The 115343-nt window shown below is 53.9% G+C and carries 103 protein-coding genes, 2 tRNA genes, 1 pseudogene and 1 other annotated feature (2 of these 107 cut by a window edge); of the genes and pseudogenes, 70 read left to right on the top strand and 36 right to left on the bottom strand.

Annotated features, from left to right (window positions below; all coding sequences use genetic code 11):
* From AC6I8N_RS13255 to gnd, 4 genes are all read left to right on the top strand, one after another.
* A protein-coding gene (locus tag AC6I8N_RS13255) for an HAD family hydrolase (protein WP_497829242.1) crosses the window boundary here: on the top strand, window positions 1-1546 show its 3' portion. The gene continues 263 nt to the left of window position 1, outside the view; 1546 of the gene's 1809 nt are visible here — the last part of the coding sequence; its start codon lies beyond the left edge, outside the window; its stop codon occupies window positions 1544-1546.
* Window positions 1543-2472 (top strand): glycosyltransferase family 2 protein, encoded by a 930-nt coding sequence (locus AC6I8N_RS13250; protein WP_497829241.1) that lies wholly within the window; start codon window positions 1543-1545, stop codon window positions 2470-2472. The genes AC6I8N_RS13255 and AC6I8N_RS13250 overlap by 4 nt, the downstream gene beginning before the upstream one ends.
* Window positions 2473-2487: 15 nt before the next feature.
* Entirely contained in the window at window positions 2488-3306 is an 819-nt protein-coding gene (locus tag AC6I8N_RS13245) for a glycosyltransferase (RefSeq protein WP_497829240.1), read from the top strand.
* 217 nt (window positions 3307-3523) lie between these two features.
* Window positions 3524-4933, top strand: coding sequence for an NADP-dependent phosphogluconate dehydrogenase (gene gnd, locus AC6I8N_RS13240; RefSeq protein ID WP_208724001.1), 1410 nt, complete (start codon window positions 3524-3526; stop codon window positions 4931-4933).
* A 34-nt stretch (window positions 4934-4967) separates the two neighbouring features.
* On the opposite strand, the gene AC6I8N_RS13235 is transcribed toward gnd, so the two are convergent.
* The 14 genes from AC6I8N_RS13235 to hisL form a co-directional block, all read right to left on the bottom strand.
* A complete protein-coding gene (locus tag AC6I8N_RS13235) occupies window positions 4968-6086 on the bottom strand; it encodes a succinylglutamate desuccinylase/aspartoacylase family protein (RefSeq protein ID WP_497829239.1) in 1119 nt (372 codons plus the stop codon).
* A 115-nt stretch (window positions 6087-6201) separates the two neighbouring features.
* Complete coding sequence (locus AC6I8N_RS13230; RefSeq protein WP_021185956.1) at window positions 6202-6999, bottom strand: ABC transporter substrate-binding protein; 798 nt, start codon at window positions 6997-6999, stop codon at window positions 6202-6204.
* 65 nt (window positions 7000-7064) lie between these two features.
* On the bottom strand, window positions 7065-7541 hold the full coding sequence (locus AC6I8N_RS13225; protein ID WP_497829238.1) for a YbaK/prolyl-tRNA synthetase associated domain-containing protein: 477 nt from the start codon (window positions 7539-7541) through the stop codon (window positions 7065-7067).
* On the bottom strand, window positions 7528-7863 hold the full coding sequence (locus AC6I8N_RS13220) for a helix-turn-helix domain-containing protein (protein ID WP_497829237.1): 336 nt from the start codon (window positions 7861-7863) through the stop codon (window positions 7528-7530). The genes AC6I8N_RS13225 and AC6I8N_RS13220 overlap by 14 nt, the downstream gene beginning before the upstream one ends.
* A complete protein-coding gene (locus AC6I8N_RS13215; RefSeq protein WP_497829236.1) occupies window positions 7860-9176 on the bottom strand; it encodes a type II toxin-antitoxin system HipA family toxin in 1317 nt (438 codons plus the stop codon). The genes AC6I8N_RS13220 and AC6I8N_RS13215 overlap by 4 nt, the downstream gene beginning before the upstream one ends.
* 118 nt (window positions 9177-9294) lie before the next feature.
* Complete coding sequence (hisIE, locus tag AC6I8N_RS13210; protein WP_208724005.1) at window positions 9295-9906, bottom strand: bifunctional phosphoribosyl-AMP cyclohydrolase/phosphoribosyl-ATP diphosphatase HisIE; 612 nt, start codon at window positions 9904-9906, stop codon at window positions 9295-9297.
* Complete coding sequence (gene hisF, locus AC6I8N_RS13205) at window positions 9900-10676, bottom strand: imidazole glycerol phosphate synthase subunit HisF (RefSeq protein ID WP_497829235.1); 777 nt, start codon at window positions 10674-10676, stop codon at window positions 9900-9902. Before hisF ends, hisIE begins: the two co-directional genes overlap by 7 nt.
* On the bottom strand, window positions 10658-11395 hold the full coding sequence (gene hisA / locus AC6I8N_RS13200; RefSeq protein ID WP_208724006.1) for a 1-(5-phosphoribosyl)-5-[(5-phosphoribosylamino)methylideneamino]imidazole-4-carboxamide isomerase: 738 nt from the start codon (window positions 11393-11395) through the stop codon (window positions 10658-10660). The genes hisF and hisA overlap by 19 nt, the downstream gene beginning before the upstream one ends.
* Window positions 11395-11985 (bottom strand): imidazole glycerol phosphate synthase subunit HisH, encoded by a 591-nt coding sequence (gene hisH, locus AC6I8N_RS13195; RefSeq protein ID WP_208724007.1) that lies wholly within the window; start codon window positions 11983-11985, stop codon window positions 11395-11397. The genes hisA and hisH overlap by 1 nt, the downstream gene beginning before the upstream one ends.
* The gene (gene hisB / locus AC6I8N_RS13190) at window positions 11985-13052 is read right to left on the bottom strand and encodes a bifunctional histidinol-phosphatase/imidazoleglycerol-phosphate dehydratase HisB (RefSeq protein ID WP_021185948.1); all 1068 of its coding nucleotides are present in this window, start codon (window positions 13050-13052) and stop codon (window positions 11985-11987) included. The genes hisH and hisB overlap by 1 nt, the downstream gene beginning before the upstream one ends.
* A complete protein-coding gene (gene hisC, locus AC6I8N_RS13185; protein WP_497829234.1) occupies window positions 13049-14125 on the bottom strand; it encodes a histidinol-phosphate transaminase in 1077 nt (358 codons plus the stop codon). The genes hisB and hisC overlap by 4 nt, the downstream gene beginning before the upstream one ends.
* Window positions 14122-15429 (bottom strand): histidinol dehydrogenase, encoded by a 1308-nt coding sequence (hisD, locus tag AC6I8N_RS13180; protein WP_497829233.1) that lies wholly within the window; start codon window positions 15427-15429, stop codon window positions 14122-14124. The genes hisC and hisD overlap by 4 nt, the downstream gene beginning before the upstream one ends.
* Window positions 15430-15433: 4 nt before the next feature.
* The gene (hisG, locus tag AC6I8N_RS13175) at window positions 15434-16333 is read right to left on the bottom strand and encodes an ATP phosphoribosyltransferase (protein ID WP_013509717.1); all 900 of its coding nucleotides are present in this window, start codon (window positions 16331-16333) and stop codon (window positions 15434-15436) included.
* Window positions 16334-16387: 54 nt separating this feature from the next.
* Window positions 16388-16509 (bottom strand) — a sequence feature (His leader region).
* The gene (gene hisL, locus AC6I8N_RS13170; RefSeq protein WP_100396937.1) at window positions 16485-16532 is read right to left on the bottom strand and encodes a his operon leader peptide; all 48 of its coding nucleotides are present in this window, start codon (window positions 16530-16532) and stop codon (window positions 16485-16487) included. Its footprint overlaps the feature before it by 25 nt.
* Before the next feature lie 181 nt (window positions 16533-16713).
* Here hisL and AC6I8N_RS13165 point away from each other — a divergent pair, with 181 nt between their 5' ends.
* A complete protein-coding gene (locus AC6I8N_RS13165; RefSeq protein WP_497829232.1) occupies window positions 16714-17541 on the top strand; it encodes an SDR family oxidoreductase in 828 nt (275 codons plus the stop codon).
* Between the two features lie 44 nt (window positions 17542-17585).
* On the opposite strand, the gene AC6I8N_RS13160 is transcribed toward AC6I8N_RS13165, so the two are convergent.
* From AC6I8N_RS13160 to puuD, 7 genes are all read right to left on the bottom strand, one after another.
* Window positions 17586-18863, bottom strand: a complete 1278-nt coding sequence (locus AC6I8N_RS13160; protein WP_497829231.1) for a hypothetical protein — start codon at window positions 18861-18863, stop codon at window positions 17586-17588.
* Window positions 18829-19317 carry a hypothetical protein gene (locus tag AC6I8N_RS13155; protein ID WP_497829230.1) on the bottom strand — a complete coding sequence of 163 codons (489 nt, stop codon included), beginning with the start codon at window positions 19315-19317 and terminating at the stop codon, window positions 18829-18831. The genes AC6I8N_RS13160 and AC6I8N_RS13155 overlap by 35 nt, the downstream gene beginning before the upstream one ends.
* Window positions 19304-20239: a glycosyltransferase family 2 protein gene (locus AC6I8N_RS13150; protein WP_497829229.1), complete on the bottom strand. Its 936-nt coding sequence runs from the start codon at window positions 20237-20239 to the stop codon at window positions 19304-19306. The genes AC6I8N_RS13155 and AC6I8N_RS13150 overlap by 14 nt, the downstream gene beginning before the upstream one ends.
* A complete protein-coding gene (locus tag AC6I8N_RS13145) occupies window positions 20236-20595 on the bottom strand; it encodes a GtrA family protein (RefSeq protein WP_497829228.1) in 360 nt (119 codons plus the stop codon). The genes AC6I8N_RS13150 and AC6I8N_RS13145 overlap by 4 nt, the downstream gene beginning before the upstream one ends.
* 117 nt (window positions 20596-20712) lie before the next feature.
* Window positions 20713-21990: an NAD(P)/FAD-dependent oxidoreductase gene (locus AC6I8N_RS13140; protein ID WP_497829227.1), complete on the bottom strand. Its 1278-nt coding sequence runs from the start codon at window positions 21988-21990 to the stop codon at window positions 20713-20715.
* 24 nt (window positions 21991-22014) lie between these two features.
* Entirely contained in the window at window positions 22015-22572 is a 558-nt protein-coding gene (gene puuR, locus AC6I8N_RS13135) for an HTH-type transcriptional regulator PuuR (RefSeq protein WP_021185940.1), read from the bottom strand.
* Entirely contained in the window at window positions 22569-23333 is a 765-nt protein-coding gene (gene puuD / locus AC6I8N_RS13130) for a gamma-glutamyl-gamma-aminobutyrate hydrolase (protein ID WP_021185939.1), read from the bottom strand. The genes puuR and puuD overlap by 4 nt, the downstream gene beginning before the upstream one ends.
* A gap of 207 nt (window positions 23334-23540) precedes the next feature.
* Between puuD and AC6I8N_RS13125 the strand changes: the two genes are divergently transcribed.
* Window positions 23541-24959, top strand: coding sequence for a glutamine synthetase family protein (locus AC6I8N_RS13125; RefSeq protein WP_497830694.1), 1419 nt, complete (start codon window positions 23541-23543; stop codon window positions 24957-24959).
* A gap of 369 nt (window positions 24960-25328) precedes the next feature.
* The gene (locus AC6I8N_RS13120) at window positions 25329-26687 is read left to right on the top strand and encodes an APC family permease (protein ID WP_497829226.1); all 1359 of its coding nucleotides are present in this window, start codon (window positions 25329-25331) and stop codon (window positions 26685-26687) included.
* An 81-nt stretch (window positions 26688-26768) separates the two neighbouring features.
* On the opposite strand, the gene ygbI is transcribed toward AC6I8N_RS13120, so the two are convergent.
* Window positions 26769-27530, bottom strand: a complete 762-nt coding sequence (gene ygbI / locus AC6I8N_RS13115) for a DNA-binding transcriptional repressor YgbI (RefSeq protein ID WP_036627653.1) — start codon at window positions 27528-27530, stop codon at window positions 26769-26771.
* A 259-nt stretch (window positions 27531-27789) separates the two neighbouring features.
* Between ygbI and ltnD the strand changes: the two genes are divergently transcribed.
* The 5 genes from ltnD to AC6I8N_RS13090 all read left to right on the top strand — a co-directional run bounded on the left by ltnD (window position 27790) and on the right by AC6I8N_RS13090 (window position 32839).
* Window positions 27790-28698 carry an L-threonate dehydrogenase gene (gene ltnD, locus AC6I8N_RS13110; protein WP_497829225.1) on the top strand — a complete coding sequence of 303 codons (909 nt, stop codon included), beginning with the start codon at window positions 27790-27792 and terminating at the stop codon, window positions 28696-28698.
* Between the two features lie 2 nt (window positions 28699-28700).
* Window positions 28701-29963 carry a 3-oxo-tetronate kinase gene (otnK, locus tag AC6I8N_RS13105; protein WP_497829224.1) on the top strand — a complete coding sequence of 421 codons (1263 nt, stop codon included), beginning with the start codon at window positions 28701-28703 and terminating at the stop codon, window positions 29961-29963.
* Window positions 29960-30586, top strand: a complete 627-nt coding sequence (gene otnC / locus AC6I8N_RS13100) for a 3-oxo-tetronate 4-phosphate decarboxylase (RefSeq protein ID WP_021185932.1) — start codon at window positions 29960-29962, stop codon at window positions 30584-30586. Before otnK ends, otnC begins: the two co-directional genes overlap by 4 nt.
* The gene (locus AC6I8N_RS13095; protein ID WP_208724017.1) at window positions 30586-31365 is read left to right on the top strand and encodes an HPr family phosphocarrier protein; all 780 of its coding nucleotides are present in this window, start codon (window positions 30586-30588) and stop codon (window positions 31363-31365) included. The genes otnC and AC6I8N_RS13095 overlap by 1 nt, the downstream gene beginning before the upstream one ends.
* 121 nt (window positions 31366-31486) lie before the next feature.
* Window positions 31487-32839 (top strand): GntP family transporter, encoded by a 1353-nt coding sequence (locus AC6I8N_RS13090; protein WP_208724018.1) that lies wholly within the window; start codon window positions 31487-31489, stop codon window positions 32837-32839.
* A gap of 33 nt (window positions 32840-32872) precedes the next feature.
* Here the strand turns inward: AC6I8N_RS13090 and sbcB are convergent, their stop codons facing one another.
* The gene (gene sbcB, locus AC6I8N_RS13085) at window positions 32873-34294 is read right to left on the bottom strand and encodes an exodeoxyribonuclease I (protein WP_497829223.1); all 1422 of its coding nucleotides are present in this window, start codon (window positions 34292-34294) and stop codon (window positions 32873-32875) included.
* A gap of 196 nt (window positions 34295-34490) precedes the next feature.
* On the opposite strand from sbcB, the gene dacD reads away from it, so the two are divergent.
* From dacD to tmaR, 5 genes are all read left to right on the top strand, one after another.
* Window positions 34491-35657 carry a serine-type D-Ala-D-Ala carboxypeptidase DacD gene (dacD, locus tag AC6I8N_RS13080; protein ID WP_208724020.1) on the top strand — a complete coding sequence of 389 codons (1167 nt, stop codon included), beginning with the start codon at window positions 34491-34493 and terminating at the stop codon, window positions 35655-35657.
* A gap of 56 nt (window positions 35658-35713) precedes the next feature.
* Window positions 35714-35905 carry a hypothetical protein gene (locus AC6I8N_RS13075; protein ID WP_497829222.1) on the top strand — a complete coding sequence of 64 codons (192 nt, stop codon included), beginning with the start codon at window positions 35714-35716 and terminating at the stop codon, window positions 35903-35905.
* A 5-nt stretch (window positions 35906-35910) separates the two neighbouring features.
* Window positions 35911-36174 carry a GyrI-like domain-containing protein gene (locus AC6I8N_RS13070; RefSeq protein ID WP_497829221.1) on the top strand — a complete coding sequence of 88 codons (264 nt, stop codon included), beginning with the start codon at window positions 35911-35913 and terminating at the stop codon, window positions 36172-36174.
* 171 nt (window positions 36175-36345) lie between these two features.
* Window positions 36346-37404, top strand: a complete 1059-nt coding sequence (locus AC6I8N_RS13065; protein ID WP_497829220.1) for an FUSC family protein — start codon at window positions 36346-36348, stop codon at window positions 37402-37404.
* Window positions 37405-37565: 161 nt separating this feature from the next.
* Window positions 37566-37886 carry a PTS system regulator TmaR gene (gene tmaR / locus AC6I8N_RS13060; RefSeq protein ID WP_013509702.1) on the top strand — a complete coding sequence of 107 codons (321 nt, stop codon included), beginning with the start codon at window positions 37566-37568 and terminating at the stop codon, window positions 37884-37886.
* Between the two features lie 103 nt (window positions 37887-37989).
* Here the strand turns inward: tmaR and AC6I8N_RS13055 are convergent, their stop codons facing one another.
* Window positions 37990-39048: a LacI family DNA-binding transcriptional regulator gene (locus tag AC6I8N_RS13055; protein ID WP_497829219.1), complete on the bottom strand. Its 1059-nt coding sequence runs from the start codon at window positions 39046-39048 to the stop codon at window positions 37990-37992.
* Between the two features lie 90 nt (window positions 39049-39138).
* Here AC6I8N_RS13055 and AC6I8N_RS13050 point away from each other — a divergent pair, with 90 nt between their 5' ends.
* Entirely contained in the window at window positions 39139-39912 is a 774-nt protein-coding gene (locus tag AC6I8N_RS13050) for a YdcF family protein (protein WP_021185923.1), read from the top strand.
* 8 nt (window positions 39913-39920) lie between these two features.
* Here AC6I8N_RS13050 and AC6I8N_RS13045 read toward each other — a convergent pair whose 3' ends face one another.
* The 3 genes from AC6I8N_RS13045 to AC6I8N_RS13035 are packed head-to-tail and all read right to left on the bottom strand — an operon-like array spanning window position 39921 to window position 42701.
* Window positions 39921-40901 (bottom strand): NAD(P)H-quinone oxidoreductase, encoded by a 981-nt coding sequence (locus AC6I8N_RS13045; protein WP_497829218.1) that lies wholly within the window; start codon window positions 40899-40901, stop codon window positions 39921-39923.
* A 17-nt stretch (window positions 40902-40918) separates the two neighbouring features.
* The gene (locus AC6I8N_RS13040) at window positions 40919-41251 is read right to left on the bottom strand and encodes a carboxymuconolactone decarboxylase family protein (protein WP_021185921.1); all 333 of its coding nucleotides are present in this window, start codon (window positions 41249-41251) and stop codon (window positions 40919-40921) included.
* Window positions 41252-41261: 10 nt separating this feature from the next.
* Entirely contained in the window at window positions 41262-42701 is a 1440-nt protein-coding gene (locus AC6I8N_RS13035; RefSeq protein WP_497829217.1) for an NAD-dependent succinate-semialdehyde dehydrogenase, read from the bottom strand.
* Window positions 42702-42817: 116 nt separating this feature from the next.
* Between AC6I8N_RS13035 and AC6I8N_RS13030 the strand changes: the two genes are divergently transcribed.
* Window positions 42818-43744, top strand: coding sequence for a LysR family transcriptional regulator (locus AC6I8N_RS13030; RefSeq protein ID WP_497829216.1), 927 nt, complete (start codon window positions 42818-42820; stop codon window positions 43742-43744).
* 86 nt (window positions 43745-43830) lie between these two features.
* Here the strand turns inward: AC6I8N_RS13030 and AC6I8N_RS13025 are convergent, their stop codons facing one another.
* Window positions 43831-44742: a ketopantoate reductase family protein gene (locus AC6I8N_RS13025; RefSeq protein ID WP_497829215.1), complete on the bottom strand. Its 912-nt coding sequence runs from the start codon at window positions 44740-44742 to the stop codon at window positions 43831-43833.
* A gap of 202 nt (window positions 44743-44944) precedes the next feature.
* Between AC6I8N_RS13025 and fusA the strand changes: the two genes are divergently transcribed.
* Window positions 44945-47041, top strand: coding sequence for an elongation factor G (gene fusA / locus AC6I8N_RS13020; RefSeq protein ID WP_497829214.1), 2097 nt, complete (start codon window positions 44945-44947; stop codon window positions 47039-47041).
* 2 nt (window positions 47042-47043) lie between these two features.
* On the opposite strand, the gene AC6I8N_RS13015 is transcribed toward fusA, so the two are convergent.
* The gene (locus tag AC6I8N_RS13015) at window positions 47044-47832 is read right to left on the bottom strand and encodes a phosphate/phosphite/phosphonate ABC transporter substrate-binding protein (protein ID WP_208724027.1); all 789 of its coding nucleotides are present in this window, start codon (window positions 47830-47832) and stop codon (window positions 47044-47046) included.
* On the bottom strand, window positions 47825-48796 hold the full coding sequence (locus AC6I8N_RS13010) for a fatty acid desaturase (protein WP_497829213.1): 972 nt from the start codon (window positions 48794-48796) through the stop codon (window positions 47825-47827). Before AC6I8N_RS13010 ends, AC6I8N_RS13015 begins: the two co-directional genes overlap by 8 nt.
* A 219-nt stretch (window positions 48797-49015) precedes the next feature.
* Between AC6I8N_RS13010 and AC6I8N_RS13005 the strand changes: the two genes are divergently transcribed.
* Window positions 49016-50038 (top strand): LLM class flavin-dependent oxidoreductase, encoded by a 1023-nt coding sequence (locus AC6I8N_RS13005; protein ID WP_497829212.1) that lies wholly within the window; start codon window positions 49016-49018, stop codon window positions 50036-50038.
* Window positions 50039-50105: 67 nt separating this feature from the next.
* On the opposite strand, the gene AC6I8N_RS13000 is transcribed toward AC6I8N_RS13005, so the two are convergent.
* Window positions 50106-50714, bottom strand: coding sequence for a glutathione S-transferase (locus tag AC6I8N_RS13000; RefSeq protein ID WP_497830693.1), 609 nt, complete (start codon window positions 50712-50714; stop codon window positions 50106-50108).
* 146 nt (window positions 50715-50860) lie between these two features.
* On the opposite strand from AC6I8N_RS13000, the gene gcvA reads away from it, so the two are divergent.
* Window positions 50861-51748: a transcriptional regulator GcvA gene (gene gcvA, locus AC6I8N_RS12995; protein WP_497829211.1), complete on the top strand. Its 888-nt coding sequence runs from the start codon at window positions 50861-50863 to the stop codon at window positions 51746-51748.
* A gap of 99 nt (window positions 51749-51847) precedes the next feature.
* On the opposite strand, the gene AC6I8N_RS12990 is transcribed toward gcvA, so the two are convergent.
* A tRNA-Asn gene (locus AC6I8N_RS12990) sits at window positions 51848-51923 on the bottom strand.
* Between the two features lie 343 nt (window positions 51924-52266).
* On the opposite strand from AC6I8N_RS12990, the gene AC6I8N_RS12985 reads away from it, so the two are divergent.
* Window positions 52267-53388 (top strand): Gfo/Idh/MocA family protein, encoded by a 1122-nt coding sequence (locus AC6I8N_RS12985; RefSeq protein ID WP_208724031.1) that lies wholly within the window; start codon window positions 52267-52269, stop codon window positions 53386-53388.
* A 37-nt stretch (window positions 53389-53425) separates the two neighbouring features.
* On the opposite strand, the gene AC6I8N_RS12980 is transcribed toward AC6I8N_RS12985, so the two are convergent.
* From AC6I8N_RS12980 to AC6I8N_RS12970, 3 genes are read right to left on the bottom strand one after another with little or no spacing between them, the layout of a single operon-like run.
* Complete coding sequence (locus AC6I8N_RS12980) at window positions 53426-54250, bottom strand: glycosyltransferase family 8 protein (protein ID WP_497829210.1); 825 nt, start codon at window positions 54248-54250, stop codon at window positions 53426-53428.
* 18 nt (window positions 54251-54268) lie between these two features.
* Entirely contained in the window at window positions 54269-55705 is a 1437-nt protein-coding gene (locus AC6I8N_RS12975; RefSeq protein WP_497829209.1) for a D-arabinono-1,4-lactone oxidase, read from the bottom strand.
* 17 nt (window positions 55706-55722) lie between these two features.
* Window positions 55723-56361, bottom strand: coding sequence for a TetR/AcrR family transcriptional regulator (locus tag AC6I8N_RS12970; RefSeq protein ID WP_021182738.1), 639 nt, complete (start codon window positions 56359-56361; stop codon window positions 55723-55725).
* A 192-nt stretch (window positions 56362-56553) separates the two neighbouring features.
* Here AC6I8N_RS12970 and AC6I8N_RS12965 point away from each other — a divergent pair, with 192 nt between their 5' ends.
* From AC6I8N_RS12965 to proR, 38 genes and pseudogenes are all read left to right on the top strand, one after another.
* Entirely contained in the window at window positions 56554-57654 is a 1101-nt protein-coding gene (locus tag AC6I8N_RS12965) for a methionine ABC transporter ATP-binding protein (RefSeq protein WP_497829208.1), read from the top strand.
* A complete protein-coding gene (locus AC6I8N_RS12960) occupies window positions 57635-58291 on the top strand; it encodes a methionine ABC transporter permease (protein WP_036624884.1) in 657 nt (218 codons plus the stop codon). Before AC6I8N_RS12965 ends, AC6I8N_RS12960 begins: the two co-directional genes overlap by 20 nt.
* 947 nt (window positions 58292-59238) lie before the next feature.
* Complete coding sequence (locus AC6I8N_RS12955; RefSeq protein WP_497829207.1) at window positions 59239-59829, top strand: SH3 domain-containing protein; 591 nt, start codon at window positions 59239-59241, stop codon at window positions 59827-59829.
* A gap of 26 nt (window positions 59830-59855) precedes the next feature.
* The gene (gene tssJ, locus AC6I8N_RS12950) at window positions 59856-60347 is read left to right on the top strand and encodes a type VI secretion system lipoprotein TssJ (RefSeq protein ID WP_021182742.1); all 492 of its coding nucleotides are present in this window, start codon (window positions 59856-59858) and stop codon (window positions 60345-60347) included.
* A 9-nt stretch (window positions 60348-60356) separates the two neighbouring features.
* The gene (gene tssK / locus AC6I8N_RS12945; protein ID WP_497829206.1) at window positions 60357-61697 is read left to right on the top strand and encodes a type VI secretion system baseplate subunit TssK; all 1341 of its coding nucleotides are present in this window, start codon (window positions 60357-60359) and stop codon (window positions 61695-61697) included.
* A gap of 16 nt (window positions 61698-61713) precedes the next feature.
* Window positions 61714-62955 (top strand): DotU family type VI secretion system protein, encoded by a 1242-nt coding sequence (locus AC6I8N_RS12940; protein WP_021182744.1) that lies wholly within the window; start codon window positions 61714-61716, stop codon window positions 62953-62955.
* A gap of 3 nt (window positions 62956-62958) precedes the next feature.
* Window positions 62959-66585: a type VI secretion system membrane subunit TssM gene (gene tssM, locus AC6I8N_RS12935; protein WP_497829205.1), complete on the top strand. Its 3627-nt coding sequence runs from the start codon at window positions 62959-62961 to the stop codon at window positions 66583-66585.
* A 14-nt stretch (window positions 66586-66599) separates the two neighbouring features.
* A complete protein-coding gene (tagF, locus tag AC6I8N_RS12930) occupies window positions 66600-67313 on the top strand; it encodes a type VI secretion system-associated protein TagF (RefSeq protein ID WP_021182746.1) in 714 nt (237 codons plus the stop codon).
* Between the two features lie 12 nt (window positions 67314-67325).
* Complete coding sequence (gene tssA / locus AC6I8N_RS12925; RefSeq protein ID WP_497829204.1) at window positions 67326-68327, top strand: type VI secretion system protein TssA; 1002 nt, start codon at window positions 67326-67328, stop codon at window positions 68325-68327.
* Between the two features lie 72 nt (window positions 68328-68399).
* A complete protein-coding gene (gene tssB, locus AC6I8N_RS12920; protein WP_021182748.1) occupies window positions 68400-68930 on the top strand; it encodes a type VI secretion system contractile sheath small subunit in 531 nt (176 codons plus the stop codon).
* Window positions 68930-70426 carry a type VI secretion system contractile sheath large subunit gene (gene tssC / locus AC6I8N_RS12915; protein WP_497829203.1) on the top strand — a complete coding sequence of 499 codons (1497 nt, stop codon included), beginning with the start codon at window positions 68930-68932 and terminating at the stop codon, window positions 70424-70426. Before tssB ends, tssC begins: the two co-directional genes overlap by 1 nt.
* A 219-nt stretch (window positions 70427-70645) precedes the next feature.
* Complete coding sequence (locus AC6I8N_RS12910) at window positions 70646-71128, top strand: Hcp family type VI secretion system effector (RefSeq protein WP_497829202.1); 483 nt, start codon at window positions 70646-70648, stop codon at window positions 71126-71128.
* A gap of 69 nt (window positions 71129-71197) precedes the next feature.
* The gene (locus AC6I8N_RS12905; protein ID WP_497829201.1) at window positions 71198-72055 is read left to right on the top strand and encodes an N-acetylmuramidase domain-containing protein; all 858 of its coding nucleotides are present in this window, start codon (window positions 71198-71200) and stop codon (window positions 72053-72055) included.
* Window positions 72056-72066: 11 nt separating this feature from the next.
* Complete coding sequence (locus AC6I8N_RS12900; RefSeq protein WP_497829200.1) at window positions 72067-72621, top strand: hypothetical protein; 555 nt, start codon at window positions 72067-72069, stop codon at window positions 72619-72621.
* An 81-nt stretch (window positions 72622-72702) separates the two neighbouring features.
* Entirely contained in the window at window positions 72703-72984 is a 282-nt protein-coding gene (locus AC6I8N_RS12895; RefSeq protein WP_497830692.1) for a lysozyme inhibitor LprI family protein, read from the top strand.
* A gap of 226 nt (window positions 72985-73210) precedes the next feature.
* Window positions 73211-74920, top strand: coding sequence for a type VI secretion system-associated FHA domain protein TagH (gene tagH / locus AC6I8N_RS12890; protein ID WP_497829199.1), 1710 nt, complete (start codon window positions 73211-73213; stop codon window positions 74918-74920).
* Window positions 74917-75708, top strand: coding sequence for a PP2C family protein-serine/threonine phosphatase (locus AC6I8N_RS12885; RefSeq protein ID WP_021182754.1), 792 nt, complete (start codon window positions 74917-74919; stop codon window positions 75706-75708). The genes tagH and AC6I8N_RS12885 overlap by 4 nt, the downstream gene beginning before the upstream one ends.
* A 10-nt stretch (window positions 75709-75718) precedes the next feature.
* Complete coding sequence (locus AC6I8N_RS12880) at window positions 75719-76678, top strand: hypothetical protein (RefSeq protein WP_497829198.1); 960 nt, start codon at window positions 75719-75721, stop codon at window positions 76676-76678.
* A 16-nt stretch (window positions 76679-76694) separates the two neighbouring features.
* Window positions 76695-77522: a type VI secretion system accessory protein TagJ gene (locus AC6I8N_RS12875; protein ID WP_497829197.1), complete on the top strand. Its 828-nt coding sequence runs from the start codon at window positions 76695-76697 to the stop codon at window positions 77520-77522.
* On the top strand, window positions 77512-78072 hold the full coding sequence (gene tssE / locus AC6I8N_RS12870) for a type VI secretion system baseplate subunit TssE (protein ID WP_497829196.1): 561 nt from the start codon (window positions 77512-77514) through the stop codon (window positions 78070-78072). Before AC6I8N_RS12875 ends, tssE begins: the two co-directional genes overlap by 11 nt.
* 2 nt (window positions 78073-78074) lie before the next feature.
* Window positions 78075-79949, top strand: a complete 1875-nt coding sequence (gene tssF / locus AC6I8N_RS12865; protein WP_497829195.1) for a type VI secretion system baseplate subunit TssF — start codon at window positions 78075-78077, stop codon at window positions 79947-79949.
* Window positions 79946-80995, top strand: a complete 1050-nt coding sequence (gene tssG / locus AC6I8N_RS12860) for a type VI secretion system baseplate subunit TssG (protein ID WP_497829194.1) — start codon at window positions 79946-79948, stop codon at window positions 80993-80995. Before tssF ends, tssG begins: the two co-directional genes overlap by 4 nt.
* Window positions 80996-81049: 54 nt before the next feature.
* The gene (tssH, locus tag AC6I8N_RS12855; RefSeq protein ID WP_497829193.1) at window positions 81050-83656 is read left to right on the top strand and encodes a type VI secretion system ATPase TssH; all 2607 of its coding nucleotides are present in this window, start codon (window positions 81050-81052) and stop codon (window positions 83654-83656) included.
* Between the two features lie 29 nt (window positions 83657-83685).
* Window positions 83686-85128 carry a serine/threonine protein kinase gene (locus AC6I8N_RS12850; protein ID WP_497829192.1) on the top strand — a complete coding sequence of 481 codons (1443 nt, stop codon included), beginning with the start codon at window positions 83686-83688 and terminating at the stop codon, window positions 85126-85128.
* 19 nt (window positions 85129-85147) lie between these two features.
* Window positions 85148-87577 (top strand): type VI secretion system tip protein TssI/VgrG, encoded by a 2430-nt coding sequence (tssI, locus tag AC6I8N_RS12845; RefSeq protein WP_497829191.1) that lies wholly within the window; start codon window positions 85148-85150, stop codon window positions 87575-87577.
* Window positions 87574-87939, top strand: coding sequence for a hypothetical protein (locus AC6I8N_RS12840; protein WP_497829190.1), 366 nt, complete (start codon window positions 87574-87576; stop codon window positions 87937-87939). Before tssI ends, AC6I8N_RS12840 begins: the two co-directional genes overlap by 4 nt.
* Before the next feature lie 183 nt (window positions 87940-88122).
* A complete protein-coding gene (locus AC6I8N_RS12835) occupies window positions 88123-88563 on the top strand; it encodes a DcrB-related protein (RefSeq protein ID WP_497829189.1) in 441 nt (146 codons plus the stop codon).
* 3 nt (window positions 88564-88566) lie between these two features.
* On the top strand, window positions 88567-92970 hold the full coding sequence (locus AC6I8N_RS12830) for an RHS repeat-associated core domain-containing protein (protein ID WP_497829188.1): 4404 nt from the start codon (window positions 88567-88569) through the stop codon (window positions 92968-92970).
* A gap of 12 nt (window positions 92971-92982) precedes the next feature.
* Window positions 92983-93198: a hypothetical protein gene (locus tag AC6I8N_RS12825; protein WP_497829187.1), complete on the top strand. Its 216-nt coding sequence runs from the start codon at window positions 92983-92985 to the stop codon at window positions 93196-93198.
* Between the two features lie 271 nt (window positions 93199-93469).
* Window positions 93470-94567, top strand: coding sequence for an ADP-ribosylarginine hydrolase Tri1 (tri1, locus tag AC6I8N_RS12820; RefSeq protein ID WP_497830691.1), 1098 nt, complete (start codon window positions 93470-93472; stop codon window positions 94565-94567).
* Between the two features lie 275 nt (window positions 94568-94842).
* Window positions 94843-96765, top strand: a complete 1923-nt coding sequence (locus AC6I8N_RS12815; RefSeq protein ID WP_497829186.1) for a type VI secretion system Vgr family protein — start codon at window positions 94843-94845, stop codon at window positions 96763-96765.
* Window positions 96762-97175 carry a DcrB-related protein gene (locus AC6I8N_RS12810; protein ID WP_497829185.1) on the top strand — a complete coding sequence of 138 codons (414 nt, stop codon included), beginning with the start codon at window positions 96762-96764 and terminating at the stop codon, window positions 97173-97175. The genes AC6I8N_RS12815 and AC6I8N_RS12810 overlap by 4 nt, the downstream gene beginning before the upstream one ends.
* Before the next feature lie 2 nt (window positions 97176-97177).
* Window positions 97178-101647 (top strand): RHS repeat-associated core domain-containing protein, encoded by a 4470-nt coding sequence (locus AC6I8N_RS12805; RefSeq protein ID WP_497829184.1) that lies wholly within the window; start codon window positions 97178-97180, stop codon window positions 101645-101647.
* An 11-nt stretch (window positions 101648-101658) separates the two neighbouring features.
* Window positions 101659-102273: a DUF6707 family protein gene (locus AC6I8N_RS12800; protein WP_497829183.1), complete on the top strand. Its 615-nt coding sequence runs from the start codon at window positions 101659-101661 to the stop codon at window positions 102271-102273.
* A 215-nt stretch (window positions 102274-102488) separates the two neighbouring features.
* A complete protein-coding gene (locus tag AC6I8N_RS12795) occupies window positions 102489-102932 on the top strand; it encodes a DUF6386 family protein (RefSeq protein WP_497829182.1) in 444 nt (147 codons plus the stop codon).
* Between the two features lie 182 nt (window positions 102933-103114).
* Window positions 103115-103528: an immunity 22 family protein gene (locus AC6I8N_RS12790; protein WP_497829181.1), complete on the top strand. Its 414-nt coding sequence runs from the start codon at window positions 103115-103117 to the stop codon at window positions 103526-103528.
* 278 nt (window positions 103529-103806) lie between these two features.
* The gene (locus AC6I8N_RS12785; protein ID WP_021182766.1) at window positions 103807-103944 is read left to right on the top strand and encodes a hypothetical protein; all 138 of its coding nucleotides are present in this window, start codon (window positions 103807-103809) and stop codon (window positions 103942-103944) included.
* 3 nt (window positions 103945-103947) lie between these two features.
* Window positions 103948-104251 (top strand): annotated as a pseudogene (proR, locus tag AC6I8N_RS12780) (transcriptional regulator ProR).
* 178 nt (window positions 104252-104429) lie between these two features.
* Here proR and AC6I8N_RS12775 read toward each other — a convergent pair.
* Window positions 104430-104505: transfer RNA gene (locus tag AC6I8N_RS12775), tRNA-Asn, on the bottom strand.
* Between the two features lie 507 nt (window positions 104506-105012).
* On the opposite strand from AC6I8N_RS12775, the gene AC6I8N_RS12770 reads away from it, so the two are divergent.
* From AC6I8N_RS12770 to AC6I8N_RS12730, 9 genes are all read left to right on the top strand, one after another.
* The gene (locus AC6I8N_RS12770) at window positions 105013-105936 is read left to right on the top strand and encodes a sugar ABC transporter substrate-binding protein (protein WP_208724062.1); all 924 of its coding nucleotides are present in this window, start codon (window positions 105013-105015) and stop codon (window positions 105934-105936) included.
* 33 nt (window positions 105937-105969) lie between these two features.
* Entirely contained in the window at window positions 105970-107454 is a 1485-nt protein-coding gene (locus AC6I8N_RS12765) for a sugar ABC transporter ATP-binding protein (RefSeq protein WP_021182770.1), read from the top strand.
* A gap of 23 nt (window positions 107455-107477) precedes the next feature.
* Entirely contained in the window at window positions 107478-108500 is a 1023-nt protein-coding gene (locus AC6I8N_RS12760; protein WP_200864650.1) for an ABC transporter permease, read from the top strand.
* A gap of 397 nt (window positions 108501-108897) precedes the next feature.
* A complete protein-coding gene (gene nac, locus AC6I8N_RS12755; RefSeq protein ID WP_021182773.1) occupies window positions 108898-109815 on the top strand; it encodes a nitrogen assimilation transcriptional regulator NAC in 918 nt (305 codons plus the stop codon).
* A gap of 405 nt (window positions 109816-110220) precedes the next feature.
* Window positions 110221-111180 (top strand): HTH-type transcriptional regulator Cbl, encoded by a 960-nt coding sequence (gene cbl, locus AC6I8N_RS12750; RefSeq protein WP_021182774.1) that lies wholly within the window; start codon window positions 110221-110223, stop codon window positions 111178-111180.
* A gap of 149 nt (window positions 111181-111329) precedes the next feature.
* Window positions 111330-112787, top strand: coding sequence for an NAD-dependent succinate-semialdehyde dehydrogenase (locus AC6I8N_RS12745; RefSeq protein WP_497829180.1), 1458 nt, complete (start codon window positions 111330-111332; stop codon window positions 112785-112787).
* A 358-nt stretch (window positions 112788-113145) separates the two neighbouring features.
* The gene (locus tag AC6I8N_RS12740; protein WP_021182776.1) at window positions 113146-114615 is read left to right on the top strand and encodes an aldehyde dehydrogenase family protein; all 1470 of its coding nucleotides are present in this window, start codon (window positions 113146-113148) and stop codon (window positions 114613-114615) included.
* Window positions 114616-114646: 31 nt separating this feature from the next.
* Window positions 114647-115315, top strand: a complete 669-nt coding sequence (locus tag AC6I8N_RS12735; protein WP_021182777.1) for a haloacid dehalogenase type II — start codon at window positions 114647-114649, stop codon at window positions 115313-115315.
* 17 nt (window positions 115316-115332) lie between these two features.
* Window positions 115333-115343, top strand: partial view of an NAD(P)/FAD-dependent oxidoreductase gene (locus tag AC6I8N_RS12730; RefSeq protein WP_208724064.1) — the 5' end (the start) only. The gene runs 1267 nt beyond the window's last position; only the first 11 of its 1278 coding nucleotides appear in the window; the start codon lies at window positions 115333-115335; the stop codon falls past the right edge of the window.

Raw genomic sequence — 115343 nt, 5'->3', positions numbered from 1 at the left:
TAATTTTCCTGAAGTCGGCTATCGTCGCCTGGAATTAGAGCAAGCAGAATATTGTCTCGAGTTGGAACTAATTGAACCAAATCCTGAAGTTATTGGTTTTTTTAACGAGATGATCACTGCTGGAAAGACTGTTATTATAACATCTGATATGTATTTCGATGCGGGTTTTTTTGTAAATGCATTAGATAAATATAATATCAAGCAAGTTCCACTTTATATTTCTGCTGATCAGAATGCGACTAAGCGTGATACAGGTGAAATCTTCGAAAACATCATTCGTGATTTCGCTGTAAAACCTAATGAAATTTTACACATAGGTGATAATCAAACTGCCGATGTTGTCCGTCCTGGCGAAAAAGGACTAATGACATGGCATTACAATCCTGAACATTTAATCAATAAGCGAAAAGGACTGTCCCTTGTTAGCTCAATTGTTAATGGCCTTCATCGTACTCGTTCCGAAGAGATTGCACCCGTCGGAAGTTTCAGTGAGCTTGGCTATAAGTTTCAAGCACCAGCTACGTGGGGATTCTTGAATTGGATTGAGCTGCAGTGTATCTCCGATGGTATCACTAAGTTACTCTTTATTTCGCGTGATGGTTATTCTCTGGAACATCTTGCCAAAGAGTACTTTAAGGATAAATTACCATCTTTTGATTATTTCATGGGATCGAGGATTGCTTTCAATCTGGCATTGATGACTGAGCAGAATTTTACCAGTCATATTCCTTTCTTAATGTCGGGAGCCGATGGGCTTTCTCCAGGAGAATTACTGGAGAGGATAGGTATTGAACCACCTGATGACGAAGTCATGCATGCCATTGGCATTCCTTCTGGCACAATAATTGCGCCAGATAACTATGATCTGATAAGTAAATTTTTAGCAGCCTATCGTGTAGAAATACTCAAAATTTGTCAGCAAAATCGCCGCGGCCTGTTTATGTATCTGCGTGAGTTGGGTATTAAACCAGGTGATAAAATTGGTATGGTCGATGTTGGCTGGAGTGGGACAACTCAAGAAGCCTTCGAAGAAATTATCAAGACATTCATGGATGTTGAAGTCGTGGGTTACTATTTTTGTCTGGCAAACACAGCAGAAAAAAAACGTCGCGAATACAAACATGTTATGAAGGCTTTGGTCAGCAACGATTCTGTCAATTCACAAGTTGTAGATAAAATTTATGAGAACAGAATGGCAGTCGAACTGTTTTTCTCTGCTCCTCACGCTACCATCATCGGCTACAACCCAGTCCATAATAGAGTGTTGCCAGTTGCTGATGTTGGACGTGCAAAGGCTAAGAATCATAACGAAATTATATCCAGTCTGAATCATGGGCTCGCTTCATTTACACATGACTTTCTCACTTTCTGTGAACGTCTGAATGTGCGGTTCTCACCATTGCAATTAGCACAACCTATGATTGATTTAGTGACCAATGATAGCTGGCGTAATAATCCTCTATTTGGGCAAATTGAAAATTTTGATTCTTGGGCCAGTTCCCGAAATCAAACTATGAAATTTGCCGATTATTTCAAGAAGCCATGAATAATAAGTTTTCATCTTCTGTTGCCATTTTACTGGGCACCTTTAACGGTGCTCAGTTTATCAATGAGCAGCTTAGTTCATACCAACGTCAAACTTACAGCAATTGGTCGTTGTGGGCTGCTGATGATGGCTCGGTAGATGGCTCTCAGCGTTTAATTAAAAATTTCTCACAAGTCTCTCCACAACCGGTGATCTTACTGGAGGGGCCGAGACAAGGTGTTTGCCATAATTTTGCTTCATTAATCAACAATGAAGAGATCAAGGCATCTTATTATGCATTTTCTGATCAGGATGATGTCTGGTTAGAGCATAAACTAGAACGTGCAGTCAGATGGCTTGACTCAATTCCTGATGATACTCCGGCATTATACTGTGGCAGAACCAAGCTTATTGATACTTATGGCAAGGAAATAGGGTTCTCCCCGGCCTATACTAAACCGCCATCCTTTGCTAATGCATTGCTGCAAAATCTCGCCAGTGGTAATACCATGGTGTTCAACAATAAAGCACGCGAATTACTTAAGCATGTCTCGAATGGACCGATGGTAATACATGACTGGGCATTATATCTTGTCGTGACGGCTTGTGGTGGGCAAGTTTTCTTTGAACCAGAACCTACGGTCTTATATCGTCAGCATGATAACAATGTTATTGGCAATGGAATGGCTTTGATGACGCGCATCGACAATTTTAGGAAAGCGCATCATGGACGCAAGGCAATGTGGAATGATATTAATATTGCCATGCTAAATTTGATAGGCCATCAGATGACGACTAATAACCAACGCAGATTTAATGACTTTGTTGCCATCCGCGATAATACCTTATTCGAACGTTTACGCTTGCTTATCCGGTCCGGTGTTTATCATCAACAGTTCGCTGGCATGCTGACCACTCTGTCTTACGCGCTATTGAACCGTATGTAACTAACGGGTGTTTCAGTGAAAATTATTGCTTCATTAGTTTTATATCGCCATACTCAGGCTGATATTAAAAAAACTCTAGAATCGTTATTTTCCGAGGAAAGTATCGATAAAATTTGCATCGTTGATAACGGCGGATATTGCATTTGGTTAGATGAACTATCTCATCCAAAAGTTGAAGTCATCAGGCTGGCTGTAAATCGTGGCTTCGGTAGTGGGCACAATGCTGTATTTCAAAAGTTCAGTCAGGGTTTTGACTATACACTCATTTGCAATCCAGATATTTCATTTTCACCCGGACAAGTTGACCAACTGTATTCCTTCAGTATGCAACGCGATACGGGCCTTTCGATTCCAAAAGTCGTTTATCCAGACGGAAGTTTGCAACATGGGTGCAAGCTTTTGCCGAAACCTTGGCAACTCTTTATGCGGCGTTTTGGATCTACCATGGCGGTGAAGATGAATCAGGATTATGAATTGCGCCATGCTGACTATAACCGCACTTTCTTTGCCCCTTCACTATCAGGATGTTTTATGCTGATAAGTAGACAGGCATTACAGAAAACTGGCGGATTCGATGAGCGTTTTTTCCTCTATCTGGAAGACGTCGATCTCAGCCGAAGAGTTTGTGCAGCTGCTCTACCGGTTGAATATTGCCCTGATTCAACGGTCGTTCATGAATCTCAGCGCCGTTCATATCGTGATGTTAAGTTTCTGATGTACCATATTTTTTCTGCTGTACGCTATTTTAATAAATGGGGTTGGTTGATAGATAAAGAACGTGAAGCATTAAATTCACGCTGTTTATCTGAACTTCCCCTGGCACGAAATCTTTGACAAGTCATTGAGAGCAAAAGGGGTTATATGTGCAGCAAAATCGCTCATTTTAAAACCTCATTTTTATCAGTGATTTGAAATTGCTGATTCGTGTTTTTGGGAGAGCACTTAGCATCATTGGTGATGTATGATAGTACGGTCATTGGTAATGTAATCAATACTTCCCTTAGATAAGGCAAAAGCTGTTAGCGCTTTTATATCCAGACAGGAGTAAGAAATGTCCAAGCAACAAATCGGCGTTGTAGGTATGGCAGTGATGGGGCGTAATCTGGCCCTCAATATTGAGAGCCGCGGCTACACTGTATCTATCTTCAACCGTTCTCGTGAAAAGACTGATGAAGTCGTCGCTGAGAACCCGGGCAAGAAACTCGCGCCTTATTACACCATCGAAGAGTTCGTTGAATCACTGGAAAAACCTCGCCGCATCCTGCTGATGGTACAGGCTGGTGAAGCGACAGATAAGACCATCGCTTCTCTGACTCCTCACCTGGACAAGGGCGACATTCTTATCGATGGCGGTAACACCTTCTATAAAGACACCATCCGTCGTAATAAAGAACTGTCTGATCAGGGCTTTAACTTCATCGGCACCGGTGTCTCAGGTGGTGAAGAGGGCGCATTGAAAGGCCCATCAATCATGCCTGGCGGCCAGAAAGAAGCGTACGAACTGGTTGCACCAATCCTGGATAAAATTGCTGCGCGTGCCGAAGATGGTGAAGCTTGCGTGACTTACATTGGTCCGGATGGTGCTGGTCATTACGTTAAAATGGTGCACAACGGCATTGAATACGGTGATATGCAGCTGATTGCAGAAGCCTATGCACTGCTGAAAGGCGCACTGGGCTTGACCAACGAAGAGTTAGCAAAAACTTTCACCGACTGGAACAATGGTGAACTGAGCAGCTACCTGATCGACATCACCAAAGATATCTTCACCAAGAAAGATGAAGACGGTAAATACCTGGTTGATGTGATTCTGGACGAAGCCGCGAACAAAGGTACTGGTAAGTGGACCAGCCAAAGCTCGCTCGACCTGGGCGAACCGCTGTCACTGATCACTGAGTCCGTGTTTGCTCGTTACCTCTCTTCTCTGAAAACGCAGCGTGTTGCCGCGTCTAAAGTACTGAGCGGCCCGCAGGCGAAAGCCTTCACCGGTGATAAAGCGGAATTCGTTGAGAAAGTCCGTCGCGCACTGTACCTGGGTAAAATCGTCTCTTACGCGCAGGGCTTCTCTCAGCTGCGTGCTGCTTCTGAGCAGTACAACTGGGATCTGCATTATGGTGAGATTGCGAAGATCTTCCGTGCGGGCTGTATCATCCGTGCTCAGTTCTTGCAGAAAATCACTGATGCTTACGCAGAAAACGCGAACATCGCTAACCTGCTGCTGGCTCCATACTTCAAAAATATCGCTGATGAATATCAGCAGGCGCTGCGTGATGTCGTTGCTTACGCTGTACAGAACGGTATCCCAACTCCGACCTTCTCAGCGGCTATCGCATACTACGACAGCTACCGTTCAGAAGTGCTGCCGGCTAACCTGATTCAGGCTCAGCGTGACTACTTCGGTGCGCATACTTATAAGCGTATCGATAAAGACGGTGTGTTCCACACCGAGTGGCTGGACTGATAATAATAAGGCTTCCTACGGGAAGCCTTTTTTTTTACCCCACCAATAAATCGCCCTCACGTCCGGCATTTTCCCCGGCCAGCCGCACCATCAACATCCCTGCGGTCGCAAATTTCATCAGATTGCGTGCGTATAAGATGCCGCCGAATTCAGCCAGCAATGGTGTCACCTGATCGGTGATGGGATCAATAATCTCCGCTACAACCTCACCGGCTGCAATCCTTTCCCCAATCTTACGACGATTAAGTATCAAGCCCGAATGTGGTGCAAAGATATATTCACAGCCCGCCAGCTCTGTCGCAGGATTAATCAGGGCAGGGGACTCGCCTACCTCACCCGCAATATAGCCACCTTCAATCAGCGCATTAATAATCGCATCTGCATCTTTCTCTGCCTGCTCAGGGGAAACATCAGCCACACCTCGTAGTTCGAGCGTCACGGGCAGTAATCCACGCGGCATTGGATATTCGTCACCATAACGTGTCGCCAGTGTCAGCCACGGTTCGCAACAGGCTTCATCAAAGGGTTCTCCACCGGACACTTGCGCCAGCAACTGAACTTCACTGCCCAGCCAGCGAGCCAGTGGCTCGATATCCGGCCACGCATGAGGTGTGGTGTAAAGATGAGGGACCGCATCCCAGTCGCAATGCAGGTCAATCATTAAATCGGCCTGACTGGCCATCCGCATCAGTGTGAAACGTTGTGCGTCCAGCTCGGTTTTGGCGATGGTGTCACGGTAGTGGCGGTCAATAGCATCCCGAATCAGCCGTTTGTTTTCGTACTCACTCTGTGTCAGTAAACCGGCCAGCTCGGCAACTAATGTCTCACCCAATGCCGGAAAGCGACGGTTAAAGTCCTGCCCGGAGAGCGTATGAAACCGCCCCAGATGAGTACCATGCCAGTGCTGCCCCAAAGCCAGCGGATTGGCTACCGGCACCAACGTAAATGAAGCTTTTAGCTGCCCGGTGGACTCCAGCTTCAGCAATTTTTGTTTCAGATACCAGGCCACCGCCATGCCTGGCAATTCATCACCATGTAAAGCAGCCTGAATATAGACACGTTTGTGTGTGTCGCCGCCGCTGAAGTGAAAACTATAGATTTCACGCTGCGTACCCAGAGAAGCGCTTAAAAGAGGGTGATGTTGTTGTTGCATGGCGTTAATGATGTCCTGTTTGCTGCCGCGCGTGAGCTACACGCTGACATTGGTGTTTCGAATGGCAATTATTATAGTGCGACTGAAAAGAAGGGCGGCTCATGCCGCCCCAGATTTACTGCTGAATGGAGATATCTGTCGCGAAGTATTTTTTCTGGATCTTGTCGAAGGTGCCGTTCTTTTTGATTTCAGCAAAGGCATCATCCAGTGCAGTTTTCAGCTCGGTATCACCTTTACGCAGACCAATCGCCGTTCCCGGACCGATAATCGGGTCTTGGACCGTCGGTCCTGCCAGTTCAAAATCTTTGCCTTGAGGTTGCTTCAGGAAGCCGATAGCGGCTTGCGCAGCATCGGTAAACACCGCATCAAGACGGCCAGAAACCAGATCGCTTTCAACCTGAGCCTGGTCGCCATAAGGGACAACGTTAACACCATAAGGTTGCCATTTCGCACGCGCATAGCGTTCCTGTACCGTGCCTTGCTCAACACCGACAGTTTTGCCTTTCAGCGATTCAGCAGTGGGTAACAGGCCGGAACCTTTACGTGCGATGAGCTGAGTTTTGGTGTCGTAAAGCGGCACGGTGAAATCGATCTGCTTCAGACGTTCTTCAGTCACGCCCATATCAGAAAGGATCGCATCAAATTTGCGTGCTTTCAGGGCCGGGATCATGCCGTCAAACTGACTTTCTACCCACACGCATTTGGTTTTCATCTGTTCGCAAAGCGCATTGCCCAGATCGATGTCAAAACCGACCAATTTACCCTGCGGCGTTTTGGATTCAAAAGGAGGGTAGGTGGGATCAACGGCGAAACGAACCTGGTCAATTTTTGCCTGTGCGCCGAACGCGCAGCTTGCCAGCACAGCCATTGTCAGCGTCTGACGCAGACGGGCGGTAAAACGTGAACTTGCCATAAAGCGGTCTTCTTTTATCGTGATGTGGAATCACGCAGAGTACCGTCCAGAGAAAGTTATAGCAATTACTGGGTTATTTTCATCACGTTACCATTGTGTATCGCTTTGTAATCCTCGGTATTTAACACCACTGACTTCTCCAACACCCCGGCATTAAAGGCAATTTCGTCGTAGCGTTCAAACAGCGAGGGATCCACCACCAGCATTAAGTCGGCATGAAAACTGAAGGGCGGAATAGCGCCAAACACACAACCGGTGAGCACATCAACTTCTGCCGGGCTGGCGAGTGAAGCGCGACGCCCCCCCACGGCTTCTGCGACTTTGCTTAAATCTGCCTGCTGATCGGCAGGTAGCACCGCCAGCACATGTTGCTTGATACCGTTGCCCTTGACATGGCACACCAGCGCTTTTGCCCCCTGACCAACTTCGGTGCCACGAATAGCGGCCACCGCTTCACACTTACCTGTTGCTTCATGTGACATCAGACGATAACGCGCCTGATGCTGATCAAGCAGGGTGAGCAGTTTTTCATGGGTGGTCATGGTGGTCTCCGGATTGAGCGAGTTGGGTTAACAGTGTCTGCAACATATGTGGCTGGCGTGGTAAAACACCTGTCTTTAACCCTAATGGTTTTAAGGCTCGGTTCAACGTGGTGAGTGTGATGCTCTCTTTATCGAGTTCAATGTCAGAAAGTGTGCGTCTGCTGATACCTGCCAGTGTGGCGTAGCGCTCCTGCGAGAAGCCCAGAACTTTTTTGCGTAGTTGCATCAGCAATTCTCCCTGAGTTAACTGCTCTGTCATAAATTGTTGCAACAGCTCAAGAAGCATCGCTTCGCGTTCAAATGGCGAGAGCTTCTTTGTCATAATTTCCATCCTGCGATACGTTGATCGAGAAAGTTAAAACCAATCCCTGGCATTTCCAGAATAGAAGAGGGAACACCGCGTGCTGCCAGACGAGATTTTAAGCCGAGTAGACTCTCTGCCAATTTTTTCAACGCATTGAGCAGTTCAGATTGGGGGACAAATTCGTCCAGTCGTGTTGCTATTAAATGCCACTGGAACACCCCACCCTCTTCATAGGGGGGGCCCCATTGCGTTGTACGAACGATCCCTTCCGGGTCAGCTTTCATTGGGGCAAAATCGTAAATCGGGGCCAGCCACATGCCATCAGGCTTTTTCAACACGGCACTATTACGACCATGATTATCTGAATTGCCGAAGGCGATATTAAGCATATCGCGTTTCACCCATTCAATAACCAGCCGCTTACGCCCGGTATCCGTCAGACTTAGCTTTTCAACCAGTGCATTGATGACATCGAAGTGATTAAGGTAACTACCCGGTGGCTTTTTCATAATGGAATAGACGGATTCCAGACCATATAGCACTTTGCTTTTGCCAATAAAATCCACATCAAAACGCGGCAGCCACAATGATGGATAGCGTTCACCTTCAGATAACAACATATTATCGGTACGTATCGTATCGATGCCGAGAGCATGTAATTCATGATAGAAATGGTACTCAGCACGCAAAATGTCGCAATCTATCGCACTGCGCGCGCCGCGCGGATATTTGACCAGATAGTGTGTATCCTGGCTTTGCATATCATCCTGCCAGGTATCAATCCACACCTCACAGTTATCATTACGTCTCAATAGCAATTTTGGTGCCTCGCCACCGGCTCCCGTAGCCCCACCGCTGGCTGCTCCCATTTGCTGGGCGTATTCCAGAAAATCGGTATCACGCTCAACGGCCCATTCCGCAGGAAAGCGCCTGGTCTTAAGCTGACTTTCCGCAGGCAGGCGTGGTAAGGACTCTTTAATACGCAGATTGCCGACAGGCGCGATAGTACCCGCTTTCAATAAAGCATAATCCTGCTCAGCGGGCGATTTAGTTTGTAAGCCAAGCCGTGCCACCCAATAGCGTCGGCTGGCACCAGCAGGCATGATATCGTCGAGAAAGCTAAACCAGGGTTGGGAAAAATGGCTGCCAATTAGCATCACGGAATAGTTGATACTGCAACTGGCATGGTCATCACGGTCAAGATATTGACTGGCATAGTCGAACTCGTACGCAAGCAGCGCGGAACTTTCACGTCCTTTGCGTGGCTCTTTCACTTCCAGTAGTGCAGCATCTTGCCAGCATCCATCGACATGCAATTGAAGGGTTAACATGTTGTGCCTTTATTGAGCAATATATTGCTCAATTTTAGCCAGCTTTGTTATTTATGAGAAGTATGCTGCTCAAAATTATCCATGCTCGTCGATTTTGAGCAGCATAGTGCACAATCGCTTACTTATGACGCGCACGCAGATTGTTGATAATGGTGCTCAGATCAAGCTCCTGATCCTGCAACAACACCAACAGATGGTAGATCAAATCTGATGCTTCATTGGTCAGCTCGTGACGATCATTGACCGTCGCAGCCAGCGCGGTCTCGACGCCTTCTTCACCGACCTTCTGTGCAATGCGCTTGGTACCGCTGGCGTACAGCTTCGCGGTATAGGAGCTGGCCGGGTCAGCATGTTTGCGCTCTGCCAGCAGTTGCTCCAGTTGATACAGGAAAGTCCAGTCCGGTGCTGCCGGAGAGAAACAGCTGGAAGTACCGAGATGACAGGTAGGGCCTATCGGGTTTACCAGCACCAGCAGCGTATCGTTGTCGCAATCTGGTGTAATGCTTACCACTTGCAGGAAATGACCCGAGGTTTCGCCTTTGGTCCACAGACGATTTTTGGTGCGCGAGAAGAAGGTGACGTTGCCCTCCGCGAGGGTTTTCTGCAACGCTTCCTCGTTCATATACCCGTGCATCAGCACTTCGCCAGAGACGCTGTGCTGGACGATAACGGGCATCATGCCCGCGGTTTTGACCCAATCCAGACGGGTCAGTTGTTCTGCAGTTAACACGCGCGAATCTCCACACCGTTGTCAATCAGGAAGCTTTTCAGCTCACCGATATTAATAATCTGTTTGTGAAACACCGAAGCTGCCAGCGCGCCATCAACATTGGCTTGCTCAAACGCTTCGAGAAAGTGTGCCATGGTGCCCGCACCACCGGAAGCAATCAACGGCACCTTGCACACATCACGCACTTTCTTCAGTTGTACCAGGTCGTAACCGTTGCGCACGCCGTCCTGGTTCATCATGTTGAGCACGATCTCGCCTGCACCCAGCTTCTGCACTTCCTGCACCCAGTCCAGCGTCTCCCATTGGGTAACGCGGGTGCGGGACTCATCACCGGTATACTGGTTAACGTGATATTTACCAGTTGCTTCGTCAAACCAGGTATCGATACCCACCACAATACATTGCACGCCAAAGCGATCGGCCAGGCGGGTAATCAGTGACGGGTCAGCCAGCGCGGGCGAGTTGATAGAAATTTTATCGGCACCGAACTCCAGAATGCGCGCGGCATCCACTTCGCTCTTGATGCCACCTGCCACACAGAATGGAATATCAATCACTTCCGCTACCCGTGATACCCAGCTCTTATCCACCACACGGCCATCAGACGAGGCGGTGATATCGTAGAACACCAATTCATCGGCCCCTTCCTGTGCGTAACGCTGCGCCAGCGGTACGATGTCGCCAATGATTTCGTGATTGCGGAACTGAACCCCTTTCACCACCTGTCCGTCGCGAACGTCGAGACAGGGAATTATCCGTTTTGCCAGCATGCAATGGCCTCCGAAACCGTAAATTTATCTTCCAGCAGTGCGCGACCGACAATCACGCCCTGCGCACCGCTGCCGCGCAGGGCGGCGATATCGTCCAGCGAACCAATACCGCCGGATGACTGAAACGCGATATCCGGGAACGCATCAGACACTTCCTGATACAGGGCGACATTGGAACCGCTCAGCGTGCCATCACGCGAAATATCGGTGCACAGCACATGCTTCAGACCAACCGGCTGATACCAGCCAATGACCTCTTCCAGCGTTACGCCCGCTGCTTCCTGCCAGCCGCTGATCGCCACTTCTTTGCGATTGTCGGCGTCGATACGCACATCCAGCGCCAGTACGATGGCATCTGCGCCAAACTCCCGGAACCAGCTTTTCACCTCTTCCGGTTGTTTCACGGCGGTGGAACCCACCACCACGCGACTGGCACCTGCCGCCAGCAACGCCGCGACATCTTCACGATTGCGGATACCGCCACCGACTTGCACCGGAACGCTGACGCCGCGCAGCAGGGTTTGCAGTAACGGGATCTGACGTTTGGCCGGATCTTTGGCACCGGTCAAATCCACCAGATGCAGCACCTGCGCCCCCTGGCGTTCGTAGTCCTGCAAACGTGGCAGCGGATCGCTACCGTAGTCACGCTGCTGGCCATAATCGCCCTGATGCAGACGCACCACTTTGCCGTCGATTAAATCTAAAGCGGGAATAATCATTACATCTCCAGGAAATTTTTCAGCAGCTGCGCACCCGCTTTACCGGAACGCTCCGGGTGGAACTGCACGCCGAAGAAGTTATCTTTTTGCAAGGCGGCAGTGAACGGCAAGCCGTACTCGCACTGAGCAATGGTATTGGCGTTGACCGGCATGGCGTAGCTGTGCACGAAGTAGAAATAGCTACCGTCGTCGATACCGCGAAACAGGTGGTTTCCGGCCTGCGAGGTGATCTGATTCCAGCCCATATGCGGCAGAGGTAAACCTTTGGTATCCATCAGCGTTACCGGCTCATCAAGGATGCCGAGCGTGGTGACGCCGCCATTCTCATCACTGCCGCGTCCCAGCAGCTGCATACCGAGGCAAATCCCCAGTACTGGCTGCGTACAGGCTTTTACCAGCTCGATCAGATCGCGTTCCTGTAATTGGTTCATGGCCGCCTGAGCAGTGCCGACACCCGGCAGAAACAGTTTATCTGCGCGCAGCACCACATCAGGATCACGGCTCACTTCCGGGGTATATCCGAGGCGCTCAACCGCCCACTTTACCGACGACAGGTTGGCGCAGCCGGTGTCGAGAATCACCACGTTCATCACAGCACTCCTTTCGAGCTCGGCAGGGTGTTACCGTCCACGCGGATCGCCTGGCGCAGAGTGCGACCAAAGGCTTTAAACAGGCTTTCCACGCGATGGTGATCGTTGCGGCCTTTGGTTTTCAGGTGCAGGGTGCTCATCATGGCGTAGGAGAGGGAGCTGAAGAAATGCTCGACCATCTCAGTGCTGAGGTCGCCCACGCGCTGATAGCTGAACTCCGCTTTGTATTCGAGGTGCGGGCGACCGGAGATATCCAACGCACAACGCGCCAGACATTCGTCCATCGGCAACACGAAGCCGAAACGGCCAATACCACGTTTATCCCCCAGCGCTTTCAGCAGGGCTTCGCCCAGCGCCAGGCCGGTATCTTCTACCGTGTGGTGGTCGTCGATATACAGGTCGCCTTTCACATCAATATTCATGCGTAAGCCACCGTGTACCGCAATCTGGTCCAGCATGTGGTCAAAGAAGCCGACGCCGGTGTTGATCTTGCTGCCGCCTTCACGGTCGAGCCACACTTCAACTTTAATCTGCGTCTCTTTGGTGTTGCGGTTAACCAGCGCATAGCGATCGCGCTTGGTCAGACGTTGCTGGATAGCGTTCCAGTCTTCACCTTCTGCACCGTAACGCAGGCCCTGAATACCCATATTTTGCGCCAGCTGGATATCGGTGTGACGATCGCCGATCACATAGCTGTTCGCCACATCCAGCGCGCCTTCTGCCAGCCAGGCTTCAACCATTTTGGTTTTTGGTTTACGGCAATCGCAGTTGTCTTCCGGCTTATGCGGGCAGATCAGGATGTCACTGAAACGGATACCCTGCGACGTCAGGATCTGCATCATCAGGTTGTGCGGCCCATCAAAATCGGCCTGCGGGAAGCTGTCGGTACCCAGACCATCCTGATTGGTGATCATCACCAGCTGGTAACCGGCGCTTTGCAGCGCCAGCAGGGCAGGGATCACGTTTGGCTCGAAGGCCAGCTTGTCCATGCGATCCACCTGAAAATCCACCGGGGGTTCAGAGATGATGGTGCCGTCGCGGTCGATAAAAAGGGTCTTCTGACTCATGCTTGCTCCACAGGTAAGGCTTGCAGCGCGGCGATTAAGCGCTCGCACTCTTCACGGGTGCCGATTGAGATGCGCAGACATCCCGCCAGGCCGGGGTTTTTATTCTGGTCACGCAGGATAATGCCTTCATCCCACAGGGTTTTAAACACTTTCGGAGAATCGGTGAAACGCGCCAGAATATAGTTTGTCTCGCTTGAGAATACCGCTTCCACACAAGCGATCTGCGGCAGCTGTTCCAGCAGCCAGCTACGGTTGGCATTCAGTTGCAGCGCGTGTTCGCGCATCAGCGCCAGCCCCTGCTCGCTCAGCGCCTGAGCCGCCACATCCGCTACCGGGGTGGCGAGCGGGTAAGGTGCAATCACTTTCAGCAGCAGGTCGATCACTGGCTTGTTCGCCAGCGTAAAGCCGCAGCGCAGGCCAGCCAGCGCAAAGGCTTTCGACAGGGTGCGCAGAATCACCAGATGCGGATAATCTTTCAACCAGCCAGCCAGCGTCGCTTGCGGGCAAAATTCGATATAGGCTTCATCCGCCACCACCAGCGCTTTTCCGGCGGTCATATCCAGCAGGGCGCGGATATCGTCCGGGTTGATCAGGTTGCCGGTCGGGTTGTTCGGACTGCACATATACACCACTTTCACCCCGTCGAGCTGGTCAGCAATGGCGGGCAGATTCAATTGCCAGTCGTCCAGCGCTGCCACGGTGCGGTATTCGATACCGATGGTTTCAGCGCTGACGCTGTACATGCCATACGTCGGCGGGCAGAACAGAATCGCGTCTTTGCCCGGTTCACAGAAAGCACGCATCACCAGTTCAATACCTTCATCCGCGCCACGGCTCACCAGTACCTGCTCCGGGCTGACGCCGGCATAACCGGCATAACGCTCGATCACCAACTTCGGCTGGCATTCCGGGTAACGGTTCAGCGTCTGCTGCGACAACTCAAACGGCACCGGCAGCGGGAATTCGTTGGCGTTCAGCCACACATCACCGTTACCCCCCAGGCGACGGGCTGATTGATACGGCGTCAGCGCGCGCACATTGGCGCGGGCCAAATCTTCAACATTCAGGCTCATGCTTGCTCCTTCAGGGCCGCAACACGCAGGGTAACGGCGTTTTTGTGGGCTTCCAGCTGCTCAGCGGCGGCCAGGGTTTCGATGGTGGCCGCGAGGTTAAGGAAACCCTGTGGCGTCAGTTCCTGCACGGTCATACGCTTCTGAAAATCCGCCAGACCGAGGCTCGAGCAGGTGGCGGTGTAGCCATAGGTCGGCAGTACATGGTTAGTACCGGAGGCATAATCACCGGCTGATTCAGGCGACCAGTCACCCAGGAACACCGAACCGGCGCTGGTGATGCTATCGACCAGGTCACGCGGAGTACGCGTCTGAATAATCAGGTGCTCAGGGCCGTATTGGTTCGAGATGGCGACGCACTGCGCCAGATCTTGCGCCACAATCAGGCGGCTGCTGGCTAACGCCTGACGCGCGGTGGCGGCACGCGGCAACTGCGCCAGTTGCTCGTCAACTGCGGCGGCGACGCCGTTTGCCAGTTCCAGTGATGGCGTCAGCAGAATCACCTGCGAATCCGGGCCATGTTCGGCCTGGGACAACAAATCAGAAGCCACAAAGGCTGGGGTTGCGCCAGCATCGGCAATCACCAACACTTCAGACGGACCGGCAGGCATATCTATCGCTGCACCATCCAGACGCTGGCTCACCTGACGCTTGGCCTCGGTGACATACGCGTTGCCTGGACCAAAGATCTTGTCCACTTTTGGTACGGTGTCGGTGCCGAAAGCGAGGGCGGCAATCGCCTGCGCGCCACCAACCTGAAACACCTCCTGCACGCCACACAGTTGAGCGGCATAGAGGATCTCGTCGGCAATCGGCGGTGGTGAGCACAGCACCACACGGCCACAACCAGCGATGCGTGCCGGGGTTGCCAGCATCAATACGGTGGAAAACAGCGGGGCAGAACCGCCTGGAATGTACAGGCCAACCGATTGCACCGGGCGCGTAATCTGTTGGCAGCGCACGCCGGGTTGTGTCTCCACATCCACTGTCGCCAGAATCTGTGCGTTGTGGAAAGTTTCGATATTGCCCACGGCCACGGCCATTGCCTGCTTCAATCTGTCGCTCAGGCGGTCACTGGCGGCTTGCATCTGCTCGGCCGTCACACGCAGGTTATCCACCTGCGCTTTATCAAAACGCGCGCTGAATTCACGCAGCGCATCGTCACCGTTCTCTTTTACCTGTGCCAGGACATCACGCACCACCTGGCTGATGCTGTCGGAGGCGGAAATCGCCGGACGCATCAGTAACGCCTGTTGCTGCTCGGTGCTGCATTGCTGCCAGTCAATCGGGGTCATCAGGGCGCTCATTCGGTCACTCCAGCATTTTTTCAATCGGCAGCACCAGAATTGAGCTGGCACCAAGGGCTTTCAGTTTTTCCATGGTTTCCCAGAACAGCGTTTCGCTGCTCACCATGTGCATCGCCACACGGCTGACTTCGCCGGCCAGCGGCAGGACGGTAGGACGCTCCGCACCCGGCAGCAGGGCAATCACTTCTTCCAGACGCTCGCTCGGCGCGTGCAGCATGATGTATTTGGACTCACGCGCTTTGATGACACCCTGAATACGGGTCATCAGTTTGTCGACCAGCTCTTGTTTGGCGCCGGACAGCTCGCCGTCACGTTGGATCAATACCGCTTTTGAGCGATAAATGACTTCAACTTCGCGCAGGCCATTGGCCTCCAGCGTGGCGCCGGTAGACACCAGGTCGCAAATCGCGTCGGCCAGACCGGCACGGGGTGCCACTTCAACTGAACCATTCAGCAGGCAGGATTTAAAAGCAACGCCTTGTTTATCGAGATACTTTTTCAGCAGGTGAGGGTAAGAGGTGGCAATGCGGGATTTATCAAGGCATTGCGGACCGGTGTACTCTGCGTCAACCGGCATTGCCAGCGACAGGCGGCAACCGCCAAAATCGAGACGACGCAGAGTAAAGTAACGCGGATCCTCACCCTGGGCGCGGCGCGTTAATAGCTCCTCTTCCAGCACGTTTTCGCCCACGATGCCAAGATCCACCACGCCATCCATCACCAGTCCGGGAATATCGTCATCGCGCACGCGCAGGATGTCGATTGGCATGTTTTCCGCAAACGCAATCAGACGCTGCTGCTGAAGGTTAATTTTAATGCCACAGCGTGCCAGCAGTTCGCGTGATTCATCACTTAAACGGCCAGATTTCTGCATAGCTATGCGTAAACGGGTGTTATCTAACATGGTTCCTGTCCTCTTATTCATTCCTGTCTGAACTCAGTTGGGTTGCGTCAGCCCATAAAAAAACCCCCGGAAGATGATCTTCCGGGGGCTCTCTTTGCGCTCACACCACTGGAAGATCCTAAACGTCTTCCAGCACACATCGCCTGAAAGACTAGTCAGGATGATGGTGATGATGGTGGTTGAACTGAACGCGTGTCATAAAAAATTCCGTTGCTGAATGGGTATTCATTTGCGTGCTGATTAACCTAGCGAAGATAGCGACGTGTGGCAAGCCTTTTTTAACGTCAATTTCTGGAATCTCCCACAACAGTTAGCGCTGGTTTGACACCCACGACAGCACTAAGATGAAGTGTCTTTGAGCAGCGAAGCCGGGAGTCGATATGAAAAAGGTCGCGATTGTGGGGCTGGGATGGCTGGGCATGCCGTTGGCGATGGCGCTGGCGACACGCGGCTGGCAGGTGACGGGCAGCAAAACCTCGCCAGATGGGGTAGATGCGGCTCGTCGTTGTGGCATTGAGGCGTTTCAACTGGTGCTGACACCTGAGCTGGAGTGCGAGGCAGACGATCTGGAAGCGCTAATGTCGGTGGATGCGCTGGTGGTGACCTTACCCGCCAGTCGTACTGTGCAGGGCGGCGAAGATTATATGCAGGCGGTACAAAATGTGGTGGATACCGCATTAGCCTTTAAGGTCCCGCGGATTATCTTCACCAGTTCCACTTCAGTGTACGGCCCAGGTCCGGGAGTGATGAAGGAGCACAGTCCGTTGCGACCAGAAACCGTAGCGGGTAAAACGCTGGTGGCGCTGGAGAACTGGTTGCACGATTTGCCGGGAACCTCAGTGGATATTGTTCGTCTCGCCGGGCTGGTGGGACCCAATCGTCATCCCGGACGTTTCCTTGCCGGGAAAACGGATTTACGCGATGGCGCACATGTGGTGAATCTGGTGCATCTGGATGATGTGGTGGATGCAATTGTGCTGTTGTTGCAGACGCCGAAAGGTGGGCATGTATATAACCTGTGTGCGCCGAAACATCCGGCACGTTGTGAATTTTACCCGACAGTAGCGCGTCAGCTTGGGCTGACCGCGCCAACCTTTGTGGCTGAGCAGACGGGGAATGCAGGCAAAACCATTGATGGCAATGCGATTTGCGATGAACTGGGCTTCGAATACAGTTGGAATGACCCGATGACGATGCCATTGGAATAGTGGCGTAAATCATGGGGCCTGTCATAAGGCCCCGTGGTGAGGGATTAACTCTCTACCGCAGCATTATGTTGCATTGGTGATTCGATGGCGTTACTTCGCAAAATAAATAGTTTTTTGAAAATATACATGCAAGAAAGGATGCACATTATTTCAAATACAAAATCAACTCTAAATCCTGAAGCGTAAACAGTAGGAGACATTCCCAACATTGTTACGGACATAAACCCCAGAAACATAGCAATAATTGGGAGGGGCGAGATCATTTTGTTTATCAACATGTCCAACAGAATGATAAACAGGGACGAAATGACAATAAATAAATACAAGTAAGAAAGAAAAATTTTCTCTGATGACCAGTTAGATGCATCCAGTGTCGTGCTATAGAAAAAGGAAATATTAGAGAAGAAACCAGTCAGTGAGTTTGTTATGGATAATGCAATAAATGTCATCATGACAATCATCGCAATCTTGATTGATAGCAGCATCTTACCACCCACAGATCTCAGGGCAATAATAGCTGCGACAAGACCGATCAATGGGGTGTTGCATCTGAACGTCATTAGCTGATGTAACTTATCAAAGCCAAGCGAAAGTTTATTTATAAGGCCATAAGTGGTATATTGTGGATACCAATTCCATGGTTCAAGTAATAATCTTTGCTCGTTTCCCGGCGCTTTGAGACAAATAGCCAGGTTTATTATGCTTATTGTAAGAGTTGTTATATTAAACTTGTTCCGTGATTCTTTATTTGACAGCAAGATGCAGCTGATTGCTATTACATATGCAATGCCTGCCTGCTCCATATATGAAAAATAAAAAACTGCGATAAAACAGAAAGTTTTCTCAATTGGCCTGCTGCTGTTGGTATACGTCACAGAGAAAGCGTATATAGCAAGGGTTACGGGAAGAAGATAATTATAAAATCCGGTAATCCACCATGATGCATCCGTGTTTATATTGTTTGGAATGGTGGCAAATAACCCCAGTGTAATAGCAAAAGATATTACACTGACTTTCTTATTTACAATTCTTGATAGTGAAAAACACAAAACAATGACAGCCAGAGGGACGCCAATCTTCCAGAAAGCCGTAAAGCTAATGGTAGTTGTCATCAATAGTTCAATAGGGAATCGGCCCGTCCATGTAAAATATCTTTCAACAAGGATTTGGATGATATGGTTTGAATTAAATATGCTAATAAAGTACTGGTCATCAGAAAAATCACGGAGATGTAATTTTCTTACAATAATAAATAGGTATGTAAACGCACAAATGAGGACAGATGTTTTAATCCATTTGTTTGCAATGATATTTGGCTGCATGGCCTGCTCCTTTGCTGTCCATTGAAATAATCATGATATCGTGCGTGAAACTGCTTCTTGATAAAAAACCACTCCTGGTGGCAATGAATCCTGACTTGTCATGATTAGAGGGGATGGAAGGTGCAGAGTCATCAATTTTTCTAACTACGGTGGAACTCATTAACTCAATCCATTCACCGTTTTTTTCTTTTGCATAAATCCTGTTCAGAACTTTTGTGTTTCCTGGAACGAATGCCCATCCTGTCACGGTTATCTTTTTTTCTTCAAAATGACAGGTGTTGACAGAAAAGCTTTCGAGCTGATATTCGGCTGCTTCAGGTGTGGCTGGAGAGGCATTGTTCCATGACCTGAAAAACAAATAGGTCATAATTACAGAGGTAACTAGCATGACAACAAATACCATGTTTAGATTTATATTTATTCGCCTTGAATTTATATATTTATTTTGGCTCATTTTTGTTCTCGTTGTTCTTTATTATATAGCGAGGTCTTTTCTTCGTCTCAATATAAATCCTGCCAATATACTCCCCAAGGACGCCAATCCCAATCAGCTGAATGCCACCGAGGAAAAGGATTGAAACCAGAATTGAAGGATAACCTCGTACCGGGTTGCCGAAAATAAGGGTGTTTAACACCATATAGGTGCCATAAATAAAGGATAACCCGGCAACAAACAGGCCAATATAGGTCCACATACGTAGAGGAAAGGTGGAAAAGGAGGTGATACCTTCCAATGCAAGGTTCCAGAGTTTCCAGCCATTGAACTTAGTTGTGCCCGCAACGCGCTCTGCTCGGGTATATTCAATGACTTCAGTTTTACCACCTACCCAGCTCAAAACGCCTTTCATAAACAAATTTCTTTCAGGCAGCAACTTGATGTTCTCGACAACTTCACGAGACATCAGTCGAAAATCGCCCACGTTTTCTTCAATCTGTGGTTTGCTAATCTTATTGTGTAAATGGTAGAACCACTCGGCACTTTTGCGCTTCAGGTGAGTATCTGACGATCTGTCGATACGTTTTGCCAATACCACATCAGCACCGTTCCGCCACTTCTCAACAAGTTGGGGAATTATCGCAATCGGGTCCTGCAAATCGACATCAATCGGGATAACCACATCTCCCGTTGAGGCTTCAAGTCCGGCAAAGAGAGCGGGCTCTTTGCCAAAATTGCGGGTAAAGGTGACATATTTAACCAGCTGATCATCGAGGCTAATATTTTGCAGTATCTGTTCAGTGCTATCCGTGCTTCCATCATTAATAAAGACAATCTCAACGTCATCATCGCCAAATCCATTGAAATTCCGGATGGCGTTATAAAAGACCGGCAGTGCTTCTTCTTCGTTAAGAACAGGAACTATCAGTGAGATTTTCATTTTCGCTCCCTGAAAACGAATAATTTTGACCAGAAAAAACCGCAAACCAGGCTTATCGCCGAGAAAAGGATCAGAGTCAGCAGTGGATTGATATGTGCGTTATCAGCAGCCCATCCCACAGCAAGCGCGGTGGCCCCCATAAACACGGTATAGAAAATATATCGCGCCGTGGTGGCTTGCGCGTTAAATGTCCATCGGGCGTTGGCAAAAAATGAAAAGGTGACAGCCGTGCAAAACGCAATGAAGTTCGAGACGGATTGCTTAAAACCAAGATTGTACAATGTGCCAAAAATAGCCCAATGAATCAGAGTATTAAGGACACCAATTGAGGCATATCGGGTAAACCGTTTTAGCATTTTGCCACCCATTCTGGAAAACGCTCACGATCTTGTCACCAGAACAGCGATATAGCAAGTTTTGGTAAGGATAACGTTATTAACTGTAAGATAAGGCTGTATTTCCCCTTTCTAAGGTTACACCCCCAATCGATCCCGCAACGCATACCACACCGCACCCATCGCAGTGAGTGGCACCTTAAAGCGTCTTCCGCCAGGGAAGGGCAAATGTGGCAATCGGGCAAAGGCATCAAACCGTTCCGCCTGGCCGCGCAGGACTTCCGCGATCAGCTTGCCGGATAAGTGGGTACAGGTCACGCCATGACCACTGTCACCCTGCATAAAGTAAACATTCTTCTCCAGTTGGCCAAACTGCGGCATCCGTGACAGCGTCAGCAGGAAATTTCCGCTCCAGCGATAGCTGAGCTTCACATCGCGCAACTGCGGGAAGGTGCGCAGCAGCTTCGGGCGAATCAATGCATCAATATCCTCCGGCTCGCGTGCGCCATACACCACACCGCCGCCGTATAACAGGCGGTTGTCTGCGGTGAGACGGAAATAGTCGAGCAGATAATTACAGTCTTCTACGCAATGATTATTCGGCAGCAGACTGAGCGCCAAATCGCGACTCAGCGGTTCGGTGGTGACGATTTGTGAGCCGCAAGGCATGCTTTTACGGCCCAGACGTGGTTCCAGTTGCGTCGGGAGATAGGCGTTGCCAGCGAAAATGACAAAGGTGGCGCTAACATCGCCGCGCGCCGTTTTTACCCGATGCGGTGTGCCATACTCCACCTTCAACGCGGCAGATTGTTCATAGATACGCCCGCCATGCCGCCGGATGGCCTCGGCTTCCCCCAGCGCCAGATTCAATGGATGCAGATGCCCGCCGCGTTTGTCCAGCAATCCCCCAACGTAACGGTCGGTCGCCACTTCACGGCGGATACCACGCTCATCCAGCAATTCCAGCTCATGGTTGCCATAGCGCGCCCAACTGGCTTTCTGGTTACGCAGATGGCCCATCTGGCGATTATTTAACGCGGCAAAAATTCCGCCGGGGCGATAGTCACAGGCGATGGCATAGCGATCGATACGGTCGCGAATAATGTCCGCACCTTCGAACATCATGCTGCCAAGCATCTTTGCGGTGTCTTTGCCGTAACGTTGTTCAATCACATCAACGTCGCGGCTGTAAGAATTGACCACCTGGCCGCCATTACGTCCACTGGCACCAAAGCCGATTTTCGCCGCCTCCAACAGCACCACATCGTAACCCGCTTCAGTGAGATACAGCGCCGATGACAGGCCGGTAAAGCCGCCACCGATAATGCAGACGTCACATCGAATGCTCTCCTGCAATTCCGGCCAGGGTTCATGCGCATCCGCTGTTGCGGCGTAATAACTCTCCACATGTTGCATCACAACCTCCTTCTGCGCGTGGCCTCAGAAATTTGCCGGCGAATGGGCGCTCACAATTCGGCACGGCTGATCGGACATATTGGTAAAGCTATGCGGTAAACCGGTATCGATGACGTAGCTTTCTCCGGCGTACAGATGATAGCTCTGACCATTCACTACCAGCGTAATTTCGCCCTCCAGTACGGTGCCAGTCTCTTCGCCGGGATGGCGGAGTTTTTCACCGGTACTGGAACCTGGCGCGTAATGCTCCAACAGCATCGCCAGCGCTCGCTGCGATGCCCCATTATCAATCAGCTGTAACGACACCCCCAGGCTGCCAATCTCCACCCGATCATCGGGGCGAACAATCACGCGTGGTGTGTAGTCCTGCTTCGGCTCGGAAAAAAATTCTGATAGCGATAACCCGTACACCTTCAGCAGTTTTTGTAGGGTACTCACCGCCGGGCTGACTTTATCCTGCTCGATGGTGCTGATGGCGCTATGGGTCAAACCTGACAACTCAGCGACGCGACGCTGAGACAATCCCAACTCCTGCCGGATTTGCGATAAACGTCGTCCGGGTGCCAGAGTGGCGTCGTTCATGGTCGTTTTTCCTTGTGATAACGAACAGCGGCGTGAATAAATGCCTCGAACAACTGGCGCGAAACCGGATCGTCGGTTGAATGCCACTCCGGATGCCACTGTACCGCCAGAGCAAACGGGTGCTGACGTAAACTGACCGCTTCTGGCAGGCCATCGGCTGCGCGCGCCTCGATGCGCAGTTGGGGGCCGGGTTCACGGACCCCCTGTTGATGGAGCGAATTCACTCTAAAAGCGGCATCGCTACCAAGTATGTGGCTGAGCAGACCATCGGCTTCCGGTTTTACCTCATGCACAGGGGCATACTGTTGTTCCAGCGGCAGCGTGTCATCCTCACGATGCTCCTGGAATTGATGAGTGAGGTGAAGATAGCGATGCAACGACCCTCCATTTGCCACCACCATCTCCTGCAATCCCCGACAAATACCCAGTATCGGCATCTTTTTTCCCACCGCATGGGTAATCAGGCCGAATGCGAGACGGTCGCGGGCCGGATCGGCATGAGGCTCCACACCTTCTTCGCCATAATGCCAGGGTTCGATGTTGCTCGGGCTGCCCGTCAGCAAAATGCCATCCAGCAACGTCATACTGTTTTCTAATAGATGAGGGGCTTGCATCAGTTGATGCGGCAAAGGGAGGGGCAGGCCACCGGCGAGCACGATGGCATCAAGATACTTGTTATGGACGGTCTGCCCAGGATGGCTACCGATGTTGTTCTGACACATCACTACGCCAATCAAGGGTTTGTCAAAAATAATGCCCATTACGTCTCCGCGTCGCTGTTCAATATTTTCGCCGATAAAGCGCACCTGACGTAAAAGTGTGCAATATAATGTCAATCTAGCAACCGTCTGGCTAATCTTCAAACAGATTTGTTACATTTGCACACTTTTTCTCCAGGAGCTATCTTAGATTTGTGGCTGTTATTTTGAGCATTGCGCAAACCTGACAAACGGTAAAGGGCGGGTGGGATCATGACGAACCTCGTAGAAGTAGAAGACTTCACGCGACATAGTGAAGAGAAGCGAACCAGCGCGTTCCAGCTGGAGGTGAAAACCTGGCTGGAACGCCATCCTGAAACGCAATATGTCGATATTCTTCTGAACGATCTGAATGGGGTATTTCGCGGTAAGCGCATTCCCGTCTCAGCGCTGGCAAAACTGGAAAAAGGGTGTTACTTCCCGGCTTCGGTTTTCGCTATGGATATTTTGGGTAATACCGTCGAAGAGGCTGGACTGGGACAGGCACTCGGCGAACCTGACAATATCTGCTTTCCTGTTCCCGGTTCTTTAATGCCTTCCGCCGCCGACCCGCAACGTGTCGCGCAACTGATGTTGACCATGTGCAACCAAGATGGCACTCCCTTTGACGTTGAACCCCGTAATGTCCTCAATCAATTGTGGCAACAACTGCGCAATCGGGGATTATTTCCGGTGGTAGCGGTAGAGCTGGAGTTCTATCTGGTCGATAAAAAACGCGATGCGGAAGGCTATATCCAACCGCCGTGCGCACCCGGTAGCGATGAGCGCAACATGCAAAGCCAGGTCTATTCGGTGGATAACCTTGATCACTTTGCCGATGTGTTACGGGATATTGATTCCCTGGCGAAGCAGCAGGGAATACCGGCCGATGGTGCCCTGGCGGAGGCCTCACCGGGACAGTTCGAGATCAATCTGCACCATACGCGCGATATATTGAAAGCCTGCGATCACGCAATTCAACTCAAGCGTCTGGTTCGTCAGGTCGCAGAAAATCACGGCATGACGGCGACTTTCATGGCGAAACCCTATGAAGAGTACGCCGGTAGCGGCATGCATGTGCATATCAGTATGCTGGATGCTGCCGACCACAACGCCTTTTCCCTTGATGACGGTAGTGATTCGCCGCTGCTGAAACGTGCGCTGGCAGGCATGATCGATTTAATGCCTGCATCAATGGCACTGCTGGCTCCCAACGTGAACGCCTATCGTCGTTTTCTGCCGGATGCTTTTGTCCCCCTTCAGGCCTCATGGGGGCACAACAACCGTACTGTGGCGCTGCGCATTCCCTGTGGCGATGTCGATAATCATCGCGTGGAATACCGCGTGGCGGGGGCCGATGCGAATCCTTACCTGGTGGTGTCAACCATTCTTGCCGGTATTGTACACGGACTGGACAATCAATTGCCGTTGCCGCATCCGGTGAAAGGCAACGGCCATGAAGCGGAAGGACTGGCGCTACCGATTCGTCAGAGCGATGCGCTGTACGAATTTGAGAACAGCTATCCGCTACAGAAGCTGCTGGGCGAGCGTTTCAGTGCGGTGTGGCACAGCTGCAAACAGTATGAACTGATGCAGTTTGAGCGACTTATCACCGCCACCGAGATTGACTGGATGCTGAAGAACGCCTGAAGCAGGGAGATTTAGCGCAACATCTTGTATTGATGCCAGTAATTAAGGCAAAATATGCGCCCTGCAAAATACCAACATAACCGACGCTTATCGCGTCGGTTATTTTTTGCATAGTGATTTCACTCTACTTCAACCGAGGCCGGACACGCATCCGGATAGATAGACACTACAAACACGCGTTGTGCGTGAGATTTTGAGGAAAAAAGATGGGGATGTTTTCAACTGCACCAGCGCTGGCTGGTTCTCGCTTTCGTGATGACTACGGCGCTGTGATGAGCACTCTTGCTTATCAACCCACCTCCTGTCGCAATTTGCGCAGTTTCCCTGTGGTACAACCCAGTCAGGTTGTTGCTGTAGGGGGGCTGAACGATGTCGCTTAATACCTCTGGCGCACCGCAGCGTGCACATCTGAAAAAATCCCTGACTCTGATCCCGGTGGTCATGATGGGCCTGGCCTATATGCAGCCAATGACCCTGTTTGATACTTTCGGCATCGTATCGGGTCTGACCGACGGCCACGTCGCCACTGCGTATGCGTTCGCGCTGATCGCCATTCTGTTCACTGCTATTAGCTACGGTAAGCTGGTACGCCGCTTCCCATCTGCGGGCTCCGCTTATACCTATGCACAGAAGGCCATTAGCCCACACGTTGGCTTTATGGTGGGCTGGTCATCCCTGCTGGACTATCTGTTCATGCCGATGATCAACATCCTGCTGGCGAAAAGCTATTTTGAAACGCTGGTGCCGGGGATCCCGTCATGGATTTTTGTCGTGCTGCTGGTGGGCTTTATGACGCTCTCCAACCTGCGCGGCATCAAAACCGTAGCCAACTTCAACAGCGTGATTGTGGTGTTGCAGGTGTTGGTGATGATCGTGATTACCGGCATGGTGATTTACGGTGTTGTCCACGGTGTTGGCGCAGGTACGTTGACCAGCAGCAAACCGTTCTGGTCACAGGATGCCCATGTGGTACCGATGATCACCGGTGCGACCATTTTGTGTTTCTCGTTCCTCGGCTTTGACGGCATCAGTTCGCTGTCGGAAGAGACCAAAGACGCTGAACGTACCATTCCGCGCGCGATTTTCCTCACCGCGTTGATTGGTGGCGTGATCTTTATTGCGGTGTCTTACTTCCTGCAACTCTACTTCCCGGATATCTCACGCTTCCAGAATCCGGACTCATCACAGCCGGAAATCATGCTGTTTGTGGCGGGTAAAGCCTTGCAGGTTGGTATCCTGATCTTCTCGGTGGTCACGGTGCTGGCATCTGGCATGGCGGCGCACGCCGGTGTTTCCCGTCTGATGTATGTGATGGGCCGTGATGGTGTATTCCCGGAGCGTTTCTTCGGTTATATCCATCCGAAATGGCGTACCCCGTCATTGAACGTGCTGCTGGTCGGTGCCATTGCGCTGCTGGCGATCAACTTTGACCTGGTTACTGCAACCGCGCTGATTAACTTCGGTGCGCTGGTGGCGTTTACCTTTGTGAACCTGTCGGTGATTGCCCAGTTCTGGGTGCGTGAGAAGCGCAATAAAACGCTGAAAGATCACATTCACTATCTGGTGCTGCCGGTGTTGGGTGCGATGACTGTTGGCGCGCTGTGGATTAACCTGGAAGAGACTTCAATGGTATTGGGTCTGGTCTGGGCTGCGGTGGGGATTATTTACCTCGCGGTGGTTACGCGCACCTTCCGTAACCCGGTGCCGCAGTACAGCGAAGAAGTGTAAGTCGGCAAGGTGCGCGCTAATGCGCACCTTCCCTAAAGGCGCGGGTCACCGCGCCTTTGTCATCGACATCGCGTTCATCCGTTAACCGGCAATCTGTAATTCCCAACTCCCCAAACTTAACGTCTCGCGCGCCGCTTTACTCAATTCGTTATCCGTAATCAGCGTATCAATCCGTTCCAGCGGCAATGCCAGATGCGTGGCAATCTTGTTGTACTTGGAACTGTCGCTTAACAATATCCGCTTGCTACTGACATCGCTCGCTGCCTGTTTTACCGGCACTTTCTCTTCATCAGGGGTAAATAATCCGCGCGGTCCCCAACACGAGGCGGATATGAACGCGATATCAATCGCCAGTTGGCGCAAACTGCGCGCCGCAGCGGCACCAATGCTGGAACGGTTTTCCCGACAAACGGTTCCCCCGGTATGGATCAGCTTACAGTTGCTGCTTTCCATCAACAGACGCGCGATGACAAAGTCATTGGTGACCACCAGTAAATCCTCCCGGTCAAGCAGTTCCCGCGCGAGGGCCAGCGTGGTGGTGCCGGCATCAAGGTATATGCAACTATTACGCGGAATATGACGCGCCGCCAACTGGCCAATCGCCATCTTCTCGTTGCTGTACATGCTGGTTTTTGCCAGATGAGACGGTTCTGCCGCCAGTCTGTCTGCCGACCGCACGCCGCCTGATACTGAGAGCACCGCGCCTTGTTCCTCCAGCTTCTGCACATCACGGCGGATGGTCATATGGGATACCCCCAGCCGCTCGGTTAGCTCGGCGATACTGACAACGCCACGCTCGGCAACCAGCGCTAAAATCTGTTGATGACGTTCAACCGGAATCACAATCGCCTCCATGAAATTATCATTTTTTCACATTGTAGAGCATCGTCTCTTTACATGCAGTAGATATTATCCCTGTGGAATGTAAGCAAAAATCGCCAAAAGTCTGCGGATAAGCCACGTCGTGGCTGTGTGAAATGTTGTTATGAGAGATGCGTCGAAGTTAATTTTTGTGATTCTCCGCACATTTATCCGCCAGTGTCTGCGGCAGAATTAACAGCAATGAACAAATAATCACTTAAATTAACAATGGAGGTTCGCTGTGTCAGCAACCGTCAATAATATCTGTGTAGTAGGTTTGGGTTCGATGGGTATGGGCGCGGCGCAGTCCTGTATTCGTGCCGGTTTAAACACCTGGGGGGTTGATCTCAATCCCCAGGCGCTGGAAACCCTGCGTCAGGCCGGCGCGCGTGACGCACAGACCTCCGCTGCCGCGTTCGCTCAGGAACTGGATGCGGTGTTACTGCTGGTGGTCAATGCCGCGCAGGTTAAAGCGATTCTGTTCGGAGACAACGGTCTGGCGGCACAACTGAAACCCGGTACCGTGGTCATGGTGTCCTCCACCATCTCAGCCCAGGATGCGCAGTCCATTGAACAACAACTGGCGCAGCATCAACTGGTGATGTTGGATGCGCCGGTATCCGGCGGCGCAGCGAAAGCAGCAACCGGCGACATGACGGTGATGGCGTCCGGTAGCGAGGAAGCCTTTGCTCGCCTGCAACCGGTACTGAACGCGGTTGCCGCGAAAGTCTACCGCGTGGGTAGCGACATCGGTCTTGGCTCAACAGTGAAAATCGTTCATCAGTTACTGGCAGGCGTGCATATCGCCGTTGGTGCAGAAGCGATGGCACTGGCTGCGCGAGCAGGCATCCCGCTGGAAACCATGTATGACGTCGTGACCAATGCAGCAGGAAACTCCTGGATGTTTGAAAACCGCATGCGTCATGTGGTGGATGGCGACTATTCACCGAAATCAGCGGTCGATATCTTTGTCAAAGACCTCAACCTGGTGGCCGACACCGCCAAATCCCTGCATTTCCCGCTACCACTGGCCTCGACTGCACTCAACATGTTTACCGAAGCCAGCAACGCGGGTTACGGGCGTGAAGACGACAGTGCGGTGATCAAAATCTTCAGTGGCATCACGCTGCCCCAGCCGAAGGGGAAGTAACCATGCGTTTAGGTGTCATTGCTGACGATTTTACCGGCGCGACTGATATCGCCAGTTTTCTGGTGCAAAACGGCCTGCCGACAATTCAGTACAACGGCGTGCCGGAAAGTGTGGATAGCCTGAGTGCACGGGCGATCGTTATCAGCCTGAAGTCACGCTCGTGCCCACCTCAGCAGGCGATTGATCAGTCGCTGGCGGCACTGCGCTGGTTGCAGCAGCAGGGCTGCGATCGTTTCTACTTTAAATATTGCTCCACCTTTGACAGCACCGCCCTGGGCAATATCGGTCCGGTGACGGATGCACTGCTGGCTGAATTAGGTGAAAGCCAGACGGTGATTTCACCTTCTTTACCCGTCAATGGCCGTACCGTCTATCAGGGTTACCTGTTTGTCGCTGATCAACTGCTGTCGGAATCCGGCATGCGCCATCATCCGGTGACACCGATGACGGATAGCAACCTGGTACGTCTGATGACGCGTCAGGCGCAGGGTAAGGCTGCCGTGATCAATGCCAGCCAACTGGATAAAGGCGCAGATGTGGTGCGTGACCAACTGGCAACGTTGAAAACCCAGGGTATCAACTATGTGGTGCTGGATGCGCTGCATGAGCAACACCTGCTGACCCAGGGTGAGGCCTTAAAAGAGATGCGCCTTGTGACCGGCGGTTCCGGGCTGGCAATCGGTATTGCTCGCGCCTGGTCAACGGCGCAACAGAATGCGGCCGAAGCGGAGTGGGCCGGGCGGCCACAGGGCCAGCGTGCGGTTGTCATCTCGGGTTCCTGCTCGCAAATGACCAACCGCCAGGTCAACGCCTATCGCCAGATCGCGCCCTCATTCGAGGTGCAGGTTGAGCGCTGTCTCGAAGATGCGGCCAGCTATGCCGATGAATTGTGCGACTGGGTGGCGGCGAACAGCCAGCAGGCTCTGGCTCCGCTGCTTTACGCCACTGCCGATGCACAGCAGTTGCAGGCGATTCAGCAGCAGTACGGTGCCGCACGCAGCAGTGAAGCGGTTGAGCTGCTGTTTGCCGCCGTTACCCGTGAGCTGAAGGCACGCGGCTGGCAGCGGTTTATTGTGGCCGGTGGTGAGACCTCGGGAGTGGTGGCACAAACCCTCGGTGTGACCGCCTTCCACATTGGTCCGACGATTTCACCCGGCGTACCCTGGGTGCGTGATATTCATCAACCGCTGTCGCTGGCCCTGAAATCAGGCAACTTTGGCGATGAACAATTTTTCGCCCGCGCACAAACGGAGTTCTCTGCATGACCGAACAACAAGCCCGCCTGGAGATGGTGCAACTCGGCGCCTCGTTTTTTCAGCGTGGTTACGCGACCGGCTCGGCAGGAAACCTGTCGCTGTTACTGGAAGATGGCAACCTGTTGGCGACGCCAACCGGTTCCTGCCTTGGCGAGTTACAGGCCGACCGTCTGTCGAAAGTGACGATGCAGGGCGAATGGATTTCCGGTGATAAGCCGTCAAAAGAGATCGCTTTTCACCGCGCACTCTATCTGAACAACCCACAATGCAAAGCGGTGGTTCATCTGCACAGTCATTACCTGACGGCGCTCTCCTGCTTGCAGGGGCTGGACACGGAAAACTGCATCCGTCCATTTACGCCTTATGTGGTGATGCGCGTGGGGGATGTGCCGGTGGTGCCGTATTACAAGCCAGGCGATCAGCGCCTGGCGGAAGACCTGGCACAACTGGCGTCACGTTATCGCGCCTTTTTACTGGCAAACCACGGGCCGGTGGTGGTCGGGAAAACGTTACGCGAAGCGGCGGATAACACCGAAGAGTTGGAAGAAACGGCACGCCTGATGTTCACGCTGGGCGATCGTGCCATTCGTTATCTGAGTGATGACGAAGTGGCAGAGTTGAGGAATTACTGATGCCAAAGTTTGCTGCTAATTTATCTACACAATTCAATGAAGTGCCGTTTCTGGAACGTTTCGCTGCGGCAGCCAACGCGGGGTTTCGCGCCGTTGAATTCCTGTTTCCTTATGACTACCCGGCAGAGGTGCTGAAAGCCGAACTGGAGAAATATCAACTGGAACTGGTGCTGTTCAATACCGCCGCAGGCAATGTTGCCGCAGGGGAGTGGGGTGTTTCAGCCATTCCGGGCCGCGAAGCGGAGGCGCACGCGGATATCGATCGTGCGCTGGAGTATGCACTGGCGCTCAACTGCCCGCAGGTACATGTGATGGCGGCGACCGTCGCGCCAGGGGCTGACCGTACGGCGTATGAAACAACGTTTGTCAGCAACATGCATTACGCAGCTGAACGTTTTGCCCCGCATGGGATTCGCCTGCTGTTGGAAGCGCTGAATCCGGTAACCAAACCGCATTACCTCTACGCCAGTCAGTACCAGACGCTGGCGATGATGGAGCGCATCGACAGATCGAATGTTTTCACCCAATTGGATCTGTTCCACGCGCAGTTGGTGGATGGCAATCTCAGTCACCTGATTAAGACCTATGCGGGTCGCTATCGTCATATCCAGATTGCTTCTGCACCGCATCGCCATGAGCCGGATGAAGGTGAAATCAACTATCCGTGGCTGTTCAACCTGCTGGATGAGGTGGGTTACGACGGTTGGGTTGGCTGTGAATACTTTCCTCGCACCACCACGGAAGCGGGTCTGGGCTGGTTCGCACCTTACGCACAATAACCCTGAGTTTTACCGCCCCACACACAGGACACACGTTGCCCCGTGGGGCTTTTGTAACCTTTGTTTTGCCTGAACCAGAGAAGTCTGTACCCGAATATACTAATTAAATCAGAGGACTATCATGTCAACCGCGTTGTTGTTAACCATCGCTGTCGCCAGCATTGTGATCCTGCTGCTGCTGGTGATTAAAGCCAGAGTTCATCCGTTTGTTGCTCTGTTGATTGTCAGCCTGCTGGTGGCGATTGCTACCGGTATCCCGGCGGAAAAAATCATGGAGACCATTTATAGCGGCATGGGCAGCCTGCTGGGACATATCACCATTATTATCGTGCTGGGGGCGATGCTCGGCGCAGTGATTGAAGCCTCTGGCGGCGCGGAGTCGCTGGCCCAGCGTTTCAGTAAAACGCTGGGTATGAAACGTACCGTCGCTGCGCTGACAATGGCGGCATTTATCCTCGGTATTCCGGTATTTTTCGAAGTGGGCTTTATCATCGTTATCCCACTTATTTACGGTTTCACCAAAGTGGCACGCGTCTCGCCCGTGAAGTTTGGTCTGCCGATGGCCGGTGTGATGTTGACGGTGCATGTGGCATTGCCAACCCATCCAGGGGCGGCGGCAGCGGCGGGCATACTGCATACCGATATGGGCTGGCTGATGATGCTCGGTATTCTGATCTCCATCCCGGTCGGCATTGTTGGTTACTACGTGGCGAAAATGATGAATCGCCGTCAGTACCATCTGTCCGTTGATGTACTGGAACAATTGCAACTGGCAAAACCAGAAGGGACGACCAGCACCCAGGAAACCCCTCCGGGCGCGATGACCATTGCTGGTTTGATCGTGGTGCCGATTGTATTAATTGTGCTGGGTACCCTGTCACACTCCATGCTGGCTGAGGGCAGTGTTTTACGGTCAATTATGACCGTCATCGGCACCCCACCGATTGCGCTGTTGATTGCCCTGGCGTTGGCAGCATGGTTGCTCGGCGTGCGTCGTGGCTGGAGCAAGGACAAACTGGAAGATTTGACCGGCCGCGCGATCCCCAGTTCCGCCAGTGTCATTCTGGTCGCCGGCGCGGGTGGCGCTTTTGGTAAAGTGCTGGTCGAGTCAGGCGTGGGCAAAGCGCTGGCGGTAACGCTGGAGACACTCCACCTGCCATTGGTTCCGGCCGCATTCATTCTGTCGCTGGCGCTGCGTGCGTCGCAGGGTTCCGCCACCGTGGCAATTCTCACCACCAGTGGCCTGCTGAGTCAGGCGGTCGGTGATGTCACCGATATGCAGCGTGTGCTGGTGACGCTGGCAGCCTGTTTTGGTGGCCTCGGCTTGTCACATGTGAATGATGCCGGATTTTGGGTAGTGACCCGTTATCTGGGGCTGTCCGTCGCCGATGGCCTGAAGACCTGGACAGTCCTGACCACATTGATGGGGCTAAGCGGTTTTGCACTGACCTGGCTGGTGTGGGCGTTGATCTAACTGAGGTGAGAGCGGGCATCCGCCCGCTCTTGACTAAGAAACCAGCTCCTGCGCGTACAAATACAGCGCTTTCAACAAACCCAGCTTCTCCGCATTCCCTTCATGCAAACTCGCCAACGACTCCAGCTCCAGCAGAAACGCCTGCACGCGTTCAGCATTCAGCGCTTCGCGACGATGCTGTAACCAGCGTTGCTGCTCGGTGTCATCCAGCGTACCGGGGAAATTGCGCGCCCGATAACGAAACAACAACTTCGCGATACGCTTGTCATCAAAGGTTAAATCCAGCGCCGGTAAATTCTGCGGCGGCGTCTGGCGCACGATATTCATCGCTGCACGATCGGCATCGCTGAAAAATCCGTTGTAGAGCTGCGCATCCACATCATCCGAGGGGGTAAAAGGCTCGGCTTCGGCAAACAACGTCACCACTTTTTCGCGCACTTCTGCATGCTGGCGCAGCAGGGCGAGGTTGGCGAGGCAGTGCTGACGATCGATATTCAGGCGTTCCGCATCTTCCGGGCGCAGGGTATTCGCCGGGGCCAGCACCGGGCATTTGTTGATATGCACTAGTTTGATGGGCACCGCCGCGAGGTCGCCCAGCTCGGTGTGGCGGGTATACAGCCGCTCACGCAATTCATCTGGCGACAGCGTCAACAGCGGGCTCATATCCCCCGCCAAATCAGCCACAATCAGCGCGTTACGGTTATCCGGATGCCACGCCAGCGGCACGATCCAACTGGTATTGCCGCGTGCCGCACCAAACATTCCCGAAACGTGCACCAGCGGCTTCATTTGCGGAATATCGATCAACGTCATCAGTTTCTGTTTATTACGATGAGTAAACAGGAACTCAAACAATTTTGGTTGTTTCTCTTTGACCAGCTTCGCCATCGCTAATGTGGCGTAAACGTCAGACATCGCATCATGCGCCTGCTCGTGTGCCACGCCATTGGCTTTGGTCAGATGTTCCAGCTTAAAGCTGGGGAAGCCGTCATCATTTTCCGGCCAGACAATACCTTCCGGGCGCAATGCATAGCAGGCACGCATCACATCAAGCAGATCCCAGCGAGAATTGCCGTTCTGCCAGCTCCAGCCATAAGGATCGAAGAAATTACGATAGAAAATGTTGCGGGTGACTTCGTCATCAAAACGCACGTTGTTGTAACCCACCACGCAGGTCTGTGGCTCGCTAAACAGGCTGTGGATACGTTCAGCAAAGGCCGCTTCCGTGACGCCACGCGCCTGCGCGGTTTGCGGCGTAATGCCGGTGATCATCACCGCCTCCGGTTGCGGCAAATAATCATCCGCTGGCTGGCAATAAAACACCTGCGGTTCACCTGTGGCATTGAAATCTTTATCAGTACGCAGCCCGGCAAACTGCGCCGGTCGGTCGAGTGACGGGCTTTTGCCGAAAGTCTCGTAATCGTGAAACAAAAAGGTGAAGTCGGAGGCGGGCACGGCGTTATCCTGGCAATGGAAAAATCAACGCACAGGATAGTCGCCCGGCTGACACAGTACAACCTTCCTCCCGGGGTCTGCGTGCCAGCGCGCAGAATTTGTCCTCAGTTCATACTTTTTTTCAATTTATTCAAACCTCTTAAAGCCATTTGCCGTAAAACGTGCGGCGGTAAATTCATTTTTTGAGGAAGAAGTGTTGAAAAGGCGTCTGCTGGTTACTGTTTCTGGAATGATTGTTTGGGCATCGCTGGCGCAGGCTGACGACAGCATGCCGTTCCCCCTGACGCCTCCGGCGATTGATGCGGCTTCCTGGGTACTGATGGACGCCACAACCGGACAGATTCTCACCGCCGGGAATCCCGATGAGGAGCGCAACCCGGCCAGCCTCACCAAGCTGATGACTGGCTATGTGGTGGATCGTGCCATCGACCAACACAAAATCAGCCGTGACGATGTGGTGACAGTGGGTAAAGATGCCTGGGCGGCCGGCAACCCGGTATTCAAAGGTTCCTCGCTGATGTTTCTCAAACCCGGCGATAAGGTCACGGTACGTGATCTGAGCCGTGGCGTGATCATCGATTCCGGTAACGATGCCTGTGTGGCGCTGGCCGACTACGTCGCGGGCAGCCAACAAAACTTCGTCACCATGATGAACAGCTACGTGCAAAAGCTCGGCCTGACCCATACCCATTTTGAAACCGTCCACGGTCTGGATGCACCCGGTCAGCACACCACCGCGCGCGACCTGGCGGTACTGTCACGCGCCATCATCAGTGGCGAACCCGATTTCTATGCCATGTACAGCGAGAAAACCCTCACCTGGAACGGTATTACGCAGAACAACCGCAACGGATTACTGTGGGATAACAACCTGCACGTCGATGGCCTGAAAACCGGCCACACCGAAACCGCCGGTTTTAACATCATCGCGTCAAACATCGTTGGTCAGCATCGGCTGATTGCGGTGATCATGGGCGGCAAAAGCTCCAAAGGGCGTGAAGAACAGGCGCGTAAGCTGCTGGTCTGGGGACAAAATAACTTCGACACCGTCCAGTTGTTCCATGCCGGGAAAAAAATCGGCACGGAAAACGTCTGGTACGGCAATCCGCATCAGGTTGATGTAGGTACCACCCAGGATATCTACCTGTCACTGCCGCGCGGCGAAGTGCAAAACGTTAAAGCCAAATACGTTATCGATCGTAAGGATCTGGAAGCGCCGTTAAAGGCCAATGAACAGATCGGCGAGATTCAGGTGATGGACAAAGATAAACAGCTGGCGAGCTATCCGCTTTACGCGCTCAACGCGGTCAATAAAGCGGGTATCGTGACGCGCATTGAAGATTACCTGAAGCAAAAACTGTAAGCATGAACTAACTTCGGTATCAGTGCCGTAGAGTGTCGCTGATATCGAGGTCAATCATGAAAACATCTGTCGTTGAACGTCCGGCGCAACACTGGGTCGGTTATCATCTGCAAGGTCCGTGGCAGGAGACGGTGCCACAGGGCTTTGCTCAGCTTAAAGTCTGGGCCGCGCGTCACGGCCTGTCAGGCGAGTGGATGGCCATTTATTATGGCAATCCGCAGGAGCTGCCCCGGAAGAACTCAGGGTAGAAACGGTGCTGACCGTCCCGGCCGATTATGCGCTGGCAGCGGGTGGCGATATTCAGCATGGCACTCTGGCCGGCGGCCATTATTTCCACACCTGCACGGAAGTGCTGAACAACGATTTCTTCGCTGCCTGGAATGAATTTTTTGCACAATTGCAGGCGCGCAGTGACTGGCAGGTGGATAATCGTCCCTGTTATGAACACTATCTTTCGGATGGATCGCAAAGTGGTAACTGGCTACTGAACATGTACATCCCGGTTCGGCCCCGCTAAAAAAGGGGCTGGCGTTACATCTATGTTTCTATTGGGGAAATTTGATGTTGCGTTGATGTTGATTTTTGTAAGCAGTGGTCAAAAAGTCAGGAAAAACGCGTGTCAGGTGTTAAGGGATCTGGTTTCGCCAGGGTAACATAGCGCGCAAAATTTTCCCGTACCCGGATAATCATGTTACGCGCTGACAAGCCCATTTCGTCGATTGAGTTCTGGTTCTACCGCCACTATCGCGCCGTACACGGCGTGCGTATCGCTATCGCTTTTGTCCTGAGCTTTTTGTTTGTCCGTCTGACTGACATTCCGGAAGGCACCTGGCCACTGATTACGCTGGTGGTGGTGATGGGGCCAATCTCGACCTGGGGTAATGTCTTTCCGCGCGTAGTACAGCGCATCATTGGCACCTTTGCCGGGGCGATCTCCGGCTTGATCGCGCTGAAGCTGGAGTTGATATCCTTGCCCGTGATGCTGGTGTGGTGTTTTGCGGCGATGGTGATTTGTGGTTATCTCACTCTCGGCAAACATCCGTATATGGCGTTGTTAATTGGTATCACCCTCAGCGTCGTGGTTGGCGCACCGGCAGGGGATTTCACCGTCGCGTTATGGCGTGGTGGCGATGTGATTCTCGGATCGCTGATGGCGCTGCTGTTTACTGCTATCTGGGCGCAGCGCGCTTATACCCACTGGCGCATCCAGTTGTCGGACGCCTTTATCAGCATGGCGAAAATTCATCATACCGGCTTCTCAGCTAACCTGGTGGATAAGCCGCGCCTGAACAAACCGTTTCAGAAGCTACTCACCAATGTGATCAAGATGCGTGCCTTGTTGGAACCCGCCAGTAAAGAGACACGCATTCCCAAATCGGTGTTTGAAGCCATTCAGACCATTAACCGTAATATGGTTAACACCATGCAGATGCAAATTGATGCGTGGTGGGCGTCACGCGAAAGCCACTATTTGCTGCTCAACGCACCGACCCTGCGCCGCACGCAGCAAATGACGGAAAACACCCTGAACGCGCTGGCGGCGTTAATGGTGAAAGGGGAGACGGAGCAGGTGACGGCCAACAGCCACGAGCTGGGCAGCATCATGCAGGAGCTGGAGCAGTTGATTGCCACTGGCAGCAAGCAACTGGAAACCACCTCGATCTACGGCTACGTCTGGCTGAGTCTGGAACAGGCGCGCCAACTGGAGCGTATGACCGATCTGGTAAGGCTGGCGTTACGTAAATAGTTTTCCGGGGCAATGACTTAATGTGAATCGCCCTTTCTTTGCGCTAAGATAAGTGCCAGTCCGATTTTAGATGTGAGAATTGCTTACAGGGCTGGCAAGCCGCTAAGCTAAAGGTTATGACTATCTCGCCTGCTCAAGCAGGCCCTAAGAAAGGTGCCAACATGGAAAATGCCAAGCAATCATTTCAGGACGTTCTGGAGTTTGTGCGTATGTTTCGTCGTAAAAACAAACTACAGCGCGAAATTACGGATAACGAAAAGAAAATCCGTGATAACCAGAAACGTGTGTTGCTGCTGGACAACCTGAGCGAATACATCAAACCGGGCATGAGCGTTGAGGCGATTCAGGAAATTATCGCCAGCATGCGCGTGGATTATGAAGATCGCGTTGACGAATACATCATTAAAAACGCCGACCTCTCCAAAGAGCGTCGCGAGCTGTCGAAAAAGCTCAAAGCGATGGGCGAACCTAAACCGCAATAAGATTCAGGGGCCATTTGGCCCCTGAATTTTTTGCCGATACTGCACTCACTAACATATTGCACATCTCCCTCTACCGTCTTGCGAGAGAGGGCCGGGGTGAGGGTTAGTTGCGCATTAGCCGCCGGGCCAGCGCCTGCAACTGATACGCCACCTCTGCCGCATCCAGCCCGTTTTGCTGCGGTGCAGCGGTGGTTTCCCGGATCACCAATTGGGTTTCCAGCGATGGCATTTCAGCGCTGACGTCATTGAGTCGTGCCAGCAGGTGATCCACACTTTCCGCGCCCAACTGCTGTAAATCCTGACGCACCGTGGTGAGGGGCGGCTGGTACCAGGCGCTCTCTGCGGTGTCATCATAGCCAATCAACGATATTTCGCCGGGAATCCGTACGCCATGTTGGTGCAGCGCGCGCATCGCGCCCAGCGCCATCTGGTCGTTCGCCACCAACAGCGCCTGCGGCAGCGTGTGAGGCAACAAACTAAGTAAGGCCTGATAACCCGATGCCGCGCTCCAGTCCCCCTCCAGCACGCAACAGGCTTCCAGTTGATGAGCTGCCAGCGCCTGTTGCCAGGCCAGAAAGCGGCTGCGTGCTGAGGCGGAACTCGTCGGGCCATTCAATACACCAATCTGGCGATGGCCGAGCGCCACCAGATGATCCACCGCCTGACGCGCACCGGACTCGCTCAGAAACTGGCATTGCGTTACCCTGGCATGGCGTTCCACATCAAGAAACAGCGCGGGTTTTGTGCCACACTGCTGCTGGATTTGCTCCGCTTTCGCCGCATCCAGCGGCAGGTTGATCAGCAGCGCATCGACCCGCTGGGCCAGCAGCTCATTAACCGTGTCCTGCGCATTGCCTGCGGTCATTGCAATCACCAGATGGTAACCGAGCGCTGTCGCGCGTTGCTGGATGGCGGAGGCAATCTGCGCCGGAGCCATCAGCGCCAGATCGCTGGTTGCCAGCCCCAGCGTGCGCGTGGCTTTACCTGCCAGTTGCTGCGCCACCCGGTTCGGCACATAGTTGAGTTGCTGCATCGCCGCTTCCACTTTGGCGCGGGTGCGGGGAGAAACCTGTGCGGCGCGGTTAAGCACGCGGGAGACAGTCTGGTAAGAAACCCCCGCCAGTTGGGCAACGTCATCGAGGGTTACGGAGCGCGAAGTCATTGATCTCTCCTGAAGATGAAGCTGCGAGTGTAGCAAATTTTTTCCCTTCGGCGAGGTCTTAAGCCAGGATGAAAACCTAAGGAGAACAGCATGAAGCTCAATGGTGAACATATTCAGGATATCAATACGCTGGCGGCATGGCTGGCGCTGGATCATATTCCGCAGGAGGGTACGCTGGAGGCCGATTTAGCCATTCTGGCCGGACATGCGGTGCTGCCGAATATTGAAGGTGTGGTCGCACTGGCCAAAAAATATCAGCTCCCTTTGCTCATCAGCGGCGGTATCGGTCACTCCACGCCACTGCTGGCGCAAATGATGGCGGCGCATCCGTTGTACCGGCAAATCGCGACTCAGGGTAAAAGCGAAGCAGAGATGCTGGGCGATATGGCGCGTCTGTTTGCCGCGTTGCCGGACGACCAACTGTTGTTGGAAGAGAAATCGCGCAACTGTGGCGAAAATGCGGCCTTCAGCCAGCAGTTATTGGACAAACTGGCGTGGCAGCCGCAGCGGGTGATTCTGGTGCAGGATCCGCTGATGCAGCGTCGTACCTGGGAAACCTTCCGCTGGCAGTGGCGCGATCGTGACGATGCGCCTGAGTTTATCAGCTGGCCGGTGTTTACCCCGCAGGTGATGATGGATGCCGGTATGCTGCGTATTATCGGCGCGCCACCGCAGGGGTTGTGGTCAATGGAACGTTTTCTGTCGTTGCTGATGGGGGAAGTGCAGCGTCTGCGTGATGATGAAAACGGCTATGGCCCGCGCGGCAAAGGGTTCTTCGGTCATGTTGATGTCCCGGATGCGGTCGAAGCGGGCTGGCAAAGATTGATGCGCCTGCCAGGGGTGCAGTCGCGCATCAATGGATAATTAACCTTCTACGCCGTCAACACGATTTTCCCGACGTTAAGGCCCTCTTCCATGCGCTGATGGGCCGCCGCTGCTTCAGCAAGGGGATAGACACTGTCGATAATCGGTGCCAGTCCCTGCTTGCCAAATTCGGATAACCAGCGTTCACGGAAGCGTTGTGACATCGCGTGTTTGACCTCCTGACTGCGCGATTTCATCACCGTGCCGAAAATTTGCAGGTGGCGATACAGCAGCCGATCCAGTGGAATTTTGGCATTTTCGATGCCGCCCATAATACCAATCTGCACCAGGCGACCGCCGAAGTTGAGCGCATTAACGTTACGTTCGAAGTAGGGCGCACCGATAAAGTCGAGGATCAAATCGACACCGCGTTTCTCCGTCAGGCTGTCGACCACCGTGGCGAAATCCTCATGCACATAATCGATAACATAATCTGCCCCCATACGACGTACCAACTGATGAGCGCTGGCCTGGGCCGTGGTGATCACCGTTGCCCCGATGGCATGCGCCAGTTGTACCGCCGCACCACCCACGCCACCCGCCCCTGCATGGATTAACACTGTCTCGCCTGCCTGCAATTTACCGAGATTCACCAGCGCTTCATTGGCGGTGACAAACACTTCGGTGATGGCCGCCGCCTGGACGTAGTTCAGGCTGTCAGGGATCGGCATTGCCATACGGTAATCAATGCGCGCCACTTCGGCGTAAGCCCCACCGCCAACGATACCCATTACGCGGTCACCGACCTTGTAACCGGAAACTTCGGCACCGACGGCAATCACATCACCGGCGATTTCCAGCCCCATCAGGGTGGAATCCCCGAAGTCAGGGCGGCCATAGCCGCCACGACGATGGGTGAGATCGGCCCGGTTAACCCCGGCGGCGCGGGTGCGCACCAGTAAATCCTGTGGGCGCAGAACCGGTTCTGCAACCTCGGTCAGGGTTAACACCTCGGGCGGTCCAAACTGATCAAATGTAATGGCTTTCATGGTCTTTTCCTTAATTATCAATTGCTCTGGTCATCGGCAAAGGTGGCGTTGGCATAGGCTGACGCGGTAATGGCGGCCGGGAAACCGGCATAAAACGCCATATGGGTAATCACGGCACTTAACTCGGTTTGGGTCAGGCCATTTTCGATACCACGGCGTAAATGCGCGGGCAGCTCATTGGCGTGGTTCAGTGCAATCAGACAGGCGATGGTGATCAGGCTGCGGTCGCGCGGGGCCAGATCCGCATCTTTCCAGACGTCTGAATACAGCGGCTGTTCAACAAAGTCCGCCAGTTTCGGGGTAAACGGACGAGCGGCAGCGCGCGGGCTGGTGAAATCAATCGGTTTCATGGTCATCTCCTTAAATCTGGCTGATAAATTTATTGGTCAGGTAATGTTCAATGCCTTCGGTACCGCCTTCAGAGCCGTGGCCGCTCTCCTTCATTCCGCCGAACGGCAACTCGGTCGCAATGATGCGGTACTGATTGATGCCGATCATCCCGGCTTCGAGGCCATCGCCGACATCAATGGCGGTACGGGCATCACGGGTAAAGGCATAGGCAGACAGTGCGTAGGGCAGGCGATTGGCTTCTGCCAGGCCGTCTTCCAGCGCGTCGAAGGGGCGCATCACGGCAATCGGGCCAAACGGTTCTTCATGCATGATGCGGGCGCTCATCGGCACTTCCGCCAGCACGGTGGGTTGGAAGAAATAACCGGGACCCGCAATACGTTTGCCGCCGATCAGTACTTTTGCCCCCTGGGCGACGGCATCCGCCACCAGCAATTCCATCTTCTCCAGCTGACGTTGATTCGCCAGCGGGCCAACCTGCGTTCCTGCCGCCATACCGTCACCAATCACCAGCTTCTCGGTTGCGGCGACAAAGGCCGCGACAAAGTGTTCATATACCGGACGCTGGATCAGAAAGCGGGTGGAAGAGATACAGATTTGGCCGGTGCCACGGAAGCGGTTAGCGGCGCCCCCGGTTGCGGCGGCATCGATATCGGCATCGGCAAACACCAATACCGGACCGTGTCCCCCCAGCTCCAGCGTGATGGGTTTTACCCCGGCGGCAGCACGTTCTGACAGCAGACGACCGACCGGAACCGAACCGGTGAAGGCCACCTTACGAATGATCGGTGAGGCGATGAGCTGAGAAGAGACTTTATCCGGTACGCCAAAGACAATTTGCAGCACCCCTTTTGGCAGGCCGGCCTCGTCGAGACAGCGCGCCAGCGCCAGTGCCGTTGCCGGGCTTTCCTCACCGGGTTTCAGAATCACGCTGCATCCCGCAGCCAGCGCGGCAGACAACTTGCGTGCCGGGGTGATAGCCGGGAAGTTCCACGGGGTGAAGGCGGCGACCGGGCCAATGGCCTGACGTTTCACCAGTTGCTGCACGCCGGGACGATTGGCGGGCACCACGCGGCCATGAATACGGCGGGCTTCTTCGGCGAACCATTCGAAGTATTCGGCGGCGCGCAGCACTTCATCACGGCTCTCGGTCAGCGGCTTGCCCTCTTCGAGGGTCATCTGCGTGGCGATATGCTCAGCGCGTTCACGCATCAGTTCCGCTGCACGCTTCATAATGCGCGCCCGTTCAGCGGGAACGGTGTGACGCCAGACGTCAAAGCTGTCACGCGCAACATCCAGCGCCAGCGCCAGGTCAGCTTCGGTCGCCAGCGGCAGGCGGCCAAGTACGTTGCCAGTCGCCGGGTTTACCACGGCGGCGGTATCGCGGTCGTCGGCGTTCAGCCACTTGCCATTGATGAACAGGTAAAGTGAATCATAAGCTGGGTTTTGCATGGTCTTCTTCCTCAGATGGATGATGTTGTTGATTTGCGTTGAGAAGAAGGTTAAGCCCGGCGAGCTTCGCTGATAAGATGGCCTCTCCCCACAACAGCTATGCAAGAAATGCACAGATGCAATCAGAGAAATTTGCCGAGTTCCTTGGCGTCTTCGTTGACGTCGCACGCGAGAGTAGTTTTTCCGCTGCTGGTCGGCGGCGTGGCCGTACCCCCTCGTCGATTGGTCGTCAGATTGATGCACTGGAAGCGCATCTTGATACGCCGTTGTTTCTGCGCTCCACCCGCCATCTCACCCTGACGGATGCCGGTGAAGCCTTGTTGATCCGTGCCAGACAGATTCTGGATTCGCTGGTGGATGCACAGCAGGAGCTGGCGTCGATGAAAGGGGAAGTCACCGGGATTTTGCGCGTGGCCTGCTACCCGACCTTTGGCAAGCGCTACGTGCTGCCGGTGATGGGGGAACTGGCCCGTCAGCACCCAGATTTACGGCTGGAGCTGGATCTGACTGAACGTCTGGCTGACCCGGTAGCGGAACGTCTGGATCTGGTGATCCGCATCGGGGATATGGCGGACAGTACCCTGATTGGCAGTCGCATTGCTGTTCAGACCCGCGTGTTGTGCGCCAGTCCGGCATATCTGGCGCAGCACGAGGGACCTGCCACGCTGGCCGATCTGGCCGCACATCGGCTGATCGACAAATTACATGGCTCCGACCTGTTGGGTTGGTCTGCGGTGCTGGGGCATCCGACACGGGCATCCAACACCGCACCGGTTTTTGGTTGTGATGATTTTGAAGGGATGCGTCTGGCGGCGGTGGAGGGACTAGGAATCGCTTATCTCCCTGACTGGGTGGTGGGGGAGGATATCAAGGTCGGGGTTTTGCAGCAGATTTTTCCTGAGTGGTCGGCACAGCCGCAGGCGACAACCGGGATCTACGCGTTACGCGCGTTACGTCATCCCCCGGCTCGCGTCACCCTGTTTCTTGATGCCTTGCGCACCCGGATTGGCAACCCGGCGATCTGGTCAGTGCAGGATATTTAATGGGCGTAGCGGCGCGATTTATCGCGCGCTTTTGACCTTGTGCAGCAGGCAAAATGCGCGATAAACCGCGCCGCTACGGTTGGCGATTACCGGTTCTTCAGATACACCTGCAAATTAACATACACCGCATTCAGCAGCGGCGTAGCCACCCCGTTGCGCGTGGCGCGCGCCACCAGGTCACCGATGATCTGATCCGCCTCAATATCAAAGCCCTGGGTCAGATCACGGTACATTGAAGAGGTCATCGGTGTGGCCGGATTATTCAGCGTCTCAAGAATTTTCGCCGTCACCGCCGGACGCTCCAGATAGCCTTCGGCGCTGATCACCTTCAGCACTTCACCGAAGATGCCCTGCAACAACGCTTCCCCGCCCTGTGATGTCAGGATTTGCTGAGTATTGCCGCGCCCGAGGCAGCACACGGCTCCCAGCGTACTCAGCAGCAACCACTTCTCCCACAGCTCACTGCTGATGTTGTCGGCAAACACGGTGTTGAACTGCGCACCGCGCAACGTCTCATCCACCCGTTGCAGACGTGTGTCATTCACGCCGTTCAGCGCCCCGTAGTACAGGATATGCAGCGGCGTCATCTGCACCACTTCGCCGTTCTCACCAAGGGTGGCGTTGATTTTACACAGGCCGCCAATCACCTTGTCGCCAAAACGTTTTTGCAACGTATCGATATGCCGCATGCCGTTGAGAATTGGCATAATCAGGGTGTCAGGGCCGACAGCCGGGGCGATATCTTCCATCGCCTGCGCCAGACCAAAACTTTTTACCGTCAGGATAATCAGGTCATAGCTGCCGTCCAGCGTGCCGGCCTGTACCAGTTGCGGATGCAGGGTTTCGGTGCTGTCGGGGGTTTTCAGCACCATCCCGTTCGCTTTTAACTGCTGAAAACGGCGCTCGCGCACCAGAAAAGTCACATCACGTCCTGCTTGCGCCAGACGCGCACCGAAATACCCGCCGGTTGCGCCGGCGCCGACTACCAGAATGCGCATGGTTGTGTTTCCCGTTGTGAATGAGACCCCTACCTTAAAACGCAGCGCTGAGGGATGCCAGTGGACAAATGCGTATGCATGTAAAGGACTGATGAAAAACAGCTCAATCTGTTCGCATTTCTTCCTGCGCGAGGTCTAAGCTGATTGGCAACGGCGGGCAATGGTGCCCGCCTTTTTCCGTCGAACTGACTAAGGACGCATCATGCCCCGACCGCTACCCATCGAACGTTATCGCAATATCGGCATTTCCGCGCACATCGATGCCGGTAAAACTACCACCACCGAGCGCATCCTGTTTTACACCGGGATGAGTCATAAGCTGGGTGAAGTGCACGATGGCGCGGCAACCACCGACTGGATGGCACAGGAGCAGGAGCGAGGTATTACCATCACCTCGGCAGCGGTAAGCTGCTACTGGCCCGGTATGGATGGCAGCTTTGCGCCGCACCGTATCAACATTATCGATACCCCCGGACACGTCGATTTCACTATCGAAGTGGAACGTTCAATGCGTGTGCTGGATGGTGCCGTGATGGTGTATGACGCCGTGGGTGGCGTGCAGCCGCAATCAGAAACCGTCTGGCGTCAGGCCAACAAATATCATGTGCCGCGCATTGCCTTCGTCAACAAGATGGACCGCCAGGGCGCGGATTTCTTCCGCGTGGTGCAGATGATGAAAGATCGTCTGCACGCCCATCCGGTGCCGATTGTGATCCCGATTGGTGCCGAGGAGCACTTTACCGGCGTGGTAGATCTCACCAAAATGCGCGCCATTTACTGGGACGATGCCACGCAGGGTATGACCTTCAGCTACGCTGCGATCCCGGACGAATTACAGGCGCTGGCTGCCGAGTGGCGTGAAAATATGGTGGCTGCCGCCGCAGAAGCCAGTGACGCCTTGATGGATGTGTATCTTGAGCAGGGCGACCTGAGCGAGGAGCAGGTGATTGCCGGTCTGCGCCAGCGTACCTTGCTGAACGAGATCCAGCCGATGCTGTGCGGCAGTGCGTTTAAAAATAAAGGCGTGCAACGCATGCTGGATGCGGTGGTTGAGCTGATGCCGTCACCGGTGGATGTACCCCCGGTGGCGGGTATTGATGAGCACGGCGAACATGCTGAACGTCATGCTGATGATGACGAACCGTTCTCGGCGCTGGCATTCAAGTTGATGAGCGACCCCTACGTTGGCCAGCTGACTTTTGTGCGCGTCTATTCCGGCGTGCTGCGTAAAGGCGACAGCGTATGGAATGCGGTGAAAGGACGGAAAGAACGCATCGGGCGTATCGTACAAATGCAGGCGAACGATCGCATCGAGATCGAAGAAATTCGCGCCGGTGATATCGCCGCCTGCGTCGGCCTGAAAGAGGTCACGACCGGGGAAACCCTGTGTGACCCGAATGCGGTGATCACCCTGGAACGTATGGACTTCCCGGATCCGGTGATTTCGCTGTCGATTGAGCCGAAGACCAAAAGCGACCAGGAAAAAATGGGGTTGGCGTTGCAGCGTCTGGCGGCGGAGGATCCATCGTTCCGCCTGCATACCGATGAAGAATCGGGCCAGACCATTATTTCCGGTATGGGTGAGCTGCATCTGGAGATCATCGTTGACCGCATGAAACGCGAGTTTGGCGTGGAGGCCAATATTGGCCGCCCGCAGGTGACTTACCGCGAAACCATCCGCAAAACGGTACGCGATGTTGAAGGTAAGTTTGTGCGCCAGTCAGGTGGTAAAGGTCAGTACGGCCATGTGGTGCTGACGCTGGAACCACAGCTGCCGGGGGCCGGATTTGCCTTCGAAGATGCGACCAAAGGCGGTGTGGTGCCGCGTGAATTTATTCCTTCGGTCGAGAAGGGGATTCGTGAAGCACTGAACAGCGGCGTGCTGGCGGGATATCCGGTGGTAGACGTCAAAGCCACCCTGACCTTTGGTTCGTATCATGATGTCGACTCATCCGAGATGGCATTCCGCATGGCCGCCATCTTCGGCTTCAAAGCGGCGGCAAAACAGGCCGATCCGGTGATCCTCGAACCGGTAATGCAGGTGGAAGTGGAAACCCCGGAAGAGTATGCCGGTAACGTGATGGGCGATCTCTCTTCACGCCGTGGCACCTTGCAGGGCATGGAAGAACGCTTTGGCGCGCGAATTATTCACGCCGAAGTGCCGCTGGCGGAGATGTTTGGTTACTCCACCACGCTGCGTTCGATGTCGCAGGGCCGTGCAACCTACAGCATGGAATTCAACCACTACGCCGAAGCACCGAAAAACGTCGCCGACGCGATCATCGCGGCACGGCATTAAACTTACAGCGCCGTCACGCCCCGCGTGGCGGCCTGCTGTTCCCACTGCAACACTTCATCGTAAAAGGCGCGATCCGGCGTAGCGAAGCCGCCGATCAGGCTGGTTGCGCACAGTTCCCGATAAGCCTCATCCTGCACCAACTGCGTCAAGGCGCTACGTAAGGCGGCCAGCGTCGGTTGATCGGTGCTGGCGGCGGTAATCAGCGGCAGCGCAGCACACAACGGCGTTTCACCAATAATCGTTAACCCGGCCAGCTCCTCGGGAAAATTGTGCAGCAACAATGCCCAGGTGATGCAATCAATGGCGGCAATATCCGCCTGCTGATGACGCAGGGCGGCCAGCGATTGACGATGGCTGCCGCTGAAACCTGTTTCGGCAAAGAATCTTCCCTGCTGCGCCAGCGGGGCCACCACGTAACGCAGCGAGTTGTAGCCGGAGTGCGAATCATCGCTGTTGCACACCGCCCGGCGACCACGAAAATCGGCCAGCGTCAGCGCTGCATCCTCGGCGCGAACCACCAGCCAACTGCGATAACGCAAACCTTCACAACCCGGTGCGCTGGATTGAAATGCGCCCACCAGTTGCACATCCGGCAGCAGTTTTACCAATGGGTAGCCACAGGTCTGGCTCAGCAACAAGTCGTGATCGCGCCAGTGCGGCAGCAGATCGCTGTGCCACGCCACGCGGGCTGCCACGCCGCGCGCTGCCAGCAACTGCACCAGCGCATCCGTCAACGCTTCGGTGGTGGCATGGTTGATATCGTACATCGGTAAGGAAAACGTTTTAGTCATGGCGTACATCCTGTTTGCGAGCCGGGTGGGCGTTAACCGCAACCGGTCTGGCCCAAAAGCGTCGCAGCCATTCGCCATAACCCGCGACGCGAAACCCCTGGTTGCGTTGGAAATAGTCCTCGCGATGAAGCAGGTAAACGCGACGCAGGCCATACCACGGCAGGCCCGGCAGATCGTGATGTACTGAATGATAGTTGAGGTTAAGGAACAGCACGCGCCACACCAGCCCCGCTTCGTTATTCACCGAACGCGCCAGCGGTTCCTCCTCGGCGCGATGTTCATAGAAAGACCGGACTTTGGTCAGCGCCAGCGCCGGATAACTCACCGCCAGCACTAACCACAGCGGTGAATAACCCCATTGCGCCAGCCACCAGAACAACCCAGCCAACAGGCTGAGGTGAATCACCCACATGACGATGGCCTGCCTGTCGCGCTGACGAAACGCCAGCAGCAGCGCTCGCAGCGTCGCAAGAATGTCCAGCAATGGCCCCAGCAGCAGCCGTCCGGTGAACGTATTACGCAGATGGATCACCCGGCGCTGCCAGGGCTGCAAGCGCGCCCAATGTTGCGGTGTCAGATAATAGCTTTCCGGGTCGTCATCGGGATCGGTCAGGGTGTGGTTACGATGGTGCGCCAGATGTGAATCGCGATACAGACCATAGGGATACCACACCGCCAGCGGCAGAGTGCCGAACAACTGATTGAGGCGCGGCCAGCGGGTAGGGTGGCCGTGGATCAACTCATGCTGCAACGACATATACCAGGTGGTAAAGATAATCATCAGCAACGTTGTCGGCAGCCAGCCAAGTTGTTGCCCGAAAAATAACGTGCCAAACCAACCACCATACACCGCCAGCATCAGCAGCCAGGTTGGCAGTTCACTGCGCCATAACCAGCTACGCGCCAGTTGATGAACCTGTTCACGTTGTTGTGCGTTGATATAGGCGGAAGAACCTTTGGGCATGATGGCGACATTGTCCTGCTGGCTGAAAGGGTGTCGCCAGACGATGCGGCAAGGTCAAAAAAAACACAAAGACCTTAATTTTCTTACTTATGTCGAAAAACTTGATGAAGCGGGTGAAAACAATTGGCTATCAGTACGGACGCGGCTGACGTAACCTTTCAGCATCGAAAACGACTTACTTACGCCGGGGCGTAACCCGCCCGCGAGGAGAACAGTTCCATGAAAAAGATTGGCTTTTTATCCTTTGGTCACTGGACGCCATCATCACAATCCGCCACCCGTTCTGCGCAGGATGTGTTGTTGCAATCTATCGATTTGGCTGTGGCCGCTGAAGAGTTAGGTGCCGATGGCGCTTACTATCGCGTGCACCACTTTGCCCGTCAGTTAAGTTCTCCGTTCCCCTTGCTGGCCGCTGTGGGGGCGCGTACCAAAAGCATCGAGATTGGTACTGGCGTGATTGATATGCGCTACGAAAACCCGCTGTACATGGCGGAAGATGCCGGCGCCGCCGACCTGATCTCCAATGGCCGTCTGCAATTGGGTATCAGCCGTGGTTCGCCGGAGCAGGTGGTTGAAGGTTATCGCTACTTTGGCTTTAACCCGAAAGACGGCGAAAGCGATGCCGATATGGGACGTCGTCATACCGAGGAGTTGCTGGAAGTGTTGCGTGGTGAAGGCTTTGCTAAACCCAATCCACAGCCGATGTTCCCAAATCCACCGGGGCTACTGCGCCTGGAGCCTTTCTCTGAAGGCCTGCGTGAGCGTATCTGGTGGGGTTCCGGCTCGAACGCAACCGCCATCTGGGCCGCGCAGCAGGGGATGAACCTGCAAAGTTCAACGCTGAAAGATGATGAAACCGGTGAGCCGTTCCATATCCAGCAGGCGAAACAAATTCGCGCGTACCGTGAAGCCTGGCAGGCAGCCGGTCATCAGCGCACGCCGCGTGTTTCCGTCAGCCGCAGCATTTTTGCTCTGACCAATGATATCGACCGTGCCTATTTTGGTCGCAGCGGTCAGGATCAGGATTCCGTCGGTTTCCTCGATGAGAAAACCCGCGCTATCTTTGGTCGCAGCTATGCGGCAGAGCCGGAACAACTGATCAAACAGCTGGCGCAGGATGAGGCGATTGCCGAAGCCGATACGTTGTTGCTGACCATTCCGAACCAGCTTGGGGTGGATTACTGTGCGCATGTGATGGAAGCGATCCTGACCCATGTTGCACCGCAGCTGGGCTGGCGTTAACGCAAAAACGCGCCGCTATAAAATCCTGCGATATTTTATCGGTGCGCATTATGCGCACCTTCATTTTTTACACCGGCGGATGGTGGGCAAATAACGCGGTGTCTTCCATCTGCTGCGCTACCTGCTGCAAACGCGGATAATGTTCTGCCGGCACCACCTGCGGAATAATCGACTGAATAAATCCCCAAATCACCGCGCTGCTGATCGCTACCTGATCCGGCTGTTGCGGATTGATCTCGCGTTGTTCCAGCTCGGCATTCCAGGCTTTACAGGCCGTCAGCAGTTGCTGCGTCACGCGGTCGAGCCACGGTTGATGCTGCTTCTCTTCTGGTCGTAGCGTGCATTCGTACTGGAACTGCACCGCTTTATCACTGGCGGCCAACGCCAGCCCGAGAATCTGGGTATCTTTAGCCAGCGCAGCGGCCGCTGTGGGAAGCAACTTGCGGGACGTAGCGGCCTGGCTTTCCAGATAGTGCAGAATTAACGACGAATCCATCAGCGTGCTGCCATCGGCCAGCACCAGCGTGGGGGCTTTGACCACACCATTAATCTGCGCGAACTGATCAAAGTGACGAAACACCGACAGCGACTGATGTTCAAACGCCATGCCGTAATGCGCGAGGGAAATTGCCACGCGGCGTACATAAGGGGAATCCAGCATACCAATCAGTTTCATCATGACTCCTTGTAAATCCTCAGTTTCTTTGCCCAGACAGTACCCCAGCCGCCGTGATTCAGCCAGCGACGCTTTCTAAGCGTTTTTGTTAGTAAAACTTACGCTTATTGTGGCAGGCTTAGGTTTTCATTATGTGAGGAACGGTGATGGCAGATTTCCCCCCGGTTGCCAGCCTGCGTAGCTTTGAAGCGGTAGCGAGACTGGGTAGCGTTACCCTGGCGGCGAAAGAGTTGCATGTTACCCATTCGGCCATCAGCCAGCAGATAAAAGCGTTAGAAGATCTGTTGGGGGTACGACTATTCACTCGCCAGGTACGCGGAGTACAGATTAACGAAGAAGGGCGGTTGTATGCGATGCAGATCCGTGAAGCGCTGGGGCGTATTGCCGATGCCACGCGTCAGGTGCAGGTCAAACCGCGGCGCGCCGAACTTAGCCTGGCGGCGGTGCCTTCGTTCGCCAGCCACTGGCTGATGCCGCGGCTGCCACGTTTTCGTCAACGTTTCCCACATATTCATCTGCGCTTACAGGCCAGCCTGAGCGTCAACGATATGCAGCAGGCCACCACCGATATCGCCATTCGCATGGGTAAAGGTGACTGGGCTGGCGTCAACAGTCAGCTATTGTTTGCCGATACGCTGCTGGTGGTGGCGTCACCGCAGTTTAATGGCGGCAATCTGCCGCAGACCCCACAGCAAATTGCCGCCAGTGAACTCCTTTTCACCCTCGAATCTTGGGATAACTGGTGCCAGGCGGCGGGATTGAGTCAACCGATAGTACCGAATGGCCTGGTTACTAACGATTCAAACCTGATTTTACAGGCGGTACGACTTGGACAAGGTATCGCGCTGGAACGACGATCGCTGGTGCAGGACGCGCTGGATCGGGGGGAAATGGTGCAACTCAGCCCGTTCAGCGTGGATTACCCGTGGCCGTATTGGCTGGTGACGCGTAAGGAGAGTGAGAAGCGCGAGGAGGAGACGGCGTTTATTAGTTGGCTGATGGAGGAAGTGGCAGTCTATCTCCGTGGATCGTAGCGGCGCGATTTATCGCGCTTTATTTGAAAACCTGCGCGATGAATCGCGCCGCGACAGGCAAAAAAAAGCAGCCTTTTCAGGCTGCTCTTTCTTCGAATTTGGCTCCTCTGACTGGACTCGAACCAGTGACATACGGATTAACAGTCCGCCGTTCTACCGACTGAACTACAGAGGAATCGTTTGAACGGGGCGCATAGTAACGAGCGAGCCGCGCCTTGTCAAAGCCCTTTTGCACAAATTGTTCTGACTGCTGAAGAAAGCAGCATTCTCCCGGTCTGTGGGAGAAAAATCCCGGAGCGGGTTGTGCAGGGAAATGGAACATCCCATCCATAAAGGAGATAAATGGCAAGCTTGATTGTGATGTCAGTCACTAACTCTATGAAAAATTACATTCTGATTTGTCGTTTTTGTCAGATTCATCGCATGCATGATCACAGATATTTCATTTGGCCGTTGTGGCTGTTCAGGGTGAAATTTATATTCCGTATCACTTCTTCTGTGAACCCAGGATGTGCAGTATGAACAAAGTCAGAATCGGCATGATTGGCAGTGGTTACATCGGTCGTTGTCACGCAATCGCTTATGCGCAGGCACCCACGGTATTTGCCCTGAAGGGCGAAATCGTGCGTGAGATGCTGGCGGAGGTCAATCCGGCGCTGGCGGCCAAACAGGCAGCAACCTTTGGTTTCGCGCGTTCAACCGGTGACTGGCGTGAGCTGGTACGTGATCCCAATATTGATGTGGTGGATATCTGCGCCCCCAACTTCCTGCACAAAGAGATGGCGCTGGAAGCGATCCGCAACGGTAAACATGTCTATTCCGAAAAGCCGCTGTCGCTCTCTGTCGCCGATGCGGAAGAGATGGTGCAGGCTGCACAGCAGGCCGGGGTAAAAACCCTGGTAGGCTTCAACTATATGAAAAACCCGACCAGCCAACTGGCACGAGAAATCATTGCCCGTGGTGAAATTGGAGATGTGGTGCACTTCTACGGTACCCACAACGAAGACTATCTGGCGAAAGCGGAAACGCCACTCGACTGGCACTGCCAGAAAGCGCTGGCGGGCCTGGGCGCACTCGGCGACCTCGCAGCGCATATCGTCAATATGGCGCACTATCTGGTGGGCGATATCGCAGAAGTCAGTGGCGATATGATGACGGTAATTAAGCAACGCCCGGACCCGAAAGATGCCAGCCGCTTGTTGCCAGTAGAAAATGAAGATCAGGCCAGCGCGCTGCTACGCTTCAAAAATGGTGCGCATGGCGTATTTGAAACGTCGCGTATCGCCTGCGGCAGCAAAATGGGGCTGACCTATGTGGTGACCGGCACCAAAGGCACGCTGCGATATACCCAGGAGCGAATGGCGGAGTTGGAACTCTATATTCATGATGATCCGGCCGGACGTCAGGGTTTTAAAACCATTCTCACCGGCCCGGCGCATCCGGATTATGCCAACTTCTGCGTTTCAGCCGGACACGGTATTGGTTTTAACGATCAGAAAACCGTCGAAATTCGCGATCTGATTAACGGCATCGCCGCAGGTGACCGGATGTGGCCAGACTTCGCGGAAGGATTACAGGTTCAGAAAGTGCTGGAAGCGGTGGCGATATCTGCCACCGAACGACGCTGGATGACCGTATAATATTCTGCGTTGCCCAACGGCGCGTTCAAGCGCGCCGTCAGGTCGCCATCTGCCACCACAACTTATCCAGCGCATAGTAGCGATCGCGTTCCATCTCCGGTTGATACAAATCGCGTTTCCACGGTTTCGCCAGAATATAATGCAGATTCTTAACCTCTTCGGCGTGCCACAGCTCAGGATGCTGGAAAGGCAAGGTCTTCAACGCGTTGTAGATATAAGGCAACGGCAACCAGCGCCCGGCAAACACCTCATTCAGCAAATCCTGCTCGGAAAACGGGTAGCGGCGCAAATCGTCAATGGCTGCAACTTTCTCCTGCAACTGCCGGAAGACCGTCATATCAGGTTTCAACACCAAAAAGCCGCCATTGAGATACAGATCGACGTTGGCGGGGGCAGGTTGTTGGCGCTCCTGCCAGGTGTAGTGGCAATGCTCTGGCTGCCAGCTGGCGGGATAGCTGGCAATTTGATTCGGGTTGCAGCGACAGGCATGGCAGGCGGCGAGGGCATATTCACCCAAATCGAGGGTGAACAGTTCGTCCATATTGCGCAGTACCAGCATATCGGCGTCGAGAAACACCACGCGCTCGCAGCCGGTCAATTCCCAGACCCGTAGCTTGCTCCACACCTCGCCAAACTGCGCCGAGGCATAGTGCTGCGCCAGATCGCTTCGCGGTGTCAGCGGCACCACCGGATGAATGACACAGCCCTCGGCCTGCAAGGCTTCACGCGTCGTCTGGTCAATGGCATCGGTGACCATCACCACCAGCGGCCAGCGGCTGGCGCTTTTTTTCAACGAACGGTGCAGCGCTTGCACGCCCACCAGATAATCGGGTTGTGTTAATAAAGTGACCCAGGCAAACATACTTTCCTCTCGTCAGGCTTAATCGAAAAGGGCGGTAACGTAGTCGTTGCTGAAACGTCGCTGTGGATCGAGCTGCTGGCGCACCGCGCGAAAGGCATCCCACTGTGGATAGATATCCCGCCAGGTGTAACGCTGCGGATCATAATATTTTCCCCAATGGGGGCGGCCACCCTCAGCCGCGAGCAGCTTTTCCACTTCAGTAAGAAAATGCAGGCCTTCCTGCGATAGCGAACCGTCGTCGGCGTAGTACACCACAAAACCAAAAAAGCAGGTGGGCTGTTGATACGCCGGGCTGAGCCATGCCGATGATGGCCCGGTACAGCGCAGAATGATCGGGTAATGCATATGTGGATGTTTTGCCGCGTACCATGCTTTAATTTTCTCGATGACAGCGGGCGTTCGCGCCAGCGGGATACCAATCTCCACATTGATCTGCGGCACCGCAATGCCACGGCAAAATAACTGATAGATATCGCCGCTGATGTCGGTGAAGTCGCGAAAACGCGTCACGGTGCGGAACTGTTTACCCCCTTTGCCGTGAATCTGCGTATCGCGATGCATCTGGGCCAGCGTCTGGTCGATAGTTTCATTCAGGCTGCTGTCGGTCCCCTCGCCATGTTCAATCACTTCACGCTGGTTGGCGTAGTAACGTTGTTGATCCTGGGGATTGGCTTCTTCGGCATTCCACACATGCAGCAAATTGTCGTCAACAAACCACCAAGCTTTGCTCAGTTCGTATTGCTGATTCCAGGTCAGCAAATCCTGACCGAGGTTGTCAGCCGTAACGGCATATTTATGGCAGGTAAACAGGCGAAAAGGGCGGGTGCGTAACGTGACGGCTGTGATAATGCCTAATGCGCCCAGCCCCACCTGTACAGCAGAAAAATCGGCATCATCACGGGTGAACTCCCGCAGGCTGCCATCCGCCAACACTATGCGAATGCGAGTCGCTTCGTCAGCCAGTGAACTTTGATCCAGCCCCTGACCGTGGGTGCCGGTTGACATCGCACCCGCCAGAGTCTGGACCGCAATCACGCCCGGCGAGGAGGCCAGCATGCGATCCATCCCGGTCAGGGTGGCATAGATCTGCTCCAGTTGGGTGCCAGCGGCAAAGGTGATGCTCTCATCATCGACAGCGATCACCCCCTGCATTGCGCTGAGATCCAGCAGCAGATCCTGTGCCCCGACGCCCAGCATCCGGCCTGGTGACAGACGGCTGCCGAGCACGCGTACTTTGCCTGTGGTCTGACGCAGCAGCTGTTGTAATTCCGCTTCACAGGTTGGCCGCTGTAGCTGGGCACGCAGACCGACGACGCTATTTTGCGCCCAGTTCCACAGACGGTTTTCGTTATCGATGTTGGCGGTGTGGCGTAAAGGATAAAGGTGGGAATCTTTCACTACGGCGTTCCTTAGTCTGAGGTCTGTGATGGTCCCATTGACTAAAGCGTAGACCATCACAGCGCAGCCGCAGACTAAGGGGCTTTGCGGATATAGCGGAGCGTGGCGGTAACCGCCAGTTGGCGATTGCGGTGGATACTCTCCTCTTCACTGTTATCCGGACTAAACAGCGCGTTAAAGGTATAACGGTTGGAGACATGATGGACGCAGATGCTGCTTATCAGGCGATGCACATCAATGGTATTCACGCCGGTGATAAAAATGCCCTGCTGTTGCCCGCGCGACAAAATGTCATCGAGCAGGTCGAGGGCACTTTTATTCAGCGCCTTAATACGTTCTGATTGGGTGATGTAGCGACCGCGCAGCAGGTTTTCGGTGCAGACCAGCCGCATAAAATCCGGGTGCGAAACGTGGTAATCGAAACTGGCTTCCACCAGTTTGGTCATCGCCTCTTCCGGGGCCATCGCCGCGAGATTCAGCCCGGTTTCGTGCTGACGAATCGCCTGATAAACCTGCTCCAGCACCTCGATATACAACTTCTCTTTATTAACGAAGTGATAGACCACCATACGTTTGGTGGTCTGAGCGTGTTCAGCAATCTGCTCCAGCCGTGCCCCTTGCATACCGAATTCGGCAAAGGTTTTCAGTGCGCCAGCAAGGATGCGTTTCTTCAGCCCTTCAGGGTCATTTTTACGTTTGGTCGTTTCTGACATAGTGCTCAATAACAAGGTGCGAAAAGGTGATGTTAGCACAGCATGCCGGGTGAAAACGTAAGGCTGTGCGCTTTATATGCTTTTTGTGAATAACAATTCTGAAATCGAGATTAAGTGATAATAAGTCGCTGCGTATACTGCGCTGATTCCCGGCCCGCGAGCCGGGCCATGCGCGCCCGATGCAGGTGAACCATGACACTACTCTTTCCCGATGACATTTCATTATCGCGCCGTGCGGCCACGGATACGACAGATATTGTGCACCGTTCACCGGTGGTGGTTAACGTACGCGATCTTTCTCGTACGTTTGGTGCAACTCATGCGCTGCGCAAACTCTCTCTGACCGTCAATCAAGGCGAAATCCTCGGCATTATCGGCCGCAGCGGTGCCGGGAAATCGACGCTGATTCGCTGTCTTAACGGCCTGGAACAGCCGGACGAAGGCGTGATTGAAATCGAGGGGCGTGCGATCAGTGGGTTGTCGGAACAGGACCTGCAAGCGGTACGTAGCCGGGTTGGCATGGTGTTTCAGCACTTTAATTTGCTCTCGGCGAAAACCGTGGCGCAGAACGTGGCGTTGCCACTGAAAATTGCCGGTGTGGCGAAAGCGCTGCGTCAGCAGCGTGTTGCGGAGTTATTGCAGCTGGTGGGGCTGTCCGATAAAGCGGATCACTATCCGGCGGCACTGTCGGGTGGTCAGAAGCAGCGCGTGGGGATTGCCCGGGCGCTGGCGGGGAAGCCCGCGTTGCTGCTGTGCGATGAGGCGACCTCAGCGTTAGATCCTGAAACCACCCGCTCCATTCTGGGGTTGCTGAAATCTCTTAATCAGCAACTTGGCATCACCATTCTGTTGATCACCCATGAGATGGAGGTGATCAAATCCGTCGCGCATCGGGTCGCGGTGATCGACGCCGGGGAAATTATTGAAAGCGGGCCGGTATGGCAGGTATTCGCCCATCCGCAAACCCCACTGACACAAACGCTGCTGCGCGGTTTGCTGCCCCAGTTGCCGGAAAATCTGGCGGCGCGTCTTCAGCAACAGCCTGTCGGTGAAGCCATTTATCGCGTTGATTTTGCTGGTGAAGATGATCAGGGCGATTTACTGACGCGCCTTGCAACGCGCTGGACGGGGGCATTCCGTTTATTGCAGGGTGGGGTAGACCACATTCAGCACTACGCGGTAGTCCGTTTCTTTATTGCGCTGCCGCAGGCGCAACAGCAACCTGTCATCAGTTGGCTGCAACAGCAGCAGGCACAAGTGGAGAGAATCGGCTATGTCACCGGTAATGATTGATTTAATGCTTAACGCCATTGGCGAAACCTTGCTGATGACGCTGGTTTCTGGCTTGTTTTCACTGGTTGCCGGGCTGCCATTGGGTTTGATTTTAGTGGTGACCAGTCCCGGTGGCATTGCCGAACACCGGCTGATTAATCAGGTGCTGGGGATCATCATCAATGGGTTTCGATCCTTACCCTTCATTATTCTGCTGGTGGCGCTAATCCCGTTTACCCGTTTTCTGGTTGGCACGTCGCTGGGAACCTGGGCGGCGATTGTTCCGCTGTCGATCACCGCGACGCCTTATTTTGCCCGTGTAGCGGAAGTGTCCTTGCGCGAGGTGGATCGTGGCCTGATCGATGCTGTGCGTGCTATGGGAGCCAGTAAATTGCGTATTGTCTGGGAAGTGTTAGTACCGGAAGCGTTACCGGGTATTCTGGCGGGATTCGTCGTTACGCTGGTGGCGTTAGTGGGTGCCTCCGCGATGGCCGGGGCGATTGGTGCCGGTGGCCTGGGGGATCTCGCGATTCGCTACGGCTATCAGCGTTTTGAAACCAACGTGATGCTGGCGGTGATCGCGGTGCTGATCATTCTGGTATGCGGTATTCAGTGGCTGGGCGATCGACTGGTGGCAAAAGTGGATAAGCGTCATTAATGACGATTTCCTCGTAATGGCGCGATAAATCGCGCCATTTTTTTATGCCTGTTCCGTTCATTCTGGTGTAAACCCGGTATTCATTCCATTCCCTTCACATTCAAGCTGCATGTTTCTATCTAAGAGACGGGTCAAAATTCTGCCATTTACAGACATAACTGTGTCCCTTTTTGGTTTTGTAAGTATAAAAATCCGTCTTACCTGACATAACTCAAATTGAGTAAATGCGTACTCAATCAGGACCACTTTTTTTGTGAAATTTTATGAATTTTAGATGTGTGAATTTTCATTTTTAGTAGCAAAATTCTTATTAATCGCGTCGTTTTTTAAGATAATTCTTATTTTGTCTGCCTAAAATGAGGTAAATTTCCATTAGAATTATTTGTTAAGTAATGTTTATGAATGTTTCCAGGAATACCGCACGTTGATATTTTGTCAGGCTTATGTAAACCTTTGCCCGATGTTAACACATGGATGATGATTTATGCTCACGGGCGGGTTTTACCAGGCTCGTGCGGTAGCTATGATGCTACAGAATGATCATAACTAATTGATTTAGATCGATTGTGATCCATGTTGCTCGCGATTAATATTCGTCACGACTTTTGCACCCTGATTGAGCGGTCTTATAAGGCAGGGTGGATTTCAGACCGGGAATGTCATAAGTAAATCTTGTGCACGCTGCTTTACCCCCTATTGAGTTGCAGATATTGATCACTTTAGTGAATGTTTTATAACTGCATATCAACCCCCTCCTGGTCTTACGCTCCCTTTTATTGCATCTGAAATACTTAATTGGAACTGATCAATTTTAAGCAGACATTTGGTCAACAGGTTCCAATAAATAGTGTGGTCAATTTTCTAAATGGTCCTGATTGCATCGGTTCTCCCGGCATTCAGTGATTTATTTTGCTAACAACCGGCCAATGGCCATTTTTTAGAGATTAATGGAACTAAACATGAAGAAAATGGTGAATCTCCGCATTGCGTTAAGCCTGCTGTTTGTCTTTGTTGTTGCAGGTTGTAAAGCGCCACCACCCATCACTGACGACACCCTGGTGACCAGCACTGTTGACGGTGTCACCCTGGTCCACCGTCATGCGGTCAATCCGCCTGCGCAGTTCAGTCCTGTCAATGATGCCTATCGCGCGCTCTACCCGACCTCGGTGATGACGCGCCCTGACTACGGCGGCAAAGTGGTGACCACGCTGAAAACCGGTGAAACCTACACGGTCCTTGGCATGGTTGAGAACAATTGGCTGGCGATTGGCGAGCAGCCTCAGCAACAGGCCGAAGCCGCACCGACAGAAGGGCAGAAAACCGCGGCTGCTCCAGCAGCAGCCACGCCAGCTGCGGCCCAGCTCACTGGTTATGTCCCGTTCCGCGCTCTGGTGAAAAGCGATCTCTACGATCAAACCCTGAAAGCCGATCAGCCGAAACGTCGGGTGCGTACTGCTAAGAAAAAGACCTGCGTGTCGGTCGATGGCGACAGCAAAGCCTGTCAGAACGGTAACAGCGGTACCTGGATCATCAACTAATCTCGCTAAACATGGAGGGACAGGTGATGTTGATAAGTCGCCTGAGAAAGTGGTGTTTGCCGCTGTTCGTCCTGTTACTGGCGGCATGCAGTAGTAGCCAAACCTCAGTAGCGCGCTACAACCTGCATTTCCAGGCGCATCCGCAAATCAATGCGGGTGCGCCGCTCAAAGTTCGGGTGATGCTACTCACCTCTGACGCCGCTTTTATGTCTGCCGATTTCTATTCACTACAAAACCAGCCGGGGGCAGTGCTCGGCGCTTCACTGCTCAATAACCAGGAATTCTTCCTGAGAGCAGGGCAACTCAGTAACACGCTCAGTGGTAAGAGTCTGGCCGAAGCCCGCTTCATCGGCATCATGGCGGAATATCAGACGTTGGACGGCAAAGTCTGGCGTCTGGCGCTGCCCTTCCCGGACGGGGATGACAGTGCGTTCTGGCAGTTCTGGAAAAGTAACGATGGTGAGCTGAATGCCAGCATCGTGGCGGATATCAACGGCCTGCGCCTGGTTAAGCAGTAAAGGATGATTATGAACAGAGCCGAAAAGGTGGTGTGGACGGAAGGTATGTTTCTGCGCCCGCATCACTTCCAGCAGTCGGAAAATTTTCTGCACAGTACCTTACGGGAATGGGGCCAGTCCCAGCGTGTCTACACCTGGGGATTTTTTGACGTTGAATTTGATGACGCGCTGCTGCGCCAGGGCAAGCTGGCATTGAGTGCGGCCAGTGGTTGTCTGCCGGATGGCACCTTCTTCGCCTTTAGTCAGCCACAGCAGGGGCCGGCTCCTTTGGATCTGCCGGACAATGTTGATCGGGCGAAAGTGGTGCTGGCGATCCCGACGCGACGCAACGGACGCGAGGCCGTGACCTTTCAGGATGCGTCGGACTCGCTGGCGCGTTATCTCGCCTGGGAAACGGAGGTCGAGGATGACAATGCGTTGGCCGTTGGCACGGCCACGGTGCAATTCGGTAAATTGCGCCTGCGTCTGATGCTGGAGCAAGACCTCACCGCCGAATGGACCGCGATGGGTGTGGCGCGAGTGGTGGAAAAGCGTAGCGATAACCATGTTCGTCTCGACAGTGATTACATTCCGCCAATGCTCACCCTGACCGGAAATCACGGGCTGCAAAGCATGCTGAACGACCTGCATGGCCTGATCCAGCAACGCAGCCAACAACTGAGCCAGCGCACGCCTGGCACCGGGCGATTCAACAGCGCTGATATGGTCGATTTCATGCTGCTGGCGCTGTTAAACCGGCAGCTTGGTCTACACGCGCATCTGCAAACCTTACCGTTGCTGCATCCCGAATCCCTGTATAGCCACTGGCTACAACTGGCGTCAGAGCTATGCACCTGGTCGCCCGCCCGCACGCCTGACGCCTTCCCGCGTTATGACCATGACGATTTACATGGTTGCTTCATGCGGTTGACGTTGCAACTGCGGCAGGGGTTGTCGCAGGTGATGGAAGAGAGCGCGATTCAGTTGCCGCTGACGCAACGATCGCACGGGCTGAATGTGGCCACGGTACCGGAGAGTAGCATGGTGCGCGAATTCGGCTTTGTGCTGGCGGTGAAAGCCAGCGTACCCGCCGATGCGCTAAAAACCCATTTCCCGGCGCAGATGAAAGTCGCGCCCGTCACCAAAATTCGCGATTTGGTGCAGTTGCAGTTACCTGGCCTGTCACTGATCGCCATGCCGGGTGCGCCGCCACAAATCCCGTGGCATGCGGGCTACAGCTACTTTGAACTGGATAAAAACAGCGAGCTGTGGAAGGAGATGGAGCGCTCGGGAGCCTTTGCACTTCATCTCGCCGGTGAATTTCCAGGCCTGAATATGGAGTTCTGGGCCATTCGCAGTCAGTCAGAATAATCAAAACTGAGCACGCATGATGCAGCCACAACAGAAACCGAATAGTGATGCCGCGCAGCCCGATGTTAGCCACCAGAATGTGTTGGTGGCAGCGGCGAATCCGCTGATTAACGCCATCCCGCAGATCCGGCACTCCGTTTCCCATGACGATCCCGCGCGTCTGCGCCAGCAGTTAATTGACCAGATCCGTCGCTTTGAGCTGAGCTGTCAGCAGTCGGGCCTGAGTTATGAAGTGATCATTGGTGCGCGTTACTGCCTGTGCACCGCGCTGGATGAAGCCGCCGCGTTGACGCCGTGGGGTAGCCGTGGCGTCTGGACCAGCAACGGTTTGCTGGTCACCTTTCACAATGAAACCTGGGGCGGGGAGAAGTTTTTCCAGTTGCTGGCAAAACTGTCGCAAAATCCGCGTCAGCATATCCTGCTGCTGGAGTTGATCTACTTTTGCCTGCTGCTGGGTTTTGAAGGGCGTTACCGGGTACTGGACAACGGGCGTTCGCAGCTGGAAACCATCAAACAACGGCTGTTACAGATGATCAAAAGCGTCCGTGGCAGTTATGCGGCGGCGCTGTCGGTGCATCCGACCGATCAACCGGTGCTGCGCAAGCTGTGGCGTCCGATGATTCCGCTGTGGGCCTGTGCCGCAGTGGCCGCGCTCGGTGCCTGCCTGTTCTATATCATTCTTAACTGGCGACTGGGAGATTACACCACGCCGGTGCTGGCTAACATTTATCAGACCTCATTACCGGAAATGCAGATCCGTAACCCGGCACCGCCGCCACCTGCTGCGCTCAATCTGAAAACCTTCCTCAAACCGGAAATTGATGCCGGTCTGGTGGCAGTTCGCGATGAAGCCGATCAAAGCGTGGTGACGTTGAAAGGGGATGGCTTGTTTACCTCCGGTGCGACCACGGTGCGTGGCCGTTATGAAGCGGTTATCCAGCGTATTGCGGCGGCGATGAACAACGTCAGCGGCAAGATTCTGGTGGTGGGCTACAGCGATAACGTGCCGATCCGCAGCGCCCGCTTTGCCTCCAACTATGAACTCTCCCTGGCGCGCGCGCAGTCGGTTCAGACCTTGCTGCAACAGCAATTGACCCAACCGGCGCGCGTTAAAGCGGAAGGGCGCGGCGAAAGCAATCCGCTGGTGCCGAACACCAACGCCGAGAACCGTGCACGCAACCGTCGTGTAGAAATCACGCTGCTGGTGGCACCGGATGCAACGCACGCTGAACTTAACGGCCTGGCGAGAGGGAACTAATCCATGCTGAATTTGCTTTTTGCCGTGCTGACCAGCCGCCTCGCCTGGGGTTTTGTCGGCATCACGGCGCTGTCATTTATCATCTGGGTCATTGGCCCGGTGTTCTCGATTGTCGATTCGCGGCCACTGGAGCCGGAACAGAATCGCGTGATCAGCATTGCCTTGCTGTATCTGGTGTGGGGGTTAAGCCAGGCGATACCTCGTTTCTACAACATGTGGCTCAATCGTAAGTTGATGTCGAGCCTCGAAACCCCACAGTCGGACGTGCCCGATCAGGATCGCAAACGGCTGACCAACGAGGAACAGGTGCTGGCGAGCCGTTTTGGCGAAGCCACGGAGATGCTAAAGAAAGCCCATTTCCAACGCCATCACAGCAAAGGAACACCGTTCTGGGCGCAACGATTCAGCCGCCAGTATCTCTATCAATTGCCGTGGTACATGATCATCGGCGCACCCGGAGCCGGGAAAACCACCGCACTGGTCAACTCCGGCCTGCAATTCCCGTTGGCTGACAAGTTGGGCAAGGCGGCGCTGCGTGGCATTGGCGGTACGCGTAACTGCGACTGGTGGTTCACTAATGAAGCGGTGCTGCTGGACACTGCCGGGCGCTACACCACTCAGGAGAGCCAGCAGGAGCGCGACGCCAGCGAATGGCACCACTTTCTTGCGCTGCTGTGCAAATACCGTGGTCGTCAGCCGATCAATGGGGTGATCGTCACCCTGAGCGTGGCGGATCTGTTGAGCCAGACACCGGAAGCGCTGCGTAATCAGGCTTTGGCGTTACGTCAGCGCTTGATGGAGTTACATGATCGTCTCGGTATCCGTTTCCCGGTCTATGTGCTGGTCACCAAGGCGGATTTGTTAAAAGGCTTCCGCAGCTATTTTGCCGGGCTGGATAAAGCACAGCGCGAGCAAATCTGGGGCTTCACCTTTCCCTGGGCGCAAGCCTCCACAGCCGATTTCGAACTCAGCAGCCAATTTCAGCAGGAATATTCGCTGCTGCAACAACGTCTGGATGCCGGATTAGCCGATACCCTGCTGGGCGAGAGCGACGCCCAGGCGCGCGCGGAAAGTTATCTGTTCCCGCAGGAGTTTGCCGCATTACGTCCGTTGCTGGGCGAGGCGCTGGAAACGTTATTCGCCCGCTCCGATTTCGAAACCCAGTTCGCACCGCGCGGCATCTACTTCGCCAGCGGCACGCAGGAAGGTTTGCCGTTTGACCGCGTGATGGGGGAATTGACCCGTGCGCTCCATCTACCGGGGCAACAGCAGGGTGAATCAGGCCGCTGGGATCAGGTGGGGAAAGACGCGCCGATTCCGCCTGGCAAGGGACAAAGCTTCTTCCTCAAGGACATGCTGGAAGATGTCGTCTTTCAGGAGTCCGGGCTGGCGGCCAGCAATCGTTGGTGGGAGCTGCGCAATCGCGCCGGTTTATGGTCTGGCTATCTGGCGTTATTGGTGGTGGTGGTGATTGCCGGGGCGTTATGGCTCACCAGTTACAGCAAAAACAAAGCCTATTTGCAGGAGATGGCGGCAAAAACGCCGCAGGTTGAGCAACTGGGTGAACAGCTACAACGCCAGGGAACCGGCGATCTGTTTGCGCTGGTGCCTTATCTCAATACGCTGCTGCATTTGCCAGAGAGTAAAGACTTTTCATTGCAGGACCCGCCACTGACGCGTCGTATGTGGTTGTACCGTGGTACTGAAGTGAGCGATGCCAGTCAGGCGCTGTACAACAAAGCGTTGAAGCAACTGTTGCTGCCCCAGGTGGCGCAAAACATCACCCGCTGGCTGCGTAATGACAACGGCAGCGATGCAGACTACAGCTACGAGGCGCTGAAGGCGTATCAGATGCTGTATCAACCGAAGCATTATGACGGCAAGTTCCTGCAAGCCTGGTTGATGCTGAATATCTCGCGTGAGCTGCCGCAGAACGTGACTCAGCAGGAAGTGAAGCAACTGGCATGGCATCTGCAACAATTGCTGGAGACACAAATTCAGTCCTCGCCCTATGCGCAGGATGATGCGCTGGTAAAGCGCGAGCAGGCGCTGATTAATCAGATGCCGCTATCACAGCGCGTTTACGGACGCCTGAAGCGCCTGCTACAACGTGATGGCAGCTTACCCACCGTCAGCCTGGCTGCACTGGGTGGTCCACAAAGCGAGTTGGTGTTTTCGCGCAAAAGCGGTAAGTCGGTCAACGAGGGTGTCTCTGGCCTGTATACCCCGGAAGGGTACTGGCAGCACGTCGACAAACAGATCGCCCCGGTGACGCAGGCGCTGTACCAGGATGATGGCTGGGTGTTAGGTGGCACGACGCAACAGGAGAACAGTCAGCAGACCGATTTGGCGGTACGCCAGCTTTATATGCAGGATTACATTCGCCAATGGGAGCAGTTCCTCAGCGATATCCAGCTCAACAACAGCGCCGACCTCGCACAGCGTATCAACACGGCCCGCTTGCTCTCCGGCAACCATTCGCCGCTGCGCCAGTTGGTGATTAACCTGAGTAAAGTGCTGACGCTGACGCGCGCGCCAGCCGATGACAAAGCGGAACAGTCAACGCCGCCAGCCTCAGACAACAGCGCCACCCGCACCTTGCAGGCGTTGTTCAGCGCGCCCAAAGCCAATGCAGCGCAAAGTAGCGGCGGCGCGGCACCGGAACAGGTGGTGGGCGCGCATTTTGCCTCGATCATCGAGCTGGCGCAGCCGTTGCAGCAGGGCAGTAAAGTGCTGGCGGTGGACGATTTTCTGCACCAGCTCGACGATCTGTATCGCTACCTGACGGCGGTGCAGGATGCCGCCAACAGCGGCATGCCACCGCCATCAAGTGATGCCATCAGCCGCGTGCAGGCCAGCGCCGGTCGTTTGCCGGGTACCTTGCAAAACATGGTTTCCAGCATGGCGGTAGGGGCCAGTTCGGATGCCCAGCGTCGTGATATGGATAACGTGCGCAAACGCATCCAGATGGAGGTGGGGAGTTTCTGTCAGCAGGCCATCGCCGGACGTTATCCGCTGGTGCGCACTGGCCGCAACGAAGTGACGCCCGACGATCTGGCGCGCATGTTTGCGCCGGGAAGCGGCCTGATGGACAGCTTCTTCCGCGACAACCTGGCGAACAAGGTCGATACCACCCATGCCGCGTGGCGCTTTACGCCGGGGATTGACGGCAAAACCTTACCGGGTGGCGAAGCGCTGCTGCGACCGTTCCAGCAGGCTCAGTCAATCCGCGATGCATTCTTCACCAATGGCGCAACCACGCCATCTTTCCGCGTCACCCTGCGCACGGTGAAAATGGATAACGATATCCTCACCCTGACGCTGGATGTTGACGGACAAATTCTGCGCTACAGCCACGGTCCACAGGCCGTGCAGATGGTCAACTGGCCGGGGCCGGGGGGGACCAGTCAGGTCAGGATGCAGCTTGGTTTAACCAACGGCACCACCTCAACGCTCATCACCAGCGGTCCCTGGGCGTTAAATCGCTTTTTTGATCGCGCCCGCGTGTCGCAAGCGGGTGGGTTGACCCGTGAAGCCAGTTTTAACGTCGAAGGACATCAGGTCACGCTGTCGTTTACCCCCGGCAGCATTCGCAACCCGTTCCAGCTTCCCGCTTTTAGCTGCCCCTGAATCGGAGCCTTACGATGACGCAATACGCAGCCCCCGGCTGGTACGGCAAATTGCCCAGCGCAGGTGATTTTGTTAAGCGGCGCTTTCCCGATAGCTTGCTACGGCAATGGTCGCACTGGTTTCAGGTGGGTTTACACCACTGGCAAACCAGTGCTGAAGGGGAGAGCGCCCCTTCGCGCGCCTTTCTCAGTGCACCGGTGTGGAATTTTGTTGTGCCGCCCATGCTGGGTAGTCAACTGGTACAGATGGGTAGTCTCACCGCTTCGCGTGATAGCGTGGGTCGCCACTATCCGCTGTGCGCTCTGCGCCACTTCAGCCCGACGGAGTGGTCGCCTGCGTTGTTGGCCCGCTCGGGTGATTGGTATCAACAGGTGGGAAATACCTTGTTGCGGGTGGTACGGGATAACAGCAGCCCGGAACAGTTGGATCAGGCGTTACTTAGCATTCCCCAGCCACAGCCGCCCGAAGCGGGAGAGTCATCTGACATTCTGACGATTATTGGTGACGGAGGCAGCGTGTCGAACCTGAGTTGGCAACTGCCTGCCGACAGCTTTGACCCACAGTTTTACACCAGTTTCTGGTGGACCAACCAAAGCGACGGTTTCCCGCTGTACACCCATGTGCATAGCGGCAACTTCACTGCCCAGTTGTTTTCGTTGCTATTTGATCCGGCTGGTGGTGCGAAACCTGGACGAAATGGACTTTATCCCCCGATGTTTGAATCCTGAGGTACAACCCGCATGACTATTGATCTCGACGCACTGCTGGTGCCGATCAGCAACGACGACCCCTGCGGTGAAAACCTGGAATATCACGCTGATTTTCAGGCGATGGAGCAGGCCAGCGCCGGTAAAGCCGAGCAGCAATTTGGTGAAACTATCATCCCGGCGGAACCGGCTGACTGGAACCGGGTAGAAAAACTGGCGACCGAACTGTTGAGTCGCAGCAAAGATTTACGTGTGATGCTGTCCCTCACCCAGGCATGGACCCATCTTAACGGGCTGCCGGGTTATGCGCAGGGGCTGGCGTTGATTGAACAGGCGTTGCTGCGCTATTGGGATCCCCTGTGGCCCCGCCTCGAAGAGGATGGCGAGCTGGATCCGTTCTATCGCATCAATGCGCTGGCGCTGCTGGAGGACGCCTCCTCGCTGACTGCCGCTGTTCGCCAGGCATGGCTGCTACGTCACGCGTCGGATGGCATCACCCTGCGCGATGCCATCGCCTTGTGCGATGGCAGCAAAAGCGAGACGACAGACTATCCGGGCGGCATGGCACGTTTGCGTGATGAGCTGGCGCAGCAGGGACAGCCCGCTGCCGCCACCGTGCAGCAGATTGATCAGCGTCTGCAAAGCTTGCACCACATCATTGCCGAACGACTGGGTGAAAGCGCCGTACCTGATATGACGCAAGTGCAGAAAAATTTTGCCGTGTTGGTCAGCCTGACGCAATCGGCTGAAGTGGCTGAGGTGGCACCGGACACCTCCCACAATCAACAGACCGACGCACCGGCCCCGCGTTCTGTCGCTGACTGGCGCACAGCACAGCTGACCAATCGCGCAGATGCTCAGTTGATGCTGGAAAAAGTGAAGCAATACTTCGCCCAACATGAACCCAGCCATCCGGCCCCATTAATGATTGACCGCGTCCAGCGGCTGATCGAACTCGATTTTATGGACATCATCCGCGACCTGGCGCCGGACGGCGTTCATCAGTTGCAAAACATCTTCGGACGCCACGACTAACGCCGCGTCCAACGCTTCATCACGCAGTGAGACCTGCGCGCCTTAATCCGCGCATCATTTATGGAGAAAATCATGGCCACTATGAAATCCAGCGGGCAGAAATTTATCGCCCGCAATCGCGCGCCCCGCGTTCAAATTGAATATGACGTGGAGATCTACGGCGCGGAACGCAAAATCCAGCTGCCGTTCGTGATGGGCGTACTGGCAGACCTGGCTGGCAAGCCGCTGGAACCGCAGGCTGCCGTTGATGACCGTAAATTCCTTGAGATCGATATTGATAACTTCGACGAACGTATGAAGGCGATGAAGCCGCGTGCGGCGTTCCAGGTCGATAATACCCTGACGGGAGAGGGCAAGCTGAATGTCGAGCTGACCTTTGAAAGCATGGATGATTTCTCGCCGGATGCGATTGCCCGTCATGTGGAACCGCTGAACAAACTGCTGGAAGCACGTACCCAACTTGCCAACCTGTTGACCTATATGGACGGCAAAAATGGTGCGGAAGAGTTGATTGGCAAGATTCTGCATGACCCGACGTTGTTGCAGGCGCTGACGCATTTGCCGAAGCAGGCAGACGCGGCAGAAGGTAAGGAGGAGCAATAATGAGCGAGCAACGCCAACAGCAGCCACAAAGCGCATCCAGCTTCAGCCAGGATGAATTCAGCGCGTTACTGAGCAAAGAGTTTCGCCCGAAAAACGATCAGGCGCGGGAAGCGGTTGAAAGTGCGGTCAAAACCCTGGCGCAGCAGGCGCTGGAAAACACCGTCACGATTTCCAACGACTCCTATCGCACCATCCAGTCCCTGATCGCGGAAATCGACGATAAGTTATCTCAGCAGGTTAACCAGATTATTCACCACCAGGAGTTTCAGAAACTGGAAAGTGCGTGGCGTGGCCTGAGTTATCTGGTGAACAACACTGAAACGGATGAGATGCTGAAAATCCGTTTTATGAGTATCTCCAAGCAGGAGCTGGGACGGACGCTGAAGCGCTACAAAGGTGTGGGCTGGGATCGCAGCCCGCTGTTTAAGAAAATCTACGAACAGGAATATGGTCAGTTTGGCGGAGAGCCTTTCGGTTGCCTGGTTGGCGATTACTACTTCGACCACGGCCCGCAGGACGTGGAACTGCTGGGTGAGATGGCGCGTATTGGTGCCGCCGCACACTGTCCGTTTATCACCGGTGCTGCACCGGAAGTGATGCAGATGGAGTCGTGGCAGGAGCTGGCGAACCCGCGCGATCTGACCAAGATTTTCCAGAACACCGAATATGCCGCCTGGCGCAGCCTGCGTGAATCGGAAGATTCACGTTACCTCGGTCTGGTGATGCCGCGCTTTCTGGCGCGTCTGCCGTACGGTATCCGTACCAATCCGGTGGACAGTTATGATTTCGAAGAGCAAACCGACGGCTCCGATCACAACAACTACGCCTGGAGCAACGCGGCCTATGCGATGGCGGCCAACATTAACCGTTCATTCAAAGAGTACGGCTGGTGTACCTCGATCCGGGGTGTGGAATCGGGCGGGGCGGTCGAAAACCTGCCGTGCCATACCTTCCCCAGCGATGATGGCGGTGTCGACATGAAATGTCCGACCGAGATCGCTATCAGCGACCGCCGTGAAGCCGAGCTGGCGAAAAACGGGTTTATGCCGCTGGTGCATCGTAAGAATTCTGACTTCGCGGCCTTTATCGGCGCACAGTCATTGCAAAAACCGGCGGAATACCACGATGCGGATGCCACCGCCAATGCGCGTCTGGCGGCACGTCTGCCGTATCTGTTTGCCTGCTGCCGTTTTGCTCATTATCTGAAGTGCATTGTGCGTGACAAAATCGGTTCCTTCCGCGAACGCGATGAGATGGAGCGCTGGCTGAACGACTGGGTGATGAACTACGTGGACGGTGACCCGGCTAACTCCTCCCAGGAAACCAAATCACGTAAACCGCTGGCGGCGGCTGAGGTTAATGTTGAGGAGCAGGAAGACAATCCGGGTTATTACGCAGCGAAATTCTTCCTGCGTCCACATTATCAGCTGGAAGGTCTGACGGTATCACTGCGTCTGGTATCGAAACTGCCTTCGCTGAAAACCAACGATAAGTAACATGCGCTTTAATCAGAGAACCTGAAGAGCAGGTTCTCTGAACCTTTTTCTTATTCACTGTTTGTGCAATGAGAACCCCTCTGAATAAACATGTAGCAATCTATTCAGAAAACGAGGCAGAGGTAAAATATGGATGGTTTTATTCAGCCCCATGCTTTCCTGTTTGCCATAACGATGCTTTTTCAAAGCAGAACGTAAATCAAGCAAGAGAAGATAATTATGGCTATTGATATGTTTTTAAAAGTTGATGGTGTGACCGGTGAATCGAAAGATTCTAACCACACCGGTTGGACCGATATTACCTCCTTTAACTGGGGTGCTACCCAACCTGGAAATATGGCGGTTGGCGGTGGCGGTGGTGCGGGTAAGGTTAATTTTAATGACCTGCATATTACAGCATTGATCGATAAGTCTACGACGGCGATTTTGAAGGCCTGCGCAAGTGGCAAACATTTGAATAAGGTTGAATTATCTATCTGTAAAGCAGGTGGTCAGCAGGTAGAATATACCCGCATCACCCTTGAAGATGTACTGGTTACTTCTGTTCAATATACTGGTTCTGACAATGGTGATACGGTAGGCATTACTTATGCTTTCCAGGCTGCTAAAGTCAAACAGCAGTATTGGGAACAGAGTTCTTCAGGTGGTAAGGGCGCAGAAAGCAGCGCTGGCTGGGATATCAAAAGCAATAAAGAATCCTAATAACATGCGCCTCCTTAGGGAGGCGTATTTAGGTGAAGCCTATCAGATTTGAATCGAGAGGGATTTTGTATGACTACGATAAGAATAAGTCATGGAGTAGGCATCAGACAGCCCAATAAATTTCGTGACGTCAAAACAATTCAGTCGTTGTTGAATGCCAATAAAGTAATTACCAGGCCTGGTGATGAGTTGAAGGTCGATGGTTATATAGGTGAGAAGACCATCGCAAAAATAAAATCCTTTCAGGCGAAGGTTGTTAAGATTAGTAATCCGGATGGTATTATTTCCCCTTTCGGTCCAACTATGCGTAGGTTGCATGGGGATGTGACGCCAGCAAGTAATATAAAGCTAAATCTTGATACAACAGCATCTCAGGTTACTGATGAAATGTATGTCAGTATGGCAAAAGCATTAAATTGTGAGCCAGCGGCAATTAAAGCTGTTGTTATGTCAGAGACTAAACAAAGCCCATTTGATGCGTCAGGTAGACCTACTATTTTGTATGAGAGACATTATTTCAGTAGGTTGACCAATCAAAAATATGATAAAAGCCATCCTGACATATCTGGGAAGCCTTATGATCATTATGGGAAGTTTAGCGAGCAATATGAAAAGCTGAATAAAGCAATTTCCCTTGATCGTTCTGCGGCACTACAGTCTGCATCTTGGGGAGCATTTCAAATTATGGGTAGTAATTATGCAACCTCAGGTTATGCTAATATTGAAGCCTTCGTACAGGGGATGAATAGTATTTCTGGTCAGGTATATGCGTTTGTGAATCATGTTTCAAATACACCGGCGCTATTGAACGCTATACGCACAAAAAATTGGACCAGTTTTGCCAGGAATTATAACGGAAAAGATTACAAAAAAAACAATTATGATGTAAAGTTATCCAGAAATTATGATTATGCGTTACATCATTGATTGAGGTATGTATGAAGAATAATCTTTTCTACTCAGCGTTGGTTTTAATGATGAGTAGCCATTTTGCAAGTGCATCTGTCTCTCTCTCACAACCAAAATCCCTCGCCTATGAAAAAAATATCATCGCACAAGCTGAACATAGCGGTTTGAGCCGTGTTGAGTTGGACAAGAGCCAGACCTTCGATGTCGTTAAAGATGGCAAGTTGCAGGGTACCCTTATTCAGGGAAAAGGATGGATAAGAGAGGTTCAACCAGTATGTTTTATAGGCTGGAGCAAAGACGGTAAGAACATCGATCAGTTTATCCAAACGATTGGGCAGGGTGACTGGGAAACAGTAGGTTGCCATAAAGTGGATTCTGTGGGGTTCATTTCTAAGAAAGATGATGAAAATGAAAAAATTGCCGTGATTTATACTATTGAAGCCCCTGACCACTATGGCACCGATTACTATGTTATGGGGCTTAAAGCGGGTGACGGTGTTTATTATGATAATGACACCACCGAAAAATTCCAAAATTCATCCCTGAAAACCATTGCTGAATTGCGTAAGGTCTATCAAAAGTAAAATCAAGCGGTCTTCACAAGGCCGCTTAATAATCCCAAAGGATAAGGAAGTTGGAATGAAGAATGGGATGGTTTTCTTTGTATTTATGGGGGGCTACTGAACAATGCTAACGCCCAGGGCATCTGTAGCCATGCGGTAATTGATAGCGAAATATCTTCTTGTTTTAAATCCACGAAACTGGCAGCAGAAAAAACGTTAAATGAAGAGTATCTCGCAGCAAAGAAAAGAATCGATGCTGCGTATTCCGCCTCACCAGCAGATTTGCAATGCTACACGTTAACACTAACCGAATCACAACGCGGTTGGTTGAAGTATCGCGATGGCCAATGTCATCTTGAGTCTTTTATGAATAATCATTTCTAATTTATTTATTATTCTCACAATCACATAGTTAAATATGAAATAGCCTATGCGGATTATCATCCCGTAGCGGCGCGATTTATCGCGCGGTTTTAAGCAGATAATTAACTAATCGAAAAGAGCGTGATAAATCGCACCGCTACCAGTCATAAAAACGCTTCCTATATTCCGCCTCTTTTCCGAGAGAGGCGCGATATAGATGCCGAACAGCTAACCGCAGGAATCCGTTATGCGCTTTACGATAATAACGACTAAACCCGGCCATCAGCCGCCGCAAACTCTTTTTGACTTCTTACCCCCCGGCGGCACCATTGGCCGTGGTGTGGATAACAACCTGGTATTACCCGATGATGACCGAACCATTTCCCGGTTACAGGCGATCGTCCATATTTCCGCCGACGGTGAATGTCGTCTGACCAATCGCGGCAATGTCACGCGTGTGCTGCTGAATGATATTCCGCTGGAACGGGGTCGCCAGGTGGAATTACAGGATGGCGATATTCTGGGCATTGATGATTACCAACTGCTGGTCAACGATATTCACGCGGCACAGCCAGCCAGCAGCGTACCAAAACCGGCGGCCAAAGCGGCAATCATCGCGGATGAACCACCCACTGTCAGCAGCAACACCGCCGCCATCCCCAGTGAAATCTGGGATAGCCTGGCGAAAGAGTTCTCCATTTCTGACGATTTATCGCAACGGAATAAACCAGTACCCGCTTCATCCGAGGCCCATCCGCTGACTGCCCCGGCCGCGGTTGAGCGCAACCCGGAAGATCCGCTGGCGGCGCTGATTAGCGATGTGCCCCTGGATATCGGACAGCAGCCCACCACCCATAGCCTGTTTGATGAAGGTGATGCGTTGTTTGCCGAGGAGAGCATTTTTGACGATGCCACACCCAGTGCGCTGGTGGGGCAGAAACGTGTCGCCGCGCCAACGCCAGTGGAAAACCCAACGGCGGAGCTGGACCCACTCGGCCTGTTTGGCAGCCAGAACACTCCTGATCCACGCCATCACGATGATCCACTCGGCCTGATGATGAGCGGGGCGGTGCCACTGGCACAACCGGAGGTTCCGCCAGCAGCAATTCTGGAGCCTGAACCTCTGCCAGTGCCGGAGCCAGAACCGGCACCAGAGCCTGAATCAGAACCCGAATCCGCAGACGTCAGCCCGACTCCGCTGGAGTATGGCGGCATCACGCTGCCAACCCCACAGGCGGTGCAGCGTACGCCATCACCTACACCCAAAGGGCGTCTGCGCATTGATCCGGTGGCTTCCAGCAGTCAGCGTGAAGCCGCCGCGCAAAGCAGCGGTGATGCACTGAAAGGTGAATTACTCGATGCGCTGCTGGAAGGGATGGGCTTACAGGATTTGCAGCCCACGCCACAGTTCGATCGCGACCAGATGCGCCAGTTCGGCCAGATGCTGAGCATGTTCTCACAAGGCACGGTGGCGTTACTCTCTTCACGCTCGATTCTCAAGCGTGGCGTGAAAGCCGATATGACGGTGATCCTCGACGATGCCAACAACCCGTTCAAACTGCTGCCCTCGGGCAAAACCGTGCTGATGCAGATGTTTGGCAGTCGGATGCCCGGATTTATGCCGCCACGCCAGGCTGTGCGTGATGCACTGATCGACCTTCAGGCGCATCAGTTGGGGATGATTGCTGGTATCCGCGCCATCATCGCGTCAATGCTGCAATCCTTTAACCCGGACCAGCTGGAAGAGGAAGCGCGTGAGGCGGGTTCCGTGTCTCGTCTGGCACTGCCCGGCAGTCGTAAGGCGGCATTGTGGGAGCATTTTGTTGAGCGCTACGGCGAAACCGCTGGTGAGATAGAAGACGACTTCCACACCCTGTTTGGCGAAGCCTTCCTGCACGCCTATGACATGGAAGTTAATCAGTACAAAGATTCACAAACCCACACGGATGACGCATGAATATCACTATTGCTTCCACGTCGAATCAGGGCGACCGCGCCAGCAATCAGGATCAGACCGGTGAGATCATCGGTGAACGCTCAGCCTGCTTTGTCGTCTGTGACGGCGTGGCCGGTTTCCCTGGCGGAGATGTCGCCGCCACCATCGCCCGCAGCAGTTTGATGGAGACGTTTAACGGCGAAACCCATCTGAATGCGCAGTCGATTCGTAATTATGTCAATCACGCCAATCAGGCTATCCGTCAGCAACAGAAGGCGAGCAGCGAGCACCGCCGAATGGGTACCACGCTGGTAAGCCTGTTTATCGACCGTGATTACGAGCTGGCTTACTGGGCGCATGCCGGGGACAGCCGGCTCTATCTGTTTCGGCGCGGTTATCTCTATCACGTCACCACCGATCACAGCCTGGTACAACAAATGAAAGATGCCGGGCACCAGACTGAAGGTATCAACACCAACCTGCTTTATTTTGCCCTCGGCATGGGCGATGAGCAGCGCGATGCCAGCTACAGCGATGTGGTGGAGATTGAAGACGGTGACGCCTTTCTCCTTTGCACCGACGGTTTCTGGCATGGCGTCTCGCTGGAGCAGATGCAGCAATCGTTGCATATGGTCAACACGCCGCAGGAGTGGCTCACGTTGATGCAACAAATCATTAAAAACGATCAACCGTCCAACGGTCAGCAGGACAACTTCAGTGCGCTGGCCGTGTGGGTCGGTTCGCCTCAGGACACCACCTTACTGCACTCGCTTTCTGATGCGGCGCAGTTCTTCCCTCTTCGCGATTGAGAACGCCAACATGAAATACGGATTACTGGGACTGGCGGCGTTGCTGCTGAGTACGCAGGCTATGGCCGAGAACTACCGCATTGTGCAGTCCCCGACACAGAAACTGGATGTGTGGATTGATGACGTAAAAGATAACCAACTGGCGAGCTGGTGTCAGAAGAGTGTGAACCTGCGCATTGTCACCAAAGGGGAAAAAAGTGCCACGGTGCTGGATAGCTTTCTGCCGCGTGTTGCCGGGTTGATGGCGTCGCAGTGTAAAGCGCTGCAACAGTTGCACTGGCAATTGCAGGATGCGGATGGCAATGCGCTGGCCGAAGGGAATGCTGAGCGGGAGCAAAACTGGCAACCGGTTGTCACGCCGCCACCACAAGCGGCCGTCCCGGCACCTGCGGCCCCGGCGATCAGTTCGCCACCCGCCGACACCACCCCCTGGCAGCAATTTAGCCTGCTGGATGGCTGCCACTTCCGTACCTGGTGGCAGCAACCGGCGCAATCCAGCGCCATCTTTGTACCGTCGAAGCAGGGCCTGGTATGCGGTCAGGATGGCTGGTTAAGCGGCCACAGCACCCTGACGCAGATGGGTCGCGGTGCGGCAAAGTCGGTCGACGTCACTTTTGTACAGGGTTTTCCGATTGCAGGATTAAGCAGCGGGCAACCCGCCAGCGAGCTGACCATTACCACTGTAAACCGTGAACGTATGGTGCTGGCGAATGAGAAATCGCCGGAAAGCTGGTTGGTGCTGCCATTCAGCGCACAGTTTAACGGCTGGCTGGCACCGGAGCAGGTGGTGGTGCAGATGCCCGCCAGCGCAGCCGCTGATGAAAGCGCGCTGCGCGCCCGTTTACAGGAAGTACGCAAAGTCTGGTCGCCCTGGTTACACAGTGCCGCGCCGCTGAAAGTCGAGCTGGTGGAACAACTGCACCCGGAGCTGCAAGATCCAGCTGCTGCCGCTTACCGCACCCTTAACTAACGCAAAAGGAGTTTGCATGGAGTCATTACAACAACGTCTGGCAACTGCATCACTGGCGGATAATCTGGCGCAGATTACGGCGCAAATCCAGGCCAATCCAGCCGATGCCGATCTGCGCGCCGCTTTTGTCCAACTGCTGTGTCTGGCGGGTAACTGGGGACGCGCGCAGACGCAGTTGCCATCCTGGCTGGCGCTCACCCCCCAGGCGCAGCCGACCATCACCTTGCTCCAGCAGGCGATTGCCGGGGAACAGCAGCGTGCAGCGGTGTTGCGCGGTGAAGCGCAGCCGCAGTTGCCGGGCAGTGCCTGGCCGTGGTGCGAAACCCTGCTGGCGGCGTTGCAGGCCGAGGTCACGGGTGACGCGGCACGCGGTGCCGAGTTGCGGCAACAGGCGCTGGACGATGCGCAGGCCAATCCCGGCACTCTGGAGCAGCAGGATCAGCAGATGGCGTTCTCATGGCTGATGGATGGCGACAGCCGTTTCGGTCCGGTGTGTGAGGCCATCGTCAATGGGCGTTATTACTGGGTGCCGTTTGCCGCCATCCGTGAAATGCAGTTCCAGCCACCGGCCAGCGTCACGGATTTGGTGTGGCGTCATACGTTGATCCAACTGGTAGATGGCAGCGAACAGGTGTGTCAGATTCCGCTGCGCTATCCCTTACCGGTACAGGCCGAAGAACGTTGGCTGCGTGGCAGCGTTACCGAATGGCAGCCGCTGGGCCACGATGAAAGCCAGTTTATCGGCCTTGGTCAGAAAGTCTGGTTGAGCGACAACGCGGAGTTCTCGCTGCTGGCCCTTCAGCGCCTGACCTTTAACGAGATCGGGCCAGATCATGAGTCGTGATGACGGCTACGCCCAACTGCATGGGGGGTATCGTGCGCGTAAAAATCGCGACACGCTAACCTCACGCGACAAGTTGCAATCCTCGCTGCTGGATCGTCTGACGGACGATGCACCGGACAAACGTAGCGAGCCGGGTAATAGCGTGCTGATCACCCACAGCACCCTGCGTCGCCATGTACTGCGCGACTTGCAGTGGCTGTTTAACACCATCAACAACGAAGCACAGCAGGATCTCAGCCCGTATGGCGAGGTACAACGTTCGGTGTGGAATTTCGGTGTGGCACCGCTGGCCGGACAAAATATGTCAGATATCGAATGGCAGGACATCCAGCGCAAAATGACCAACGCCATTTTGAATTTTGAACCGCGCATTCTGCCGCAGGGCTTGCAGGTGCGTTGCGTCAGCGATCTGACCGCGCTTGACCTGCACAACGTGTTGTCGATTGAGATCAAAGGGCGTCTGTGGTGCGTACCGTATCCGCTGGAGTTTCTGTTTCGCACCGAGGTTGATCTGGAGAATGGTCATTTCGAATTACAGGATGCGGGGTAATCATGGACAGCAAACTACTCGACTACTACAACCGCGAACTGGCTTATCTGCGTGAGATGGGCGCAGAGTTTGCCGAACGTTATCCCAAAGTGGCAGGACGGCTGGGGATGCGCGGCATTGATATCGCCGATCCCTACGTTGAGCGACTGATGGAAGGCTTTGCGTTTCTTACTTCGCGCGTTCAACTGAAAATGGATGCCGAGTTTCCGCGCTTTTCACAACGACTGCTGGAGATGATCGCGCCGGGTTATTTAGCGCCGACGCCCTCGATGGCGATAGCACAACTGACGCCGGATAGCCGCAAAGGGGACATCAGCAACGGTTTTTTGGTGCCGCGTGGCACCATGATGGAAAGCCAGAGCCTGAAAAAATCGGGCGTCACCTGTAGTTACACCACGGCACATGACGTGATGCTGCATCCGCTGCGCATCAGCGATGTGGCGCTGGGTGGCGTACCTGGTGATATCCCACTCGGTGAGCTGAAGTTGAGCGGTCTGGGAGCGGCCAGCGCGTTGCGTATCCGCATTGAGTGTGAAGGGGTGGCCTCGCTCAGCCAACTGACGCTGGATGAGTTGATGCTCTACCTCAGCGGGCCGGATATTCAGGCGCTGAAGTTACTGGAGTTGCTGATGCAGCACCGTATTGGCATGGTGCTGCAATCGGTGGAACCGCAGCCGCAACGTCAGGTGCTGACCGATAACGCGCTGCAACAACAAGGCTTTGCACCGGAGCAGGCGCTGCTGCCGGATGATCTGCGTAACTTCGACGGCTACCGTTTGTTGCAGGAGTATTTTGCCTTTCCAGCCCGCTTCCAGTTTATCAGTCTGCATCAGCTGGCCGCGTTCCTGCCGCGCTGTGACAAAGCCACCGCGTTTGACATCATCATCCTGCTGGATAAAGCCGATGCGGATCTGGAAAGCGTGGTCGATCGCAGTCATCTGGCGCTGCACTGCACCCCGGTGATTAACCTGTTTCCGAAAATGGCAGAACGGCTGAAAGTCAGCGACAGCCAGCATGAATACCATCTGGTGGTGGATAATATCCGCCCGCTGGATTACGAAGTTCATTCGGTGCAACGTCTGTTTGCTACCGTGGCAGGGCAGCGCGAGGAGCAGGTGTTTCGCCCCTTCTGGAGCACCTTCAGCCCGGATCAGGGTGACTACGGTGCCTATTTTTCTCTGCGCCGTGAGCAGCGCACCCTGTCGGAACATGCGCAACGCTACGGCACCCGGACCGGTTATATCGGCTCCGAAGTGTTTCTCTCGCTGGTGGACGAACACCACACGCCGTGGCGTGACGAGATGCGTTACCTCTCCGCCGAGGTGATGTGTACCAGCCGCGATTTGCCGTTGATGTTGCTGCAACAGGAGCAGGGTAATTTCGTGATGCCGGATTCGATCCCGGTGAGCCAGCTGACATTGTGTAAAGGGCCGACGCCGCCGCGTCCGGCGCTGGCGGAAGGATTATCCTCCTGGCGGCTGATCAGCCATCTGCAAATGAACTACCTCAGCCTGATGGACAGCGCCGATGGTGAGGGGGCCAGTGCCTTACGCCAGCTACTGAGCCTGTACGCCAACCTGGCGGAAGCGCCAGTGGCGCGCCAGATCGAAGGTATTCGCCATTGCCAGCTCAGCGCGGTACATCGCCGAGTGCCGGAACCGGGACCGGTAGTGTTTGCGCGTGGGGTCAGCATTGCGCTGGAAGTGGATGAACAGGTGTTCTCCGGGGCCAGTCCGTGGCTGTTCGGTAGCGTACTGGAACGTGTCTTCGCGCGGCTGGTGGCGCTGAACAGCTTTACCGAACTCACCCTCAGCAGCCAGCAACGCGGCGAAGTCGGTTACTGGCCGCCACGTATGGGCCAGAAGGCGTTGTTATGAGTGAGGGCGCACAAATAATCCCGTTGTCGCGAGCCAGCCGTTTGCCAGATGATTTCTGGTCAGCGGTGATGGCGGCACCGTGGCGCTACGATCTGTTCCAGCTGCTGCGTCGGATCAATGCGCAGAGCGGCCAGCGTTATGCGCTGGGACGTGCACCGCTACCGAAGTTCGAAACGGTGCGCATCGGGCAAAAACCTTTCCTGACCTTCGCACCCGCGACCCTCGCCGGGGTGCGTGAGCGTGAGACGGATGGCCGTCATGCTATCTCTATCTACAGTTTTGGCCTGTTCGGTCCAAATGGTCCACTGCCTACGCATCTGACCGAGTATGTGCGTGAACGTATCGACCACCATCAGGATCACAGTCTGGCGGCGTTTGCCGACCTGTTTCATCATCGTGCCACCTTGCTATTTTATCGCGCCTGGGCGGATGCGCAGCCGACGGCTTCTCTCGATCGCGGCGACGACCAACGTTTTCAAGACTATCTGGCCTGTCTGGCCGGAATTGGTTTTCCGGCACAGCAACAGGCCAGCTCGCTCAGCCTACATGCGCGCCTGATGCTGGTGGGGCACCTCAGCCGGCATGGGCACGATGCTGAAGGGCTGGTGCGTATTCTGCGCCTTTACTTTGGCGTCCCGGTCAGGCTGGAGCAGAACCAGCCACAGTGGCTGACGCTGGATAGCCGCGATCAGGCACGTCTGGCGGCCGGACGACATATGCCGCGTTTGGGCGAGTCCGCGTTTCTCGGTGTGGCGGTGCGCGATGTGCAGCACCGTTTCCGCCTGCGGCTGGGTCCCCTCACGGCAGAACAGTACGCGCACTTCCTGCCCGATGCGCGTGGGGCGTGTGAGGTTCGCGACTGGGTACGGCACTACCTCGGCATTGAAATGCAGTGGGATCTCAGCCTGATCCTCGCCGCTGACGAGGTCAAGGGCACGACCCTGGGGGGCAATGCCCGGTTGGGTTACACCAGTTGGCTGGGGCAGTCGGCACAGCCTGTCGATCGTGAAGATTTCGTTTTTGAAGTTGAGGCTACCGCACGGTAGCCCAGTCGCCTTTTCCTGTCACATAGCCTGCTTCTTCTATTACAGAGATTCGATATGTCAGAAATCAGCCGAGCCGTGTTATTCGGTAAACTGGACACGCTGTTATTTACCTCGCTGGAAAGCGCCACCGCCTTTTGCAAGCTGCGCGGCAACCCGTATGTCGAGTTGGTGCACTGGCTGCATCAACTGATGCAGCAGCAGGACGGTGACTTACAGCAGGTGATCAGTCATTTTTCACTGGATGAAAACGCGCTGACGCGGGATATCGTGGCGGCGCTCGACCGCCTGCCACGCGGCGCAAGTGCCGTCTCCGATCTCGCCGAACACATCGACAGCGCCGTGGAGCGCGCCTGGGTGTATGCCTCGCTCAAATATGCGGCCAGCCGCATTCGTGGCGGCCACCTGTTAATCGGCATGCTCAAGACCTACAGCCTTGCCAGCGTGCTGAAAGGTATTTCATCTCAGTTTTCGCGCATTAACGTCGATGTCCTGCTGGATCAATTCGAGACTTTACTCGGTCACAGCAAAGAGGCACAGCAGGCGCTGACGCAGCCGGATGTCGCCGCCGCTCCGGCAGCAGCAGGCAGCAGCACCCTGGCGCAATACGCGCAGGACCTTACCGCGCGTGCGCGTGATGGCCGTATCGATCCGGTGACGGGACGCGATGAAGAGATCCGCCAGATGGTGGATATCCTGATGCGTCGCCGCCAGAACAATCCCTTGCTGACCGGTGAAGCCGGTGTCGGCAAGACGGCGGTGGTGGAGGGGCTGGCCCTGCGCATTGCCGCCGGTGATGTGCCTGCGCCACTGCGCGATGTGCAACTCTGGCTGCTGGATATCGGCATGTTGCAGGCCGGGGCCGGGATGAAGGGCGAGTTTGAAGCGCGCCTGCAAGCGTTGATCAACGAAGTGCAATCCTGTCCCACCCCTGTTGTGTTGTTTGTGGATGAAATCCACACCCTGATTGGTGCCGGTGGGCAGCAGGGGACCGGCGACGCGGCGAACCTGCTGAAACCGGCACTGGCTCGTGGTCAGTTGCGTACCATCGGTGCCACCACCTGGGCGGAATATAAAAAATACATTGAGAAGGATCCGGCACTGACGCGCCGTTTCCAGACGGTGCAGGTGCAGGAACCGGATGAGGCCAAAGCCATTCAGATGCTGCGCAGCACCGTCAGTGCGCTGGAAAAACATCATCAGGTGTTGCTGCTGGATGAAGCGGTCAGCGCCGCAGTCAAACTGTCGCATCGTTACATTCCGGCGCGGCAGTTACCGGATAAAGCGGTCGCGCTGCTCGATACCGCCTGTGCGCGGGTGGCGGTCAGCCAGGGGGCGCAACCTGCGGCGCTGGAAGATTGTTTACATCGTTTGGCGGCGCTCGACATTGAAGCAGAAATCGCCGGGCGCGAGGCCAAAGTGGGGCTGGGAGCACCTGAGCGCCAACAGGAGATTGCCCGGCAGCAGGCTGCACTGTGCGCCATGCGTGATGCGCTGACAGCGCGCTGGCAGCAGGAGCGGGCGCTGGTGGATCAACTTATCGCGTTGCGCGCACGTTGCGTCAGTGAAGATGATACGGCGCTGCGCAGTGAGCTGGACGCCACCCGGCAGCAGTTACATGACCTGCAAGGCGAAGAACCGCTGCTGTTTGCCGCGGTGGATGCCAGCGTGGTCGCCGCCGTGGTCGCCGACTGGACCGGCATCCCGCTGGGGCGCATGGTGAAGAACGAAATCGATGCGGTGCTGAATCTGGCCGACACCCTGAACCAACGGGTCATTGGTCAGCGTCATGGGCTGGATCTGATTGCGAAACGGGTTCGCACCTCACGCGCGCGGCTGGACAACCCCAATAAACCGGTTGGCGTATTTATGTTGTGCGGCCCTTCTGGCGTAGGGAAAACCGAAACCGCGCTGGCGCTGGCCGAGTCGTTGTACGGTGGCGAGCAGAACATCATCACCATCAACATGAGCGAATTCCAGGAAGCGCACACCGTCTCGACGCTGAAGGGCGCACCGCCGGGCTATGTTGGCTATGGTGAAGGTGGCGTGCTAACCGAAGCGGTGCGGCGTCGGCCATACAGCGTGGTGCTGCTGGATGAAATCGAGAAAGCTCACCCGGATGTGCATGAGTTGTTCTTCCAGGTGTTCGACAAAGGCTGGATGGAAGATGGCGAAGGACGCCATATCGATTTCCGTAACACCATTATCATCCTGACTTCCAATGTCGGTACGCAGTTGATCAGTGCGCTGTGCGCCGACCCCGAACTGCTGCCGGAGCCGGATGCACTCAGCACCGCACTGCGCAAGCCATTGCTGGAGGTATTCCCTCCGGCGCTGCTCGGACGCCTGCTGGTGGTGCCGTACTACCCATTAAGCGATGCGATGCTGGCGCAAATCGTCCGGTTACAACTGGCACGCATCGTGCGCCGTCTGGAGGAGAACCACGGTATCGCGGCAGACATCGACGATGCCGTGGTCAGCCAGATCGTGCAGCGTTGCACCGAGGTGGAATCCGGCGGCCGTATGGTCGATGCCATTCTCACCAATACCCTGTTGCCGCAAATGAGTCAGATGCTGCTCAGCGCCCATGCCCGCGATGAACGTTATCGCCGGGTACAGGTGCGAGCCGAGCAGGGCGAGTTTGTTTGCCAGTTTGCTGTCTAAAGCCGTTCGTTATCAGAGAGTTTTCGTCTATGTCGGAACACGATAATCACCTCAATGTCCCCAACGCATTGCCCCTGGGTTACCGGTTTAATGAGTTCGAGATCAAAGAAGTCATCGGCGGTGGCGGCTTTGGCATTGTCTATCGCGCCTGGGATCATCAGCTGGAGCGCGATATCGCCATCAAAGAGTTTATGCCTGCCTCGCTGGCGGTGCGCAGCGAAGGGTTAAACCTGGTGCTACGCAGCGAACGTTTTAGCAAAACCTTCCATGCCGGGTTGAACAGTTTTATTCAGGAAGCTCGCCTGCTGGCGCGCTTTAATCATCCCAACCTGTTACATGTCCTGCGCTTTTGGGTGCAGAACGACACCGCCTATATGGGGACGGCGTTTTACAGCGGCACCACGCTGTCAACGCTGCGTGCGCGCAATCCGCAGCAGATTGACGAAGCCTGGATTCGCCGCCTGTTACCGCCGTTGCTTGGGGCGATTAAAACCATTCACGAGGCGGGTTATCTGCACCGCGATATCTCACTGGACAATATCCAGATCCAGAGCAACGGTGAACCGGTGCTGCTCGATTTTGGCTCGGCACGAAAAACCATCGGCAACCTGTCCGATGAAAGCGAAACCATGCTGCGTCCCGGCTTTGCGCCGATTGAACAGTACAGCGATAACGATGAAAGCGAGCAGGGCGCGTGGACCGATATCTATGCCCTGGGTGCCGTGCTGCATACGTTGATCACCGGTGCACCGCCGCCGGTCAGCGTGGTTCGCAGTATCGAAGACAACTATCAGCCACTGGCGCAACGTCGTCCGGTGGGCTACTCCCCGGCGTTGCTGAAAGCGGTCGACAGCGCGCTGGCGCTGAAGGCAGAAGATCGCCCGCAAAGCATTGACGCATTTGCCGAGTTAATGGCGCTGCCGGAGCGGGAAGCCGAGCCGGTGCTCGCGGCAAAAATCAGCGGTCCGGGCACCATGCTGGTGCCGGTGGAGGCGGTGGAAGAAGACGTAGCGGTTTCACCGGTTAAACGTTTAATGCAACACCGCTTCGCGCTGCCAGGCCTGGTCGCTGCGGGTGTGCTGGTGGGGCTGGGCGTAGGTTTAATGATGGCCGGGGGCAGTGAAGATGTTCCGGTGCAGGCGAACAACACGCCTGTTGCGGCGCCTGTGTCACCGGCGCCGGTTCCGGCAGAAAAACCGGTTGCTCCGGCACCTGTCCAGACGGCTCAGCGTGAGCCGGAACCGGCCCCTCCTGCGGCACCGGTGGCTCAGGTTTACATTCGCCTGCAACCGGGTGAGCAGGTGCAGGTGAATGGCAAACCGCAGGCGCTGGTCCCCGCAGCGAATGGCTTTGCGGCACTGCAACTGGCACCGGGACATTACACCTTCGCCATCAGCGGCCATAACGGTGCACGCGCCCAAACGCTCACCATTGGGGCGGAAGGTGTCTGGTTGCTCGATCCTCACAGTTAATTATTTCCGGGATTTACTTATGTTTTCACGCATCACCGTCCAGCTGCCCACGGAGGGCCTGCTGTTCTGGAAACTCAGCGGGCGTGAAGCCCTGTCAGAATCATTCTCCCTTCAGGCGGATCTGCTGTCGACCGATGCCCGCATCGATCGTCATGCCCTGTTGGGTAAAGCGGTTACTTTTACGTTGCCGGCCCAGAACCTGCTTACGCCACGTTATATCAACGGCAAGATCACCCGCGTAGCGGTTCGCAGCGAGGAGCTGAACGGCACGCGTTATGCGGTTTATGCTCTGACCGTTGAGCCGGACCTGTGGCCGATGAAGCGTGATCGTAACCTGCGTATTTTCCAGAGCCAGACGGTGCCGCAGATCGTGCAGACGTTGTTGAAGGAGTACAACGTCAATGTCGAGTCAAAGCTCGCCAGCAGCTATCGGGTGTGGGAGTACTGCGTGCAGTACCAGGAAAGCAGCTTCGATTTTATCAACCGTCTGATGGAGCTGGAGGGGATCTACTATTGGTTCCGCCATGAGTCCGATAAACATACGCTGGTGTTGTGCGATGCGGCCGATCAGCATCAGCCGTTTAGCGGCTACGCCACCATTCCCTACCACGTTGCCGTTTCCGGTGGCAGCGTAACGGAAGAGGGGATCAGCCAGTGGTCGCTGGCAGAGAGCGTCACGCCGGGGATGTACAGCACCGACGATTACGATTTCCGCAAACCGAATGCCTGGATGTTGCAGGCGCGGCAGAATCCGGTCGCGCCCACGCCGGGTACGGTGGATGTGTACGACTGGCCGGGGCATTTTGTTGATCACAGCCACGGCGATTTCTATACCCGCATCCGCCAGGAAGTGTGGGAGGTGGAGCATCACAGCGTCAGCGGTACCGGTACGGCGACCGGCATTGCGCCCGGTTACACCTTTGAGTTGCTTAATGCGCCGCATTTCAGCGACAACGGTGAGTATCTGACCACCAGTGCGGAATATCGCTTCGAGGAAAACAGCTATGCCAGCGGCGATGCCACCGCCTCGCACAACATCACCTTTACCGTGTTACCCACCACCATCACCTATCGTGCGCCCCCCAGAACGCCGTGGCCGAAAACGCATGGCCCGCAGACCGCGAAAGTAGTGGGGCCACAGGGGGAGTCGATCTGGACCGACCGCTATGGCCGGGTGAAGGTGAAATTCCACTGGGACCGACTGGCAAAAGGTGACGACACCAGTTCGTGCTGGGTGCGAGTCTCCAGTGCCTGGGCGGGCCAGGGCTTTGGTGGGGTGCAGATCCCGCGTGTCGGCGATGAAGTGGTGGTGGATTTTATCAATGGTGATCCGGATCGCCCGCTGATCATTGGCCGCGTGTATAACGAGGCGAGTATGCCCCCCTGGGCGCTGCCCGCGGCGGCGACGCAGATGGGGTTTCTCAGTCGCTCGAAAGATGGCACGTCAGAGACCGCCAATGCGCTGCGTTTTGAGGATAAGGCGGGCGAAGAGCAGCTATGGATCCAGGCACAGAAGAACATGGATACCCATGTTAAGAATGATGCGACGCATACGGTTGTTAATAATCACAGTCATTATGTCGGGGTGAATGAACTGTATCGGGTGGAGACCAATCGTGTTCACGGCGTGAAAGGCGGTGAGGAACTGCTGACCGGAAAAGGAAAGAGCGACGCAGCAGCGGAGACGTATGTTTTGGGTTCTGGTACCCGGCTGCGGCTGGAATGTGGAGAAAGTGCCATCGAACTTAACGCCAATGGACAAATCAATATTGTCGGGAAGGGTTTTAATATTTTTGTGGAAGGTGATGGGAATATCACAACCTCGGGCCATAAACTCAATCTGAATACTTCTGGCGCAAAACCCGGAACGACAGCACCAGGTTCCAGCCACAAGAAGAACATTACGGAGGCGGTGACTAAGCTGTTTCCAGCAAAAAAGAAAGGTGAGGGATCCGCAAAGGGGGAGAAACACTTAGGAAAGGTGCGTCCATTATCACCAGAAAAAAAGGCATTCTTTGATAAAGTCTATACGGCAGCAAAAGTTAGCGAAAAGAAAACAGGTATTCCAGCTGAAATCACTACGGCCCAGGCTATATTAGAGTCAAATTGGGGAAAGAGTGTGCCAACAGATGTGAATAATAATAAAGTCAGTAATAATCTGTTTGGCGTGAAGGCGCATGGTTCATCTGATTATGTCGAGTCATGGACGCACGAAAACTTGAATGGCAAGCGAGTGTCTGTCCTGGCTAAATTTGCAAGCTATCCTTCCGTCGATGAAAGCATTCAGCAACATGCTAATTTCCTGATAAATAATCAACGCTATAGCAGTTTATTTAATACTTCCGATCCCGTCGAATGGGCTAAAGGACTACAGGAAAAAGGCTATGCAACTGATCCTAATTATGCTAAAAGTCTGATTTCTGTGATGAAAGGGAGAGGGCTTATATGATTAGGATTCTGTGCACAGCGCTTTGTTTTCTACCATTAGTCGTTTCAGCGAATGAGTTCTGTCAGAACCTTGATAAAAATGCCAGTGCTAAGGGTGTACGTTTTGACAATACTGACAATGTCTATAAAGTAAACGGAAAAGGGCGTCTTCAGTTTTACTCTGCTCCGGATGTACAATGCCTGGACAAGGGAACTTTTGTTATTCCTGGTGATTCTCTTTATGCATATGTTGAATACCAGGGATTTTACAGCGTAATGTATTTAACTAAGGATGGCGATCAGGTTACGGGTTGGGTTGAAAAAAACAGATTGCAGGAAACAGGGAAGGGGATCGCACCGGACTACGATAAAATCAGTAACTAATGCTTCTGTTAGTATCTCCCAGGCAATAGAGGTCTCGCTATTATCCTTGTGTGGCCTTTGTCCGGAAAATTATGATTTTCAGATGTCATTTTCTGATGGCATCAGAATAGGTAATTTCATTTTCAACTGAGAATGCCCTCTAAGTAATAACATCTGAGTCAACTCCCCATACGGAATACTTTTATGGACTATCAATTCAACGAGGGATCGTTTTCCCTGTTTCCTGCTGCGTGGCAGGACACCACAATGAATATTCTGCGTGACGAAGCAAGCGGCCTTGCGCTGATTGTCAGCCGTGGCCCCATTCCGACGGGTAGTGACGTTGAACAGGAGTTTCAACGTCAATGGGACACATTGCGCCCCCAGATGGGGAATATCCAACAGAGTGCACTCTCCCGGATTACTACCGGAAAAGAAGATGCATTGCACGCCATCGAACTGGAAACCGCGTTCGAACGCAATGGCCAGGCGTTATGGCAAAAACAACTTGCGACGGCAGTGCCAGACTCCAGCATTCTGATGGTTTTTACCCTTTCTGCTCTGCGTGCTTTCACTGAAGAAGACAATGCGCGCTGGAATACCTTCAAACAGAGTCTGTCACTGCAAAATCCAGGGAACAGATAACTCATGGATAACCGTGCTGCCCGGCAGGGCGATGAGATCATTCATTCCAGCATCTTTGCCGATATCACCAGCATTGTCGCGGAAGGTGTCACTTATGCCGCCATGGGGGCTATTGTCGCTGGCGTAGCCACGGTTGCCGGCCCTCTGCTGGGTATAGGCGCATTAACCGCACTTGGCAGCAGTTGTCTGATGAGCGGAATAGTCGCCGGTGCTGCCGCAAACGCTGCCGGCATCACCGATGATATTTCGGCTGCCGCCGATGGTATTGGTAACTTTCTCTTTCCTCCGTCTCCGGCAGGTGTAATCAGCACGGGGTCGGAAGATGTCATTATCAATGGTCTGTATGCGGCGCGCGCTGCAGGTATGTTGACATCCAGTGATACGCCATCCCCGGAACCTCAGTCTCCTGATAGTTTTGCCGACTATGCCGGAATGCTGCTGTCAATGGCCGAGCAGTTTGGCAGTGCCATGTGGCAACCTTCAGTGGCCTCCGCAGCGGCAGGTACGTCACCGCTGGAACAGGACAAGGTAGTGTGTGAAAAACACAGTGGTCCGCAATATCTGGCTGAAGGGTCGAAATCCGTATTTATTAATGGTCAGCCTGCGGTTCGTGCCAAAGATCGCACGACCTGCGAAGCGACTATCACGGATGAGGTTTCCCCTAACGTCATCATTGGTGGCGATACCCTGACGGTTCGCGATATTAAAAGTGGCAAACAGCCGGGATTAGCTCTGGCGATGATTGGCCTATCACTGATCCGGGGCCGCCCGGGTCAGATCCTGAAGAATATGCCTTGTGCACTGGCAATGGCGGGCGGCGGTATGCTGGCGGATATGGCCATCAACGCGGTGTTCTCGTCTTCGCATCCGGTTCATGCCGCCACGGGTGTCAAGGTGTTAAATGATGAAGCCGAACGTGACTTCGTCCTGCCCGGACGTTTCCCACTGCGCTGGCAGCGCAGTTACAACAGCCTGACCCGGCGTGCCGGTCTGTTTGGCCTGGGTTGGGCTACCGTGTTTGACAGTTATCTGCAACTGAAAGACAAAGAGGCGACCTGGTTCGACGACAGTGGACGTGAACTTCGATTCGCTTTGCCGGGCGATAAAGAGGTGTTGTACAGCGTCAGCGAAGGGCTAATCGTACGCCGTAATCAGCAGGGGGATGTTGCTATTGCTGATGATGATGGTGCGGTATGGCGGCTTTATAAACCGACGGCGGCAAATCCACAGTTGTTGCGACTGGCCTCGCTGAGTGATGAATACGGCAACATGCTGGAGATGGGATGGGATGCGCATGGCCGTCTGGTGAGGATTCATGATGAACCACTGGCGATTGATGTCACCCTGCATTATGACGATGCTCGTCATCCACAACGCGTAACATCAGCCAGCCAGTTCGACGGTGACCAACACTGGCTGTTAATGCGCTGGGCGTTTGACGAAAAAGGCCAGCTTGCCAGCGTCACTGATGCGGCAGATATCGTCACCCGGGCTTTCCGCTACAACAACGAACATCTGATGATTTGGCATCAGCTGGCGGGTGGTCTGGAAAGCGAATACCGCTGGGAAAAACAGGATCACTGGCGTGTAGTGGAGAACCGCACCAGCAGTGGCGATGGTTGCCGGATGGAATACGATCTGGCGGCTGGGGTGACGCGCGTCGCTACCTATGACGGGCAGCAGCGTGAACATCACTGGAATGCGCAGGGGCTGATCACCTGTTATATCGATGAGCGCGGTGAAAAATGGCGCTATGAATGGAACGAGGATGAGTTACTGACGCGGCGTGTTGATCCGCTCGGTAACGCCGTGAGTTTTCGCTACGACGATTCAGGTAACCGGGTTGAAGAGCAAGACGCGGATGGCGCTGTACAGGCAGTGCAGTGGCTGACGCACCGCGCGCTGCCGACAGTCGTCACCGAACCTGGCGGGGCGACAACGCGATATTACTATGATGTTCATCACGGTCTGGAACGGGTGGTGGATGCACAGGGCCAGACTACCCGCTATCAGCGTGACGAGTATGGTCTTGTCACTGACCAACAGGACAGTGCAGGCAACCACTATCGTCGTGATTACAACGATGCCGGACAGGTGATTCGTGAAACGGATTGTTCCGGCCAGACCACCCATTATCGTTACCATCCTCTGGGTTGGCTGAAAGGTGTTACCACCCCCAACGGCGAAGAGACGCACTATGAATTTGACGCAGCAGGTCGCCCACTGCGACTGGAGCGGGCTGAGGGCTGGGAAGAACGTCTGTTCTGGAACGAAGCGGGTTTACCTGTGGCGCAGGAATCGGCCGATGGTTCCCGCAGTGAGTTCCGTTATGACCATTGTGGACGTCTGATTTCAGCCCGAAATGCCCAGGGTGAAGAAATCCAGCGTAGCTGGGACAGTCGGGGCCGCATGACGGCGCTGACTAACGAGAATGGCGAGCGCTACCAATTTTCCTGGGGTGCGGATTCTCTGTTGCTGGCAGAGACCGGACTGGACGGTGTGGCGACCCATTATGCCTGGGATGCCACTGGTCGGGCCATATCACGGACTTTTGCTGCGGGACATCCTGAGGCTATCACGCATCGTTTCACCTGGAGCGCCGCCGGGCAACTGCTGGCACGAACCACGCCGGAAGGACAGACCCGCTATCGCTATACCTCAGCAGGGCAACTGGCAAACATCGCCCGGCATCTGCCGTTATCGGATACCGCGTGGAGCCTTGAACCTGAACAGGAAATTACCTTCAGCTACGATGCGCTGGGCAGGGTCATCGCCGAGCAAGGGGAGCAGGGTAAACTGGCCTGGGATTATGACGCGCTGGGTAACTGTACTGCACTGACGTTGCCGGACGGACGCCAGCTGAAACAGCTTTACTACGGTAGCGGGCATCTGCTGAGTATCGCGCTGGACAATATTACGGTCAGCGAGTTTACGCGTGACGCGTTGCACCGGGAACTGAGTCGCAGCCAGGGCCATCTGACGACGCGCAGTGAATATGATCGTCTGGGACGTCTGACTCGAAAAGAGGTGTTTAACGGCGATGCGCAACGCCCGGCCCCTCGCTGCTGGTCACGTCGTCGCGATTTTGACTATCGCAATAACCTGATCCGTGAAGAACGTGATGAGAATCCCTTCAGCCAGACGTTGTGGCATTACGACAGTACGGGCCGCCTGTTGTCACAGGAAGGCGTACAGCCAGGTAATGCGCAGTGGCAATGGGATGCTGCCGGAAACCCACTGGAACGCCACGCAGGCCGGGTATCCCATAATCGGGTGACGCAATTAAAGGGCATCCGCTGGCAGTATGACGTACATGGCCGCACCACAGAAAAGGACAACGGCGAGGTGCGCTGGCGGTATCGCTATGATGGCGAGCACCGCCTGAGCGAAGTCCTGAGTGAACCGCGCGATCGCAATAAACCACGCACACGGGTGAGTTTTCGCTATGACCCGCTGGGCCGACGCATCAGCAAAACCAGTCAGCCACTGATGCAGGGCAGACCCTCGGGGCGTGCCGTAACAACCCGTTTCGTCTGGGAAGGTTTTCGTCTGCTCCAGGAAGTGCAGGACGAGGTACCCCTGACGTATGTCTACAGAGACAGCGGCAGCTATGAACCTCTGGCACGTATTGATGGCGTAACCGGCCCGGAGATATTCTGGTTCCACTGTGCCGCCAACGGAATGCCGGAACGTTTAACCGATGTGGAAGGGCGTGCAGTCTGGGACGGAGTCAACAGCGCCTGGGGCAAACTGCTGCGAGAATCGAACCAACGCACACCGGGCTTTGCACAGAATCTGAGAATGCAGGGCCAGTACCTGGACCGGGAGACTGGGTTACACTACAATCTTTTTCGGTATTATGACCCGGACAGCGGGCGGTTTACGCAGCAGGACCCGATAGGGCTGGCGGGTGGGCTGAATCTGTATGCGTATGCGCCGAATGCGTTCAGCTGGATAGACCCGCTGGGGCTGAATAGGTGTAAACCTGATTTTTATGTCGGGCCAGATGGACCAAGTGCGACGATGCCCTCAACTGCTTATCGTTATATGAGATATCTTGATGATGATGGTCAGGTCAACAAATGGGCTTTAAAAACAATTGAGAGTAAATCTGCGCCTGCGTCATACATTGGTTTCGAGAAATATTCGACTTCGGCCGAGGCGAAGAATGCATTTCAAATAGCTCCAGAATGGAGTGATGCAAGATTAAGAGGTACGTTTGATACTTTGCAGCTTTATGAAAATGGTAAACCTCAAGTTAGGGTTCCTTATTGGGCTGGTGATAGAGAAGCACCAAGGCTTGAACCATTTGCAGAAGCCTATCCACAATATGGTAAGGGTGGTGCGGTTCAGCTAAATGCAGATAATCGGATAGTCAATTTCGATCAAGTAGATATTATTGATTGATAGAGGGTTGATGTGAATATTAATGAAGGTAATGAGATTCTTCTGGAACTGGCCAAGGAGTATCTTTCAGATAATGCTTTAATTGATGAGGTTGAGAAGGTGATTGCTTCTCCTCCAAAAAGAGTCGCAGTAAGAGGAGTGTTTGAAATAATAAATAAAAATAAAATAAAGCCTTTTAATAAAGAGGATAAGGAAAAATTTGATGAGCTGTTTTATTTTTTTGGGTAAGGAATGAAAAGGACAACGGTGAGGTGTGCTGGCATTATCGCTATGATGGCGTAACCGGATCGGAGATATTTTGGTTCCACTGTGCCGCCAACGGAATGCCGGAACGTTTAACCGATGTGGAAGGTCGTTCTGTCCGGAGGGAGTAAGCAAAAATTGGGATAAACTGTTACGGTAACCAAACCACAGAACTGATATTTTGACTTGGTTCTCATCAGATAGGGTAATCATTTAATTAACTGAGTGTCTTTCGATTTTAATTAAAGGTAAATAGATAATGTTCGATCTCCGCAGTTCTATCTCTGAAATCGGAATTCACGTTCGTACTAATTATGCCAATCATTTCCCTCAAGAATACCTTGCAAATAATATTAGCCTGGAAAATTTTCAGTTAAATTATTCTGATTGGCTAGAGGGTAGCAAAGCTATACCAGAATGGCTTCAGTCTAATCCCACTACTGTGGAAGATAGTCTTCTGCTGGATCGTGCCAAAGGTGCATTTGTTGGCCTGGCGGTAGCGGATGCCGTCGGGACTACGCTGGAGTTTCTGCCACGAGATCAGCGTAATATCACAGATATGGTCGGCGGTGGGCCTTTCGCGCTTAGAGCGGGAGAATGGACTGATGACACTACAATGGCTCTTTGCCTTGCCGAGACTTATCTTGCTAAACAACAGCTGGATTTGACCGATTTCCGCAATCGTATGGTGAATTGGTATCGATACGGTGTAAACAGTGTAACTGGCGTGTGTTTCGATATCGGCATGGCAACCCGTTATGCCCTCGAACAATATATCAGTCATGGGCCTGACTGGTTTGGGAATACAGATCCAGAAACTGCAGGCAATGCGGCTATTATCCGCCTTTCTCCAGCGGCGATTTTCCAGCGTCATTCGCTCCTCCATACACTTTGCGATGCGGAGCAACAAGGGCGTGCGACCCATGGTGCGCCAGAATCATTGGATAGCAGTCGTTTGCTGGGACTGGTGTTACACAAGTTGCTGAATGGGGCGAACAAACAGCAGGCTATGTCGCCACATCTTTGCCCTTTCAATGCGCGAACAGCCCTGATTAATGCAGGAGAATATAAAATGAAAACGCGCCAGCAAATTCGCTCCACTGGTTATGTTATTGATACGCTTGAGGCTGCAATGTGGTCCGTTTGGCACACCGACAATTTTCGTGATGCCATTCTGCTTGCCGCTAATCTGGCGGATGACGCCGATAGCGTTGCGGCAACGGCGGGTCAGATTGCTGGCGCATTATATGGCTATTCGGGCATTCATCAGGAATGGCGTGCCAGACTGGCGGAAGAGAAGCGTATTAGTACGATAGCAGAGGATCTTTTTAAACTCTCACCGACTTACCTGTAGTATTTATCTTTTAAACGGCACGATGACCTATTTTTATTACGGCTGAATATTTAGTGAACTTGCAAAGGTGAATAAGAAAAATCATTAAGTCATTGCATTGCTGTCATATCAATTTTTTATTTCATTATTACAGCTGCTTAAATTTCTGGCTGGCAACCTCTGAACTGGCTGCCTGAGATTTCACTGAATAATCCGTTTTTATCTGTAGCGATACCCGTTACCTCTTTTTTGTTTAATACGGCTCTGGGCCGTAAACCAGTCACGGGACTCCATTTATGTTCTCACGCATCACCGTCCAGCTGCCCACGGAGGGCCTGCTGTTCTGGAAACTCAGCGGGCGTGAAGCCCTGTCAGAATCATTCACCCTTCAGGCGGATCTGCTGTCGACCGATGCCCGCATCGATCGTCATGCCCTGTTGGGTAAAGCGGTTACTTTTACGTTGCCGACCCAGAACCTGCTTACGCCACGCTATATCAACGGCAAGATCACCCGCGTAGCGGTTCGCAGCGAGGAGCTGAACGGCACGCGCTATGCGGTTTATGCTCTGACCGTTGAGCCGGACCTGTGGCCGATGAAGCGTGATCGTAACCTGCGTATTTTCCAGAGCCAGACGGTGCCGCAGATCGTGCAGACGTTGTTGAAGGAGTACAACGTCAATGTCGAGTCAAAGCTCGCCAGCAGCTATCGGGTGTGGGAGTACTGCGTGCAGTACCAGGAAAGCAGCTTCGATTTTATCAACCGTCTGATGGAGCTGGAGGGGATCTACTATTGGTTCCGCCATGAGTCCGATAAACATACGCTGGTGTTGTGCGATGCGGCCGATCAGCATCAGCCGTTTAGCGGCTACGCCACCATTCCCTACCACGTTGCCGTTTCCGGTGGCAGCGTAACGGAAGAGGGGATCAGCCAGTGGTCGCTGGCAGAGAGCGTCACGCCGGGGATGTACAGCACCGACGATTACGATTTCCGCAAACCGAATGCCTGGATGTTGCAGGCGCGGCAGAATCCGGTCGCGCCCACGCCGGGTACGGTGGATGTGTACGACTGGCCGGGGCATTTTGTTGATCACAGCCACGGCGATTTCTATACCCGCATCCGCCAGGAAGTGTGGGAGGTGGAGCATCACAGCGTCAGCGGTACCGGTACGGCGACCGGCATTGCGCCCGGTTACACCTTTGAGTTGCTTAATGCGCCGCATTTCAGCGACAACGGTGAGTATCTGACCACCAGTGCGGAATATCGCTTCGAGGAAAACAGCTATGCCAGCGGCGATGTCACCGCCTCGCACAACATCACCTTTACCGTGTTACCCACCACGATCACCTATCGTGCGCCCCCCAGAACGCCGTGGCCGAAAACGCATGGCCCGCAGACCGCGAAAGTGGTGGGGCCACAGGGGGAGTCGATCTGGACCGACCGCTATGGCCGGGTGAAGGTGAAATTCCACTGGGACCGACTGGCAAAAGGTGACGATACCAGTTCGTGCTGGGTGCGAGTCTCCAGTGCCTGGGCGGGCCAGGGCTTTGGTGGGGTGCAGATCCCGCGTGTCGGCGATGAAGTGGTGGTGGATTTTATCAATGGTGATCCGGACCGCCCACTGATCATTGGCCGCGTGTATAACGAGGCGAGTATGCCCCCCTGGGCGCTGCCCGCGGCGGCGACGCAGATGGGGTTTCTCAGTCGCTCGAAAGATGGCACGTCAGAGACCGCCAATGCGCTGCGTTTTGAGGATAAGGCGGGCGAAGAGCAGCTATGGATCCAGGCACAGAAGAACATGGATACCAACGTCAAAAACGACGAGACCCACAGCGTTGGCGGTTCGCGTACCGTCAGTGTCACCCAGGACTACAACGGCACGGTGTCAGGTAGCCACACGGAGGCGACGCAACTGGCCCACTCCCAACTGGTGGGTGGCGGTTTTATTCAGCGTGTCCAGGGGGCGATTGTGCAGGCTTCCGACAGCGGCATCCGCCTGGTGGCGGGCCAGTCGGTGCTGGAATTAGGTGCTAACGGTCAGGTCACGTTGCAATGCGTGAATTTTAATATTGATGCGTCCGGCACTGGCCAGATCAACACCGGCGGAACGCTGGATCTTAATCTGAAGCAACCCGGCGCACTGCCCGCCGTAGAGCCAACCCCGGCGCAAATCCAGGACGCCGTCAAAGCGGCATTTAATCAAGGAAAAGATAACGCATGAAAACCGTCCCTTTTGCCCTCTCTGAAGGGGTACTTAACCTGCCTGGCGCAGTCCAGGATCACAGCATCAATGTGTTGAAGTTCGCCGATGCGACCCTGGTGATCACCCGTGCGTGGGATATCCCGGTGGGGGATGAGGAGCAATACCTCAGCAAGCAACTGGGCAAAATTAAACGCAATATGAAAAAGGTGGTGTTGGGGCCGGTGGTGGACAGCGACGTTGCCGGTTTACCGGCGCGTGAGGTGGCACTGCGCTTCGAAAATCAACATGTGATGGTGTATGAAAAGCTCGCCGTGGCACGAGTGAATGACCATTTGCTGGCGTTTACCCTCAGCCGGATGCAGCCGTTTGATGCGGATGCAGATGCCTTCTGGACCGCGATCAAAGCTGGTCTGCAACCGGGAGGCTGAGGATGACAGATTATCTCGCGGCGCGTATCGGCGATCCGCTGGTGCACAGTTCGGCGCTGGCGGATTTTGTCGGCGGCCTGGTGGAAGGCGCGATTGTCGCTGGCATCGTGATCGCCGCCGGAACCGGCGTTGGTGCGCTGCTGGGTGGCGTAGCAATAGCTACGCTGGTGTTCAGTGGCGGCCTGGAGACGATCGGCAATGCGGCGGCGTCACTGGTCGACAGCCTTATTGACCCCGGGCCGCCGGATGCGTTTATTGTCAGCGGATCCGGCAACGTCCATATCAAAGGGAAGCTGGCGGCGCGCGCGGCGGGTAGCGTGTCGCGCGATTATCTTAATGCGCCAGCGGCGGCTGACAACGGCATCGATTGGGCGGCGGTAGGCATGCTGGCGCTGACCGGCGTGGCGGCGGCAATGAAGACCGCGCTTAACCCCGGTGCCGCGCTGATGGCGGTAGCCGAGCGGGCCAGTCATCTCTCACTGGATGATGTTAAGGATTGGGGTAAAAACGTCTGGACCAGCCTGATGCAGCCGGTGGTGGAGAGCGCCAGTCCGTATGCGACTCCGCTGCCGCTCGATACCGTGGCCTGCACCAAAGGTCATATGGTCACCAGCAGCAATTTTATTGCGCAGGGTTCGAAAAAGGTACTGATCAACAATCAACCCGCCGCACGTAACGGACACAAAAGTACCTGCGAAGCGGAAATCAAACTGAGTGAAAATCCGCGGGTGCGCATCGGTGGCGATACCATTACGGTTCGTGACATCCACAGCGGTAAAAATATTTGGGCGTACATGGCGGGGAACCTGATCGGCGGTGCGCTGGTGGGTATCCTGCCGGAGCTGTACCGCTTTGGCTTCAGCCGCTTGATTTTGCGCGATCTGGCAAAAGAAACGATCTGTCCGATTTTCGGCAACATTGGCATGGAAGCCGCTGTCCAGACCTTACACCCGGTAAATATCGCCACCGGGGCCAAAATCCTCACACGCGAAGAGGATCTCGATTTTGTGCTGCCGGATCGTATGCCGCTCTACTGGCAGCGTATCTACCACAGCCGCAATCTGGCTACCGGTATGCTCGGTACTGGCTGGATGCTGCCGTTTGAAGTTCGCCTCTGGCGCCTGCCGGATAATCAACTGATCTACCAGGACATGACCGGACGCGAGCTGGGCATGGGGGAGGTCAACCCTGGCGATGTGGTTGATTTCCAGCAGGAGGGGCTGAAGCTGTTTTGCAGCCCGAATGGCGCGATGGTGATGCAGACCAGCGAAGGTGAGCATCAGTTGTTTGAGCCGGATCCAACGCGACCGGGCGAGTGGCGCATCCATCGTCTCTATGACCGCCACGAAAACGTACAGCATTTTAGCTGGAATGATGAAGGCAAACTGGTTCGTATCTCCAGCGATAACGACGCGCTGGATGTGGAACTGGAATATGGCACGCATTCCGGGCGTCTGAGCGCGGTTTACCAGATTGCGGCAGGGGCACGTCATCTGCTGGTGACCTACGGTTATAACGACCAGGGGCAACTGACGACCGTGACGGACGCCGACGCTATCGTCACTCGTCGCTACGGCTGGGATCAGGCGAGCGATATGATGGCATGGCACAGCTATGCGACCGGGCTAACGATCCGGTATCAGTGGCGGCCTGCACACAACTCACGGCACTGGCGCGTCCATGCGTATCAGGTGTGCGACGAACGGGATGAGGTGCTGGAGAGCTGGCGCATTGAGACAGATGAGCAGGAGCGCTTTGCGCGTGTCAGCAATGATGAAGGCGTTAGCAGCGAGCACCACTGGGACGCCCTCAGCCGTATCACCGCCTGGACCGACCCACACGGTGGAGACTGGTCGTTCGACTGGGCGGCGAACAGCGAACAGCTGCTGGCGATGACGCAGCCAGGCGGTGCACGCTGGGAATACGCCTGGGATGAACGCGGTAATATGACGATGGAGCGCGACCCACTGGATCGCACCCGCATCACCACCTGGCATCCGCTGTACGCGCTGCCGCTCAAGGAGGTACTGCCGGACGGCGCATTGTGGCAATACGACTACAATCTGGCGGGCGATGTGGTCGCGTTGACCGATCCCGCAGGCGGCGTTACCCGTTTTGAATGGAATGAACAGGGCGATCTGACGCGACGTATCGATGCGCTGGAAAACAGCCATCAATTCTGGTGGGACATGCGCGGGCAGTTGATCCGTGAAGAGGACTGCTCGGGCTATCAAAGCCAGCGGCAGTACGATGCCTGTGGAAAATTGATCAGCACTACCGATGCACTGGGTAACACCGATCGCTACCAGTGGAGCGCAGCGGGACGCCTGCAAACCTATGTGCGCGCCGACGGGCGGGAAACGCTGTTTAAGTACAACCAGGCCGGGTTGCTATGCGGTCAGAATATTGATGGCATGCTGGAACGCAGGGTAACGCTCAATGCGCGCGGTCAGGTGATTGAGGCGGTTGATCCCGCCGGACAGGTGACTCGCTATGACTTCAACCGGGCCGGACGGTTGGTGACACTGACCAACGGCAACCGACAGCAGTGGCATTTTGACTACACGCCAGCCGGACTGCTCACGCAGCAGCAGGACTACGCCGGACGTAAAACCGAATACCAGTACAACGGCGTGCAGCAGGTGGAGACGTTGATCCGTCACCCGGTGCGCGACAGTCAACTGGCACCAACGGTGGTGAATTATGAATACGATGTTCTGGGCAGGATGGCGGCGCGCGAAACGCCGCAGCACCGCACCGAGTATCGCTACCATGCTCTGAGCACCGAGATCCACCGCTTCTCATACGATGCATGGCGCCAGGCCATCATCAACGAGTGTGAACCGACTGGCGCGGAAGTGATGGTATTCCAACGCGACCCGTTGGGTCGGCTGGTCAGTGAACAGAATCATTCTGGCGAATATCGCCACCAGTATGATGCACTGGGCAACCTGAGCGCTTCTGTGTACCCCGACGGACGTGAGATGCAGTACCTACGCTACGGTACCGGCCATCTGTTGGAGATGCAGTTAACGTTAGGTGGGCGTACGCATGCGCTGGCGGGATATCAGCGTGACCGTCTGCATCGCGAAACGCATCGCACCCAGGGTGAACTGGAACTGGAGACGCAGTACGACATTGCCGGGCGCATTACCCTGCGTCGCAGCGTCGATAATTTGCGCCAGCGGCTGGTGTCGGAGCGGCGTTATCAGTGGGATCGCGCTGACCAAATCATTCGCCAGATTGTCACCGATGGTGCCCCTTCCAGCCCGGCAGAAAAATATAGCCAGTCATTATGGGGCTACGATGCGGCGGGCAGAATGACGCGCAGCATTCAGCCGGGCGGCGAGGAACGTTTCTGGTATGACGCGGCGGATAACCGCACCAGCGAAGATCTGCATCCGGTGTGGGATAACCTGTTGAAGCGCCTGGAGGGCATTCGCTGGGAATACGACGGTTTTGGTCGTATGACCGAACGACATGATAGCCAGCGCGGCATTGTGCAGCGCTTTCATTACGACGATGAACACCGCATTTGCGAGGTGTTGATTGAGGGGGATGCCGAATACACCCGTGCACAATATCAGTACGATGCGCTGGGCCGCCGTATCGGCAAACAGGTCTGGCGGCGTCATGCTGTGAAGCCGGAATGCACGCATTATGCGTGGTCCGGGATGCAGATGGTGGGTGAGCACAGCGACAGCAAACCCGAAGCTGCGGTGCAGTATGTCTATGCGGAAAACAGCTACGAACCGATAGCGCGCATCGACAGTTATCAGCAGCACGCTGAGGTTTACTGGTATCACACCGAGATCAACGGCCTGCCGGATCGGGTGACAAATAATTGCGGTGACACTGTCTGGCAGGGGGTGTTTTCCGCCTGGGGACGCACCGCACGGGAGCGCACTGGTGTTGACTGGGATGTGCCGCAGAACCTGCGCTTCCAGGGGCAGTACCTTGACCGCGAAACCGGTCTGCACTATAACACTTTCCGGTACTATGACCCGTGCGGCGGACGTTACACCCAGTTGGACCCGATAGGGTTAGCGGGTGGGTTGAATAATTATACTTACGTGACAGACCCTATAGGTTGGGTAGACCCTATGGGTTGGAAAGGATGTCGTGTCCGTGAGGGAGATGGCGTTACTCACGATATCGTGCTGGTACTTACTCATAAAGAATACAAGCAAACATTCGGTCATATTAAAGATGTTATTTTCAGTGATAAACGCGATATATTCACTATAGATAGAGCATCTGCCAGCATAAACAGAGCTGAATCGCTTAAAGGAATCCCTACCTTAAAAGGATATGACCGAGATGAGTTCCCAATGGCGATGTTCAGAGAGGGGGGGAAAGGTGCAAGTGTGCGGTACATTGATCCAAGTGATAACCGAGGTGCGGGCTCTTCAATAGCAAATGCCTTAAAACCGTTCCCTGATGGTACTAAAGTAAAAATTGTCGTTGAATAAGAAGGTTTGGAATGAAATTTGACAATATTATTACAGAATTATCTGAGAAAACCTCTTCTTTAAAATCGAAGATTGAGAGTATTCCAGCGAAAAATTTAAAAACTGGAAAGATGGTACTGGAGTCATTATCAAAACTTGCATTTATTCAATATGTGAATGATGAATTTGATGATGCTGAAATTATATCTGAAAAATTATCTTCTATTGGGTTTGATAATGATTATGATTATTGGACTTGGATCGAGTTTTCGATTTCTCTGAGAGCACAGTTGGCACTGTTGAAGCAGGATGATGAAAAATATAACGATTCTGTTTTGAAAATAAAGAGTGTTTTAGATTCCGGCGAGGGCATGCTCAAAAAAATAAGAAATAATGTTCATAATCGCTTTATGGCAGGAGAAGGAGTTGAATTAGCTGAGTCAGTTGCTAGCGGAGAAAACAAAGATTTCGCCATCTCTTTTGACTTGAGACTAGTCTATTTAATGAAGTTGATTAAAATTAAAATATTAGGTGGTTCACCTGAGTACTCTATTGATAAGGTTGAGAGGGACATAGAGGATAACTTATCTTCTATGCGGGGGTTATTAAATAAATCGTCAATTAGTAAAGTAAAGCCTTTTTCTTGATTTTTTATTGGTCAGTTTTAAATGGTTACGGAACTGACCTTTTACAATGAAGGGTTTGTGTTGATTCTGTCTATATTTAAAATTCATACTTCTAATATTAATATTCTCAAGAGTAATGGTAAATATTGAATTCTTTAGCAGGTGAATTTGAACAATTCTGAGTGGTGCAAAATTAAGCGATGTGAAACGAATTTACCTCTTAACAAAAGCAAGATATGACTAATAAATTCTCTTTTTCAACGGATACTGCGACGTTATCTGTTTTTGACGTGGCTTCTTTAAAGCACAGAGTTAATGATGATCCTGATTGGTGGAGTATTCCTGATGATGAAGTAGGTGAAATAAATAAAGGGAATGTTCTATTTTTAAACCTTGGCAGTGATGGTGACTACACGGTTGAAATTTGTGATGATCTTAAAGACGGATATGGGTCACTGTTTTTGAATATTCCAGTTGGGAAGGTGTTTATTGGTGCCGGTGAGGATACTAGTGGCGGAGATCTTGAGCCTGATGGTTCAGATTATATGTCAGGCATTTTCTTTGAGCTCTCACCTGGGTTCTATGAAGTTAAGTTTAAAAAAGAAAGATATAATGTTTTTTTATCATTCAAAAAATCGACTCGTGGTGTTAATAATATTAATGATTTAATTAGGTTATGATATATTAACGCATAATTTTCTAAACAAATTATTTAGTATAAAGTAAAAGTGATAAAGAACCAAAAATGAAGCTGGAAGTGGTCAGAATGATCCTTCCGGTTTTTGTTGGCCGCTCATTGCCCCGATAAAGCCATCAACCTAAGAAACAGTGATGCATTATGTTTATCATTACCAGGATGCTCATGATGAGTAATGCTTACGAAGCTGATAGTGTACATCTTTGGATAGGAAGTAATCATGATTCAGAGGGCGACTATTTTAAATACTTCGAGCTGGATTACTCCACCGAAGGTGATTTTGAGGATCCCTCCTATAAAGTTTGTGCGTTTTGTCAGTATCTTGGCATAAATTGGTATGATGATGATTTTATTGGAATTATACCAAGAGAAGATAATGATATTCCTCTTAGCGAAATTCTTCAGGAAGCAGCAGTTGACCAGAGTGAAATGAGCAACGTAAAAAAAGTTTGCTCAAGTTTGGGCATTGATAAAGCAAATTCTATTTTATGGTATTCCAGTTCTGATATTCCCACCCTGCCTGCAATCGGAAGTGATTTTAATGGGTTGAAATATATTGGTTGTTTCAAGGGTGATTAGATTATCATTAAAAAAATGATGCAACCGTAACTTTACTGGTAGCTGTCGGAATTGCCTATTATGGGCATTCCGGCTTTTTCTTGTCACCAACTTCAATCTCCTCTCTTTTCCCGATCTCACGCACAACCTCCCTGCAACTCTTCCTTTATTACACCAAATTCCCGGAATCGTCCTTCCAGCACAACAAACCCTTCATTGCCTCACATCAATCTTTGCACATAACCTCATCAATAGGCTTAAACCTATATAAATTACAACCTATATTACAAGGAGGTTTTGTGTGGCATGTTGAGACGACATCGTGGTTTGACATCTGGTTCAGTGGATTAGACGATCACGATCGTGCGCGCGTGTTGGCTGCCTTGATGGTGCTGCGTGCCCGAGGCCCACATCTGCCGCTGACAAAGAAGGAGTAATGTATGGGTCGTACGCTGGAACAATTACTGGCTGATGAAAAACCCTCAGTCGTGGCAAAGGCTGAGAAGATTGCCACCGAGACGCTACTGAATATCCATCTCGCAGAATTGCGTGAGAAGGTGGATAAAAACTCAGGTGGAAATGGCGACATCCCTTGGGGTGAAGCAACCGACGGTAGCCGAAATGGAAAAACCGGGACGTGATGTCAAGCTGTCCACATCGAAACGTTATGTTGAAGCCGCAGGTGGCAAGCTGCGTGTTGATGTTGAGTTGCCGGACGGTTCTCATTACGGTTTTATGCTGTGACATCGCACATAAACTGACAGGCGTGATAAATCACGCCGCTACCAAGCCTGCGGTATTCAGCGACGCAGTGCCAAAGCACGCATCCGTAGCGGCGCGATTTATCGCGCATTCTGGTTGTGAACATTTACCAGAAAGCAAAAAGCCCGCTCAGGTTTCCCTGAGCGGGCTTTTCTAAATATGGCTCCTCTGACTGGACTCGAACCAGTGACATACGGATTAACAGTCCGCCGTTCTACCGACTGAACTACAGAGGAATCGTTGGAACGAGGCGCATATTAGCGATGCCGATCCCCGTTGTCAAAGCCCTCCTGCACACTTTTGGTTTAAGTGCGCGGAAAAGCAGCGGATTGCTGTTTTTCTGCCTTGAATGATCACAATTCAAACTGCCAGCAAGATCTCACTTTAAACGCAATTCCTCGCAGATGTTAGATGCGTGTCAAAGTTTTGTTATTTGCCGATTTTAAAACAATCGTTTCAGTGCTTTTATGATGAAAATTTCAAATGTCATCTAGATGGAATAAATGAACTGCTTATCATCACTGGCGGAACAACTTTTACAACCCGAAACGCTGTTTTGAAAATAACTTGTTGATAAGGAACAAGTTACAGAAAGGAGTTGTTGCAAACCGATAACGTTAAACCAGAAGCCTTACCTCTACAACCAGATAAAAAACGCCAGTGACGTTGAGTGAATGTAAAAGAATTTTTTCATTCGAGGTATCAGCCAACCTGTGCATGTTAACGATAAAGAAGGGTTACCTATGAACATTAAAAAAGCGTTAGTGACTTCCCTGTTAGTTTGCATGTTACCTGCCGCTGCAATGGCAAAAGATCTCCAGGTTGGTGTTTCTATGGCGTTGTTTGATGACAACTTTCTGACCATTCTGCGTACCTCAATGCAAAAAGAGATGCAAAAAGACAACATCAAAGGGCAGGTGGAAGACGCTAAGGGCGACGTTGCACAGCAGCTGCAACAGGTGCAGAACTTTATCGGGCAGGGCGTGGACGCCATCATTGTTAACCCAGTTGACACCAATGCGGTAAAACCAGTGATTGATGCAGCAAGCAAAGCCGGTATCCCGCTGGTCTTTGTTAACCGTAAACCGGCGGGCGAACTCACCGACAAAATGGCTTTCGTGGGTTCCGACTCCGAACTGGCAGGTCGTCTGCAAATGGAAGCATTAGCCAAAGCGATGAACGGTAAAGGTAACGTCGCCATCCTGTTGGGTGACCTTGCGAACGAATCAACCCGTGAGCGTACCAAAGGCGTTGAAGCGGTGGTGGCAAAATATCCGAACATCAAAGTGGTACAGAAGCAAACTGCAAAATTCACCCGCAACGATGCGGTGGATGTGGTGAGTAACTGGTTGACTGCGGGGGATGATATCCAGGCTATTGCCTCCAACAACGACGAAATGGCGATCGGTGCTTTACAGGCTCTGGGCAAAAACCCGAACCACATTTTGGTGGCTGGTGTAGATGGTACGCCTGATGCGTTGCAGATGATCAAAAACGGCAAAATGGTCGCCAGTGTCTTCCAGGACGCCAAAGGCCAGGGTGAAGGTGCAGTGCAAACCGCTATCAAACTGGTCAACGGTGAAAAGGTACAGAAGATTGTCGACATCCCGTTCCAGCTGATCACCAAAGACAACTACACCAAATTCGCCAGCATGAACCAGAAATAAACCGAACCCGACAAAGCCGTACGGAGGTGATGTATGACCGCTTTTGCGCTTGAAGCCGAAGGCATCAGCAAGTTCTTCCCTGGAGTGAAGGCACTCGATAATGTCTCACTGCGAGTGAAACCGGGGTCGGTACATGCCCTGATGGGCGAAAATGGCGCGGGCAAATCCACTTTAATGAAATGCCTTATCGGGATGTATCGTCCCGATAAGGGCACCATCCGCATTAAAGGGGAGCCAGTGCAGTTTCAGGACACGATGGACGCGCTGCGTTCCGGGATTTCCATGATCCACCAGGAACTGAATCTGGTGCCTCATATGACCGTGGCCGAAAACATCTGGTTGGGTCGCGAACCGATGAAATACGGCTTTGTCGATCACGCGTTGCTTAACCGGCAGACGCAAGAGCTGCTGAACAAACTGAATATCCGTCTCAAAGCCGAGCGTATGGTCGGTGAACTGAGCATCGCAGCGCAGCAGATGGTGGAGATCGCCAAAGCGGTGTCGTGGAACTCAGACATCGTCATTATGGACGAGCCAACCTCGGCACTGACAGAAACCGAAGTCTCGCATCTGTTCACCATTATTCGTGACCTGCGTGAGCAGGGCAAAGCCATCATCTATATCAGCCACAAAATGGATGAGATTTTCTCCATCACTGACGAAATCAGCATCTTCCGTGACGGTGCCTGGGTGGGCAGCAACAGCACCACGCAGTTTACCCGTCAGTCGCTGATTACGCAGATGGTAGGCCGTGAACTCACCCAGTTGTTCCCGAAATTCAATAACGCCATCGGTGAAGAAGTGTTGACGGTACGTAACCTCAACAGCAAAGGTCGCTTTCAGGATGTCAATTTTACCCTGCGTAAAGGCGAAATCCTCGGCGTTGCCGGGCTGGTGGGGGCCGGACGCAGTGAAGTGATGGAAAGCCTGTTTGGTATGGAGAGTTTCGACAGCGGCGAAGTGCTGATTGACGGTGTTCCGGTGAAGATCGACTCACCGTCCACTGCAATTGAAAAAGGCATGGCGTTCCTGACGGAAGACCGTAAAAAGTCCGGGTTGTTCCTGGTGTTGTCGGTGCTGGAGAACATGAGCATCGTCAACATGCCGGATTACATCGGAAAAAGCGGCTTCGTCAGTCATATGAAAATGGCGCAGGACTGCATGGAGCAGATCCGTAAGCTGAACATTAAAACGCCGACTATGGACCAAATTATCAATAACCTCAGCGGGGGGAATCAACAGAAGGTGCTGATTGCCCGCTGGCTGCTGGCGCAGCCGAAGATCCTGATCCTTGACGAACCTACGCGTGGTATCGACGTAGGCGCCAAAGCAGAGATCTATCGTCTGATCAGTGAACTGGCTAACCGTGGCGTCGCCATCATTATGGTGTCGTCAGAATTGCCGGAAATCCTCGGCATGAGTGACCGCGTGATGGTGATGCACGCAGGACGTATAACCGGCATCCTCAATAAAGAAGAGGCCGACCAGGAAACCATTTTGTCGCTGGCATCCGAGTGAGGCGTGAGACAACCATGAGCAACATGAAAGTGACGGCCTCCCAGGCCACCGAGCAGACTTCGTTTTTCGGCAACTTGCGTCACAAGCTGCCCAAAGACACCGGTATTTTTGTTGTTATGCTGGGCATTGCCCTGATTTTCGAAATTGCGGGTTGGTATGTGCGTGACCAATCCTTCCTGCTGAACACTAACCGTCTGGTCCTGATTGTATTGCAGGTGGCGATTATCGGTATCATCGCGGTTGGGGTGACTCAGGTCATCATTACCACCGGTATCGACCTCTCCTCAGGGTCGGTAATCGCCCTGACGGCGGTGGTGGCGGCCAGTCTGGCGCAAACCTCCGATAGCCTGTCGCCCATGTATCCTTCGCTGGTGAACCTGCCTGCTGCGATTCCGATTGTCGCGGGGATTGGGGTGGGGTTGGTGTGCGGTTTGGTCAACGGTGTATTGATTACCAAGACTGGCATTCCTCCCTTTATTGCTACGCTTGGGATGATGGTGTCTGCCCGTGGTCTGGCGCAGTACTACACTCAGGGCAACCCAATCAGTTTCCTGTCGGATGGCTTTACCTCAATTGGCCAGGGCGCAATGCCGGTTATCATCTTCCTGGTGGTAGCGTTCCTGTTCCATATCGCGCTGAAACATACCCGCTACGGCAAATATGTCTACGCGATTGGCGGCAACATGACTTCCGCCAAAGTGTCAGGCATCAACGTGAATAAGTACCTGATCATCGTCTACACCATTGCCGGGGCACTTTCTGGCCTGGCCGGGGTGGTACTGGCGGCGCGCGTCAGCAGTGGGCAATCCAGTATGGGCCTTGCTTACGAACTGGATGCCATCGCCGCAGCCGTTATCGGTGGTAGCAGCCTGATGGGGGGGGTGGGACGTATTACCGGCACCCTGATCGGTGCGGTGATCCTCGGTCTGATTAAAAGTGGCTTTACCTTCGTGGGTGTGGACGCCTACGTGCAAGACATTATTAAAGGGATCATCATCGTTGCAGCTGTTTCTATCGACATGCATCGTAACCGTAAGAAACGCTAATGACCTTCTGAGTTGATCAGGCTGCCGCCTTGCGCGGTAGCCTGAATGCCAACACCAGGAAATCCAGTCTCCACGCGTAGTTGCGTGATATCCATGACCCGACGTGCACCAATTGTGTACGTCGGGTCATCACTTTTTTGCACATCTGCCTCGCATTTTCTGCACCGTAATGGTGCGCTCAGCGCAATCTTTCAACAATCCGTGCCATGCCCTGCGCTTATTAACCCTTATGGGGTAATCAGAAACGCTTATTTTCCGCGCCGTTAGGAAAAATCTGGTAAAGCTTTTTTGTGAACTGATAAAACCTGGCCTGCATATTGCAATCTTTATGACACAAGCCAGCAGGCTAAGAGCTCCAATTATAATTGGGCATTCGGGGATCCGTGACGGAGGCAAAATGAACTTAAGACGACTGAAATACTTTGTAAAAATCGTCGATATCGGCAGCCTGACTCAGGCAGCAGAAGTGTTGCATATTGCGCAGCCCGCGCTTAGCCAGCAGGTTGCTACGCTGGAGAATGAACTTGATCAGCAACTGCTGATCCGCACCAAGCGTGGTGTGACGCCGACGGAAGCCGGTAAAATTCTTTATGCCCATGCTCGCACCATCCTGCGCCAGTGTGAACAGGCACAGACGGCGGTGATCAATGCTGGTCAGGCGCTGAATGGTCAGGTTTCGATTGGTCTGGCTCCGGGAACCGCAGCGTCGTCGCTGACCATGCCGCTGCTGCAAACCGTCCGCGAGCAGTACCCGGATGTGCTGGTGTATCTGCACGAGAACAGCGGTACGTCGCTGAATGAAAAAGTGATGAACGGTCAGTTGGATATGGCGGTGCTGTATGACCGTGCACCGACTGCGGGCATCAACAGCATTCCGCTGATGAAAGAAGAACTCTACCTGGTCGGTGCTACTGACTGTCCGGGCGCAACTGTTGATTTGGCCGATGTGGCACAGATGAATCTGTTCCTGCCACGCGACTACAGCGCCGTGCGTAAACGCGTGGATGAAGCCTTCTCCCTACGTCGCCTGAGTGCACGTATTATTGGTGAAATCGAATCGATTTCGACGCTGACCGCAGCGGTATCCAGCGGGATGGGTGTGACCGTGCTGCCGGAATCTGCGGCGCGTGCGCTGGTGAGTTCCACTCATGCGTGGATGGCGCGTATCAATAGCCCATCTCTGAACCTGCCGCTGTCGCTGAACGTGTCGGCGCGCCTGCCACTCTCTCCGTCGGCTCAGGCGGTGAAGAATATCCTGCTGTCGCTGCTGAACAAGCCGATGGTGGAAGATCGCGAACTGATGCTGGTGAGCTGATAGCGGCTGGATTCGTGCCGGTTTCGTTCGCCTTGGGCTGATGTAGTTGCAGTTCGCCGGTGCGGCGACCGAGCAAAGGGTGCCTGGCCGCACCCTTTGTAATCCCAGGCCTTGCGCCAGCCTCTTTTTTTGCGCGATAACGCCGCTACAATTCAACACCGCCTTTCACCGCTGCACGACGTTAACTTCGCTGTCATATCATCATTGCTGCCTGCGCGATTTATCGCGCAATTAAGCAAGCAGCAGGCTTTCAGGCGGTGGGTGGGTGGAACCTTCTTGAACCAACCTGTCTCCCTCCAATTCCCTTATTACTATTCCGCATAACAAACCGTTTTTAATTATTTGTTGTGCTGCCAGCAACTTCATAACATGGAAGAAACAGGGCAGGAATCAGGAGAAAAGGGTGTGAATTTCCAGCAACTTAAAATTATACGCGAAGCAGCCCGTTGCGAGTTCAACCTGACAGAGGTCGCCAATACGCTCTTTACCTCACAATCCGGGGTGAGTCGCCATATACGCGATTTGGAAGATGAGCTGGGCGTTGAAATTTTCATCCGCCGTGGCAAACGTCTGCTGGGGATGACGGAACCCGGCAAAGCATTGCTGACCATTGCTGAACGCATCCTCGATGAAGCGGGTAAAGTGCGCCGCCTCGCGGATGTGTTTACCAATGAAACCAGCGGGGTGCTGACCATCGCCACCACCCACACGCAGGCGCGTTATAGCCTGCCACGCGTGATTAAAGCGTTTCGTCAACTCTATCCCAATGTGCGGCTGGAGCTGAACCAGGGATCGCCGCAGGAAATTGTGGCGATGTTGCTGGCGGGTGAAGCGGATATCGGCATCGCCAGTGAGCAACTGGTGAACAACGCCAGTCTGGCGGCTTTTCCGTGGTTTAGCTGGCATCACTCGCTGCTGGTGCCGCACGATCATGAATTGTTGCAGAGCGAGCCGGTGTCGCTGGGACAACTAAATCGTTATCCGCTGATCACCTATCGGCAGGGCATCACTGGCCGTTCGCGTGTTGACCGGGCCTTCCAGGCCGCCGGATTAAAGCCAGACATCGTGCTCAGCGCACAGGATTCTGATGTGGTGAAAACCTATGTCGAACTGGGGCTGGGCGTCGGTATTCTCGCTGACCAGGCTTGCGACATCTATGATGGCGAAGACCTGGTGAAAATCGATGCACATCATCTGTTCGATGCCAACACCGTATGGCTCGGCCTGAAGCGCGGCCAGCTGCAACGTAACTATGTCTGGCAGTTCCTCGAACTGTGTAACGCCAACCTGTCGCTGGAAGAGATCAAACGTCAGGCGCTCTCCTACGAAACCGGCGACGAACCGGCAATCGATTTCCAGATCTAATCCCCCCTGCGCGGCCCATCCGGGCCGCACAGCATAAAATTTCTTTTCCCGTCGCAAAACGCGTACCTGTGTTATTTCCCCATCGCAGAAAAACATCCTGCGCTGTGCCGCCGCGTTACAGTGAAATGACACAGACACAGGGGAAAAGCATGTCGCGTATTCAACTGAAAGATGCGGAATTACTGCGCCAGCAGGCGTTATTTGGCGGTCGCTGGCAGGATGCGCTGGCAGGGGCAACGCTGCCGGTGATTGATCCTGCAACCCAGGAAACGCTGGCCACCATTCCGGCATTGGGTGCCGCCGAAACCGAGCAGGCGATAGATTATGCCGAGTCAGTGCGTATCAGCTGGGGCAAGACCCCGAACGCGACCCGTGCGGCGCTGCTGGAAAAGTGGCATCAGCTGATTCTGGACAACGCCGATGACCTGGCCATCATCATGACCGCTGAGCAGGGCAAACCGCTGGCAGAAGCCAAAGGCGAAGTGTTGTACGGTGCCAGCTTTGTCAAATGGTTTGCCGAAGAGGCGCGACGTATCTATGGCGATACCATCCCGGCGCCCAGCGAAGATCGCCGCATTCTGGTGCTGAAGCAGCCAGTCGGGGTGGCGGCGGCGATTACGCCGTGGAACTTCCCGATTGCGATGATCACCCGCAAAGTGGCCCCGGCGCTGGCCGCAGGTTGCCCGATTATCGTGAAACCTTCCGAACTGACGCCGCTTTCGGCGCTGGCACTGGCGGTACTGGCGGAGCGCGCCGGATTCCCGAGTGGGGTACTTCAGGTGTTGACCGGACTGCCAACTGAAATCGGCAGTACGCTGACTGCCAGCCGCACGGTGCGCAAAATCTCCTTTACCGGCTCCACCCGCGTCGGGCAATTACTGATGCAGCAAAGTGCCGACAGCATCAAACGCCTGAGTCTCGAACTGGGTGGTAACGCGCCGCTGATCATCTTTGATGATGCTGATTTAGACATCGCGGTGGCCGGAGTGATGGCGAGTAAGTTCCGCAATGCCGGACAGACCTGCGTCTGCGCCAACCGCATTCTGGTTCAACGCGGCATCTATGAACGCTTTAGCGCGCGCTTGTTGGATGCCGTGGCGACCCTGAAAGTCGGAGACGGTTTTGATGCGCAAAGTACCATCGGCCCGTTGATCAACGATCGCGCCGTCGAGAAGGTGAACAGTCATATTGATGATGCGCTTAGCCAGGGGGCCACGCTGCTCAGTGGCGGTATCAGCCAGCCCAACGGCACCTTTGTGCAGCCGACGGTGTTAGGCAATGTAACCAACAAGATGCGTATTGCTCATGAAGAAACCTTTGGCCCGGTAGCGCCGTTGTTTATGTTTGACGGCGAACAGGAAGCAATCGCTATGGCGAATGATACGCCTTATGGGTTAGGTGCTTATTTCTTCACCGAAAATATTCGCCGCGCCTGGCGTGTTGCCGAGTCGCTGGAATTTGGCATGGTAGGATTTAATACCGGCGCGATTTCATTAGATGCGGCACCTTTTGGCGGAATTAAATTATCCGGATTAGGGCGTGAAGGTTCTCGTTACGGAATTGAAGAGTATCTGGAGCAGAAAACTTTTCATATTGGCAGTCTCTGATTGTAAATTAACAAACGGTCAGCTCAACGCCTGTTACTTCCGGTAACAGGCGTTTTTTTATTTTGTGCGCAATGTCATGTTTTTCCGGCTATTCGCCGTTTTAGTGCAAGTTTCATGCGCAGTGCACCAAAGAGATGCGCATAATTTGTGAGCTAAATCATCTGTTTAAAGCTTCGGCAATTCCGCAAAATTTCCCTCACCAATACGGCAGAAAATTTTTTTGGGCTGTTTTTTACGCATTATAATTTTTTTCCGGGCTGGCATACTTTCTGCATTAGCTTATTAACAGCCCACATAAGTGCGGCGAGAAAGTTTAATTAGCACGCTAATGACGGGTGTAACAAATAAGGATTTTTCCATGTTAAGTTTCGACCCTGAAAAAGTTTTATTACCTGCCGGACATTATATTGATGGCCAGCACCAACATACGCAGGGCGCGTCTTTTGCGGTGAAGCGTCCGTCAGATGGCAAAGTCTATGCCACCCTGAGCGAAGCTACGGCAGAAGACGTGGATCGCGCGGTCACGATTGCGCATCGCGCCCTGACCGTTAGTGGCTGGCGTAGCTGCCCACCGCGCGAACGTGGCAAGGTGTTACGCCGCTGGGCCGATCTGATTGAGAGCGATCTGCTGCTGGCGCAACTGGAAGCGCTCGGCTCCACCCGGCCAATCAGCGACGTGGTGCAGCACGAAATTCCGTTCACTGCTGAAGCCATCCGTTTCTACGCGGAGTGCGCCGACAAATACAGCGGTGACCTGTTCCCGACCCAGGAGCGCAGCCTCGGGATGCTGATCTCCGAACCTTATGGCGTGATCGGTGCCATCACACCGTGGAATTTCCCGCTGTCGATGGCGTCATGGAAATGTGGCCCGGCGCTGGCGGCAGGAAATGCCGTGGTGCTGAAACCTTCAGAGCTGACGCCGTTCTCCACCGTGCGCATGGCCGAACTGGCGGTGCAGGCGGGCTTACCGGCAGGCATCCTCAACATCGTGCAGGGCAGCGGGGCCGTCACCGGCAGCGCGCTGGTCACACATCCTCTGGTACGCAAAGTCTCCTTTACCGGTTCCACCATCACGGGTGCTCGCATCATGAGCGATGCGGCGCAGCATGGTATGAAGCCAGTGACCCTCGAGTTGGGTGGCAAAAGCCCGCAACTGGTGTTCGACGATGCGGGCGATATTGACGTACTGGCGCAACGTATTTTACGCGGCTTTACCGCCAACGGCGGCCAGGCCTGCGTGGCCGGTACTCGCCTGATTGTGCAACGGGGTATCGCTCAGCCGTTGCTGGATCGTCTGGTGGCGCTGTGTCAGCAACCGCGTCCGGGCGTGACCTGGCAGGATGACAGCCGCTATGCACCGCTGATTGATGACCGTCAGGGGAAAAAAGTCGCCTCCGTGATTGCAGCGGCCAAAGCCGAAGGGGCGGAGGTGCTGGTGGGCGGTGAACGTTTTGCTGACACCGAAGACGGCTGGTTCTGGCAACCCACCTTGCTGTGCGGTGTGGCACCGAACAATCCGGCGGTGCAGCAGGAAATTTTTGGCCCGGTGCTCACCGTGCAGGAATTTGATGACGAAGAAGAAGGGCTACAGCTGGCGGCGCATGAAACCTACGGCCTGTGCGCCGGGGTGCATACCTTGAGCCTGCCACGCGCTATGCGTGCCATGCGGGCGATTGAATCCGGCACCGTGTGGATCAACCGCTATGGCCGTTCCGGCGATTTTATTATCCCCACCGGCGGCTTCCTTGGCTCCGGCATTGGCAAAGATCTGGGGCGTCAGGCATTTCAGGCCTGTCAGCGTCAGAAAAGCGTATTAATCGATTTTTAATTTCCGTATCAGACAACGACGAGGTCGCGTCATGGCACTGTTTAAACCGAAATACATCACCTTTGATTGCTACGGCACCCTGATCAACTTCGATATGGCCGGTGCGGCTGAGCGTTGCTTCAAAGCGCGCGTCGCGCCAGAAGCGATGCAGGCCTTCACCACCGATTTCGCCCGTTATCGCATGGATGAAGTGCTGGGTGCGTGGAAGCCGTATTACGACGTGGTGAGCAATGCGCTGCAACGTACCTGCAAAAAATGGGGCGTGCAGTGGGACAAGGCCGACAGCGACTTTATCTACACCGACTGTGCCACCTGGGGACCGCATCCCGACGTCCCGGCCGGTCTGGCAAAAGTGGCACAGGAGTTTCCGCTGGTGCTGCTCTCCAACTCGATGAAAGACCTGCTGCCGCACCACATTCCGCGTCTCGGTGCGCCCATCCATATGGCGATCACCGCAGAAGAAGTCGGTGCTTACAAGCCGCAGATGAAGGGCTTCGAATACATGCTGGAAAAACTCGATTGCCGTCCGGACGAGATCCTGCACGTCTCCTCCAGCCTGCGTTATGACCTGATGACCTGCCATGACATGGGCATCACCAATAAAGTATGGGTCAACCGTGGTCACGATCCGGCTAACCCGGCTTACGGCTACACCGAGATCAAAGATATCGGCGGTCTGCCCGCTGTGGTTGGACTCTAAGCCCGGAGGGCAGCGCAATGAAACTCGA

This window comes from Pantoea sp. X-Soil-TKNS-1279 (assembly GCF_059730565.1).
Note: the sequence above shows the minus strand (reverse complement) of the source record. Positions and strands in the feature narration are given on the sequence as shown.

What these genes read in the sequence shown, in the direction of transcription:
- nac (WP_021182773.1), top strand. Translation starts at nt 108,898, where the DNA reads ATGAACTTAAGACGACTGAAATACTTTGTAAAAATCGTCGATATCGGC.
- AC6I8N_RS13015 (WP_208724027.1), bottom strand. Translation starts at nt 47,832, where the DNA reads ATGACTAAAACGTTTTCCTTACCGATGTACGATATCAACCATGCCACC.
- tssA (WP_497829204.1), top strand. Translation starts at nt 67,326, where the DNA reads ATGACTATTGATCTCGACGCACTGCTGGTGCCGATCAGCAACGACGAC.
- AC6I8N_RS12965 (WP_497829208.1), top strand. Translation starts at nt 56,554, where the DNA reads ATGACACTACTCTTTCCCGATGACATTTCATTATCGCGCCGTGCGGCC.
- tssB (WP_021182748.1), top strand. Translation starts at nt 68,400, where the DNA reads ATGGCCACTATGAAATCCAGCGGGCAGAAATTTATCGCCCGCAATCGC.
- hisC (WP_497829234.1), bottom strand. Translation starts at nt 14,125, where the DNA reads ATGAGCCTGAATGTTGAAGATTTGGCCCGCGCCAATGTGCGCGCGCTG.
- AC6I8N_RS12840 (WP_497829190.1), top strand. Translation starts at nt 87,574, where the DNA reads ATGATTAGGATTCTGTGCACAGCGCTTTGTTTTCTACCATTAGTCGTT.
- AC6I8N_RS12790 (WP_497829181.1), top strand. Translation starts at nt 103,115, where the DNA reads ATGATGAGTAATGCTTACGAAGCTGATAGTGTACATCTTTGGATAGGA.
- AC6I8N_RS12910 (WP_497829202.1), top strand. Translation starts at nt 70,646, where the DNA reads ATGGCTATTGATATGTTTTTAAAAGTTGATGGTGTGACCGGTGAATCG.
- hisD (WP_497829233.1), bottom strand. Translation starts at nt 15,429, where the DNA reads ATGAGCGCCCTGATGACCCCGATTGACTGGCAGCAATGCAGCACCGAG.
- AC6I8N_RS13090 (WP_208724018.1), top strand. Translation starts at nt 31,487, where the DNA reads ATGTCAACCGCGTTGTTGTTAACCATCGCTGTCGCCAGCATTGTGATC.
- hisF (WP_497829235.1), bottom strand. Translation starts at nt 10,676, where the DNA reads ATGCTGGCAAAACGGATAATTCCCTGTCTCGACGTTCGCGACGGACAG.
- AC6I8N_RS12760 (WP_200864650.1), top strand. Translation starts at nt 107,478, where the DNA reads ATGAAAGTGACGGCCTCCCAGGCCACCGAGCAGACTTCGTTTTTCGGC.
- AC6I8N_RS13220 (WP_497829237.1), bottom strand. Translation starts at nt 7,863, where the DNA reads ATGACAAAGAAGCTCTCGCCATTTGAACGCGAAGCGATGCTTCTTGAG.
- AC6I8N_RS13120 (WP_497829226.1), top strand. Translation starts at nt 25,329, where the DNA reads ATGTCGCTTAATACCTCTGGCGCACCGCAGCGTGCACATCTGAAAAAA.
- AC6I8N_RS13045 (WP_497829218.1), bottom strand. Translation starts at nt 40,901, where the DNA reads ATGAAAGCCATTACATTTGATCAGTTTGGACCGCCCGAGGTGTTAACC.
- AC6I8N_RS12805 (WP_497829184.1), top strand. Translation starts at nt 97,178, where the DNA reads ATGACAGATTATCTCGCGGCGCGTATCGGCGATCCGCTGGTGCACAGT.
- AC6I8N_RS12815 (WP_497829186.1), top strand. Translation starts at nt 94,843, where the DNA reads ATGTTCTCACGCATCACCGTCCAGCTGCCCACGGAGGGCCTGCTGTTC.
- AC6I8N_RS12795 (WP_497829182.1), top strand. Translation starts at nt 102,489, where the DNA reads ATGACTAATAAATTCTCTTTTTCAACGGATACTGCGACGTTATCTGTT.
- AC6I8N_RS12830 (WP_497829188.1), top strand. Translation starts at nt 88,567, where the DNA reads ATGGATAACCGTGCTGCCCGGCAGGGCGATGAGATCATTCATTCCAGC.
- tssJ (WP_021182742.1), top strand. Translation starts at nt 59,856, where the DNA reads ATGTTGATAAGTCGCCTGAGAAAGTGGTGTTTGCCGCTGTTCGTCCTG.
- hisG (WP_013509717.1), bottom strand. Translation starts at nt 16,333, where the DNA reads ATGTTAGATAACACCCGTTTACGCATAGCTATGCAGAAATCTGGCCGT.
- AC6I8N_RS12970 (WP_021182738.1), bottom strand. Translation starts at nt 56,361, where the DNA reads ATGTCAGAAACGACCAAACGTAAAAATGACCCTGAAGGGCTGAAGAAA.
- tssC (WP_497829203.1), top strand. Translation starts at nt 68,930, where the DNA reads ATGAGCGAGCAACGCCAACAGCAGCCACAAAGCGCATCCAGCTTCAGC.
- otnC (WP_021185932.1), top strand. Translation starts at nt 29,960, where the DNA reads ATGACCGAACAACAAGCCCGCCTGGAGATGGTGCAACTCGGCGCCTCG.
- tssK (WP_497829206.1), top strand. Translation starts at nt 60,357, where the DNA reads ATGAACAGAGCCGAAAAGGTGGTGTGGACGGAAGGTATGTTTCTGCGC.
- tssI (WP_497829191.1), top strand. Translation starts at nt 85,148, where the DNA reads ATGTTTTCACGCATCACCGTCCAGCTGCCCACGGAGGGCCTGCTGTTC.
- AC6I8N_RS12885 (WP_021182754.1), top strand. Translation starts at nt 74,917, where the DNA reads ATGAATATCACTATTGCTTCCACGTCGAATCAGGGCGACCGCGCCAGC.
- AC6I8N_RS13215 (WP_497829236.1), bottom strand. Translation starts at nt 9,176, where the DNA reads ATGTTAACCCTTCAATTGCATGTCGATGGATGCTGGCAAGATGCTGCA.
- otnK (WP_497829224.1), top strand. Translation starts at nt 28,701, where the DNA reads ATGCGTTTAGGTGTCATTGCTGACGATTTTACCGGCGCGACTGATATC.
- AC6I8N_RS12955 (WP_497829207.1), top strand. Translation starts at nt 59,239, where the DNA reads ATGGAACTAAACATGAAGAAAATGGTGAATCTCCGCATTGCGTTAAGC.
- tssH (WP_497829193.1), top strand. Translation starts at nt 81,050, where the DNA reads ATGTCAGAAATCAGCCGAGCCGTGTTATTCGGTAAACTGGACACGCTG.
- AC6I8N_RS12745 (WP_497829180.1), top strand. Translation starts at nt 111,330, where the DNA reads ATGTCGCGTATTCAACTGAAAGATGCGGAATTACTGCGCCAGCAGGCG.
- AC6I8N_RS13140 (WP_497829227.1), bottom strand. Translation starts at nt 21,990, where the DNA reads ATGCAACATGTGGAGAGTTATTACGCCGCAACAGCGGATGCGCATGAA.
- tagH (WP_497829199.1), top strand. Translation starts at nt 73,211, where the DNA reads ATGCGCTTTACGATAATAACGACTAAACCCGGCCATCAGCCGCCGCAA.
- tssG (WP_497829194.1), top strand. Translation starts at nt 79,946, where the DNA reads ATGAGTGAGGGCGCACAAATAATCCCGTTGTCGCGAGCCAGCCGTTTG.
- AC6I8N_RS13165 (WP_497829232.1), top strand. Translation starts at nt 16,714, where the DNA reads ATGAAAAAGGTCGCGATTGTGGGGCTGGGATGGCTGGGCATGCCGTTG.
- AC6I8N_RS13150 (WP_497829229.1), bottom strand. Translation starts at nt 20,239, where the DNA reads ATGAAAATCTCACTGATAGTTCCTGTTCTTAACGAAGAAGAAGCACTG.
- AC6I8N_RS13010 (WP_497829213.1), bottom strand. Translation starts at nt 48,796, where the DNA reads ATGCCCAAAGGTTCTTCCGCCTATATCAACGCACAACAACGTGAACAG.
- AC6I8N_RS13225 (WP_497829238.1), bottom strand. Translation starts at nt 7,541, where the DNA reads ATGACCACCCATGAAAAACTGCTCACCCTGCTTGATCAGCATCAGGCG.
- AC6I8N_RS13025 (WP_497829215.1), bottom strand. Translation starts at nt 44,742, where the DNA reads ATGCGCATTCTGGTAGTCGGCGCCGGCGCAACCGGCGGGTATTTCGGT.
- AC6I8N_RS13035 (WP_497829217.1), bottom strand. Translation starts at nt 42,701, where the DNA reads ATGCAAAACCCAGCTTATGATTCACTTTACCTGTTCATCAATGGCAAG.
- AC6I8N_RS12960 (WP_036624884.1), top strand. Translation starts at nt 57,635, where the DNA reads ATGTCACCGGTAATGATTGATTTAATGCTTAACGCCATTGGCGAAACC.
- fusA (WP_497829214.1), top strand. Translation starts at nt 44,945, where the DNA reads ATGCCCCGACCGCTACCCATCGAACGTTATCGCAATATCGGCATTTCC.
- AC6I8N_RS13145 (WP_497829228.1), bottom strand. Translation starts at nt 20,595, where the DNA reads ATGCTAAAACGGTTTACCCGATATGCCTCAATTGGTGTCCTTAATACT.
- AC6I8N_RS12835 (WP_497829189.1), top strand. Translation starts at nt 88,123, where the DNA reads ATGGACTATCAATTCAACGAGGGATCGTTTTCCCTGTTTCCTGCTGCG.
- AC6I8N_RS13040 (WP_021185921.1), bottom strand. Translation starts at nt 41,251, where the DNA reads ATGAAACCGATTGATTTCACCAGCCCGCGCGCTGCCGCTCGTCCGTTT.
- AC6I8N_RS12765 (WP_021182770.1), top strand. Translation starts at nt 105,970, where the DNA reads ATGACCGCTTTTGCGCTTGAAGCCGAAGGCATCAGCAAGTTCTTCCCT.
- AC6I8N_RS12940 (WP_021182744.1), top strand. Translation starts at nt 61,714, where the DNA reads ATGATGCAGCCACAACAGAAACCGAATAGTGATGCCGCGCAGCCCGAT.
- tssE (WP_497829196.1), top strand. Translation starts at nt 77,512, where the DNA reads ATGAGTCGTGATGACGGCTACGCCCAACTGCATGGGGGGTATCGTGCG.
- tssF (WP_497829195.1), top strand. Translation starts at nt 78,075, where the DNA reads ATGGACAGCAAACTACTCGACTACTACAACCGCGAACTGGCTTATCTG.
- AC6I8N_RS12905 (WP_497829201.1), top strand. Translation starts at nt 71,198, where the DNA reads ATGACTACGATAAGAATAAGTCATGGAGTAGGCATCAGACAGCCCAAT.
- hisH (WP_208724007.1), bottom strand. Translation starts at nt 11,985, where the DNA reads ATGAACGTGGTGATTCTCGACACCGGCTGCGCCAACCTGTCGTCGGTA.
- hisA (WP_208724006.1), bottom strand. Translation starts at nt 11,395, where the DNA reads ATGATTATTCCCGCTTTAGATTTAATCGACGGCAAAGTGGTGCGTCTG.
- AC6I8N_RS12875 (WP_497829197.1), top strand. Translation starts at nt 76,695, where the DNA reads ATGGAGTCATTACAACAACGTCTGGCAACTGCATCACTGGCGGATAAT.
- AC6I8N_RS13155 (WP_497829230.1), bottom strand. Translation starts at nt 19,317, where the DNA reads ATGAGCCAAAATAAATATATAAATTCAAGGCGAATAAATATAAATCTA.
- AC6I8N_RS13230 (WP_021185956.1), bottom strand. Translation starts at nt 6,999, where the DNA reads ATGGCAAGTTCACGTTTTACCGCCCGTCTGCGTCAGACGCTGACAATG.
- AC6I8N_RS13050 (WP_021185923.1), top strand. Translation starts at nt 39,139, where the DNA reads ATGAAGCTCAATGGTGAACATATTCAGGATATCAATACGCTGGCGGCA.
- AC6I8N_RS12900 (WP_497829200.1), top strand. Translation starts at nt 72,067, where the DNA reads ATGAAGAATAATCTTTTCTACTCAGCGTTGGTTTTAATGATGAGTAGC.
- AC6I8N_RS12770 (WP_208724062.1), top strand. Translation starts at nt 105,013, where the DNA reads ATGAACATTAAAAAAGCGTTAGTGACTTCCCTGTTAGTTTGCATGTTA.
- AC6I8N_RS12880 (WP_497829198.1), top strand. Translation starts at nt 75,719, where the DNA reads ATGAAATACGGATTACTGGGACTGGCGGCGTTGCTGCTGAGTACGCAG.
- gcvA (WP_497829211.1), top strand. Translation starts at nt 50,861, where the DNA reads ATGGCAGATTTCCCCCCGGTTGCCAGCCTGCGTAGCTTTGAAGCGGTA.
- AC6I8N_RS12735 (WP_021182777.1), top strand. Translation starts at nt 114,647, where the DNA reads ATGGCACTGTTTAAACCGAAATACATCACCTTTGATTGCTACGGCACC.
- tmaR (WP_013509702.1), top strand. Translation starts at nt 37,566, where the DNA reads ATGGAAAATGCCAAGCAATCATTTCAGGACGTTCTGGAGTTTGTGCGT.
- puuR (WP_021185940.1), bottom strand. Translation starts at nt 22,572, where the DNA reads ATGAACGACGCCACTCTGGCACCCGGACGACGTTTATCGCAAATCCGG.
- AC6I8N_RS13235 (WP_497829239.1), bottom strand. Translation starts at nt 6,086, where the DNA reads ATGCAACAACAACATCACCCTCTTTTAAGCGCTTCTCTGGGTACGCAG.
- puuD (WP_021185939.1), bottom strand. Translation starts at nt 23,333, where the DNA reads ATGGGCATTATTTTTGACAAACCCTTGATTGGCGTAGTGATGTGTCAG.
- AC6I8N_RS12985 (WP_208724031.1), top strand. Translation starts at nt 52,267, where the DNA reads ATGAACAAAGTCAGAATCGGCATGATTGGCAGTGGTTACATCGGTCGT.
- AC6I8N_RS12800 (WP_497829183.1), top strand. Translation starts at nt 101,659, where the DNA reads ATGAAATTTGACAATATTATTACAGAATTATCTGAGAAAACCTCTTCT.
- AC6I8N_RS12810 (WP_497829185.1), top strand. Translation starts at nt 96,762, where the DNA reads ATGAAAACCGTCCCTTTTGCCCTCTCTGAAGGGGTACTTAACCTGCCT.
- AC6I8N_RS13250 (WP_497829241.1), top strand. Translation starts at nt 1,543, where the DNA reads ATGAATAATAAGTTTTCATCTTCTGTTGCCATTTTACTGGGCACCTTT.
- AC6I8N_RS13030 (WP_497829216.1), top strand. Translation starts at nt 42,818, where the DNA reads ATGCAATCAGAGAAATTTGCCGAGTTCCTTGGCGTCTTCGTTGACGTC.
- AC6I8N_RS12740 (WP_021182776.1), top strand. Translation starts at nt 113,146, where the DNA reads ATGTTAAGTTTCGACCCTGAAAAAGTTTTATTACCTGCCGGACATTAT.
- hisB (WP_021185948.1), bottom strand. Translation starts at nt 13,052, where the DNA reads ATGAGTCAGAAGACCCTTTTTATCGACCGCGACGGCACCATCATCTCT.
- gnd (WP_208724001.1), top strand. Translation starts at nt 3,524, where the DNA reads ATGTCCAAGCAACAAATCGGCGTTGTAGGTATGGCAGTGATGGGGCGT.
- tssM (WP_497829205.1), top strand. Translation starts at nt 62,959, where the DNA reads ATGCTGAATTTGCTTTTTGCCGTGCTGACCAGCCGCCTCGCCTGGGGT.
- AC6I8N_RS13005 (WP_497829212.1), top strand. Translation starts at nt 49,016, where the DNA reads ATGAAAAAGATTGGCTTTTTATCCTTTGGTCACTGGACGCCATCATCA.
- AC6I8N_RS13065 (WP_497829220.1), top strand. Translation starts at nt 36,346, where the DNA reads ATGTTACGCGCTGACAAGCCCATTTCGTCGATTGAGTTCTGGTTCTAC.
- AC6I8N_RS13000 (WP_497830693.1), bottom strand. Translation starts at nt 50,714, where the DNA reads ATGAAACTGATTGGTATGCTGGATTCCCCTTATGTACGCCGCGTGGCA.
- AC6I8N_RS12850 (WP_497829192.1), top strand. Translation starts at nt 83,686, where the DNA reads ATGTCGGAACACGATAATCACCTCAATGTCCCCAACGCATTGCCCCTG.
- tagF (WP_021182746.1), top strand. Translation starts at nt 66,600, where the DNA reads ATGACGCAATACGCAGCCCCCGGCTGGTACGGCAAATTGCCCAGCGCA.
- AC6I8N_RS13075 (WP_497829222.1), top strand. Translation starts at nt 35,714, where the DNA reads ATGAAAACATCTGTCGTTGAACGTCCGGCGCAACACTGGGTCGGTTAT.
- AC6I8N_RS13160 (WP_497829231.1), bottom strand. Translation starts at nt 18,863, where the DNA reads ATGCAGCCAAATATCATTGCAAACAAATGGATTAAAACATCTGTCCTC.
- AC6I8N_RS12975 (WP_497829209.1), bottom strand. Translation starts at nt 55,705, where the DNA reads ATGGTCTACGCTTTAGTCAATGGGACCATCACAGACCTCAGACTAAGG.
- AC6I8N_RS13095 (WP_208724017.1), top strand. Translation starts at nt 30,586, where the DNA reads ATGCCAAAGTTTGCTGCTAATTTATCTACACAATTCAATGAAGTGCCG.
- AC6I8N_RS13055 (WP_497829219.1), bottom strand. Translation starts at nt 39,048, where the DNA reads ATGACTTCGCGCTCCGTAACCCTCGATGACGTTGCCCAACTGGCGGGG.
- AC6I8N_RS12980 (WP_497829210.1), bottom strand. Translation starts at nt 54,250, where the DNA reads ATGTTTGCCTGGGTCACTTTATTAACACAACCCGATTATCTGGTGGGC.